Annotated in this window: 73 protein-coding genes, 1 tRNA gene and 1 pseudogene (1 of these 75 cut by a window edge); 25 read left to right on the top strand and 50 right to left on the bottom strand. The window is 61.7% G+C overall.

The features are described from left to right. The 13 genes and pseudogenes from CKW24_RS28375 to CKW24_RS09975 form a co-directional block, all read right to left on the bottom strand. Nucleotides 1-125, bottom strand: a pseudogene (locus tag CKW24_RS28375) (IS110 family transposase); the annotation flags it as partial. A gap of 159 nt (nt 126-284) precedes the next feature. Then, nucleotides 285-914, bottom strand: coding sequence for a bifunctional 2-polyprenyl-6-hydroxyphenol methylase/3-demethylubiquinol 3-O-methyltransferase UbiG (locus CKW24_RS10030; RefSeq protein ID WP_095167513.1), 630 nt, complete (start codon nt 912-914; stop codon nt 285-287). A 55-nt stretch (nt 915-969) separates the two neighbouring features. After that, nucleotides 970-1,614: a methionine ABC transporter permease gene (locus tag CKW24_RS10025; protein WP_095167511.1), complete on the bottom strand. Its 645-nt coding sequence runs from the start codon at nt 1,612-1,614 to the stop codon at nt 970-972. Continuing rightward, a complete protein-coding gene (locus CKW24_RS10020) occupies nt 1,604-2,725 on the bottom strand; it encodes a methionine ABC transporter ATP-binding protein (RefSeq protein WP_095167509.1) in 1,122 nt (373 codons plus the stop codon). Before CKW24_RS10020 ends, CKW24_RS10025 begins: the two co-directional genes overlap by 11 nt. 2 nt (nt 2,726-2,727) lie before the next feature. Then, complete coding sequence (locus tag CKW24_RS10015) at nt 2,728-3,537, bottom strand: MetQ/NlpA family ABC transporter substrate-binding protein (protein WP_095167508.1); 810 nt, start codon at nt 3,535-3,537, stop codon at nt 2,728-2,730. 82 nt (nt 3,538-3,619) lie between these two features. Further along, the gene (locus CKW24_RS10010) at nt 3,620-4,987 is read right to left on the bottom strand and encodes an LLM class flavin-dependent oxidoreductase (protein ID WP_095167506.1); all 1,368 of its coding nucleotides are present in this window, start codon (nt 4,985-4,987) and stop codon (nt 3,620-3,622) included. Further along, nucleotides 4,987-6,180, bottom strand: a complete 1,194-nt coding sequence (locus CKW24_RS10005; protein ID WP_095167505.1) for an SfnB family sulfur acquisition oxidoreductase — start codon at nt 6,178-6,180, stop codon at nt 4,987-4,989. The genes CKW24_RS10010 and CKW24_RS10005 overlap by 1 nt, the downstream gene beginning before the upstream one ends. Before the next feature lie 24 nt (nt 6,181-6,204). Continuing rightward, on the bottom strand, nt 6,205-7,446 hold the full coding sequence (locus tag CKW24_RS10000; RefSeq protein ID WP_095167503.1) for an SfnB family sulfur acquisition oxidoreductase: 1,242 nt from the start codon (nt 7,444-7,446) through the stop codon (nt 6,205-6,207). 175 nt (nt 7,447-7,621) lie between these two features. Beyond that, nucleotides 7,622-8,398, bottom strand: coding sequence for a hypothetical protein (locus CKW24_RS09995; RefSeq protein WP_256585441.1), 777 nt, complete (start codon nt 8,396-8,398; stop codon nt 7,622-7,624). A gap of 469 nt (nt 8,399-8,867) precedes the next feature. After that, on the bottom strand, nt 8,868-9,614 hold the full coding sequence (gene tcyN, locus CKW24_RS09990; RefSeq protein WP_095167502.1) for an L-cystine ABC transporter ATP-binding protein TcyN: 747 nt from the start codon (nt 9,612-9,614) through the stop codon (nt 8,868-8,870). 4 nt (nt 9,615-9,618) lie between these two features. Further along, nucleotides 9,619-10,284, bottom strand: a complete 666-nt coding sequence (gene tcyL, locus CKW24_RS09985; protein ID WP_095167500.1) for a cystine ABC transporter permease — start codon at nt 10,282-10,284, stop codon at nt 9,619-9,621. After that, on the bottom strand, nt 10,284-11,078 hold the full coding sequence (gene tcyJ, locus CKW24_RS09980; protein ID WP_095167499.1) for a cystine ABC transporter substrate-binding protein: 795 nt from the start codon (nt 11,076-11,078) through the stop codon (nt 10,284-10,286). The genes tcyL and tcyJ overlap by 1 nt, the downstream gene beginning before the upstream one ends. Before the next feature lie 254 nt (nt 11,079-11,332). After that, nucleotides 11,333-12,328: a D-cysteine desulfhydrase gene (locus tag CKW24_RS09975; protein ID WP_095167497.1), complete on the bottom strand. Its 996-nt coding sequence runs from the start codon at nt 12,326-12,328 to the stop codon at nt 11,333-11,335. Between the two features lie 192 nt (nt 12,329-12,520). Between CKW24_RS09975 and epsC the strand changes: the two genes are divergently transcribed. Both epsC and betT read left to right on the top strand, forming a co-directional pair. Beyond that, a complete protein-coding gene (gene epsC / locus CKW24_RS09970) occupies nt 12,521-13,447 on the top strand; it encodes a serine O-acetyltransferase EpsC (RefSeq protein ID WP_095167496.1) in 927 nt (308 codons plus the stop codon). Between the two features lie 466 nt (nt 13,448-13,913). Beyond that, a complete protein-coding gene (gene betT, locus CKW24_RS09965; protein WP_162530218.1) occupies nt 13,914-15,875 on the top strand; it encodes a choline transporter BetT in 1,962 nt (653 codons plus the stop codon). Nucleotides 15,876-15,890: 15 nt separating this feature from the next. On the opposite strand, the gene CKW24_RS09960 is transcribed toward betT, so the two are convergent. Then, on the bottom strand, nt 15,891-16,148 hold the full coding sequence (locus tag CKW24_RS09960; RefSeq protein WP_095167492.1) for a hypothetical protein: 258 nt from the start codon (nt 16,146-16,148) through the stop codon (nt 15,891-15,893). 299 nt (nt 16,149-16,447) lie between these two features. Between CKW24_RS09960 and CKW24_RS09955 the strand changes: the two genes are divergently transcribed. Beyond that, on the top strand, nt 16,448-16,849 hold the full coding sequence (locus CKW24_RS09955; RefSeq protein WP_095167490.1) for a type II toxin-antitoxin system HicB family antitoxin: 402 nt from the start codon (nt 16,448-16,450) through the stop codon (nt 16,847-16,849). 66 nt (nt 16,850-16,915) lie between these two features. Here CKW24_RS09955 and tauD read toward each other — a convergent pair whose 3' ends face one another. From tauD to CKW24_RS09920, 7 genes are all read right to left on the bottom strand, one after another. Further along, nucleotides 16,916-17,752: a taurine dioxygenase gene (gene tauD, locus CKW24_RS09950; RefSeq protein ID WP_095167488.1), complete on the bottom strand. Its 837-nt coding sequence runs from the start codon at nt 17,750-17,752 to the stop codon at nt 16,916-16,918. Between the two features lie 44 nt (nt 17,753-17,796). Next, nucleotides 17,797-18,636, bottom strand: coding sequence for a taurine ABC transporter permease TauC (gene tauC / locus CKW24_RS09945; protein WP_095167486.1), 840 nt, complete (start codon nt 18,634-18,636; stop codon nt 17,797-17,799). After that, the gene (tauB, locus tag CKW24_RS09940; protein WP_095167484.1) at nt 18,633-19,427 is read right to left on the bottom strand and encodes a taurine ABC transporter ATP-binding subunit; all 795 of its coding nucleotides are present in this window, start codon (nt 19,425-19,427) and stop codon (nt 18,633-18,635) included. The genes tauC and tauB overlap by 4 nt, the downstream gene beginning before the upstream one ends. 15 nt (nt 19,428-19,442) lie before the next feature. Continuing rightward, complete coding sequence (gene tauA / locus CKW24_RS09935) at nt 19,443-20,420, bottom strand: taurine ABC transporter substrate-binding protein (RefSeq protein WP_095167527.1); 978 nt, start codon at nt 20,418-20,420, stop codon at nt 19,443-19,445. 156 nt (nt 20,421-20,576) lie between these two features. Beyond that, on the bottom strand, nt 20,577-22,160 hold the full coding sequence (gshA, locus tag CKW24_RS09930) for a glutamate--cysteine ligase (RefSeq protein WP_095167482.1): 1,584 nt from the start codon (nt 22,158-22,160) through the stop codon (nt 20,577-20,579). A 272-nt stretch (nt 22,161-22,432) separates the two neighbouring features. Next, entirely contained in the window at nt 22,433-22,816 is a 384-nt protein-coding gene (locus CKW24_RS09925; RefSeq protein ID WP_095167480.1) for a PaaI family thioesterase, read from the bottom strand. Further along, nucleotides 22,816-25,140 (bottom strand): Tex family protein, encoded by a 2,325-nt coding sequence (locus CKW24_RS09920; protein ID WP_095167478.1) that lies wholly within the window; start codon nt 25,138-25,140, stop codon nt 22,816-22,818. The genes CKW24_RS09925 and CKW24_RS09920 overlap by 1 nt, the downstream gene beginning before the upstream one ends. Nucleotides 25,141-25,501: 361 nt before the next feature. Here CKW24_RS09920 and ompR point away from each other — a divergent pair, with 361 nt between their 5' ends. Both ompR and CKW24_RS09910 read left to right on the top strand, forming a co-directional pair. Further along, the gene (ompR, locus tag CKW24_RS09915) at nt 25,502-26,242 is read left to right on the top strand and encodes a two-component system response regulator OmpR (RefSeq protein WP_095167476.1); all 741 of its coding nucleotides are present in this window, start codon (nt 25,502-25,504) and stop codon (nt 26,240-26,242) included. A gap of 108 nt (nt 26,243-26,350) precedes the next feature. Beyond that, nucleotides 26,351-27,664, top strand: coding sequence for an ATP-binding protein (locus CKW24_RS09910; RefSeq protein WP_095167474.1), 1,314 nt, complete (start codon nt 26,351-26,353; stop codon nt 27,662-27,664). Between the two features lie 61 nt (nt 27,665-27,725). On the opposite strand, the gene rimK is transcribed toward CKW24_RS09910, so the two are convergent. Both rimK and CKW24_RS09900 read right to left on the bottom strand, forming a co-directional pair. Further along, nucleotides 27,726-28,631, bottom strand: coding sequence for a 30S ribosomal protein S6--L-glutamate ligase (gene rimK / locus CKW24_RS09905; RefSeq protein WP_095167472.1), 906 nt, complete (start codon nt 28,629-28,631; stop codon nt 27,726-27,728). After that, nucleotides 28,628-29,050 carry an ATP-dependent zinc protease gene (locus tag CKW24_RS09900; RefSeq protein WP_237234996.1) on the bottom strand — a complete coding sequence of 141 codons (423 nt, stop codon included), beginning with the start codon at nt 29,048-29,050 and terminating at the stop codon, nt 28,628-28,630. Before CKW24_RS09900 ends, rimK begins: the two co-directional genes overlap by 4 nt. A gap of 280 nt (nt 29,051-29,330) precedes the next feature. Here CKW24_RS09900 and CKW24_RS09895 point away from each other — a divergent pair, with 280 nt between their 5' ends. Then, a complete protein-coding gene (locus CKW24_RS09895) occupies nt 29,331-29,735 on the top strand; it encodes an RNA-binding S4 domain-containing protein (protein ID WP_095167468.1) in 405 nt (134 codons plus the stop codon). 51 nt (nt 29,736-29,786) lie between these two features. Here CKW24_RS09895 and CKW24_RS09890 read toward each other — a convergent pair whose 3' ends face one another. Further along, nucleotides 29,787-30,596 (bottom strand): phosphatase PAP2 family protein, encoded by an 810-nt coding sequence (locus CKW24_RS09890; protein WP_095167466.1) that lies wholly within the window; start codon nt 30,594-30,596, stop codon nt 29,787-29,789. Nucleotides 30,597-30,696: 100 nt separating this feature from the next. Here CKW24_RS09890 and hslO point away from each other — a divergent pair, with 100 nt between their 5' ends. Together hslO and CKW24_RS09875 are read left to right on the top strand one after the other, a co-directional pair. After that, nucleotides 30,697-31,599 carry an Hsp33 family molecular chaperone HslO gene (gene hslO, locus CKW24_RS09885; RefSeq protein WP_095167464.1) on the top strand — a complete coding sequence of 301 codons (903 nt, stop codon included), beginning with the start codon at nt 30,697-30,699 and terminating at the stop codon, nt 31,597-31,599. 179 nt (nt 31,600-31,778) lie between these two features. Beyond that, nucleotides 31,779-33,320, top strand: coding sequence for a phosphoenolpyruvate carboxykinase (locus tag CKW24_RS09875; RefSeq protein WP_095167462.1), 1,542 nt, complete (start codon nt 31,779-31,781; stop codon nt 33,318-33,320). 72 nt (nt 33,321-33,392) lie between these two features. Here CKW24_RS09875 and CKW24_RS09870 read toward each other — a convergent pair whose 3' ends face one another. Together CKW24_RS09870 and CKW24_RS09865 are read right to left on the bottom strand one after the other, a co-directional pair. Then, nucleotides 33,393-34,523 (bottom strand): hypothetical protein, encoded by a 1,131-nt coding sequence (locus CKW24_RS09870; RefSeq protein ID WP_095167460.1) that lies wholly within the window; start codon nt 34,521-34,523, stop codon nt 33,393-33,395. 102 nt (nt 34,524-34,625) lie between these two features. Beyond that, nucleotides 34,626-34,913 carry a hypothetical protein gene (locus CKW24_RS09865; protein ID WP_095167457.1) on the bottom strand — a complete coding sequence of 96 codons (288 nt, stop codon included), beginning with the start codon at nt 34,911-34,913 and terminating at the stop codon, nt 34,626-34,628. A 422-nt stretch (nt 34,914-35,335) separates the two neighbouring features. On the opposite strand from CKW24_RS09865, the gene CKW24_RS09860 reads away from it, so the two are divergent. From CKW24_RS09860 to CKW24_RS09850, 3 genes are all read left to right on the top strand, one after another. Next, nucleotides 35,336-37,285 (top strand): ATP-dependent DNA helicase RecQ, encoded by a 1,950-nt coding sequence (locus tag CKW24_RS09860; RefSeq protein ID WP_095167455.1) that lies wholly within the window; start codon nt 35,336-35,338, stop codon nt 37,283-37,285. A gap of 90 nt (nt 37,286-37,375) precedes the next feature. Continuing rightward, complete coding sequence (locus tag CKW24_RS09855; protein WP_095167453.1) at nt 37,376-38,611, top strand: 3-hydroxyacyl-CoA dehydrogenase; 1,236 nt, start codon at nt 37,376-37,378, stop codon at nt 38,609-38,611. A 48-nt stretch (nt 38,612-38,659) separates the two neighbouring features. Next, entirely contained in the window at nt 38,660-39,091 is a 432-nt protein-coding gene (locus CKW24_RS09850; RefSeq protein ID WP_095167452.1) for a thioesterase family protein, read from the top strand. Nucleotides 39,092-39,154: 63 nt separating this feature from the next. On the opposite strand, the gene CKW24_RS09845 is transcribed toward CKW24_RS09850, so the two are convergent. The 4 genes from CKW24_RS09845 to CKW24_RS09830 form a co-directional block, all read right to left on the bottom strand. Beyond that, nucleotides 39,155-39,649, bottom strand: coding sequence for a glycine zipper domain-containing protein (locus CKW24_RS09845; RefSeq protein ID WP_095167450.1), 495 nt, complete (start codon nt 39,647-39,649; stop codon nt 39,155-39,157). Between the two features lie 234 nt (nt 39,650-39,883). Continuing rightward, nucleotides 39,884-42,232 (bottom strand): FdhF/YdeP family oxidoreductase, encoded by a 2,349-nt coding sequence (locus CKW24_RS09840; RefSeq protein ID WP_095167449.1) that lies wholly within the window; start codon nt 42,230-42,232, stop codon nt 39,884-39,886. Beyond that, on the bottom strand, nt 42,229-43,068 hold the full coding sequence (fdhD, locus tag CKW24_RS09835) for a formate dehydrogenase accessory sulfurtransferase FdhD (protein ID WP_095167447.1): 840 nt from the start codon (nt 43,066-43,068) through the stop codon (nt 42,229-42,231). Before fdhD ends, CKW24_RS09840 begins: the two co-directional genes overlap by 4 nt. A 94-nt stretch (nt 43,069-43,162) precedes the next feature. Next, nucleotides 43,163-44,050, bottom strand: coding sequence for a LysR family transcriptional regulator (locus CKW24_RS09830; protein WP_095167445.1), 888 nt, complete (start codon nt 44,048-44,050; stop codon nt 43,163-43,165). A 136-nt stretch (nt 44,051-44,186) separates the two neighbouring features. Between CKW24_RS09830 and lysM the strand changes: the two genes are divergently transcribed. Further along, nucleotides 44,187-44,627 carry a peptidoglycan-binding protein LysM gene (gene lysM / locus CKW24_RS09825; RefSeq protein WP_095167443.1) on the top strand — a complete coding sequence of 147 codons (441 nt, stop codon included), beginning with the start codon at nt 44,187-44,189 and terminating at the stop codon, nt 44,625-44,627. A gap of 74 nt (nt 44,628-44,701) precedes the next feature. Here lysM and yrfG read toward each other — a convergent pair whose 3' ends face one another. Beyond that, the gene (gene yrfG / locus CKW24_RS09820; RefSeq protein ID WP_095167441.1) at nt 44,702-45,364 is read right to left on the bottom strand and encodes a GMP/IMP nucleotidase; all 663 of its coding nucleotides are present in this window, start codon (nt 45,362-45,364) and stop codon (nt 44,702-44,704) included. 88 nt (nt 45,365-45,452) lie between these two features. On the opposite strand from yrfG, the gene nudE reads away from it, so the two are divergent. Both nudE and cysQ read left to right on the top strand, forming a co-directional pair. Continuing rightward, entirely contained in the window at nt 45,453-46,019 is a 567-nt protein-coding gene (gene nudE / locus CKW24_RS09815) for an ADP compounds hydrolase NudE (protein ID WP_095167439.1), read from the top strand. Beyond that, on the top strand, nt 46,016-46,852 hold the full coding sequence (gene cysQ / locus CKW24_RS09810) for a 3'(2'),5'-bisphosphate nucleotidase CysQ (RefSeq protein WP_095167437.1): 837 nt from the start codon (nt 46,016-46,018) through the stop codon (nt 46,850-46,852). The genes nudE and cysQ overlap by 4 nt, the downstream gene beginning before the upstream one ends. 23 nt (nt 46,853-46,875) lie before the next feature. On the opposite strand, the gene CKW24_RS09805 is transcribed toward cysQ, so the two are convergent. Genes CKW24_RS09805 through CKW24_RS09795 form a run of 3 tightly spaced genes read right to left on the bottom strand, consistent with a single transcriptional unit; the run spans nt 46,876 to nt 50,589 of the window. Beyond that, entirely contained in the window at nt 46,876-47,331 is a 456-nt protein-coding gene (locus tag CKW24_RS09805; RefSeq protein WP_095167435.1) for a YiiD C-terminal domain-containing protein, read from the bottom strand. Nucleotides 47,332-47,380: 49 nt separating this feature from the next. Continuing rightward, complete coding sequence (locus tag CKW24_RS09800) at nt 47,381-48,784, bottom strand: sigma-54 dependent transcriptional regulator (protein ID WP_095167433.1); 1,404 nt, start codon at nt 48,782-48,784, stop codon at nt 47,381-47,383. After that, nucleotides 48,781-50,589 carry an ATP-binding protein gene (locus CKW24_RS09795; protein ID WP_095167524.1) on the bottom strand — a complete coding sequence of 603 codons (1,809 nt, stop codon included), beginning with the start codon at nt 50,587-50,589 and terminating at the stop codon, nt 48,781-48,783. Before CKW24_RS09795 ends, CKW24_RS09800 begins: the two co-directional genes overlap by 4 nt. A gap of 172 nt (nt 50,590-50,761) precedes the next feature. On the opposite strand from CKW24_RS09795, the gene CKW24_RS09790 reads away from it, so the two are divergent. From CKW24_RS09790 to CKW24_RS09775, 4 genes are all read left to right on the top strand, one after another. Further along, the gene (locus tag CKW24_RS09790) at nt 50,762-53,674 is read left to right on the top strand and encodes an aminotransferase (protein ID WP_095167431.1); all 2,913 of its coding nucleotides are present in this window, start codon (nt 50,762-50,764) and stop codon (nt 53,672-53,674) included. Nucleotides 53,675-54,026: 352 nt separating this feature from the next. After that, complete coding sequence (gene aguB, locus CKW24_RS09785; RefSeq protein ID WP_095167429.1) at nt 54,027-54,905, top strand: N-carbamoylputrescine amidase; 879 nt, start codon at nt 54,027-54,029, stop codon at nt 54,903-54,905. 5 nt (nt 54,906-54,910) lie between these two features. Next, nucleotides 54,911-56,017, top strand: coding sequence for an agmatine deiminase (aguA, locus tag CKW24_RS09780; protein WP_095167427.1), 1,107 nt, complete (start codon nt 54,911-54,913; stop codon nt 56,015-56,017). Between the two features lie 245 nt (nt 56,018-56,262). Beyond that, nucleotides 56,263-56,463, top strand: a complete 201-nt coding sequence (locus CKW24_RS09775) for a hypothetical protein (RefSeq protein ID WP_095167425.1) — start codon at nt 56,263-56,265, stop codon at nt 56,461-56,463. Nucleotides 56,464-56,515: 52 nt separating this feature from the next. Here CKW24_RS09775 and CKW24_RS09770 read toward each other — a convergent pair whose 3' ends face one another. Further along, nucleotides 56,516-58,612, bottom strand: coding sequence for a TonB-dependent siderophore receptor (locus tag CKW24_RS09770; protein WP_095167423.1), 2,097 nt, complete (start codon nt 58,610-58,612; stop codon nt 56,516-56,518). Between the two features lie 227 nt (nt 58,613-58,839). Here CKW24_RS09770 and CKW24_RS09765 point away from each other — a divergent pair, with 227 nt between their 5' ends. Next, a complete protein-coding gene (locus tag CKW24_RS09765) occupies nt 58,840-59,535 on the top strand; it encodes a DsbA family protein (RefSeq protein WP_095167422.1) in 696 nt (231 codons plus the stop codon). A 291-nt stretch (nt 59,536-59,826) separates the two neighbouring features. Continuing rightward, nucleotides 59,827-61,113 carry an OprD family porin gene (locus tag CKW24_RS09760; protein WP_095167420.1) on the top strand — a complete coding sequence of 429 codons (1,287 nt, stop codon included), beginning with the start codon at nt 59,827-59,829 and terminating at the stop codon, nt 61,111-61,113. A 246-nt stretch (nt 61,114-61,359) separates the two neighbouring features. Here the strand turns inward: CKW24_RS09760 and CKW24_RS09755 are convergent, their stop codons facing one another. From CKW24_RS09755 to CKW24_RS09745, 3 genes are read right to left on the bottom strand one after another with little or no spacing between them, the layout of a single operon-like run. After that, nucleotides 61,360-62,193, bottom strand: a complete 834-nt coding sequence (locus CKW24_RS09755; protein ID WP_256585440.1) for a hypothetical protein — start codon at nt 62,191-62,193, stop codon at nt 61,360-61,362. After that, complete coding sequence (locus tag CKW24_RS28240; RefSeq protein ID WP_095167418.1) at nt 62,193-64,025, bottom strand: hypothetical protein; 1,833 nt, start codon at nt 64,023-64,025, stop codon at nt 62,193-62,195. The genes CKW24_RS09755 and CKW24_RS28240 overlap by 1 nt, the downstream gene beginning before the upstream one ends. 18 nt (nt 64,026-64,043) lie before the next feature. Beyond that, on the bottom strand, nt 64,044-65,588 hold the full coding sequence (locus CKW24_RS09745) for an OmpA family protein (RefSeq protein WP_095167416.1): 1,545 nt from the start codon (nt 65,586-65,588) through the stop codon (nt 64,044-64,046). Between the two features lie 555 nt (nt 65,589-66,143). Between CKW24_RS09745 and CKW24_RS09740 the strand changes: the two genes are divergently transcribed. The 4 genes from CKW24_RS09740 (at nt 66,144) to CKW24_RS09725 (ending at nt 70,747) form a co-directional block, all read left to right on the top strand. Continuing rightward, nucleotides 66,144-67,055, top strand: a complete 912-nt coding sequence (locus CKW24_RS09740) for a LysR substrate-binding domain-containing protein (RefSeq protein WP_095167414.1) — start codon at nt 66,144-66,146, stop codon at nt 67,053-67,055. A gap of 115 nt (nt 67,056-67,170) precedes the next feature. Continuing rightward, complete coding sequence (locus CKW24_RS09735; protein ID WP_095167412.1) at nt 67,171-68,364, top strand: CaiB/BaiF CoA-transferase family protein; 1,194 nt, start codon at nt 67,171-67,173, stop codon at nt 68,362-68,364. Continuing rightward, the gene (locus CKW24_RS09730; protein WP_095167410.1) at nt 68,361-69,299 is read left to right on the top strand and encodes a hydroxymethylglutaryl-CoA lyase; all 939 of its coding nucleotides are present in this window, start codon (nt 68,361-68,363) and stop codon (nt 69,297-69,299) included. Before CKW24_RS09735 ends, CKW24_RS09730 begins: the two co-directional genes overlap by 4 nt. 110 nt (nt 69,300-69,409) lie before the next feature. Then, entirely contained in the window at nt 69,410-70,747 is a 1,338-nt protein-coding gene (locus CKW24_RS09725; RefSeq protein ID WP_095167408.1) for an MFS transporter, read from the top strand. Between the two features lie 179 nt (nt 70,748-70,926). Here the strand turns inward: CKW24_RS09725 and CKW24_RS09720 are convergent. The 11 genes from CKW24_RS09720 to CKW24_RS09670 all read right to left on the bottom strand — a co-directional run bounded on the left by CKW24_RS09720 (nt 70,927) and on the right by CKW24_RS09670 (nt 80,081). Further along, nucleotides 70,927-71,002: transfer RNA gene (locus tag CKW24_RS09720), tRNA-Thr, on the bottom strand. 78 nt (nt 71,003-71,080) lie between these two features. Beyond that, nucleotides 71,081-71,902, bottom strand: coding sequence for an FkbM family methyltransferase (locus CKW24_RS09715; protein WP_095167405.1), 822 nt, complete (start codon nt 71,900-71,902; stop codon nt 71,081-71,083). 354 nt (nt 71,903-72,256) lie between these two features. Then, the gene (locus CKW24_RS09710; protein WP_095167404.1) at nt 72,257-73,486 is read right to left on the bottom strand and encodes a methyltransferase; all 1,230 of its coding nucleotides are present in this window, start codon (nt 73,484-73,486) and stop codon (nt 72,257-72,259) included. Continuing rightward, nucleotides 73,467-74,156 carry an ABC transporter permease gene (locus CKW24_RS09705; protein ID WP_095167402.1) on the bottom strand — a complete coding sequence of 230 codons (690 nt, stop codon included), beginning with the start codon at nt 74,154-74,156 and terminating at the stop codon, nt 73,467-73,469. Before CKW24_RS09705 ends, CKW24_RS09710 begins: the two co-directional genes overlap by 20 nt. Then, nucleotides 74,153-74,848, bottom strand: coding sequence for an ABC transporter permease (locus CKW24_RS09700; RefSeq protein WP_095167400.1), 696 nt, complete (start codon nt 74,846-74,848; stop codon nt 74,153-74,155). Before CKW24_RS09700 ends, CKW24_RS09705 begins: the two co-directional genes overlap by 4 nt. Before the next feature lie 77 nt (nt 74,849-74,925). Further along, entirely contained in the window at nt 74,926-75,681 is a 756-nt protein-coding gene (locus CKW24_RS09695; protein ID WP_095167398.1) for an ABC transporter substrate-binding protein, read from the bottom strand. A gap of 13 nt (nt 75,682-75,694) precedes the next feature. Then, entirely contained in the window at nt 75,695-76,468 is a 774-nt protein-coding gene (locus CKW24_RS09690; RefSeq protein WP_095167396.1) for an ABC transporter ATP-binding protein, read from the bottom strand. Between the two features lie 600 nt (nt 76,469-77,068). After that, nucleotides 77,069-77,521 (bottom strand): hypothetical protein, encoded by a 453-nt coding sequence (locus CKW24_RS09685; RefSeq protein WP_095167394.1) that lies wholly within the window; start codon nt 77,519-77,521, stop codon nt 77,069-77,071. A 5-nt stretch (nt 77,522-77,526) separates the two neighbouring features. Then, nucleotides 77,527-77,943, bottom strand: a complete 417-nt coding sequence (locus CKW24_RS09680) for a hypothetical protein (RefSeq protein WP_095167392.1) — start codon at nt 77,941-77,943, stop codon at nt 77,527-77,529. Between the two features lie 39 nt (nt 77,944-77,982). Further along, on the bottom strand, nt 77,983-78,957 hold the full coding sequence (locus CKW24_RS09675) for an alpha/beta fold hydrolase (protein WP_095167390.1): 975 nt from the start codon (nt 78,955-78,957) through the stop codon (nt 77,983-77,985). 71 nt (nt 78,958-79,028) lie between these two features. Further along, nucleotides 79,029-80,081, bottom strand: a complete 1,053-nt coding sequence (locus tag CKW24_RS09670; protein WP_095167389.1) for a YhcG family protein — start codon at nt 80,079-80,081, stop codon at nt 79,029-79,031. A 260-nt stretch (nt 80,082-80,341) separates the two neighbouring features. Between CKW24_RS09670 and CKW24_RS09665 the strand changes: the two genes are divergently transcribed. After that, complete coding sequence (locus tag CKW24_RS09665) at nt 80,342-80,791, top strand: hypothetical protein (RefSeq protein ID WP_095167388.1); 450 nt, start codon at nt 80,342-80,344, stop codon at nt 80,789-80,791. 49 nt (nt 80,792-80,840) lie between these two features. On the opposite strand, the gene CKW24_RS09660 is transcribed toward CKW24_RS09665, so the two are convergent. Then, a protein-coding gene (locus CKW24_RS09660; protein ID WP_095167386.1) for a hypothetical protein crosses the window boundary here: on the bottom strand, nt 80,841-81,144 show its 3' end. Its footprint extends 776 nt past the window's final position; only the last 304 of its 1,080 coding nucleotides appear in the window; the start codon falls outside the window, past its right edge — the gene reads right to left on this strand; its stop codon occupies nt 80,841-80,843.

Here is an 81,144-nt window from a genome sequence, read left to right as displayed (position 1 = left end):
AAATGTTGGACAAGTGCTACGCGAGTGAATTTTTTGCGGTAAAGCTCATGACCTCGTTCATCTTGGGCGTGAAGATGAAAGGAGTTTTTACCCAGGTCGATGGCGGCGATAGCTACTTTGTTCATGAGAATGGTCTCCGGTGAGCCCCCAGTGAAAGCTTAGTGGGCTATCACTGGGGGCGGCGGGGGTAACCATTTCATTAGTGGTTTTGGGGTTCGCAGATATTGCATACACCCAACAGGTCTATGTGGGAGCGGGCTTGCCCGCGATGGCGGTCTAACGGCCTACGCCGATTTACGCCAGACACTCGCCAGCCAAGGCTGCTGCTCGCGCGGCAGCCCGGCCGGGCGGTAGTAGTGTTCGAGCTCGACAAAACCCGCCTCGGTGAGCAATTGCTGCCACGTTTGAAGGTCGTGATACGCCCCGTATCGCGGGCCATTCCAGCCCTCTTGGTTGTCGCCACGGGGATTGGAACTGAACAGCACACCACCCGGTTTCAAGGTCCCGTGCAGTTGCCGTAGCACCCGCGGCAACTCCTGGCGTGGCACATGAAACAGCACGGCATTGGCGAAAATCCCGTCAAACCGTTCTGCCGGCAGGTCGAGCTTGAGAAAGTCCTGCTGCCAGACCTCACAGCCGCTGTCCTCGCGGGCCATCCGGGCAAACTGCTCAGAGCCGTCGAGGCCGACGGCCGTGTGTCCCAGGCGGGTGAACGTCTGCAAGTCCCGCCCCGGGCCGCAGCCGAAGTCGAGAATCTGCAGCGGCGCCTCACCCTGGATGTGCCGCAGCAGGGCCGCGATGTTCTGGCTGACGTCATGCTCGCGAGTGCCTTCGCGAAAGCCTTCGGCCACCGAATTGTAGTGATCCAGGGTGGTGGCGGTGATCTGTTGGAGGTCGTCGGGGGTGTGTTTCATGATCGGCTGCGCAGGCAAGGGGAGTGAGCCGAATATACCCTTTGCGGCCGAGGGTTCAACGCTTGTTCAAGCCGCGCGCCAACCGATCCCCGCCCAATTGAATCACCGCCACCAGAATCACCAGCAGCACGATCACCGTGAGCATGATCTGGCTGTCAAAGCGTTGGTAGCCGTAACGGTAGGCGATATCGCCCAGGCCACCGGCACCAATGGCCCCGGCCATGGCCGAGGAGTTGATCATGGTGACCAGGGTGATGGTGAACCCTCCTACAATCCCCGGTAGCGCTTCAGGCAGCAACACGTGCCAGATGATGTGCCAGCGGCGGCAGCCCATGGCCTGGGCCGCTTCGATCAGGCCGTGATCGACCTCGCGCAGGCTGACCTCGGCAATCCGCGCGAAAAATGGCGTGGCGGCAATGGTCAGTGGCACTACGGCGGCCCAGACGCCGTAGGTGGTGCCGACGATCAACCGGGTAAAGGGAATCAGCGCGACCATCAGGATCAGAAACGGGATCGACCTGAACAGGTTCACAAAGGCCCCCAGCGCACGGTTCAGCGCCGGGGCTTGGTAGATCCCGCCCTTGGCGCTGGTGACCAGGATCACCGCCAACGGAATACCCGCCAGCAAGGCAATCAGCGATGACACGCCCACCATCAGGAAGGTATCGATAAAGCCTTGCAGCAAACGCTCAAACCACATAACCCAGCACCTCTACCTGTTGCGCCCATGCAGCGGCGCGTTGCCGCAATTGTTCGGTGTCCAGGGACGACCCCGACACTGCCAGCAGCAATTGCCCCAAGGCATGCCCCTGGATTCGCTCGACTCCGCCTTGCAGCAAGCGCACCCGGCCACCCAAGGCGCTGAACAGTGCAGCCAGGTCCGGTTCGTCCTGACTGCTGCCGGTGAACTGCAAGCGCAATACCACGGCGGCCTGGGCTGAGGCGGGTTGGGTTTGCAGGCGGCCTTGCAGGTCCTCCGGCAGGCTGTGCTGCAGCGGCGCCAGCAGGGTTTTGCTGACCTCGTGCTGCGGGTTGCCGAACACTTGCCAGACCGGGCCTTGCTCGACGATCTTGCCGTGTTCGAGCACCACCACGCGGTCACAGATATCGCGGATCACTGCCATCTCGTGGGTGATCAGAATGATGGTCAGGCCCAGGCGCCGGTTGATTTCGCGCAGCAGGCCGAGGATCGATTGGGTGGTTTCCGGGTCCAGCGCCGAAGTGGCTTCGTCGCACAGCAGGATCGCCGGATCGTGCACCAGCGCGCGGGCAATGCCGACGCGCTGTTTCTGCCCGCCCGAGAGCTGTGCCGGGTAGGCCTTGTGCTTGTCCTGCAGGCCCACCAGTTCGAGCAGCTCGCGGACCTTTTGCTCGCGCGCCGGTTTCGCCACGCCGGCGACCTTGAGTGGTAATTCGACGTTCTGCCACACGGTCTTGGCCGACATCAGGTTGAAGTGCTGGAAGATCATGCCGATGCGCCGACGCAGGTGCACCAGGCGGTCTTCGTCGAACTCGCCGATGTCCACCTGATCGATCAGTACCCGGCCCGAGGTTGGTTGTTCGAGGCGATTGATGGTGCGGATCAGCGACGACTTGCCGGCACCGCTGCGGCCGATGATGCCGAACACCTCACCGCGCTGGATCGCCAGGTCGATGCCGTGCAGCGCGGCGACCGGGCCTTGCTGGCCGTTGTAGGTCTTGCCCAGGCCGATGAAACGGACGTGGGCGTGATTGAGATCGGGGTGCAGTTCAGTCTGGACCGCGTTGTGGGGCTCTGGAATTTCCAGTCGCAGTTGGCTCGCGGCGCTCATGCTCAGCTTTCCCAGCCGGCTTGGTAGAGCTTGCCGTGGGCTTTATCCAGGGCAGCGCGAACGGCGGGCGAATGCTGGTAGATGTCGACGAACTTGATCAAGCGAGGATCGGTTTTGCTGTTGGGCTGGATCACGAACTGGATCACGTATTCCTTGTGGTCGAGACCGTCGAACAGCAGCGCGGAGCCGGCGTCGAATGTCTTGGCCAGGCGAATGTAGGCTGGGTAACCCTGCACCAGGTCGGCGTCGTCATAGGCGCGCACCAGTTGCACGGCTTCGACCTGGAGAATTTTGATCTGCTTCGGGTTGGCGACGATGTCGTCTTCGGTGGCCTTGTAGCCCACCCCATCCTTGAGCGTGATCAAGCCGGCCTTGGCCAGCAGTTGCAGGCCGCGACCGCTGTTGATCGGGTCGTTGGCGATGGCCACGCTGGCGCCTTCGGGCAGCTCGGCGAAACTTTTGTATTTCTTCGAATACAGGCCGACGTTGTTGATGATCCCCGGGGCGAACGGCACCAGGTCGAAGCCGGCGGCGGCCTTGGCGTTTTCCAGGAAGGGGATGTGCTGGAAGTAGTTCACGTCGATGTCGCCCGAGGCCAGGCTGACGTTGGGTGCGATCCAGTCGCTGAACTCCACCAGCTCGACTTTCAGGCCTTGCTTGCCGGCCTCCTCGACCGCGGCCTCCAGGGGAATGGCGAAGGCGGCGGTGGTGCCGACCTTCAGCGGCGCGTCGGCGGCGAAGGTCACGGAGCTGAAAAGGCCGAGGGCCAGTGCCAGTGCTTTGACTGGGTGGGTGAACAAGGTGTTTTTCATGATGCGTTTCCAGTCATAGAGTTGGGTTGTTTGGGAGGCTCTTCGCGAGCAGGCTCGCTCCCACAATGGTTCGTGGGACCGGTCAGCGGCGAAACGTCGAACCGGTGTGCTGTTCGGGTAATTGCGCGGCCCCTTGAAACAGCTTCTCGCGCAAGGTGCCCTGGTCATACGCGGTCTTGTACGAACCACGGCGCTGCAACTCGGGAATCACCAAGTCGATGAAATCCACATAGCTTTCCGGGGTGACGATGCGGGTCAGGTTGAAGCCGTCCAGGCCGGTTTCGGCGATCCACGACTCCAGCTCGTCCGCCACCTGTTCGGGTGAACCGACGAGGGTGATGTAGCGACCGCCCAGGGCGTGCTGATCGAGCAGTTTGCGCCGGGTCCAGTCGTTGTTTTTCAGGTGCTGGGTGGCGGATTGGATGGCGTTGCTTTTCACGTACTGGATAGGCTCGTCCAATCCGTACTGGGAGAAATCGATGCCAGTGGAGGCGGAAAAATGCGCCACTCCGGCTTCGGCGCTGGCGTAGCTCAGGTACTCGGCGTGCTTGGCCCAGGCGGCCTCTTCGCTGGCTCCGACAATCACGTTCAAGCCCATGAATACCTTGATGTCGTCCGGGTTGCGCCCGGCGCTGACGGCGCTGGCGCGCACCTTGTCGACCTGGGCCTTGGTCGAGGTTTTGTCCTGGCCACTGATGAACACGCACTCGGCGTGTTGCCCGGCGAATTGCAGGCCGCGACTCGAACTGCCGGCCTGGAACAGCACCGGGGTGCGTTGCGGCGAGGGTTCGCACAGGTGATAACCCTCGACCTGATAGAACTCGCCGTGGTGTTCGACCTTGTGCACTTTGCCCGGCTGGGCGTAGATGCGCTGCTGGGGGTCGTTGAGTACCGCGTCCGCCTCCCAGCTGCCCTCCCAGAGCTTGTACAGCACCTGCAGGTACTCGTCGGCCTGGTCGTAACGCCGGTCATGTTCGACCTGCTCGCTCAGGCCCATGGCCTTGGCGGCGCTGTCGAGGTAGCCGGTGACAATGTTCCAGCCCACCCGCCCACGGCTCAGGTGGTCGAGGGTCGACATGCGCCGGGCGAACAGGTACGGCGGTTCATAGGTGAGGTTGGCGGTGAGGCCGAAGCCGAGGTTACGGGTCACTGCGGCCATGGCCGAAACCAGCAGCAGTGGGTCGTTGACCGGCAACTGGATCGACTCCTTGAGCGGTACGTCCACCGAACCCTGGTACACGTCATAGACACCGACGATGTCGGCGATGAACAAACCGTCGAATAGCCCGCGCTCCAGCAGCTGCGCCAGCTCAGTCCAGTACTCGACGCTCTTGTACTGGGTCGAGTTGTCTCGTGGATGGGTCCACAGGCCGTGATTGATGTGCCCGATGCAGTTCATGTTGAAGGCATTGAGGAGGATTTTTTTCTTCGCGTGCACGGGGCTGCTCATCAGATGGTCCCTCGCAGCGGCGGGTTTTCATCGTTGAGGTAGTAGTTGCCCACCGCGTGGTATTTCCAGCGCACCGGATCATGCAAGGTATGCACGCGCGCGTTGCGCCAGTGCCGGTCCAGGCCATGCTCGGCCAGCGTCGCCTGGCTACCAGCGAGCTCAAACAGGGTGCTGCCGGCGGCCAGGGAGATTTCGCTGCTGATGGCGCGGGCTTCGGCCACGGCAATCGAGGCGGCTGCCACGGTGTCTGCGTTGGTGTCGCGCTGAGCCTGGTCGAGGAATTCACCGGCACGTTCCAACAGCGCTTCGGTGGCGTGCAGGCGGATGCTCAGGTGACCGAAGCTTTTCAGTGTAAGCGGGTCTTGGGTGGCCTGGTCGTTGCCGGAGTCGATCCACGGGCGGGTCTTGGTCCGCACGAAGTGCAGCGCGTCTTCGTAGGCGGCGCGGGCGATACCGGTGTCGATGGCGGCGTGGAGAATCTGCGCCAGCGGGCCGACCGGGGTCGGACGCTCGAAGGCGCTTTGAAACGGCACCAGGTCGTCGGCAGACACATAGACGTCCTCGAACACCACCGAGCCGCTGCCTGTGGTGCGTTGGCCGAAGCCGCTCCAGTCGTCGATCACCGTCAGGCCTTGGCTATCGCGGGGCACGAAGGCCAGTTGCTGGACGCCATGGTCATCAACCACTGAGGTGGGAATGCGCTGGGCGTAGATGGCGCCGGTGGCGTAGAACTTGCGGCCGTTGATGCGGTAGCCCTGGCCATCCTGGGTCAGGCGGGTGACCCGGTCATGGGCGGTCTTGGTCCCCAGTTCCGCCAGGGCATTGCCGAAACGCTGGCCGGCGAGCACTTCGGCGTACAGGCGTTTTTTCTGCGCCTCGCTGCCGTTCACCCGCAGGACTTCGAGGGCATAAAAATGGTTCTGCGGAATCTGCCCCAGGGAACCATCAGCCTGGGCGATCAGGGCGATGACCTTGGCCAGGGTGACGTTGGACACCCCGGCGCCGCCATATTCGCGGGGGACGCTGATGCCCCACAGGCCCGAGCGCGAAAACACTTCCAGCTCCGGATAAGGCAGGCGACGTTCACGGTCGCGCAGGGCGCTGTCGCGGCGCAAGTCTTCGGCCAGGTCGCTGGCGACAATAAGGGCTTGTTCATCGCTGGTAATGACCGCGACGGAATGGGAAAACGTCATGTAAATCTCCAGATGTCTGGTCGGTCAGATCCAGGAATGCCGGTTCGGCAAGGTGCCGTTGAGGCGGTAGTCGCCCACGGCGTGGTACTTCCAGCGCACCGGGTCGTGCAGGGTGTGCACGCGCGCATTGCGCCAGTGACGATCGAGGTTGAATTCGGCGAGGGTGGCGCGGCTGCCGGCCAGCTCGAAGAGCTTTTCGCTGGCGAGCAACGAGATCTCGGTGGTCAGCACCTTGGCCTCGGCGACGGCAATCGAGGCGCGGGCGGCGGAGGCGGCGGTGACCGGTGCCGCGCTGACCTGATCCAGCACCTTGCCGGCCTTGCGCAGCAGCGCTTCGGCGGCGTGCAGTTCGATCTTCAGTTTGCCGATGTCGGCAATCACGTACAGGTCATCACTGGCGCGGTCGACCTTGGCATCGATCCACGGCCGGGCGCGGGTGCGTACAAATTCAATGGCGTCGTCGAGGGCGCCGCGAGCAATGCCGGCGTCGATGGCGGCCTGGATCAGTTGGGAGACGGCACCCTGGATATTCGGGCGCTCGTTGAGCCGCCAGTTTTCCACCACCAGGTCGGCGTCGACCCGCACGTTGTTGAGCAATACGGTGCCGCTGGCGGTGGTGCGCTGGCCAAACCCCGACCAGTCGTCCACCACCCGCAGTCCCGGGGTGCCACGACGGATAAACGCCATCACCTGCTTGCCGTCGTCGTTGAGCGCCTTGACCGCGATCCAGTGTGCGAAGAGGGCACCGGTGGAGTAGAACTTCTGGCCATTGAGCACCCAACCATCGCCTTGGGCGGTGATACGGGCCTTGAGTTCCAGGGTGTTCTTGTTGCCCCGTTCCGGGCCGGCATTGCCGATGCGCGAACCGTTGAGCACGCTCTGGAACAACTGCTGTTTCTGCGGCTCGCTGGCCACATGTTGCAGCAGGTTGAGGATGCCGAACTGGTTCTGCGGAATTTGCCCCAGTGCCGGGTCTGCCGCGGAAATGATCGCGAAGACTTCAGCCAGGGTGACGTAGGAAACCTGTGGGCCACCAAAGGCTTTGCCAATGGCGATACTGCCCAGGCCGCTGCGGGTGAACTGCTCGATTTCCGCCCAGGGCAATTTGCGTTGCTGATCGCGGCGCGCGGCTTGCTGGCGGGCGACAGCCGCGAGTTCGTGGGCGGCTTCGAGGGCTTGTGCGTCATTGCCGAGCACCTGTGCGGGCAGCAGCGGCGGGGCGATGTCCAGATCGCTCTGGATGTTTGCTTCGGCCAGACTGGACATCACTGCCACTCCTTGGCTGCACGCAATGCCCTGGCGATCTGCACTGGGGTGATTGTGTTCCGGACCATACCTACCTCACATCTCATGGATAAGCCGCGTCGTGCGGCGAAATCAGAATCAAGAATGTCCGGTGGTCCGGTGCATATACCCTAATCGCGTATAAAAAATTAATAAACTAACTTTTAGGAATATACATAGAAGGTCCGTGCGCTGTTGCCTCAGGGTCGGCTGGCAGCCTGGCGCCGGGTGGGCAGCCGCCGATTCGCAACAGGCGCGCAGGCGCCCAGCGTGAGTTGTTGCCCACCCGATCGAGAATGCAGTAGGTCACTTCCAGGCGACTGTCCTCCCCGGCCTCGAGAATCACTGCCGACGGCACCCACAGGTTGATCGGCTTGCCGACCTCGCCGGGCTTGACCTTGGGCAGGTCCAAGCGCACATCGCCCCAGCGCAGGGTGATTGCATCGGCGGTGGCCATGTTCAGGTAAGGCTCGATGGTCAGCGGCACGCCGCGTTTCATCTGGTTCGGGTTGACCCCATGCTTGCGGATCATCTCTGGAATGCCCAAGGGCGCCAGCCCCTGGTTTTCATCGGCGCACTGGCTGTGTGGTTGCCCGCCGGGGCAGTCGAGCTTGACCTGCACTCGCTTGGTCGCTGAGCGCGCCGGGTCCTGGCCGACTTGCATGACCCGATAGTGGATACCGGACCTGCCGTTGCGGATAAAGCTCTCGGGCACCCGTAGGTGGATGGGCTGGCCGATATCCGCGGCTTCCAGGACCTTGGAGGCGACGTAGCTGGTGTCCCAGAACAGCTCGATCAGGTCGCCTTCTTCCATGCTGGCGTAGGGGGCAATCTCGATCAGCAGATGAGCCGCTGAGACACCGTTAATGGCGGATCCCGACGATTGCGCCAGGCGCGGAGCCGTCAGTTCTACTTTGTTCGGCAGACAGGTCATGAGTGTTCTCCTTGAAATACCGCAGCGAAGTCCGTTTCGAAGTTGCGTTAGTTCACATTGATTCAGGGTGTCGAGTTCAAGTGATAGCCGATTGGTTAATGCCGGTGTGCAGTTAATTGGCGTCTAGATAAGAGCGCGTCTGATAGGGTGTCAATAGATGAAAGTTGGGAAGTTGGTGATCCTTGGTCAATCAGAAATGTCCTACCTTGGAGGCGTTTCCAGCGTACAGGTGATTGGGGTTTTTCTCGGATGATCAAAGCTATAGAACTATAAAGCAGGCTATTTTCGGGACGGCGAGACGCAGAGCCTGGGCCAAGGTACGCCGCCGGAGGAAAGGGGAGGACGTATCTATTTATTCCGTGTGCGCGTAGGGATAAATACCAGGGGGGAGTTATTGTTTTTAACAGGCGCCACTTCCTTCCGTGGAAAGTGACTGTTGCAAATGGGAAGTTGCGGGTTGCGCGAAACTTCAGGCGTTAAGAAACTTGCTGAGAAACTGTCGGGTACGCTCTTCCTTGGGGTTGGCAAACAAGGCCTTGGCTTCGCCTTGTTCGACGATCACGCCCTTGTCGAAAAACACCACGCGGTTGGCCACGTCGCGTGCAAAGCCCATTTCGTGGGTGACGATGACCATAGTGCGTTTTTCTTCCGCCAGGCCACGAATGGTCGCCAGCACTTCGCCCACCAGCTCCGGATCCAGCGCGGAGGTCGGTTCGTCGAAGAGGATCACTTCCGGCTCCATGGCCAGCGCCCTGGCGATCGCCACGCGCTGTTGCTGGCCGCCGGAGAGTCGGCGCGGGTAGGCATCTTCCTTGCCCGCCAGGCCGACCTTGGCCAGGAGTTTGCGGCCCAGTGCCAGGGCCTCCTCCCTGGGAATCTTCTTGACCACCAGTGGCCCTTCGGTGACGTTTTCCAGCGCCGTGCGGTGCGGGAACAGGTTGAAGTTCTGGAACACGAAGCCCACGTGCTGGCGCAATTGGCGCACCAGGCCCTGCTGCTGGTTCAGCGGGCGGCTACCATCGATCTCGATGTCGCCGACCTTGATCCGGCCACTGCTCGGCTCTTCGAGAAAGTTCAGGCAGCGCAGGAAGGTAGTCTTGCCCGAGCCGCTGGGGCCGATGATGGCGACCACCTCGCCTTCCTTGACCTCCAGGTCGATGCCATTGAGCACAACTTGACCCTTGAACTGCTTTGTCAGTTTTTCCACGACAATCATTGGGTCAGGACTCCTGGTCGTGCCGATTGACCCGCTCTTCCAACTTGTTCTGCAGGTGCGACAGCACCGTGGCCAGAACCCAGTAGATCAGCGCGGCGGCAAGATACATGGTGAAAATTTCGAAGGTGCGGGCGGTAATCAGCTGTGCTTGGCGGAACAGCTCCGGCACCTGGATGGTCGCGGCCAGCGCGGTGTCCTTGACCAGCGAGATGAAGCTGTTGCCCAGGGGCGGCAACGCGGTGCGCGCGGCTTGCGGCAGGATGGCCCGGCGCAGGGTCTGCGCACGGGTCATGCCGATACTGGCCGCGGCTTCCCATTGGCCCCGTTCGATCGAGCTGATGGCGGCGCGCAGGATTTCGCAGGCATAGGCGGCCATGTTCAGCGAGAAGCCGATCAAGGCCGCCGGCAGCGGATCAAGCTCGACGCCCAATTGCGGCAAACCGTAATAGATCACGAACAGCTGCACCAGCAACGGCGTGCCGCGAAAGAACGACACATAAATGCGCGCGATCCAGCTCACCAGCTTGAAGCGCGACAGGCGCATCAAGGCCAGGCCGAAGCCCAGCAGCAGGCCGAAAAACATCCCGCCAAGGCTGAGGATGACGGTGTAGTACGCGCCCTTGAGCAGAAAGGGCGCGGAGTCCAGCGCGAGTTGGAAAGCCTCGCCCATTACTGAGTGACGTCAGCGTTGAAGTATTTTTCCGAAAGCTTCTTCAGCGTACCGTCGGCACGCAGCTTGTCGATCGCCTTGTTCACTGCGGCCAGCAGCTCAGGCTCGCCTTTGCGCAGGGCGATACCGGCTTCCTGACGAGAGAACGCTTCACCGGCGGCGGTGGTGTCCTTGGCTTTCTTGGCGTATTCCAGCGCGGCGAGGCGGTCGATCAGAATGGCGTCGATGCGCCCGACACGCAGATCCTGGAACTTGGTTGGGTCATCTTCGTAGGTGCGGATGTCAGCGGTCGGCACATTGGCCTTCACCCACTGCTCGTAGTTGGTGCCCAGGCCCACCCCGACTTTCTTGCCAGCCAGGTCGGCGGCGGACTTGATGCTGTCCTTGTTCTTGGTCAGTACCAGGGCCTGAATCCCGGAGACGGTGTAGGGCTCGGAGAAGTCGTACTTCTTCTTGCGCTCTTCAGAGATGGTTACCTGGTTGACGACCGCATCCAGGCGCTTGGACTCCAGGGCGGCGAGGATGCCATCCCACTTGGTCGGTTGCAGTTTGACCTTGACCCCCAGCTCCTTGGCCAGGGCTTCGGAAAATTCGACTTCGAAACCTGCCAGCTTGCCGTCGGCATCGACAAAACTGAACGGTGGGTAGGTGCCTTCCAGGCCGACGTTGATCACGCCCGCGTCCTTGATCTTTTGCAGTTGCTCACCGGCTACCGCTTGCCCCAACAGACCGGCACCAAGTACCAGGCCCAGCGAGCCCACCAGCAGATTTCGACGAAATGCGGAAAAATTCATGACAAGCCCCTGTGTTTTTTATGAAGACGTTTTTTATGAAGCAGGCAAAATCGGGAATTCCACATCCTGCCCTAGAAGCAGCGTATGCGTCTCGCGGCAATTGCGCCTGCGGCGAGACTATAGGGCGGGATTTTTAGACTTGAAAATAATAAAAAGTGAGTTTGTTATTCCTTTTATGGTTATTTGGTGGATGTCGTGGAGTGCTTTAGGGCGCTATCGCGAGCAAGCTCGCTCCTACATGACGTGGATTGGCTTCAGGCGAACGATGCAGCGTAGGCAAACAGTGCCGGGGCGCCGCCAGTGTGCAGGAACAGGATAGGACCATTGTCGAAACGCTGCCGGCCAATGCCATCGAGCAGTCCGGCCATGGCCTTGCCGGTGTAGACCGGGTCGAGCAACAGGCCTTCCTGGCTCGCCAGCAGCTTGACCGCAGCCAGGGTACCGGCGCTCGGCTCGCCGTAGCGGGGGGCGAAGTACTCGTCCCACAGTTGTACCTTGAAACTCGCCGGCAGTTGGATCCCCAGCAGTTCGGCGGTGCGTTCGGCCAGGCCCTGGACCTTGGGGCGCTGGTCTTCATCGGTGCGCGAGACGGTGACCCCGATCACCGGTAGTTCCGGTAGCACTTCACTCAATGCCAGCGCCAGGCCGCTATGGGTGCCGGCACTGCCCGAGGCCAGGACCACGGCCGCAAATTGCAGGCCGGTGTCCTTGATCTGTTCGGCCAGTTCCAGCCCCGCCCGCACATACCCCAGCGCGCCCAAGGCATTGGAGCCGCCAATTGGCACCAGGTACGGCTGCTTGCCGCTGCTGCGCAGGCGCTCCGCCAGGGCTTGCAACTGTTGGTCGGCGTTGTCGAGGTTGTCCACTAGCTCGACCTTGGCATCGAACAGGTCCAGCAGCAGGCGGTTGCCGTTGCCCAGGTAGTTACTGTCATCCGTGCCGATCGGGTTTTCCAGCAGGGCGACGCAGCCCAGACCGAGCTTTGCGGCAATTGCCGCAGTCTGGCGCACATGGTTGGACTGGATGGCCCCAGCGGTGATCAGGGTGTCGGCGCCCTGGGCCAGTGCGTCGGCGGCCAGGTATTCGAGTTTGCGCAGCTTGTTGCCACCCATGGCCAGCGGCGTCAGGTCGTCACGCTTGACGTAGACCTCGCGCCCCAGCCAGGTCGACAGCCGCTCGAGCTTTTCCAAGGGGGTGGCGTTGACGAGAAGATCCAGTCGGTGAAAGCGAGCAAGCTGTTGTTTGATCATGGGGCCGCACGGGTAGTAGGAGGTGTCTGGACTATAGGCAGGCCGTTTTACCCGGGCAACCGCCAATCGCATATTCCTAAAAGTGCTAAGGCTCGCACAATTCGTTCTTAATTGCGGTTTGTGACCATACCGTAAAGTGACTGCCATTCAGGCGGCCTGGTATGGGGCCGCTGCGTGCGAGGAGTTTTGACCGTGAGTGAGCGTTCCAGCCATTGGCAATTACAGACCATCGTCAGCCAACTGCGCGTAGCCCGTGACCAGTGGCGTGCGCAAAATGGTCGCAGCAGCGGTGAGCAGGGTGGTCGCGAGCTGCCATCGCGCGCAGCGATGGCGGAGATTCTCGAAGCCCTCTGTGGCGCCTTGTTCCCGATGCGCCTGGGGCCGGTGGACTTGCGTGAGGAGAGCGAGGACTTCTACGTCGGGCACACTCTGGACGTGGCCTTGAATGCCCTGCTGGGCCAAGCGCGACTGGAGTTGCGCTATGTCGCCAGGCAAACCGCCCAGGTCGATACCGAGGTCGAGGCGCGGGCCATCAGCCTGATCCAGGATTTCGCCCTGGCCTTGCCCGAGTTGCGCGGCCTGTTGGACTCCGACGTGCTCGCCGCCTATCACGGCGATCCGGCAGCCCGCAGCGTCGATGAGGTATTGCTCTGCTACCCGGGGATCCTGGCGGTGATTCACCATCGCCTGGCGCACCACCTGTACCGAGCCGGCCTGCCGTTGCTGGCGCGGATCAGCTCGGAAATTGCCCACTCGGCCACCGGCATCGACATCCACCCGGGCGCGCAGATCGGCCGCAGCTTCTTCATCGACCATGGCACGGGCGTGGTGATCGGCGAGACCGCGATCATCGGCGAGCGCGTGCGCATCTATCAGGCTGTGACCCTGGGCGCCAAGCGCTTCCCGGCGGACGAGGACGGTCAGTTGCAGAAGGGGCATGCGCGTCACCCGATCGTCGAGGACGATGTGGTGATCTACGCCGGTGCGACCATCCTCGGACGGATCACCATCGGCAAGGGCTCGAGCATCGGCGGCAACGTCTGGCTGACCCGCAGCGTACCGCCAGGGAGCAACCTGACCCAGGCCAATCTGCAGCATGATGATGGGACGCAGAAGTAAGCCTGCGGAGTCTTTTGATCCTGGGTTTGGGGGGTGGATCCGTTGCTGCGGTGATGGCGGCTTAGGGTTCCGCCCCTACCCCTGACCCACCGCCATCGCGAGCATATTCAACATCGAAGGCGCCTGACCCACCGCCATCGCGGGCAAGCCCGCTCCCACAGGGCTTGTGAGACCTGGTAAATCGTGGCTGGCCATTTGCTAAATATCCGTTGAACGATTCCGTTCAACCTCACGTCATACCCTTCCTTGAGCTAGCGTACGAGAGTACCGCCGAGCCTTGGAATTAGTCCTTAGTGCCCTATCCATGTTTAACTTGAACGTTCATTCAAGTTAAACCGGTGGTTCGCTGCCCGCTCACAACAGGAGGCTTGCCTTTGCTGAGTCCGAAATTTACAGCCACGCTTTACCCACAGAAGGTGCACTGTCCATGAGTGCATCCGCTACCCCTCCCAGCGGTCAAATCCGCATGAATCCGCCGGTGTTTTATTTCGCGGCGAGTTTCATCCTGCTGTTCGGCCTGGTGGTCATCGCCTTCCCGCAGCAGTCCGGTGCCTGGCTCCTGGCGGCACAAAACTGGGCGGCCAACACAGTCGGCTGGTACTACATGCTGGCAATGACCCTGTATCTGGTCTTCGTGGTGGTCACCGCCTTGTCTGGCTACGGCAAGATCAAGCTCGGTGCCGACCACGACGAGCCCGAATTCAGTTATCTGTCCTGGGCCGGCATGCTGTTCGCCGCCGGCATCAGTATCACGCTGTTCTTCTTCTGCGTTTCCGAACCCCTGACGCATCTGTCGCTACCGCCCCAGGGCGAAGCCGGCACGGCCGATGCGGCGCGCCAGGCGATGCAGATTCTGTTCCTGCACTGGGGCCTGCACGGCTGGGGGGTGTTCGCCTTTGTCGGTATGGCCCTGGCGTACTTCGCCTACCGGCACAACCTGCCGCTGGCCCTGCGTTCGGCGCTGTACCCGCTGATCGGCAAGCGCATCAACGGCCCGATCGGCTACGCGGTGGATGGTTTTGGCATTATCGCCACGGTATTTGGCCTGGGCGCGGACATGGGCTTTGGCGTACTGCACCTCAACTCCGGCCTCGATTACCTGTTCGGCGTCGCGCACACCCAGTGGGTCCAGGTCGGGCTGATCACCTTGATGATGGGCGCGGCGATTATCGTCGCCGTCGCGGGTGTGGATAAGGGCGTGCGGGTGATGTCCGACATCAACATGCTGCTGGCCTGCGCGCTGTTGCTGTTCGTGCTGTTTGCCGGCCCCACCCAGCACCTGCTCAATACCTTGATCCAGAACCTTGGCGACTATCTGGGCGCCTTGCCGATGAAGAGTTTTGACCTCTACGCCTACGACAAGCCCAGCGACTGGCTGGGCGGCTGGACGGTGTTCTATTGGGCCTGGTGGATTGCATGGTCGCCCTTTGTCGGGCTGTTCATTGCGCGGATTTCCCGTGGCCGGACCATCCGTGAGTTTGTCTTCGGGGTGTTGCTGATTCCCCTGGGCTTCACCCTGGCGTGGATGTCGATCTTCGGCAACAGCGCCATCGACCAGGTACTCAACCACGGCATGAGCGCGCTCGGCATGTCGGCCATCGACAACCCGTCGATGACCCTGTACCTGCTGCTGGAAACCTACCCGTGGAGCAAGACGGTGATCGCCGTGACGGTGTTCATCAGCTTCGTGTTCTTTGTCACCTCGGCCGACTCCGGCACCGTGGTGCTCTCGACGCTGTCGGCCAAGGGCGGCAATGCCGATGAAGACGGGCCGAAATGGCTGCGGGTGTTCTGGGGGGCGATGACCGCGTTGGTGACCAGTGCGCTGTTGTTCGCCGGCAGCATCGACTCGTTGAAGTCGGCGGTGGTCCTGACCTCGCTGCCGTTCTCGATGATTTTGCTGTTGATGATGTGGGGGCTACACAAGGCCTTCTATCTCGAGTCGCAGAAGAAGATCGCGCAGATGCACTCCTTGGCCCCGGTCTCGACCTCGCGCCGTGGCAAGGGCGGCTGGCGCCAGCGCTTGAGCCAGGCCGTGCACTTCCCGTCCCGCGATGAAGTGTATCGCTTCCTCGAGACCACGGTGCGTCCGGCGATCGAGGAAGTGACGGCGGTGTTCGTCGAGAAGGGAGTGAACGTGGTTGCACAGCCGGACCCGGCCAACGACAGCGTCAGCCTGGAAATCGGTCACGGCGACCAGCACCCGTTCATCTACCAGGTGCAGATGCGCGGCTACTTCACGCCGTCGTTCGCCCGTGGCGGCATGGGCCCCAAGGAGCTGCGCAACCGCCGTTACTACCGCGCCGAAGTGCACTTGAGCGAGGGCAGTCAGGACTACGACCTGATGGGCTACACCAAGGAGCAGATCATCAACGACATCCTCGACCAGTACGAGCGCCACATGCAGTTCCTGCACCTGGTGCGTTGATCGGGGCCGGGCTGCTCAGGTGTTGCTCATGGTCATGAACAACACCAGGGCAGCCACCGGCACGGCAAACACCATGAACCCCACCATCAACTCATGGACCACTGACTGCCCGCCAACCATCACGCCGATGGCGCCGTTGATTGTCGACAGCGCCAGCCACAGCACGACAAAACTGTAGGTCAGGGTCTGTGGGCTGAAGCCTAGCTGCTGGCCGATGAACAACATCAGCGCCAGCAGGGCCAGGCCGAAGACGATAATGATGGTGCTGTGCATGGTCGTACACTCCTGTGCGTCCTATCGAGCATAGGCGTGCTTCGTCCAAATGCGGTTTAGACCTGCGTGTCGCCAGCCTGATCCAGTGCTCGCACAACCGACACATGGCGCCACGGGTTCGGGTATTTATCGATGGGTTGGCTGAGGTGTTTGCACAGGCGCGTTAGCCGGTGGTCTGGAAAACAATCGCTGGTTTGCGGCCGGCTGTTTTATATCTTAGTGTGTATCGTGTGTATTAATCCGTATGCCTATCTATCGATAAAAGTCCCGATGAGGGCGGATTGAAAGGGGCTATCTCCATGAAATTCCCAGTCGTGCTACACAAGGATCCCGACTCCGATTACGGCGTGATTATCCCGGATGTCGGCGGTTGTTTCTCCGCGGGTGAGACGGTTGCGCAGGCGTTGGATAACGTCAAAGAGGCACTGGCGCTGCATTACGAAGGGCTGGTCGCCGATGGCGATCCGTTACCTCAGGTGCATGAAATTGACCAACACTTCCAGAACCCGGATTACGCGGGTGGGATTTGGGCGGTGGTGGAATTTGACGTGACACCGTATTTCGGCAAATCAGTGCGGTTTAACGCAACGTTGCCGGAGCAGTTGCTTGAGCGCATCGACCAGACCGTGAGGCGCGATCAGCGCTACAGCTCGCGTTCCGGTTTTTTGGCCGCGGCGGCGTTACGTGAGTTATCGGTTTAAACGCTGGGCCGGCCTGAGCAAACAGCCGATCGTTGCCGGCCCATGTCGGCCCCGGCAACAATTCAGTTAAAACGGCACATCCCCCAGCACCGTGGCCCGGTGCATCACGCGCCGGGCGGGGCGGTAGTCGTCCACTGCAAAGTGCTGGGTCACGCGGTTGTCCCAGAAGGCCACGTCGTCGGTCTGCCAGCGCCAGCGGATGGTGAATTCCGGGCGGGTGGCGTGGGCGAACAGGAGCTTGAGGATGGCTTCGCTTTCGCTGTCCGAGAGCTCATTGATTCGGGTCGTGAAGCCTTCATTGACGAACAGCGACTTGCGCCCGCTGACCGGGTGCGTGCGGATCACCGGGTGCGACAGTGGTGGGTTTTTCTTGCGCGTGGCTTCCCATTGTTCGAGCGCTTGCGCGGTGTTGCCAAAGCGCTCCAGCGGGAACGATTTGACGAAATCGTGGGTGGCGCTCAGGCCCTGCAACAGGACCTTGAGAGGCTCGGACAGGGCTTCATAGGCCGCGATGCCGCTGGCCCACAGGGTATCGCCACCAAATTCTGGCAACAGCTTGGCACTGAGCACTGCACCCAGGGCCGGAGTCGGCAGGAAGGTCACGTCGGTGTGCCAGACGGCGTTGTCGCGCACATCGGTTTGGGCCGTGTCGAGGATCAGCACTTCAGGCTGTTCCGGTACGTTGGGGTAGATCGGGTGAATGTGCAGGTCACCGAAGTTGGCGGCAAAACGCGCCTGTTGCTGCGCGGTGACCGGTTGATTGCGAAAGAACAGCACCTGATGCTTGAGCAGGGCTTGCTCGATGGCGTCGCGCTGCTCGACGTTCAGGGGCTGGGCAATATCGACGCCACTGATCTGCGCGCCGAGGGCATGGCTCAAGGGGGTGATGGTCAGGCTGCTCATGGGGCTCTCTTCAATCCGGGTGCCGAAGTGTCGGCATAGTCAATTCAATGGGTCTGGCCGTGCCACGGCACCAGTTTGCGTTGCAGGGCACGCAGGCCCATCTCCATGGCAAAGGCAATCAGCGCGATCACCAGGATGCCCAGGACCACGATGTCGGTGACCAGGAACTGCGCGGCCGACTGCACCATGAAACCCAGGCCGCTGGTGGCGGCAATCAGTTCGGCGGCGACCAGGGTCGACCAGCCCACGCCCAGGCCGATGCGCACACCGGTGAGAATGTCCGGCAAGGCGCTGGGCAAAATCACGTGGCGAATCAGTTGTGCCCGGGTTGCACCCAGCGACTGCGCGGCGCGCAATTTGGCCGGGTCGACGGTACGTACGCCGGTGGCGGTGGCGATGGCAATCGGCGCAAAGATCGCCAGGTAGATCAGCAGGACCTTGGACAGCTCGCCGATGCCGCACCAGATCACGATCAGGGGCAGATAGGCCAATGGTGGAATCGGCCGGTAGAACTCAATCAGCGGGTCGAGCACGCCCCGGGCGATGCGGTTGTGACCGATGGCAATGCCCACCGGTACGGCACTCAGCACGGCAAACCCCAGACCCAGACCAATACGTCCAAGGCTGGCGCCCAGGTGTTGCCACAAGGTCGAGTCCATGTAGCCGCTGGTCGCCAGCAGCCAACCCTTTTGCAGCACCGCCGAGGGTGGCGGCAGGAACAGTGGTTCGATCAAACCGGTGGCGGTCACGGCCCACCACAGCGTGATCAGGCTGACCAGGGTCAGGACGCTGATCCAGCGGGTGCCGAGGCTGCGCCGCAGTGGCAGGGGACTGGTCGGGCTGGATGTCTTGGCCGATGCAGCCGGGATCTCATAAGTGCTCATGCGCGCTCCTGCCGCTGGGCGGCGCTGCGTTGCGAGAACACACGGGCGAGCACGTGTTCGCGGGTTTCAATGAAGCGCGGGTCGGATTTGATCGCCCGTGCCGATTCGCCGGCGGCATATCGCTGCCCGAAATCCAATGTCAGGCGTTCGACGATTTGCCCGGGGTTGGGCGCCAGCAGAATCAGGTCGGTGGCGAGGAACACCGCCTCTTCGATGTCATGGGTAATCAGGAATACCGGTTTGGCGGTGCGGCGCCAGACTTGCAGCAACAGCTCCTGCATCTGTTCGCGGGTGAAGGCGTCGAGGGCGCCGAAGGGTTCGTCCATCAGCAACACCCGTGGGTCGGCGGCAAGGGCGCGAGCCAGGCCGACGCGCTGTTTCTGACCGCCCGAGAGCTGCCAGATGCGCCGGCTGTCAAAGCCTGCGAGGTCGACCAGGGCGAGCATTTCCCGCGCCCGGATTTCACGCTGGGCGCGGGGTACACCGGCCAGTTCGAGGCCGAAACCAACGTTGGCCAGCACATCCTGCCAAGGCAGCAATGCATCGTCCTGGAACACCACGCCGCGTTCGGCACCTGGGCCTTTGACAGGGACGCCGTCGAGGGTGATGCGCCCGGCGTTGGGCTCGACAAACCCGGCGATCAGGTTCAACAGCGAGGTCTTGCCACTGCCGGACGGGCCGAGGGCGACCAGCAGTTGCTGGGGCCCCAGGGTCAAGGAAATATCCGCCAGTACCGGTTCCGGGCTGCCTGGGTACTGTGCGCTGATGCGCTCCAGCTGTAGCAAGGCCATCGCGATGTGCTCCGATCAGTTGGTGATGTATTTGGCGCTGACGTAGGGCGCGTAGTCCGGCAGCACGGCCTCGACCTTGCCTTGTTCCTTGAGGAACGTGGCGGTGTCGGTAATGGCCTTGGTGGTCGGTGCACCCAGGGTGAGCACCTGATCAGCCGCCAGCGGGTAGACGTTGCCTTGCAGCAGCAGCGGAATGTCGCTGGCCTTGGCACCAGACAGCTTCACCAGCTTGTCGACGTTGCCCTGGTTGGCGAGCCAGGCTTGCGGGTCTTTGCGATAGTCGGCGTAGGCATCGAGGGTGACTTTGGCGAAGGCGGTGACGATTTCCGGGTGCTTCTCGGCGAAGTCCTTGCGCACGATCCAGGCATCGAAAGTCGGAGCGCCGAACTTGGCCAGTTCACCGGAGGTGATCAGCACCTTGCCGTTTTCCTTGGCAACGCCCAGGGCCGGGTCCCAGACGTAGGTGGCGTCGATGTCACCGCGTTTCCACGCCGCGATGATCGCCGGCGGGGCGAGGTTGAGCACGGTGACTTTCGAGGGGTCGATGTTCCAGTGCTTGAGCGCGGCCAGCAGGCTGTAGTGACCGGTGGAGACAAAGGGCACGGCGATCTTCTTGCCGACCAGGTCTTGTGGGGTCTTGATCCCGGAACCGTCGCGGGCGACCAGGGCTTCGGCGGCGCCGATCTGGGTGGCGATAAGGAGCGTCTGGACTGGCACTTTGCGGGTAATTGCCGCGGTCAGCGGGCTGGAACCCAGGTAGCCGATCTGCACGTCGCCGGAGGCGATGGCGGCGATGATGTCGGCACCGTTGTCGAATTTGCGCCAGTCGATCTTGGCGTTGGTAGCTTTTTCGTAGGCGCCGTCGGCCTGAGCCACTTTGGCCGGGTCAACGGTGGTCTGGTAGGCGACAGTGACGTCGGCCGCCTGGGCGAAAAAGCTCGCGGCAGCCAGGGACGCGGCCGCCAGGAGGCGTAGGGGGAAGTGCAGTTTCATCATCGAGTCCTCATCAGGCGGCCGGGATTTCGGCGAGTGATGAGACTAAATGATCTAAGAATTCGAAAATAAATAACTTTTTCGAATTAGCTTATGTGGCAAAAGATCGCAGCCGGGAGGTGCTGCCGAAGGCTGCGATCTTTTGCCAGGATGCCGCTAGTTACTGATCGCCAGAATACTCGCCTGATACGAGCCGACAAACACATCAAAGTCACCGACCTCGTTCTGTTCCAGCTCGGTTTGTTGCTCCAGGGACGCGCGGGCCGCAGCTTCGAACCGGGCCTGTTCTGCGGCCGGCAGCGGTTGGCTACGGAAGAACTCGGCGTGGGCCTGGCTCTGGCGCAGGGAGAACTGGGCGAAGCTTTCCTTGTGCTCGTTCATCGCCGCCAGCACCTGGGCGGACGGGGTCAGGGACGGGTCCTTGATCTTCGCCAGCTGTGCATCGAGGGCTTTGCTGTGGGTGTCAGCGCCATGGCTCTGGTCCAGCAATGCAGCCACCGGGGCGATTTTTTCCAGCAGTTCGAAGGCCCATTCCTTCATGTCCACCGGCTGTCCATCGCGCTGCAGTTGCAGGCCCGGACGGCGCCCGTCCTTGACCACGCTGAGGAAGTTCGAGGTGGCGTTGCTACAGGTGTTGCTGGTCAGCAGCGGGCTGTCGTTCAGCGCGCAGTACAGCAGGAAGGCGTCCAGGAAACGTGCTTCGGGCAGGTCGATGCCGGTCGGCAGGAACGGGTTGATGTCCAAGAGGCGCACTTCAACGTACTGGATGCCCCGGGCCACCAGGGCCTGGATCGGCCGCTCGCCGGTGTAGGTCACACGTTTGGGGCGGATGTTGGAGTAGTACTCGTTCTCGATCTGCAGGATGTTGGTGTTGAGCTGGACCCATTCCCCATCCTTGTGGGTGCCGACTTCCACGTAGGGCGCATAGGGTGTGGCCACCGCTTTGCGCAGGCTGTCGGTGTAGCTGTCCAGATCGTTGTAGCACGGCGTCAGGCCGGCCTGGGCGTTGCTCTGGTAACCCAGGTCGCTCATGCGCAGGCTGGTGGCGTAAGGCAGGTACAGGGTGTCGGCGTCCAGTTGTTCCAACTGGTGCGAACGACCGCGCAGGAAACCGGCGTCGAGTGCCGGCGAGGCCCCGAACAGGTACATCAGCAACCAGCTGTAGCGCCGGAAGTTGCGGATCAGGGCGATGTAGGCCGAGGACTGATAGTCGCGATCGGTACCGACAAACCCTTCGGATTCCTTGAGCAGCGGCCAGAGCTTCTCCGGCAGCGAAAAGTTGTAGTGAATCCCGGCAATGCACTGCATGGTCTTGCCGTAGCGCAGGGCCAGGCCCTTGCGGTAGACGTATTTGAGCTGACCGATGTTGGAGGTGCCGTAGTAGGCGATCGGGATGTCTTCCTCGGCCGGCAACGGGCACGGCATCGATGGACTCCACAGGTACTCGTTGCCGAGTTTGCTGTAGGCAAAGCGATGAATGCTGTCCAGGCTCGCCAGGGTATCTGCCGGGTCCGGCAGGGCGGGCGTGATGAACTCCAGCAGCGACTCGGAATAGTCGGTGGTGATTTGTTCGTTGGTCAGCGCGGAACCCAATTCTTCCGGGTGCGGCGTTTGCGCCAGGCGACCTTCGCTGGTCACGCGCAGGCATTCACGTTCGATGCCGTGAAGGCACTGTTCGAGCAGAGAGAGGTTAGCGCGCTCACCGAGCAGAGCCAGGCGGCGGTTGAGAAGTTCGCTCAAGTTGGATTCCTTCACGCGTCAGTCGCCCCAATATGGGGGTGGGCAAGACGGTCTACAAGGGTGAAGTGGAAACTGGCGTTTTCGCCTGGTTTTTTCGCCGCACAGGCCTCATGCCGGTCGGTCGGCAACTGCACAATCCCTGTGGGAGCGAGCTTGCTCGCGATGAGGGCGTCTCAGTCAACATTAACGTCGTCTGACACACCGCCATCGCGAGCAAGCTCGCTCCCACAGGTTGCATTGCGCTGAAATTAACCCAAATCGATGAGCGGCATCTACAGGACAGCGAATGTGCCTTGTGCTTTTGCGACCAGTTTGTCGCCTTGCATCACGTCGGCCTCGACCACCAGCGTGCGCCGGCCCGGGTGCAGCACCCGGGCCGTGCACAGCACCTCGCCGTCCGAGACGGCGCGGATGTAGTTGATCTTGCACTCGATGGTCGCGCTCTGCTGGTCAAAGCCATGCACGCTGGAACAGGCCAGCCCCATGGCAATGTCCACCAGGCTGAACAGGGCCCCACCGTGCAGCTTGCCACCGCGATTGCGCAGCTCTGGCGCAAGGCCCAGGGCGACTTGCGCGACCCCGGTTTCCAGGCTGTGCAAACGGCAACCCAAGAGCTTGAAGAAGGCGCTTTCGGACAACCCGGCAGGGACCTCCATCAGCGTTTCTTCAATTGCTTGGCGTTGGCAAACAGCGACGCCATGGCGTTGTTGCTTGGCGCGGCCGCCGGGGTTTCCTTGCGCGGTGCGTTGTTCGAAGACTGGCGTGGAGCCGAGCCTGGACGTGCACCACGGGCACCGTCGATCTTCTCGCCGGGGGTGTCGCTCATGCGCATCGACAGGCCCACGCGTTTACGCGGAATGTCGACTTCCATGACTTTGACCTTGACCACGTCACCGGCTTTCACCGCTTCCCGTGGGTCCTTGATGAACTTCTCGGAAAGCGCGGAGATATGCACCAAACCGTCTTGATGCACGCCGATATCCACAAATGCGCCGAAGTTGGTCACGTTGGTCACCACGCCTTCGAGGATCATCCCCAGCTGCAGGTCCTTGAGGTCTTCGACGCCTTCCTGGAACTCGGCGGTCTTGAACTCGGGACGCGGGTCGCGGCCAGGTTTTTCCAGCTCTTGCAGGATGTCGGTGACGGTTGGCAGGCCGAAGGTTTCGTCGGTGTATTTCTTCGGGTCCAGGCGCTTGAGAAAGCTTGCGTCGCCAATCAGCGAGCGGATATCACGGTCGGTCTCAGCGGCAATGCGCTGTACCAGCGGATAGGCTTCCGGGTGCACCGCCGAGGAGTCCAGCGGGTTGTCGCCGTTCATTACACGCAGGAAACCGGCAGCCTGCTCGAAGGTTTTTTCTCCCAGGCGGGCGACTTTCTTCAGCGCGGCGCGGGTCTTGAACGCGCCGTGTTCGTCGCGGTGGCTGACGATGTTCTGCGCCAGGGTCGCGTTGAGGCCGGAGATGCGTGCCAGCAGCGCCACGGAGGCGGTGTTGACGTCGACCCCGACGGCGTTCACGCAGTCTTCGACCACCGCGTCCAGGCCGCGCGCAAGTTTCAACTGCGACACGTCGTGCTGGTACTGGCCGACGCCGATCGACTTCGGATCGATCTTCACCAGTTCCGCCAGCGGGTCCTGCAGGCGCCGGGCAATCGACACCGCGCCACGGATCGATACGTCCAGATCCGGGAATTCCTTGGAGGCCAGCTCCGAGGCCGAGTACACCGAAGCACCGGCTTCGGAGACCATGACCTTGGTCATTTTCATCGCTGGGTATTTTTTGATCAGGTCGGCGGCCAGCTTGTCGGTTTCCCGGCTGGCGGTGCCGTTGCCGATGGCGATCAGGTCAACCGAGTGCTTGGCGCACAAGGCCGCCAGCACCGCGATGGTCTGGTCCCACTTGTTATGCGGCACGTGCGGGTAGACCGTGGCGTGGTCGAGCATCTTGCCGGTGGAGTCGACCACCGCGACCTTGCAGCCGGTGCGCAGGCCCGGGTCCAGGCCCAGGGTGGCGCGCGGGCCGGCCGGGGCGGCTAGCAGCAGGTCGTGCAGGTTGTGGGCAAAGACGTTGATAGCTTCGGTCTCGGCGCCGTCACGCAGCTCGCCCAGCAGGTCGGTTTCCAGGTGGGTGTAGAGCTTGACCTTCCAGGTCCAGCGCACCACTTCGCCCAGCCATTTGTCGGCCGGGCGGTTCTGGTTGGCGATGCCGAATTGCTGGCCGATCATGCCTTCGCACGGGTGCATGGTGCCCGGCAGCTCGTCGCCGACTTTCAGCGCGGAGCTGAGGATGCCTTCGTTGCGGCCACGGAAAATTGCCAGCGCGCGGTGCGACGGCATGCTTTTGAGCGGTTCATCGTGTTCGAAGTAATCGCGGAACTTGGCGCCTTCCTCTTCCTTGCCGGCGATCACGCGGGCACTGAGAGTGGCTTCCTGCTTGAGGTAGCTGCGCAACTTGTCGAGCAGGTTGGCGTCTTCGGCGAAGCGCTCCATGAGGATGTACTTGGCGCCTTCGAGGGCCGCCTTGACGTCGGCCACGCCTTTCTCGGCATCGACGAAGCGCGCGGCTTCGGCGTCTGGCGCGAGGGTCGGGTCGTTGAACAGGCCGTCGGCCAGCTCGCCGAGGCCGGCTTCCAGGGCGATCTGGCCCTTGGTACGGCGCTTCTGCTTGTACGGCAGGTACAGGTCTTCGAGGCGGGTCTTGGTGTCGGCGAGCTTGATGTCACGCTCGAGTGCCGGGGTCAGCTTGCCTTGCTCCTGGATGCTGGCCAGGATGCTGATGCGCCGTTCGTCGAGTTCTCGCAGGTAGCGCAGGCGCTCTTCCAGGTGTCGCAACTGGATGTCATCGAGGCTGCCGGTCACTTCTTTCCGGTAGCGGGCGATGAAGGGCACTGTGGAGCCTTCATCGAGTAGCGCGACGGCCGCTTCGACCTGTTGTGGGCGGACACCGAGTTCCTCGGCGATGCGGCTGTTGATGCTGTCCATAAAACCACCTGACAAATTGTGAAAGCAGGCTCGCGGGCGCAGTGACTAGGCCCGGCGAGTCTGGTTGAGCGGCCTGGCCTGCGCCGCTACCTGGATCAAAAGGCATCCCATTGACCCGTGAAATCGAAAAATTACTGCCCGGCGCGGAAAAATAAAAAGCCGCCACAGACGGTAACGATCTGACGTTGCCTGACACAAAAGGCCGCGCATTATAACCAGCGTTCCGCGCTTCGGGGGCTAAAGCAACCTGTAGGCACAATGCCTGTATCGCTGGCGGTAGAGGAAAAATCTGCTAACAATGCACACGGTGCGTATAACGGCAGCTACGCCATAATGCGCGCCGAGATCAAAGGAGCATCCAATGAGCAGCACTGCACAAACTGCTGAAGGCGAAAAAATTCTAATCGTTGACGACGATCCGGGGCTCAGCAGCCTGCTGGAACGTTTTTTCGTCAGCAAGGGCTACCGTGCCCGCGCCGTACCGAACACCGAACAGATGGATCGTCTGCTGGCCCGTGAAGTGTTCAACCTGGTCGTCCTCGACCTGATGCTGCCCGGTGAAGACGGCCTGACCGCCTGCCGCCGCCTGCGTGGCGCGAACAACCAGATCCCGATCATCATGCTCACCGCCAAGGGCGACGAGTTGAGCCGCATCAAGGGACTGGAGCTGGGAGCCGATGATTACCTGGCCAAGCCGTTCAATCCGGACGAGTTGATGGCGCGCGTCAAGGCGGTCCTGCGCCGTCAGTCGACACCGGTGCCGGGCGCGCCGGGCAGCGAAGACGAAAGCGTGAGCTTCGGTGACTACGAGCTGTCATTGGCTACCCGCGAACTCAAGCGCGGCGATGAAGTACACATGCTCACCACGGGTGAGTTCGCGGTCCTCAAGGCGCTGGTGATGAACGCGCGCCAGCCGCTGACCCGCGACAAGCTGATGAATCTGGCCCGTGGCCGCGAATGGGATGCCCTGGAGCGTTCCATCGATGTACAGATCTCCCGCTTGCGCCGGATGATCGAACCCGACCCTTCCAAGCCACGTTACATCCAGACTGTCTGGGGTGTGGGCTACGTGTTCGTTCCGGACGGCACTGCGACCAAGTGATCAGTCATTTGTAGGAGCGAATCGACCGGATAGTGCGTTATCCGGTTGATTCGTGATCCGCAACTCTGCGAGTCTCTCTCGCTCCTGCAAAGTGTGTAGCTGTGTCCTATGAAAACCCCTGTGTGGTTCCCTCAGAGTTTCTTCTCCCGCACCCTCTGGCTGGTGCTGATCGTCGTGCTTTTTTCCAAGGCGCTGACCCTGGTTTATCTGCTGATGAACGAGGACGTGCTGGTGGATCGTCAGTACAGCCACGGTGTCGCCCTGACGCTGCGCGCGTACTGGGCCGCCGACGAAACCAACCGAGCTGAAATTGCCGACTCCGTCGGATTGATCCGTGTGGTCGGCGCTGGCGTGCCCGACGGTGAGCAGCATTGGCCCTACAGTGAAATCTACCAACGGCAGATGCAGGCCGAACTGGGTGGCGACACCGAAGTGCGCCTGCGTATGCACGCACCGCCAGCGCTCTGGGTGCGGGCGCCGAGCCTGGGCGATGGCTGGCTGAAAGTGCCGCTGTACCCGCATCCGCTGCGGGGCCAGAAAATCTGGAGCGTGCTGGGCTGGTTCCTCGCCATCGGACTGTTATCCACCGCCTCGGCGTGGATCTTCGTCAGCCAACTCAACCAGCCCCTCAAGCGCCTGGTGGATGCCGCGCGGCAACTGGGGCAGGGCCGCAGCGTGCGGCTGCCGATCAGCGACACGCCCAGCGAGATGGCCGAAGTGTATCGGGCCTTCAACCAGATGGCCGAGGATGTCGAGCAGGCAGGGCGTGAGCGTGAGTTGATGCTGGCGGGGGTGTCCCATGACCTGCGTACGCCCCTGACCCGCTTGCGCCTGTCGCTGGAGCTGATGGGCGGCCACAACGACCTGACGGACGACATGGTGCGCGACATCGAGGACATGGACGCGATTCTCGACCAGTTCCTGGCATTCATTCGTGATGGTCGCGACGAGTCGGTGGAGGAGGTCGACCTGAGCGACCTGGTGCGTGAAGTGGCGGCGCCCTACAACCAGAACGAAGAACGCGTGCGCCTGCGCCTGGAGCCGATCCAACCGTTTCCACTACGTCGGGTATCGATGAAGCGCCTGCTGAACAACCTGATCGGCAACGCCTTGCATCACGCTGGTAGCGATGTCGAGGTGGCGGCTTACGTCTCGGGGGATGTCAGCGCGCCGTACGTGGTGCTGAGTGTCATGGATCGCGGGGCCGGCATCGATCCGGCGGAGCTGGAGGCGATCTTCAACCCGTTCACCCGCGGCGACCGTGCCCGGGGCGGCAAGGGCACCGGGTTGGGGTTGGCCATCGTCAAGCGCATCGCGTCGATGCATGGCGGCAATGTCGAACTGCGCAACCGTTCCGGCGGTGGCCTGGAGGCGCGGGTGCGGTTGCCGTTGGGGTTGATGTTGCCTCGGGATGCGGTTTGACAGCTGAAAAGATTGCAGCCTGAAAAGATCGCAGCTCCTGCAGGGGCTGCGATCTTTTGGTTTAGCCCTTGCCTTTGGTCCGGGTCATGTTCGGTCCACCGTTCTTCTCCAGATGCTGGATGATCATCCCCGCCACGTCCTTGCTGGTGGTGGTTTCGATCCCTTCCAGGCCCGGTGAGGAGTTCACTTCCATCACCAGCGGTCCGTGGTTGGAGCGCAGGATGTCGACGCCGGCCACCGCCAGGCCCATGACCTTGGCCGCGCGCAGTGCCGTCATGCGTTCTTCCGGGGTGATCTTGATCAGGCTGGCGCTGCCGCCACGATGCAGGTTGGAGCGGAACTCGCCCGGCTTGGCCTGACGCTTCATCGCCGCAATCACCTTGTCGCCGACCACGAAGCAGCGGATGTCCGCGCCACCGGCTTCCTTGATGTATTCCTGGACCATGATGTTCTGCTTGAGGCCCATGAACGCCTCGATCACCGACTCGGCGGCGGTCGCTGTTTCGCATAGCACCACGCCGATGCCCTGCGTCCCTTCCAGCACTTTGATCACCAGGGGCGCGCCATTGACCATGTCGATCAAGTCAGGGATGTCGTCCGGCGAGTGGGCAAAACCGGTGACCGGCAGGCCGATGCCACGGCGTGACAGCAACTGCAACGAGCGCAGTTTGTCCCGCGAGCGGGCAATCGCCACCGACTCGTTGAGCGGGAACACGCCCATCATTTCGAACTGGCGCAACACCGCGCAACCATAAAAGGTCACCGACGCGCCGATCCGCGGGATCACGGCGTCGAACCCTTCCAGGGGTTTGCCGCGGTAGTGGATCTGCGGCTTATGGCTGGCAATGTTCATATAGGCGCGCAGGGTATCGATCACCACCATCTCATGGCCGCGTTCGGTCCCGGCTTCAACCAAACGACGAGTGGAATACAGACGCGGGTTCCGCGACAGCACAGCGATCTTCATGCAACACCTGTGGAGGAGAGAGTGGACACCGGGAACACCGGCTTGTCTTGAACGTACTTGATGCCGGGATTGACCACCAACTGGCCGTCGATCAGGGCCTTGGAACCGAGGAGCAAGCGATAACGCATGGACTTGCGGCAGGCGAGGGTGAACTCGACTCGCCAGACCCGATCACCGAGTGCCAGGGTGGTGCTGATCACGTAGCGCACCTGCGCGTGACCATTGGAGCTCTTGATGGTTTTTCGTGTCACCAGCGGCGCTTCACAGCGACGGTGGCGCAACTGCACCACCGTGCCCAGGTGTGCGGTAAACCGCACCCACTTCTCGCCATCGCGCTCGAACGGCTCGATCTCGGTGGCGTGCAGGCTGGAGGTGCTGGCACCGGTGTCGATTTTCGCACGCAGGCCCGCAACTCCCAGATCAGGGAGCGCCACCCACTCGCGCAGACCGACAACGGTCAAATGGTCAAATGTCTTCAAATGTGCTCAACCGGTGAGATACCCGCTCGCACCGCAACGCGGTCGAATGGGCGGTATTCACGCAGAATAGTGGTTAAAAGGCGACAGATATCTACAGCCCGGATTGCCGCTCCTCGGATGCGGCCTGAGGAGGTGGAGCATTGTATGCTGCGGCGGTGAAATTCATGGCATGACAGAAACGGTAGTACAGTTCAGAAATATTTCAGAATGAGGAAAACCCATGGCACAAAAAAGCGAAGAGGACGACAAAGTCCGTCTCGATAAGTGGTTGTGGGCGGCGCGCTTTTACAAAACCCGCGCGCTGGCCAAGGCCGCCATCGAGAGTGGCAAGGTGCATTGTCGAGGTGAGCGCTGCAAGCCAGGCAAGGAGCCGCGCGTCGGTGACGAGTTGCAGATCCGCGTCGGATTTGAAGAACGCACGGTGGTGGTCCAGGCGCTATCGATCGTTCGGCGCGGTGCCCCAGAAGCCCAGGCGCTGTACGCGGAGACCGACGCCAGTATCGTCAAGCGCGAGAATGCCGCGGCACTGCGCAAGGCCGGCGCCCTGAGTGTCACTACCGACGGCAAGCCGAGCAAGAAACAGCGCCGTGACCTGTTCAAGTTTCACGGCAGCAGCCACGAATAGCGGACCAGGGATCGCCACCTGCAGGTGGCGATCCTTGCGGCGATGATTCAATCAGTTGGCAGGTACATTTCGCACTACGCTCATCCGCGAAACCACCGGCAACTGGCCCAGCAACTTGAAAAGTGGCGCGGTCAGCCGCATAAAGAACTCCGACGCCCTGGCAGCGAACGGCGTGTAGTAACCCCAGCCCAATGCCCAGACCGCCAGCAGCATACCGCCGATGTAATCGTCCTGGCCCCAGTGGGCGCCAGCTACCAGGCGCGGCAGCATGAACAGCAGGGCCAGGCTCCAGACCGTCAGCCATTGCCCCAGGGTACGGCTGAACAGGCTCATGAACAGTGCCCAGATAATCAGCACCGAGGCATGGTCCCCGGGAAAGCTCTGGCTGGAACGGTCCTTGAGTTCCCAGGTCTTTTCCAGGCCCGGGAAGTAGTCGCTCATCTGCACCGCGCCGGCAATCACCATCGACGGGCTCTGGTGTTGCCAGCCCAGGTGCGCGGCGACTTTGGAGAACAGGGTACGGATCACCAGCATCAGCAACAGAATGGCGAAGAAGCCAAAAAAAGCGCGGCGCACATCGCCGGCCTTGAACACCCAGTTGCCGCGAATCAGCAGCGCCAGCAGGATCACCCCGACCACCGCGTCAAAGGGTCTCAGGCTGGCCACCGCCCAGATGTGCAGCCAGGTTGGATTGGTCGCCAGGGGGTCATTGAGTAAATGAAAAAGCCACTCGTCGAAAATCACACACAGCATCTGTCCCGCGGGCCATAACCAGAAACCCAGCAGGGCCAACGGGACTAAATTACACAGCGTCAATCGGCCGAGGTCCCACCTTGCTTGGAACAGACTCGGATTGTTCATAAAATGCCTCCCATGGCGATAAATCACGCACCAAAATAGTGCGAGAAGCTGATTTTCGGCCCTTGCACACATTTTGTCATCACTTCAGATACCCAGACCTATGACTGATCTACCGGATACCGACTACACCCAGCGCTTCATTTTTGATGACAGCGATACCCGTGGCGAACTGGTTGCGCTGGAGCGCAGCTATGCCGAAGTCCTCGCCAAGCACCCCTACCCGGAGCCGGTGGCGCAGATGCTTGGCGAGCTGATGGCGGCTGCGTCGCTGTTGGTCGGCACCTTGAAGTTCGATGGTTTGCTGATCCTTCAGGCGCGTTCCGAAGGCCCGGTGCCACTCTTGATGATCGAGTGCTCGAGCGAGCGGGAAATCCGTGGCCTGGCGCGTTACGAAGCCGACCAGATCGCCCCTGATGCGACCCTGGCGGACATGATGCCCAATGGCGTCCTGGCTCTGACTGTCGACCCGACCCAGGGCCAGCGGTATCAGGGCATCGTCGATCTTGATGGTGCGACCCTGTCGGAATGCTTCACTAATTACTTCGTCATGTCCCAACAGGTCGGTACCCGCTTCTGGCTGCATGCCGATGGCCGTCGGGCTCGTGGTCTGCTGCTGCAGCAACTGCCCGCCGACCGCCTGAAAGACGATGAAGAACGTGCCGCCAGTTGGCAGCACATCACGGCGCTGGGTGGCACCTTGACCGCCGATGAACTGCTCAGCCTGGACAACGAAACCGTGCTGCACCGTCTCTACCACGAAGAGCAGGTGCGCCTGTTTGATGTGCAGAAATTGCGCTTTCGTTGCAGCTGTTCTCGCGAGCGTTCCGGCAATGCGCTGGTCAGCCTCGGCCTGGAAGATGCCCAGGCGTTGGTCGTCGAACATGGCGGCAATATCGAGATCGATTGCCAGTTCTGCAACCAACGCTACCTGTTCGACTCGGCCGATATCGGCCAATTGTTCGCCGGTGCGGGTGTGGATACGCCGTCAGATACTCGTCACTAAAACGTTTCAGCGCAGGTAAATTCACTGCTTTGTTCCGGATTAACGCCGTACTGACGGGAGGACCCTACTCTTTTCAGGCTTTTCTGGCATAATCCGGCCCACTTTTTTCGCGGTAGTAGTGCGGGACTTTCTACTACAAAACGTTCGGAGCACTCGGCCACTGGCCGACGGGGAACCTCATGACGCAAGCCAATAACGCCGTATACACCGATCTGAGTGTTGACGATCTGGTCAAAGAAGCCCTGCAGCGCGGTGAAGGCGTGCTTGCCGATACTGGCGCGCTGGTCGTAGAAACCGGTCACCGCACCGGTCGTTCGCCGGTCGACCGTTTCATCGTTGAAGAGCCGTCCACCCAGGCAGCCATTGCCTGGGGCCCGATCAATCGCAAGTTCCCGGCCGACAAGTTCGATGCCCTGTGGGCTCGCGTCGAGGCTTTCAACAACGCGCAAGAGCATTTCGTTTCCCACGTTCACGTTGGTGCTGCCCAAGACCACTACCTGGCCGTGAAAATGACCACCCAGACTGCCTGGCAGAATCTGTTCGGTCGTTGCCTGTTCATCAACCCGGCGCAGTACAACCCGGCCGGCCGTGAAGAATGGCAAGTGCTCAACGTGGCCAACTTCGAGTGCGTGCCAGAGCGTGACGGCACCAACTCCGACGGTTGCGTGATCCTCAACTTCGCACAGAAGAAAGTACTGATCGCCGGCATGCGTTACGCCGGTGAAATGAAGAAAGCCATGTTCTCGGTACAGAACTTCCTGCTGCCGGCCGCTGACGTGCTGCCAATGCACTGCGCCGCCAACATCGGCGAAGAAGGCGACGTGACCCTGTTCTTCGGTCTGTCGGGCACCGGCAAAACCACCCTGTCGGCCGACGAAAGCCGTTACCTGATCGGTGACGACGAACACGGCTGGGGTGAAGGCGTGGTGTTCAACATCGAAGGCGGTTGCTATGCCAAGTGCATCGACCTGTCCGAGAAGAACGAGCCGGTTATCTGGAAAGCCATCAAGCACGGTGCAGTCCTGGAAAACGTCGTTATCGACGACGCCAAGCACGCCGACTACGCCGATGTCAGCCTGACCCAGAACAGCCGCGCCGCGTACCCGTTGGAGCACGTTGCCAAGCGTTCCGAGCAGAACCTGGGTGGCGAGCCAAACGCTGTGATCTTCCTGACCTGCGACCTGACCGGCGTTCTGCCGCCAGTGTCGATCCTCAACGAAGAACAAGCGGCCTACCACTTCCTGTCCGGCTACACCGCTCTGGTGGGCTCGACTGAAATGGGTTCGGGCAGCGGCATCAAGTCGACCTTCTCCACCTGCTTCGGCGCACCGTTCTTCCCGCGTCCGGCTGGCGAATACGCAGAGCTGCTGATCAAGCGCATCCGCGGCTTCGGCTCCAAGGTCTACCTGGTCAACACCGGCTGGACCGGCGGTGGCTACGGCGTCGGCAAGCGTTTCAACATCCCGACTACCCGTGCGGTGATCGCAGCGATCCAGAGCGGCGCTCTGGTCGGTACCGAGACCGAGCACCTGGACACCGTCAACCTCGACGTGCCAGTGGCCGTACCGGGCGTTGAGACTGGCCTGTTGAACCCACGCAACACCTGGGCTGACAAAGCCGCCTACGACGAAGCTGCCAAGGCCCTGGCCGGCCTGTTCATCGAGAACTTCAAGAAGTTCGACGTGAGCGACGCCATCAAGGCTGCAGGTCCTAAGCTGTAAGTGTTGGTCTGATGCAAACAAAGCCGCCCCTCGGGGCGGCTTTTTTGTGCCTGTGGTTGAAGCGCTGCACAATCAGCGAATATCCAGGTAGCTGGACTGCTCAAACACCAGGCTCGCACTCAACCCTGCCTTCGGCTGCAGGGTCGGACCCTGGACCGTAGAGAAGGCGGTGCCTTTGCTGCCATGGGAGACGTAACGCTCGCCCTGTTCCTGCTCGTTGAAGTAGGTATAGGACTCTTTGCGCATGCGTACGTAATCGGCCTCGGCTTGTTCGATGGCAGCGTGGTGCTTCTGCAGATCGGCAGTCGATAGCTGGAGCATCTTGTCGAGCTTAACGCCCCAGCGGGTCAGGCAGCGCTCGGCGAAGTGGCGAACGATCAGGCCGGGTTCCGGCAATTGTTTCGGACCACGGGTGCCCTTGAGGGAAGCGTTGCCGGCCAAGGTGCCGTGGCGGCCGGCCATGGGGTAGATATGGGTCCTGGTGCTGTTGTGAGTCAGCGGGATAACGCAGCAAAACCATTTGGAGCGTTCGTCGCGGGCAAAAAAGCCAACATACTCTTTGACGTTGGCGCCAAGTGTCACCCGCTCAGGCTGAAAATTCAGGGGGCCGGGAACAGGGTCGACGGCAAAGATATTCACCGGTACCTGCTTCAGTTCAGGATCATCGAGCATCATGTTGGCCAACATGTGACAACTTACCGCGCCACGACTCCAGCCAACAAGATTGACAGTGGTCGGGATAATACCGTCCTTGCGGAACATTTTGATTATTTGTTCCTGCAACTCCTGCTGGCTTACCGGACGTTTGCCGTAATTGTACTTGCGCCAGAACCATGAGCCGACTTTTTTGACCTCTTCAATGGGAATTCCGGCAGCTTTCAGGCGATTATATTCTTCTTCGCTTAGTTCGAGGCGTTGCCAGGAACTCTTGCCCTTGATGAGTTGCAGGGCGTGCTTGACGTTTTCTACCCAGCCACTGCCGAACAGGCTTCCGGCAATACCGTATTCTTCGGATTCGTAGAACATTTCGTCGGCTTGCAAGTTGCTGGTGCCGGGGCCGTCGATTACTGCCCATTCGGCAAACTCTCGACTAAGTTCGTGGCTGGCCAGGGTGGAAACAAGTTCGCCGTTCCAGTACGTATCATTCGTAGCGTCGAATTTAGTCGAGCCGGTTCCGCAGAAATATACAGTTAATGTGGTCATTGGGGGCTGCCTTAATATTTTTAATGAATAGGCAGGTTAGGTTTGAATAGCTAAGTATGGAAGGCACTTAGTGTTGCTGGGTTTTAGTGTGTGTGGATAACTTCAAGTTTGTTTTGGCATGCGCTGTTGCATGACTTCAAGCAAGTCACTGCCGTCTTGAATCAATAGATATAACGCGTTGACGATATGCGAAATATCCTTGACGTCCGCCTGGTTGAAACACAGGCAGTAAAAGGTTTCCAGCAAGTTGCTGGCGGCGCGGATGCGTTGTTGAGCCGCGTCGAGCAGAGCCTGGGGAGTGGCGTGGGTGTCGATGACCAGTACCGGGGTATCGCCGGCGGCAGAGCTCAGCCGACGATAGCGCTCGAAAAACGGAGTTAAGGTGCTCATGGGCAAGGTTCCGGTAGGCATATACGAAATCGCTCGGTAAGGGGCGGTTGCGCCTTGCTGCAAACTATAGGGAGTGCTGGCAAGGCGCAGCAAGATGGCCTGCATGGACGGCTGTTGTAGGGGAATTACACGACGATCGGAAGCTGGCCTACAGGCGTTTCGCGGTTTTTTTGGGCGGATGGCCAAGACGCGGATTTCCCACGTGTTGGGTAGGTTTGACGCTTGGCGTGACGGCGTCAGCTCGACAAAACTGAGTAGGATGTTTCGCATTGAAATGCACGGTTCGCGAGCGTTGCAGAGTCGCGGGTCATGGGACGTTCTCCCTGTATCATTCCGTATCTTTTTATCCCCGACCTTTTCTCGACGTGCTGCACTCGCCCGCTAGGCTTTTGGCATTGCCGCCGTCAATGGAGTGACCGCTCATGCACAACACCCTCGAACAGGTCTTCGGTTATCCACAGTTTCGTCCCGGCCAGGCGGCGGCGATCAGTGCAGTGCTGGCGGGGCGCTCGGCAGCGGCGATTTTCCCCACCGGCTCCGGCAAGTCCTTGTGTTACCAGTTGCCGGCCTTGCTGTTGCCCCACCTGACGCTGGTGGTCTCGCCGCTGCTGGCGCTGATGCAGGATCAACTGGCATTCCTGCAACGGCACGGTATCGCCGCAGCCAGTATCGATTCGGCCCAGAGCCGTGATGACGCCAACGAGGTGATGGCGCGGGCGCGCAGCGGCGAGTTGAAGATCCTGATGATTTCCGTGGAGCGCCTGAAGAACGAGCGTTTTCGCAATTTTCTACAGCAGGTGCCGATCTCGCTGCTGGTGGTGGACGAGGCACACTGCATTTCCGAGTGGGGTCATAACTTTCGCCCGGACTACCTGAAGCTGCCGGACTACCAGCGCCAGTTCAACATCCCCCAGGCCTTGTTGCTGACCGCCACCGCGACGCCCAAGGTCATCGCCGACATGCAGGCCAGGTTTGCCATTGCTCCGGATGATGTGGTCACCACCGGCTTCTATCGGCCCAACCTCAATTTGCTGGTGGAGCCGGTGCGTGGCCAGGACAAGCGTCGGCGCCTGGTGCAATGGCTGGGTCAACGGGCCGGACAGCCCAGCATCGTCTACGTGACCCTGCAGAAAACCGCCGAACAGATCGCCCAGCACCTGAGCCAGCAAGGGCTTGCGGCCGAGGCCTATCACGCCGGTCTACCCCATGATCAGCGCGAAGCGATTCAACGCCGGTTCATGGGCGGCCAGTCCAATTGCATTGTCGCCACCATCGCCTTTGGCATGGGGATCGACAAGAGCGACATCCGCAATGTGGTGCATTTCGACCTGCCCAAATCCATCGAAAACTACAGCCAGGAAATCGGTCGCGCCGGACGAGACGGTGAACCCTCCGACTGCCTGGTACTGGCCAATCGTGACAGACTCAACGTGCTGGAAAACTTCGTCTATGGCGACACCCCGGAACTCGATGGTATCCGCCGTGTGCTCGATGAGCTGCAAGCGTGCGCGCCGGAGGGGCAATGGGAGTTTTTGCTGGGGCCGCTGGCCGATCACAGCAACATTCGTCAGTTGCCGCTCAAGACCCTCCTGGTTCAACTGGAACTCAAGCGCCTGATCGCCCCGCGGTACGCCTATTTCGCCGAGTACCGGTTCAAGTTTGTACTGGAACCTGAAGCGCTGTTGGCACGTTTTACCGGCGAGCGCCGGGACTTTGTCGAAGCCATCATCCAGACCTCAAGCCGCGCGCGAACTTGGGTCACGGTCGATTTCGACGCGCTGTACCTGCGGTACCAGGCTGAGCGCAACCGGGTGGTCAAGGCCCTGGATTACTTTCAGGAGCAAGGCTGGATCGAGCTGGAAAGCAAACAGACGACCGAGGTCTACAGCTTGCTCCAGAGCGACTTCGATGGGCAGGCGTTGAGCCTGGACCTGCATGCGTATTTCACCCGGCACGAACGCACGGAAGTCGCGCGGATCCACGCCATGCTCGATCTGTTCGCCACCGAACACTGCCTGGGGTATCGCCTGGCGCAGTATTTCGGTGATAACAACGCGCCTCGGCAATGTGGGCATTGCTCGGTCTGCCATGGTCAGGTTGCCCGTCTGCCGGCGCCCCCCGAATTGCCGGCACTGGCGGATAAAAACTTCGAGGCCCTGTGCGGCGACTTTATCCGCAGGCACCAGGGCTTCAACGCTCAGGTGCCGAGCGCGGATCGGCTGACGCGGTTTTTGTGTGGCATCAGCATGCCGCTGTTTACCAAGCTCAAGGCCCGATCAATTCCCGGCTTTGCGGCGTTGGAGGCTTACCCTTACGCCGAGGTGCGCAGTTGGGCCGAGCACCATCTATCTGTAGGAACATCCATCTGCTGAATGTCGCCCATCAGCGTAATTGACTTCAAAAAGGCTGGCCGGCTGACTATGGTGATCGCTGTCTAAGGATCGCCAACAAGAGAGCAAACAATGAGCCAGACGCCATTCCAGATTCAGCGTGCCGCCGTGATCGGCGCAGGCACCATGGGCCGTGGCATCGTCATGTGCCTGGCCAATGCCGGGGTGCCGGTGCAGTGGGTCGACAACAATCCGCAGATGCTCGACCAGGCGCTGACGGCCATCGCCCAGACCTGGGCGCACAACGTGCGTCAGGGCCGTATCGACCAGGCCGAGGCGGATGCGCGCATCGCCAGGGTCACGGCCGCTGCGGACTACGCGGCGATCAGCGAGGTGGACCTGGTGATCGAGGCGGTCTACGAAAATCTCGAGCTCAAGCAGCAGATCTTTCGTCAGCTCGACGGGCTGCTCAAGCCCCAGGCAATCCTGGCCAGTAATACCTCGGCCCTGGACATCGACGCCATTGCCGCGGTCACCCAGCGTCCACAACAGGTGCTGGGCCTGCACTTCTTCAGCCCGGCGCACATCATGAAACTGCTGGAAATCGTCCGTGGTGCGCAAACCGCCCCGGCGGTACTGCAGGCAGCCAAGGTCCTGGGCGAACGCATGGGCAAGGTCAGTGTGGTGGCGGGTAACTGCTTCGGCTTTATCGGCAACCGGATGCTCAATACCTATGTGCTCGAGGCGCGCAAAATGTTGCTCGAGGGTGCATTCCCCTACCAGGTCGATGCCGCGCTGCAGGGCTTCGGTTTTGCCATGGGGCCGTTTCGTATGTACGACGTGGTCGGTATCGATCTCGGCTGGCGCGCCCGCGAGTTGGCCGGTGTCGGCCAGGATGAGGATGAAATCCAGGTGGATAACCGCCTGTGCGAGCAAGGACGTTTCGGCCAGAAGAGCGGCAACGGCTACTACCACTACGAGCCGGGCAGCCGCCAGGCCGAGCACGATCCTGAGGTCGATGCGCAGGTCTTGCGGGTCAGTGAGCAGCTCGGTTATCAACGCCGCGAGATCGGCACTGAAGAGATCCTCGAGCGCTGCCTGCTGGCATTGGTCAACGAGGGGGCCAAGATTCTCCAGGAAGGCATTGCCGAATCCGCGCGGGACATCGACCTGGTTTACCTGAACGGCTACGGGTTCCCGGCGGACAAGGGCGGGCCGATGGCATGGGCGGACCAGCAAGGGTTGGCCGCGATCGAGGCGCGATTGTTGCGCCTGGAGGCGGAGCAGGGCGCCTTGTGGAAGCCTGCCGGGATCATCCGCGAACTGGCCGCCAGTGGTGGACAGCTGGCGCGGTACCAGGCTGACTGAGCCCCGCTGCAGCCACTACACTGCCAGCCCCTTTGCACGAGAAACCTCATGACTGACCGCATGCCCCAACGCGCCGACTACCGGCACTTCCAGCCGATCATTACTCGCTGGCACGACAACGATGTGTATGGCCATGTGAACAATGTGACCTACTACAGCTTCTTCGACACGGCGGTGAACACCTACCTGATCGAGGTCGGTGGCCTGGATATCCATGACGGCGAAGTGGTCGGGTTTGTGGTGAGTTCGGCGTGCGATTATTTCGCCTCGATTGCGTTCCCCGAGCGCATCGACATCGGCCTGCGGGTCGGCAAGCTGGGCAACAGTTCGGTGCAGTACGAACTGGCTGTGTTCAAGGCCGGAGAGGAGGATGCCTGTGCGGCCGGGCGCTTTGTCCACGTGTTTGTCGATCGGGCTTCGAACCAACCGGTGACCATCCCTGCCGGGCTGCGTGAGGCGTTGGAGCGATTGCTGGCCTGAAACGAAAAATCGCAGCCCGAGGGCTGCGATTCTTTTACGCGGGATTTGCGTGATGCGACGGGGTCAGTCGCGATAATGCTTGTGCTTGCGGTGGCCATAGGCATGGCCACGGCCAGGGTGACCATTACGGTAATAGCGACGGTCATCGCGACCACCGCGGTAGCGACGATCATCACGATCGTCACGGTCGTCGTCATAGCTTTTATTACCCATGTAGTTACCCAGCGCACCACCGGCACCGCCGCCGGCTGCTGCGCCGATCAGGCTGCCCGAGGTGCCGCCGACGCTGCGACCGACCACGTTGCCGCCGGCTGCGCCCAGCGCACCGCCGATCGCGGCTTCGCCACGGCTGCGTTTGTCGGCGCCCACCGCACTACCACCAGCACCGCCCAGTGCTGCACCAATGGTTGAGCCAGTGCTGCCGCCCAGTGACTGACCGACGACTGAGCCAAGAACCCCGCCCAATGCGCCGCCCACACCGGCTTCGGTGGTGCCTCCAGCTGACGCAACGCCACTGATCAGGCCAAGGGACAACAAGAGAATCGAGGAGAACTTCATAGAGGAGCCTCAGAGGGATGACGCCGCGATCCTGAGGCTGTGACAGGTTGGTTACAATCGAAATCCGACGAGTAACACGACCTTCGCACATTTTGCTAAGTTGTTGTTTTTACTGCGGAACTTAATTGAATTTTGCAGGTCTTTAGTTACTTGAGACAGGCCGCTTTGCTAACAAAGCGGCCTTTTTTGTGGGCGTTGGTTAAGCGCAGGCAGCCGACAATTCGACGCCAGGCTTCAGGCCGACCTGGCCTTGATCAAACCACTGGCACTCGCCGCTTCCAGGCGGATCGCGACAAACTTGGACGTTGGGGTGTGACTGCCATCCCCGGTGCTTTCCAGCGGCACCAAGGGGTTCACTTCCGGGTAATACGCCGCCGCTTGTCCGGCGGGTATATCGAACGCCAACAAGGTGAAGCCCTTCACCCGACGCTCGCGGCCATCATCCCAGATCGACACGATGTCAGCCTTCTGCCCTGGCTTGAAGCCCAGGCGGATGATGTCGGCTTCGTTGACGAACAGCACATCGCGCTGGCCCTTGACCCCACGATAACGGTCATCAAGACCGTAGATGGTGGTGTTGTACTGATCGTGGGAGCGCATGGACTGCATGATCAAGTCTGGCAACTGCCCAGTGGCCCGGGTGCGTTCGTGCACCAGGTCGAGCGGCAAGGCATTGGCGCGGAAGTTGGCGCGGCCTGACGGGGTGTTCCAACGCCGTTCGCCGGCGCTGTTGCCCAGGTAGAAACCGCCTGGGTGCTCGATCTTCTGGTTGAAGTCCTTGAAGCCCGGAATGGTGTCGGCGATCAACTCGCGAATGCGTCGGTAGTCGGCCACCAGCCAGTTCCAGTCCACGGGAGCGCTGCCCAGGGTGGCTGCGGCGATGCCGGCGACGATCGACGGCTCGGAGCGCATCAGCCTGGACAGCGGATTCAACTGGCCATTGGAGGCGTGGACCATGCTGAACGAGTCTTCCACGGTCACCGCTTGCGCCCCTTCGGTCTGCAGGTCGATGTCGGTACGGCCCAGGCACGGCAGGATCAAGGCGGCTTTACCGTGGGCCAGGTGGCTGCGGTTGAGCTTGGTGCTGATCTGCACGGTGAGGTCGCAGTTGCTCAGGGCCTGGAAGGTCCGTGGGCTGTCCGGCGTGGCTTGGGCAAAGTTGCCGCCCAGGCCGATAAAGACTTTCGAGCGACCTTCGAGCATCGCGTGGATGGCTTCGACCACGTTGTGGCCATTGTCGCGTGGCACCTTGAACTGGAAGCGCCGCTCCAGCGCATCGAGGAACGCCACCGGTGGCCGTTCGTTGATGCCCATGGTCCGGTCGCCTTGCACGTTACTGTGGCCACGCACCGGGCACAGGCCCGCGCCCGGGCGTCCGATGTTGCCGCGCAGCAGCATCAGGTTGGCGATTTCCTGGATGGTCGGCACCGAGTGGCGGTGCTGGGTGATGCCCATGGCCCAGCACATGATCACGTTCTTGCCGGCCGCGTACATGCGCGCGGCTTGCTCGACTTCTTCCAGGCTCAACCCGGACTGTTCGACGATCTGCTCCCACGGGGTGTCGTCGATCTGGCTCAGATAGTCGAGGATGTTGACCGTGTGCTCGTTGAGGAAGTCATGGTCGAACACCGAAGGCGCGCCGCTGCCCTGCGCTTCGCGTTCCCACTGCAGAAGGAACTTGGCCATGCCGCGCAACAACGCCATGTCGCCACCCAGCGCCGGGCGCAGATAGGCGGTGTTGGTCGGCTTGTCGCCGTTGGTGAGCATTTCGATCGGGTGCTGCGGGTGCTGGAAGCGCTCCAGGCCACGCTCCTTGAGCGGGTTGATGCAGACCACCTGGGCACCGCGCTTGACCGCTTCACGCAGCGGCTCGAGCATCCGTGGATGGTTGGTCCCGGGGTTCTGGCCCCAGACGAAAATCGCGTCGGCATGTTCGAAATCATCGAAGGTCACCGTGCCTTTGCCCACCCCGACACTCTGCGCCAGCGCTACGCCACTGGCTTCGTGGCACATGTTCGAGCAATCCGGGAAGTTGTTGGTGCCGAATGCGCGGACAAACAGTTGGTACAGATAGGCTGCTTCATTGCTGGCACGGCCCGAGGTGTAGAACTCGGCCTGGTCAGGGCTCGCCAGGTTTTGCAGGTGCTGGCCGATCAGCGCGAACGCGGCCTCCCAACTGATGGGCTGGTAGCGGTCGGTCTCGGCGTTGTAGCTCATCGGCTCGGTCAGGCGGCCCTGGTATTCGAGCCAGTAATCGCTTTGCTCCAGCAATGCGCTGACGCTGTGCTTGGCGAAAAACGCCGCGTCGACCCGGCGCTTGGTGGCCTCCCAGTTGACCGCCTTGGCGCCGTTTTCGCAGAACTTGACCATGCCGCTTTCCGGCGAATCGCCCCAGGCACAGCCCGGGCAGTCGAACCCGCCGTTCTGGTTGGTCTTGAGCATCATGCGGATGTTTTTCAGCGCGTTGTCGCTGGTCAACCACGCCTGGGCGACACTGATCAGCGCGCCCCAGCCACCGGCTGGGCCCTTGTAGGGCTTGTAGCGTGGAGTGGGTGTCTGGTCGGCTTGATGATGAGTGCTCACGCTTGATTCTCCATCGCAGGGCTATACACCCGCGGCGCACTTTTGTGCGGCAAGTGGATGAGATTGAGGTTGTGCCGGCGCGCCCACTGCAGGGCAAGGCCGGTGGGCGACGACAGGCTGACCAGGGTCTGGATCCCGGCGCGCAGGGCTTTCTGGATCAGTTCCAGGCTGCAGCGACTGGTGACAATCGCCACCCCGCCCGCCGTCGGGATGTCCTGCCGGACCAGGGCGCCGATCAGCTTGTCGAGGGCGTTGTGCCGGCCGATGTCTTCGCGGCCCAGCAGCAACTCGCCCTGGTTATTCATGAACACCGCCGCGTGTACCGCCCCGCAGTGCTGCCCCAGGGGTTGGAAGGCATTGATGCGCTGGCGCAAGCCCTCCAGCCATTCGGCCGGCGGCAGGGGCGCACCAGGCAAGACGGCGAGTTGCGGCAGGGCCTGCTCCACGGCCTCGACGCCACACAGCCCGCAGCCGCTGGTACCGGCCAGTTGCCGACGCTGCTGCTTGAGGTTCCAGAACGCACGGCTGGCAATATTGACCTGGGCGTACTGCGCAGAGCCCGAGCCGCTGAGTTGCATGTCGTAGATATCGCTCAGGTCACTGACGATCCCGCTGCCCAGGCTGAAGCCGACGATAAAGTCTTCGAGATCGGTCGGGGTCACCAGCATCACTGCCTGACTGATGCCGTTGTAGGCAATCGCCAGCGCGACCTCTTCAGCCAGTGCGGTGCTGGCGCTGGCACTGAGGTCGAGGTTGCAATACTGGTAGCTCTGACTGGCGGCGGGCGCGGGCGTGTCGAGGGCGGGCGCCGCGCAGGTCGGGCGCTTGGCGTTCATGGGGCTGTACCGGCGGGTTATCCAGCTTTAAGCCTAGGCGCGGCAAAGTGTCGCGTCTAATCGCTAATACTGATCTACCGATAGATGGCGTCGATCAAGAGCCGGCTTGTGATCTCTGATAAATCGCAAAACAGGCTTCCGCCAGGGCTGAGCGCGGTGCGCTGCGGCGCATGATCAGCCCCAGGCGGCCAAGGGTTTGCGCGTTTGCAATCGGCTGCAGGCGCAGGTGTTCAGTCAAGGCTTCCAGGCCACCCTCCAGGGGCATGATGGCGCAACACAGGCCACCGTGGACGGCCTGCAACAATTGATGAACGGCATCGGTCTGCAGCAATGGTTGTGGGTTGAGGCCCCGGCTGTGGAAATTGTGGTCGATGGACTGGCGAAAGTGCATGCCGCTGGTGAGCATGCCCAGTGGCAACTCGATCAGCGCTTCCCAGCTCAAGGGCGTCTCGCCGAAAGTGAAGAAACGCTGGTCATATAGCAGGCCCATGCGGGTTTCGCTGAAGGCCAGCGAGTCGAAGCGCTCGCCATCCAGGCGCTCCAGATAGGACACACCCAGGTCCAGGCGGTTGTTCGCCAGTTGTTCGAGGATTTGCTCGGAGCTCAGGGCCGACAGCTCGAAGCGCAGGTTCGGGTGTTCGCCGTGCAACTGGTGCAAGAGCGGCAGCGGATCGAAACTCGACAGCGGCACCACCCCCAGGCGCAGTGTGCCGACCAGGTTACCGCGACAGGCCGCAGCTTCCGCGTACAGGCCGTCATAAGCGGCCAGCACGGTGCGCGCCCAGGCCAGCACCCGCTCACCGGGGGCGGTAAAACCTTCGAAACGCTGGCCGCGATTGACCAGCGGCAGGTCCAGCTCTTCTTCCAGGCTGCGCAAGCGCATCGACAGGGTGGGCTGGGTGATGTGGCAGCGCGCGGCGGCCTGGCCGAAATGGCGGGTTTCGTCGAGGGCGATGAGGAATTTCAGCTGTTTGATGTCCATCTTCATTCCTGGGCGCGGTGAGGGACGGATTCTAGCGGTTGGGTTGCCGTGCGTCATTGGTCGGTTGGGAACCGCGTTGCGCAGAGTTGGTCTAGTCTTTCGCGACCGGACCTATTAAACCCAAGGAGAGTGCACCATGAGTCTTTTGAGCTTTGTGAAAGAAGCAGGCGAAAAACTGCTGGATCTGCTGACACCGGGTAACGCCAATGCGAGCGAGCAGTTGAAGGATCACATCACGAAGGTCGGCCTGGGCAACCCGAATGTGCAGGCCACGGTGGATGGCGACAAGGTGACTGTGACGGGCGAAGTCAGCAGTCAGGAAGAGAAAGAGAAGATCCTCCTGGCGGTGGGCAACATTGCCGGCGTCGGCAGTGTCGATGACCAGATCACGGTGAGCGGGCCAGTGGTGGCCGCTGCACGCTTTGTAGTAGTGAAGAAGGGTGACACCCTCAGCGCGATTTCCCTGGCGGTGTATGGTTCGGCCAACCAGTACAACAAAATCTTCGAGGCCAACAAGCCGCTGTTGTCGCACCCGGACAAAATCTACCCGGGCCAGACGTTGCGTATTCCTGAGTAACCCTCAAGCCCGCTCCCACAGGGTTGATGCGCGCCCTGTGGGAGCGAGCCTGCTCGCGATGCAGGCGACCAGGTCTAAAGCCCCGCAATAAGCTCTTGATAATCCCCCACCGCGGCAAACTCGGCAGTGTCCTTGGGCCCTTTGCGGCTATCCGGCACGCTGACGGCCAGTAGATGCGCCACACCAAAATCCCGCGCACTGCGCAGGATCGGCAAGGTGTCATCGATGAACAGGCTGCGGCTTGGGTCGAAGCCGATGTCGGCCTGCAACGCATCCCAGAACTGTCGGCTCTCCTTGGGGAAGCCATAGTCGTGGGAGCTGATCAAGCGCTCGAAGTAGGGCGCCAGCTCGATCCTTTCCAGTTTCAGCGACAGCGAATCGCGGTGGGCGTTGGTAATCAGGATGACCCGCTTGCCGGCCTGCTTGATCGCCGCCAGAAAGGTATCGGCATCCGGGCGCAGGGCGATCAGGTGAGCGGTTTCCAGCTTCAACTCGCGCACGGGCAAGCGCAGTTCACTGCTCCAGAAATCCAGGCAATACCATTGCAACTGACCGGCGTTGCGCTCGAACAACGGCTGCATTTCCAGCTCGGCCATGGCCCGGCTGATGCCGTGCAATTCGGCGTAGCGCTGGGGCAGGTGTTCCATCCAGAAATGGTTGTCGTAGTGCAGGTCCAGCAGCGTGCCGTCCATATCCAGCAGAACGGTATCGATGTCGCGCCAGGGCAGTGTGGGCATTGCAGGCTTCTCCAGCGGGAAACAGATATCCGGCATAAACAATCAGGAAAGGCCGGGTATAGTAACCCGTTCACGCCAAGGAGCCGCTATGCGCCAAAAACCCGAAGTCCTAGCCCGCGAGATCGTCGCCACCAGCCGCCTGTTTTGCGTGGAAGAGGTGCAACTGCGTTTCTCCAATGGCGTGGAGCGCACCTATGAGCGATTGGTCGGCAAGGGCGCCGGGTATGGCGCAGTGATGATTGTGGCGATGCTCGATGCCGACCATGCAGTACTGGTCGAAGAGTATTGCGGTGGTACCGATGCCTATGAGATGTCCTTGCCCAAGGGCCTGATCGAGCCGGGCGAGGATGTGCTGGCCGCTGCCGAGCGCGAGCTCAAGGAGGAGGCCGGTTTTGGCGCGCGGCAACTGGAGCACCTGACCGAGCTGTCGCTGTCGCCCGGTTACATGAGCCAGAAAATCCAGGTGGTGCTGGCCACCGAGCTCTACGAAGAGCGCCTGGAAGGAGACGAGCCGGAGCCGATGCGGGTTGACCGGGTCAATCTGCGCGAGCTGGCAGCGCTGGCGCAAAACCCGCAGTTCACCGAAGGCCGGGCCTTGGCGGCGCTGTACCTGGCCCGCGACCTGCTGACCCAGCGCGGAGCGTTCCAGCCATGAGAGATCTACCCCAGGCACACCCGTTGCTGGCGTCGGTGGTCGAGCTGGCGCTGCAGGCTGGCGAGGCGATCCTGCCGTTCTGGCGCACCGGTACCGAGGTGATGACCAAGACCGACGATTCGCCGGTCACCGCCGCCGACCTGGCGGCGCACCATGTGATTCTCGCGGGCCTGACGGCGCTCGCCCCGAGCATCCCGGTGCTCTCGGAAGAAGACGCCAATATCCCGCAAGCCGTGCGTGCTGGCTGGCAGCGCTGGTGGCTGGTGGACCCGCTGGACGGCACCAAGGAGTTCATCGCCGGCAGTGAAGAATTCACCGTCAACATCGCGCTGATCGAGCAGGGGCGCGTGGTGTTTGGGGTGGTGTCGATGCCGACCAATGGCCGCTGCTATTTCGGCGGTGCCGGACTCGGCGCCTGGCGCGCCGACAAAGACAGCGCCGCGCTACCGATCCAGGTCCGCCAGGCGCCGGGGGCAGGCGAAGCCTTTACCGTGGTTGCCAGCCGCCGCCATTCCAGCCCGGAACAAGAGCGTTTGCTGGCGGGCTTGAGTGCCAGCCTGGGTGAGTTGCAGTTGGTGAATATCGGCAGCTCGCTGAAGTTCTGCCTGCTGGCTGAAGGCGCGGCGGATTGTTACCCGCGATTGGCGCCAACGTCCCAGTGGGATACCGCGGCAGCGCAAGGCGTGCTCGAAGGCGCGGGCGGTGAAGTGCTGGAACTGAGCGGTGTGCCCTTCACCTACCCAGCCCGGGAATCCTTACTCAACAGCTTCTTCCTGGCCTTGCCGGCCAAGGCCTCGTGGCGGCAAAAACTGCTGGAACTGGCTCGGGCCTGAACCAGCACCACTGCTCATGTTCTTCAGCGGTGCAACACATACTGCCCGCTGAAGGTCACCGCATCGTCATTGCTGTCGGCGTTGACGATGCGCGTTTGCAGGGTCAGGCGAGCCCGGCCATAACGCTGGTACATGGCCAGGAACTTGTTCCACACCGCCGCACTCGGTGCCGCGCAAATGGCAATCCCGTCGGTGGTCACCGGCAGCGGATAGCTGATGTGCCCTTCCTGGATCACGATGTGCCCGTCCTCGATGCCGGCTTCGCGCAGGCGCAGGTGCAACCAGCCCCAGCCGGCCAGCACGGCGGCGCAGTACAGGCTGCCACCGAACATGGTGCTCTTGTGGTTGACGTTGGCTGCCAGCGGTAGCTGCAGGCGCAACTGCCCGGACTGCCAGTCGAGCACCTTGAGGCCCATGTCCCGCGTCAGGGGGATGTCGTGGTGCAGGATCGATTCCAGGTAACGACTGTCGTGGTTCATGCGTGGGCCTCATGGTGGGTTGCCGGGATGACCGCTGGCGGGCTGTGGCTCAATCGAGTTCCTCGCCGCTGTTGTGGGCGCCGGCGGCGTCGGCGAAGTTCAGGCCGTGTTTGCGCAGTTTGTCATGCAGGGTCTTGCGCGGCACCCCCAGGGCTTCGGCGACGCTGCGCAGGGAGCTGTGGGAGCGTGCCAGTTCGGCGGCGATCAGGTTCTTCTCGAAACTTTCCACCTGCTCGCTGAGGTTGCCGCTGGGTTCGGCAGTCAGCGACACGGGACTGCCATCGTCGGCAGTGGAGTCGAGCGCCAGTTCCAGGCCGAGGGCAAAACGTTCGGCGGCATTCTGCAGCTCGCGCACATTGCCCGGCCAGCGATGGCGCAGCAGCAACGCACGTTGCCCCGGGAGCAATTCGTGGGGCGCCAGGCCATGGCGTTCGCTGGCTTCATCGGCAAAGTGCTGGAACATCATCAGTGCATCTTCGCCGCGTTCACGCAGGGGTGGAATGCGCAGGGGTGCAACGTTCAGGCGGTAGTACAGGTCGGCGCGAAAGCGCCCCTGGTCGGCCGATTGGCGCAGGTCTTCCTTGGTCGCGGCAATGATGCGGATGTCCAGCGGGATCAACTGATTGCCCCCCAGCCGCTCTACTACCCGCTCTTGCAGCAGACGCAGGAGCTTGACCTGTACGTCCAGGCTCATGCTCTCGATTTCATCGAGGAACAGCGTGCCGCCATTGGCGAATTCGAACTTGCCGATGCGTCGTTTCTGCGCCCCGGTGAACGCCCCCGGTTCGTGGCCAAACAGTTCGCTTTCGACCACCGACTCGGCCAATGCACCGGCGTTGATCGCGACGAAGGGGCCGTTGCGGCGGTTCGACAAGTCGTGCAGGGCGCGGGCCACCACTTCCTTGCCCGCGCCGGTCTCGCCGAGGATCAGCACATCGGCCTTGGTCGGGGCCAGCGCGCCGATCTGCTCGCGCAGGCGCAGCATCGACGGCGAGTGACCGATCAACCGCGTGCTCAGTTCATTCCGATCGCTCAGGGCCAGGCGCAGGCTGCGGTTTTCCAGGACCAGGCGGCGCAGGGCCAGGGCCCGGCGCACGCTGTCGAGCAGGGCATCGCTGGCGAAGGGTTTTTCGAGGAAGTCATAGGCACCGGCGCGCATCGCCTGTACCGCCAAAGGCACGTCGCCGTGACCGGTAATCAGCAAGACCGGCAGCTCCGGGTCCTGGGCGTGCAGTTCGGCCAACAGCTCCAGGCCGTCCATGCCGGGCATGCGAATGTCGCTGACCACCACGCCGGGCCAGTCGCGCTCCAGGCGCGCGGCCAGGCCCTGGGCTTGCGCCAGCGGCAGAATCTTCAGCCCGGCCAGGTCCAGCGTTTGGCTCAGGGCCTGGCGCAGGTGCGGATCGTCGTCGATCAGTACCACTTCAATCCGATTGTCGATCAGGTTGCTCATTCACTGCGGTCCTCGGACGGTTGCAGGCTTACACCGGGTGCGCCAGCGCGCAGCCGCAGGGTGATCAGGGCGCCGCCTTCCTTGTGGTTGGCGAACGACAGTTCACCGCCGAAGGCGCGCATCAGGGTTTCGCAGATGGCCAGCCCCAGGCCAAGCCCCTGGGTGCGGGTCTTGGTGGTGTAGAACGGCTCGCTGGCGCGGCCCAGGGCTTCCATGCAGAACCCCGGGCCATTATCGCGAATGTACAGATTGACGCCCTCGGCGGTGGTTTCGGCACTCAACCAGAGTTTGCGCGGTGGACCTTTTTCGGTGAGGGCATCGAGCGCGTTGGCCAGCAGGTTGCCCAGCACCTGGCGCAGGCGGGTTTCGCCGGCCTCGACCCACAACGCGGCGGCCGGCAGGTCGCGGATCAGCTCCACTTCCATGCTGCGGCGACGCTTGGCCAGCAACGCCAGGGCATCGTCCAGCGCCGGTTGCAGGGCGACGCTTTCCGGGGCATGGCGGTCGCGTCGGGCAAAGGCGCGCAGGTGGGCGATGATCGAGGCCATGCGCCCGGTCAGTTCGCTGATCAGCTTGAGGTTGCCGCGGGCATCGTCGGTGCGTTGATGATCGAGCAGCACCTCGGCGTTCTCGGCGTAGCTGCGGATCGCCGCCAGCGGTTGATTGAGTTCGTGGCTGATGCTCGCCGACATGGTGCCCAGCGCCGAGAGTTTGCCGGCTTGCACCAGGTCGTCCTGGGCGCGGACCAATTCCTGTTGCGCCTGCTCACGCTCCAGCACTTCTTCCCGGAGCCGGCGGTTGAGGCCTTCCAGGTCACTGGTGCGCTCGGCCACCCGGACTTCCAGTTCACGCCGGGTCTTGGCTTCGAAGTCGATGCGCTGCAGATAGTGGCGCCGGCGCTGCATCATCAGCCCCAGCAGCAACATCAGCACCAGCAGCGTCGCGCCGCCGATGGCCAGCACCGTGCGCACGGGGCGGTCGATCAGGGTCCTGGGCGCAAGAATGCTGACACGCCAGCCGGTTTCATCGATCTGCTGGGTCTGGGTCAACCAGGCGTTCTGGTCGATCTGCAACGGTCGTGGATCGAGGGTCGGGTAGGGCTGCACGGCAGCGATGGCGGTGCGCTCGTCATCCGTCAGCGGCCGGCTTGCACGGAAGCGCCAATCCGCCCGCGAGGTGAGGATGACCACGCCATTGTGATCGGTTACCAGCAGTTGCTCCGGAGTCTTGCCCCACAGGCTTTCGGTGTGGTCGAGGTCGACCTTGATCACCAGCACGCCGAGTATTTCCTCGCCGTCGCGCACGGCGGCAGCGAAGTAATAACCACGTTTGGTGGAGGTGGTGCCCAAGCCGAAAAAGCGTCCGAGGCGACCCTGCATAGCTTCGCTGAAGTAGGGGCGGAAGGCGAAGTTGCGGCCGATGAAGCTGTCCTGTTTGTCCCAGTTCGACGCGGCCAGCGTGTTGCCGCGCACGTCCATCAGGTACATGACCTCGGCCCCGGTCTGGGCGCTGATGTTTTTCAGGAAACGGTTGGCGTTGCCCTGGGTCACGCCATCGTCCGGCGCCCCGAGGACGGCGCGCAAGGCGGGCAGATCGCCGAGGATCTGCGGCAACACCTCATAGCGGTGCAGGGTGCCCAGCAGGTTGGCGACGTACAGGTCCAGGGTCTGGCGGTTCTGTCCGGCCAGTTCGCTGCGGTAATAACGCTCGGCCAGGTGCTCCAGCGGCCACAGCAAGGGAGCCAGGCACAGGGCAAGCAAAGCCAGGCTGCGCCAACGGGGTCTGCGGGGGAGGGCTGGAGTCATGGGCATCGGGCATCGCCTGGGGGTACCGCTGCATTATGCCTAGGCTTGCGCGGCGAGACACTCGCGCAACGCGTTCCATCACGCTGACCGATCACTGACCGCTGCCGGGGGTTGCGTATCGCCCTGAGCAGTGGCGATATAGACGCCTTACAAAAATTCCAGGGGTCGTTGTATGTTGCTCGCCACGTTGATTCACCGCGCCAGTCTGGCCAGTCCGCAAGTCAGCGCAGAACAAGCACTGGAGTTGCTGCGTGAGCACTACGGGTTGAGCGGGACGCTGCAGTCACTGGGCAGCCAGCAGGACCTCAACTATCGGCTCGACAGCGATCAGGGACGCTTCGTCCTGAAAATCTGCCGGGGCGACTATGCCGCGCTGGAGCTTGAGGCTCAGCACGCTGCGCTCAAACACCTGGCGACACGCCCGGGGTTGCATGTGCCGCGGGTCATCGCAGCGAAGAGCGGCGCCGACCTGCTGACCCTGGAGCTGGCCGGCCAGTCCCTGCACGTGCGCTTGCTCGACTACATCGACGGGCAATCCCTGACTCACCTCGATCACCTGGGCCATGAGGTGGTGGCCGGGTTCGGGCGGCTCTGCGGCGAAATGGACCTGGCCCTGGCCGGGTTCACCCATCCGGGACTGGAGCGCACATTGCAGTGGGATGCCCGCCACGCCAGTGCACTGACCGAACACCTGCTGCCGGTAATCGGCGACCCACAGCAGCGCGAGCTGATCAGCGCCGCCGCCTTGCACGCCGAGCAGCGCTTGCGGCCCCTGCAGGCAAAGCTGCCGGTGCAGGCGATCCACATGGACATCACCGACGACAACGTGGTCTGGACGCGAGATGCGCAACGGCATTGGCAGTTGCAGGGGGTGATCGACTTCGGCGATCTGATCCGCACCTGGCGCATCACCGATCTGTCGGTGACCTGCGCGGCGCTGCTGCACCATGCCGATGGTGATCCCATGGTGATCCTGCCGGCGGTGCGCGCCTACCACGCGGTCAATCCGCTGCAGCGTGAAGAGTTGCAGGCACTCTGGCCGCTGATTGTGGCGCGGGCGGCGGTGCTGGTGCTCAGCGGTGAACAGCAGGTGAGCATCGATCCGCAGAACCAGTACAGCCGCGACAACCTGAGCCACGAGTGGGAGATCTTCCGCGTCGCCACGTCGGTGCCTTTCGAGCTGATGGAAGCAGCGATCCTGGTGACTGCCGGCGAGTCGCTGCCGGTGATCGCCAGCCAGGGCTTTGCGCCCTTGCTGCCGAGCCTGGTGGGGCGCGAGTTCGCCTTGCTCGACCTGGGTGTGCTGAGTGCACACTTCGAAGCCGGTAACTGGGAACAGGAGGGCATCGATCAGCGTCTACTGGCGCAAGCGGCGCAGGCCCACGGCCTGGCGGCCAGTCGCTACGGGCAGTACCGCCTGTCCCGGACCCGTCCGGACAGTGCGGTGGAACCGGACACTTACCCGCTGCACGTCGATTTGCAGGTGCCGATGGGCACTGCGATCGAGGCGCCGTTTGCGGGTGTCATCCACTTGAGCGCCGATGGCCGCCTGCAGCTCGACAGTGCCCAACTGAGCGTGCGCCTGTGGGGTGTCACCCCGTCGCTGCACAGTGGTGCCGCAGTGCTCAAGGGCCAGGTGCTGGGGGAGGCCGGCGGCGCGTTGCGGGTGCAATTGTGTCGTGGCGCCGAACTCGATCCGCCGCTGTTCTGCACGCCGTCCCGGGCTCCGGCCTGGCAAGCATTGTGCCCGTCTCCGGCGGCGTTGCTGGGGTTGGCCTGCGATGCCGAGCTCGAGCTCGATCCGCACACGTTGCTGGCCCGTCGGGATGCCAGCTTCGCCCGTTCGCAAAAGCACTATTACGTCGATCCGCCGCGCATCGAGCGGGGCTGGCGCAACCACCTGATCGACATGCAGGGCCGCTCCTACCTGGACATGCTCAACAACGTCGCGGTGCTGGGCCACGGTCACCCGCGCATGGCCGCCGAGGCCAGCCGGCAGTGGTCGCTGCTCAACACCAACTCGCGCTTTCACTATGCCGCCATCGCCGAGTTCTCCGAACGCTTGCTGGCGCTGGCGCCGGACTCGATGGACCGGGTGTTCCTGGTCAACAGCGGCAGCGAGGCCAACGACCTGGCGATTCGCCTGGCGTGGGCCTACAGCGGCGCTCGCGACATGCTCAGTGTGCTGGAGGCGTATCACGGCTGGACGGTGGGGGCGGACGCGGTGTCGACCTCAATCGCCGACAACCCGCAAGCGCTGAGCAGTCGCCCGGACTGGGTGCACCCGGTCACCGCGCCAAACACCTACCGGGGGGAGTTCCGCGGGCCCGACAGTGCGCCGGATTACGTGCGCAGCGTCGAGCACCACCTGGCTCGACTGGACGAGCAGAAGCGCCCGTTGGCGGGTTTCATCTGCGAGCCGGTGTATGGCAATGCCGGTGGCATCTCGTTGCCCGCGGGATACCTGCAGCAAGTCTATGGGCTGGTCCGCGCGCGGGGCGGGGTGTGCATCGCCGACGAGGTGCAGGTCGGTTATGGGCGCATGGGCAAGTTTTTCTGGGGCTTTGAAGAGCAGGGCGTGGTCCCGGACATCATCACCATGGCCAAGGGCATGGGCAATGGCCAGCCCTTGGGGGCGGTGATTACCCGTCGGGAAATTGCCCAAGCACTGGAAGCCGAAGGCTACTTCTTCTCTTCGGCCGGTGGCAGCCCGGTGAGTTGCCGCATCGGCATGGCGGTGCTGGATGTGATGGAAGAAGAAAAGCTGTGGGAAAACGCCCAGGTCGTCGGCGGCTATTTCAAGGAACGCCTGGAGGCCTTGGTCGAGCGTTATCCGTTGGTCGGTGCGGTGCATGGCTCCGGTTTTTACCTGGGGGTGGAACTGGTCCGCAACCGCGAGACGCTGGAGCCGGCCACCGCAGAAACCGCCCTGCTGTGCGACCGCCTGCGCGAGCTGGGGATCTTCATGCAGCCGACCGGAGACTTCCTCAACGTCCTCAAGATCAAGCCGCCGATGGTCACGTCGCGCCAGAGTGTCGATTTTTTTGTCGACATGCTGGTGAAGGTGCTGGGCGAAGGGTTGTAAGCCTGCGCAGGCGAGGGTGGCCGTTAGGTCGCCATCGCTGGCAAGCCAGCTCCCACAGGTTGGGTGGGTGTCTGCAAAATCTGTGAGCTCCCATAACCATAGATGTGGGAGCGGGCCGGGCGGCGCTCCGCTTGCCCGCGATGAGGCCAGTAAATCCTCCATAAATATCGATTATTATCGGTATTAATAGCTGATAAAATATAAATATGCATATCAGGCACTTCAAAAGCCGATTTTTATCGGTTATAAAGTCGCCTGACGCCGCGCTGTGGATTTCTGCGCCCGGCCGATCCCCTTACTGTCATCGGTCGATGCCACGCTCGACCCCCTGCACCCGCCCGGGAGATGATTCATGAGTCGTATCGTTACTGTCGCCGCTACCCAGATGGCCTGTTCCTGGGACCTTGAAGCCAACATCGAGACCGCCGAGAAGCTGGTCCGTGAGGCCGCGGGCAAGGGCGCGCAGATCATCCTGATCCAGGAGCTGTTCGAGGCCCCGTACTTCTGCCAGAAGCCGAACCCGGACTACCTGCAACTGGCGACCCGCGTTGAAGACAACGTGGCCATCAAGCACTTCCAGAAAGTCGCCAAGGAGTTGCAGGTGGTCCTGCCGATCAGCTTCTACGAGCTGGCTGGCCGGGCGCGCTTCAACAGCATCGCGATCATCGATGCCGATGGCAGCAACCTGGGGATTTATCGCAAGAGCCACATCCCCGATGGCCCTGGCTACCATGAAAAGTATTACTTCAATCCGGGCGACACCGGCTTCAAGGTGTGGAACACCCGCTACGCGAAAATTGGTGTGGGCATCTGCTGGGACCAGTGGTTCCCGGAGTGCGCCCGCAGCATGGCGCTGCTCGGCGCAGAGATCCTGTTCTACCCGACGGCCATCGGCAGCGAACCGCACGACAAGAGCATCTCCTCGCGCGACCACTGGCAGCGGGTACAGCAGGGCCATGCCGGCGCCAACCTGATGCCGCTGATCGCCAGCAACCGCATCGGCAACGAAGAACAGGACGGCTACGACATCACCTTCTACGGTTCTTCGTTCATCGCCAACCAGTTCGGCGAGAAGGTCGAGGAGCTCAACCAGACCGAAGAAGGCATACTGGTGCACAGTTTTGATCTGGATGAGCTGGAGCACATCCGCAGCGCCTGGGGTTCGTTCCGCGATCGGCGTCCGAACCTGTATGGCCCGCTGAAAACCCTAGACGGTTCCCTGGAGTCCTGATTGTTATGACCACTTTGCACAGCACCCCCCGCGCCGACGGTTTCTACATGCCGGCTGAATGGGCCCCCCAGACCCAGGCCTGGATGGTCTGGCCAGAGCGCCCGGACAACTGGCGCCTGGGTGGCAAGCCTGCACAAGCCGCCCACGTGGCAGTGGCCAAGGCCATTGCTCGCTTTGAACCGGTGACCGTTGCCGTGTCCGCCGGCCAATACGAAAACGCCCGCGCCCGCCTCGATGTACCGAATATTCGCCTGGTCGAGATGTCCAGTGATGACGCCTGGGTGCGTGATACCGGCCCGACGTTCGTCATCAACAACAGCGGTGAAGTGCGCGGCGTGCACTGGGACTTCAACGCCTGGGGCGGTTTCGACGGCGGCCTGTACTCGCCGTGGAACCGTGACGCGCAAGTCGCCGGCAAGATCCTCGAGATCGAGCGCAGTTCGCGTTACCGCACCGAGGGCTTCGTGCTCGAAGGCGGTTCGATCCACGTCGACGGTGAAGGCACGCTGATCACCACCGAAGAATGCCTGCTCAACCGCAATCGCAACGCGCACCTGAGCCGCAGCGAAATCGAAGCGGTACTCAGCGCGCAACTGGCTGTGGATAAGATCATCTGGTTGCCGGACGGTCTGTACAACGACGAAACCGACGGCCATGTGGATAATTTCTGCTGCTACGTGCGTCCCGGCGAAGTGCTGCTGGCCTGGACGGATGACCCGCAGGACCCGAACTACCCACGTTGCCAAGCGGCCATGAACGTCCTGCAAAACAGCACCGACGCCAAGGGCCGCCCGTTTGTCGTGCACAAGATGCCGATCCCGGGGCCGCTGTATGCAACCGAGGAAGAATGCGCGGGAGTCGATCCGGTAGACGGCAGCCAGGAGCGTAATCCTTCGGTGCGCCTGGCCGGTTCCTACGTGAACTTCCTGATCGTCAACGGCGGCATCATTGCCCCCAGCTTTGACGATCCGCTGGATGGCCCGGCCAAGGAAATCCTGCAGAACCTGTTCCCGCAGCATGAAGTGGTGATGGTGCCGGGGCGTGAACTGTTACTGGGTGGCGGCAACATTCATTGCCTGACCCAACAGCAACCTGCGCCGCACAAAGGTTGAGTGAAGTTGTAACAGCCTGTGGCTAGCGATGACCGGGCGTTTTAGCCCGCGCCATCGAGGCATCCACAGCCAGCCCGCAGCCCGGAAGGACTGCGGGCTTTTTTATAGCCGCACGTCGGGCTGCCAGGCGCCTTGGCATAGCTCTTGTATCGGTCCGAGGGTAATTCACGGGAATGCAGAACGGCGATGTTCTGTCATAAACCTTGGATAAGTTGGCCGCTCAGGAACCGGGAGAGAGCGCTGCAATGAACAGGGTCAGCGAGCGGACAGCACATCCCTTGGCACTCAATGGCGAGTCGCTGCAAGTGCTGGCGCAATGGTTGAAGTCCAACGGAACGCGACAGGTCAGGGAACCCGACCCGCGCAGGATGATGATCGAGCGCTACCCCGCTGATTTTTTCAGCGAGGCAGAACTGGAAGCGCTGTGGGATGTGATGCAAGGATAGACAACAATGGATTGCTCAAGCGCTGCCCGGATGGCAGCGCTTTTTTTTGCCTTTAGAAACTGTAGGTCCCGGTGACGACCAGGCTGCGGGGTGCCCCAGGCTGGATCTGGTAGGCGCTGGTCGACGACTCGTAGTAAGTCTTGTCGCTGATGTTGTTCAGCGCTGCGCGCAGGTCCCAGTCTTTCTGGCGGAAACCGGCCAGGGCGTCCCAGCGGCCATAACCGGGCAGGACGGTGGTGTTGAGGTTGTCGGCATAACGATCGCCCACCAGGGTCAGGCCCGTCTCGGCGTACCAGCCCATCTCCGGTTTCCAGGTGATGAACAGGCTGCCGTTGCGCTTGGCGACGTTGCTGATGCGCTTGCCTTCAAAGCCGTTGTTGTCTTTCTCGACGGTGGCGTCCTGAAAGCCCATGCCGCCGCGCACATACCAATTGCCGGTGATTTTCCCGGCGCCAGTCAGTTCGATACCACGCGAACGTTGCACGCCGGTGAGCAGGGTCACGGTCGGATCGTTGGGATCGCTGGTGCGACGGTTGTAGAGTTCAAGTTCGTAGATCGCCAGGGTGGTGCTCAGGCGGTCGTCGAGCCAGTCGCTCTTCACGCCGATCTCTTTCTGCTTGGTCAGCTCGGGGCTCAGGTCGTTGACGTTGGTGGTCAGGCCCGGCGTGATGCCGATCAGGCCGCCACCGACGGGCGAGAAGGTCTTGCTCCAAGAGGCGTAGAACGAGTGGTTCTGCAGCGGGGTCCAGACCACACCGAGCCGTGGGCTGGTGCTGTGGCTGTCGCGGTCTTCGGAGATGTTCTTGAGCTGGTTGGTCGAGTCGATATCGAAGGTGTCATAACGCACGCCGGCCAGCAGTTGCCATTGATCGTTGAGGCGCAGTTGGTCCTGCAGGTAAATGGCGCGGCTTTCGACTTCGGTGTGGGAGTCGCTGAAGACCTGCATGCGCCCGGTGTGCACGATGTTCCGGTCGGGGTGGTACAGGTCCAGGTTCGGCACGGGGCTGTTGCCCGGTGGCGTGGTGGCCGCGTTGTACAGTTTCGGATCGCGGCGTTGGCTGCCCAGTTCCAGCCCGCTGAGCAGGCGATGCTCGAGGCCGAAGGTGCTGAAACCGCCTTCCAGTTCCAGGTTGTTGAACACATTGCGGGTGGTCAGGTCCTGTTGCCAATGCTGGCGAACCACCTGGTTGGTCGTGGTGTTCACATTGGTGACGTAGGTGTTGTCGAAATCACTGTTGAGCTTGAACACCCCCAGGGTGTGGCGCAGTTGCCAGTTGTCGGCAAGCTCGTAACTGAGTTTCGAGCGCAGGGATTGCGACTTGTCGTCGATGAAATCGTTATCGGTGCCGTAGGTGGTATCGCGGCCGACGTCGGCGGGCCGTCCGTTGATGGCCGGGATGCCGCGATCGGGCGTGCGGTTGTAGCGGCTGTATTCGTACTGCACCAACCAGTTCAGGTCCGGTGTCAGTTGCCAGCTCATCGACGGTGCGAACAGTTGGCGGCTGCCACTGACGCCGTCGCGGAAGCTGTTTTCATCCAGGTTGCCCATGTTCAGGCGCAGGCTGAGGTTTTCGCTCGGGTCGGTGCTCAGGTCGGCATACAGGCTGCGCATGTCCTCGCTGCCGCCCTGGGCTTCGATGGTCGAGCGGCGGCCGAACTCTGGCAACTTGCTCACCCGGTTGACGATCCCGCCCTGGCTGCCACGGCCGTACAGCACTGCGGCCGGGCCTTTGAGCACTTCAATGCGCTCGATGTTGTGCAAGTCGCGCACGTACTGGCTGTCGTCGCGGATGCCGTCGAGGTAGAAGTCGTTACTGGCGTCGAAACCGCGAATGCGCAAGCTGTCGAAGCGCGTGTCGGCGCCGCTGCTGACGTTGGGGATGCCGCCCAGGGCCGTGCCCAGGTCGTTGGTGCCGTAGTCGGAGAGGTTGGCGGTTTTTACCGAGTCGATGGCCTGCGGGACGTAGCGCACCGGGGTGGCGGTGCGGGTCGCGGTGCTGACTATCTTGACCCGTGAATCGTCGATTTCGCCTACTTCGGCGCTGATCGAGGTGGCGGGCAATTCAGTGATCGCAGCGCAGGTAACACCGCCGGTCAACGAGGCGCATAAGCCCAGGGTGACGGACGTAAGACGGAAGGGGGCAGGCATTTGAAACGCATCCGGAGGGGTAGGTCATTCGAGGGTGCGAATGGTAATGCTTGCTATTTACTTCCGTTAATTATTCCTGATGCCTTACCTGAATTGATTGTTACTAATTATTTCGTTGCGATTCGACCGCTCTGTGCAACAAACCAAGTCGCGTGGCGAGGTTTTTCCAGGACCGCGTCCGGCATAACCTGCTTGCCACTAATTCTGACCCTTTGCTGGAGCCCCGGATGTCTGGCCCGACCCTTCATTACATTTACGATCCCTTGTGTGGCTGGTGCTATGGCGCCAAACCCCTGGTGCAGGCAGCGCAGGCGGTTTTGCCGGTTTTGCTGCACGGCGGCGGCATGATGACCGGAGCCAACCGGCAGCCGGTGAGTGCGCAATTGCGTGACTATGTGATGCCCCACGACCGGCGAATTGCCGAGTACACCGGGCAACCGTTTGGCCAGGCTTATTTCGACGGCCTGCTGCGCGATCATTCGGCAGTCTTCGATTCGGCGCCACCGACCGCTGCGGTGCTGGCGGCGGAACGGCTTGGTGGTCGTGGCCTGGAACTGCTCGGGTGGTTGCAGAGTGCACACTATGTGCAAGGTCGGCGCATTGCCGAAGAGGCGGTGCTGCGGGAACTGGCCACCGCCATCGGCCTGGACGCCGAGGCCTTTGATGCTGAGTTCAAACAGGTCCTGGCCAACGAGTTGCAGGTCCACTTCAAGTACAGCCGGGGGCTGCTGGCAGAGGTTGGCGGGCAAGGGTTTCCGACGCTGGTGCTGGAGCAGGGCGGGCAGTTTTCCCTGATCGATATCAGCCCTTGGCTGGGCAAGCCTGAAGCCTTTGCCCAATGGCTGGGCCAGTCGCTGAAACAGCCTGCGCTTGATAGCGCGGCAGTGGCTCCGACCTGTGGGCTGGACGGTTGTGCCCATTGATCGTGCGGGCTCAGCGGCTTATCCACGAGTCTATGAGTACCGCCGGCAACTGATTTCTTAGACAATTTTCGTCTTATTACAGACGATTCACGAAATTGACACACAGTTACATGCGCGGATAGGATTCGCCCCAACGCCTGTGGCACGTAGCCACGACTCAAAACAATAAAAAAGGGCCCGCCACGCTTTTGTGTGGGCGGGCCCTTTTGTTTAGGGATGAAAAAAGAGCGCAAAAGCAGCCATTTCAGCCAGCGGTCACAGCGCGTATCAACCCGTAATAAGGAAAATAACATGTTGAATAAGCGTATTAGTCTGATCGCACTGGGGATGTTGAGCGCGACTCAAGCAATGGCCAATGACCAAGCTGAGTCCAAGGGTTTTGTTGAAGACAGCAGCCTGAAAGTGCTGCTGCGCAACGCCTACATCAATCGCGATTACAAGGATGGTAACGACGATAAGGCCGAATGGGGCCAGGCTGCCATTGGCACCTTCTCCTCGGGCTTCACTCAGGGCACCGTCGGTGTTGGTGTGGACGCTTTCGGTCTGTACGCTCTGCGCCTGGACGGCGGCAAGGGTCGTAGCGGTGCCGGTGGCATCGACTTCTTCAAGCAAGGCGACAGCGGCGCTGCAGCCAACGACCTGTCCAAGGCTGGCGCGGCGGTGAAATTCCGTCTGTCGAGCACCGTGCTGACCTACGGTGACCAGATGCCGGCCCTGCCGGTGCTGAACTACGACAACTCCCGCCTGCTGCCGGAAAGCTACACCGGTACCCTGATCACTTCCAAAGAGATCGAAGGCCTGGAACTGAACGCCGGTCGTTTCACTGCCGAGTCGCGTAAAAGCGCCGAAGGCCGTGACAGCGGTGGCCTGAAGTCGATCAACGTGTTGGGCGGTAGCTACCAGTTCACCGAGCAGTTCAAGGGCGCGCTGTACGCTTCCGACGTCGAAGACGTGCTGAAGAAGCAGTACATCAACCTGAACTACGTGTTCCCGCTGGCCAGCGATCAGTCCCTGACCCTGGACCTGAACGGCTACCGCACCAAGCTGGAAGACTCCTACGTTCGTGAAAGCGGCGCCACTGGCGACGACAACAAGATCTGGAGCCTGGCAGGCACCTTCGCCACTGGTCCGCACTCTTTCACCCTGGCGCACCAGCGCAGCACCGGTGACAGCAACCTGGGCTACGCCTACGGCGGCTACCAGAAAGACCAGGGTCGTGTCGGTGACGGTGGCAACACTATCTACCTGGCCAACTCCTACTGGTCCGACTTCAACGCTGAAGACGAGCGCAGCTGGCAGTTGGGCTACGGCCTCGACTTCGGCGCTTTCGGCGTGCCAGGCCTGACCTACAACGTGGCTTACGTGCGTGGCGACAACATCACCACCTCCACCAGCACCGGTGGCACCGAGCGCGAAATCTTCAACCAGTTCAAGTACGTGGTCCAGAGCGGCCCGGCCAAAGACCTGAGCGTGAAGCTGCGTAGCTCGATCCTGCGCGTGTCGCAGAAATCCAGCGAGTACAACGTCAGCGGCAACGAGCTGCGGGTGTACGTGGATTACCCGATCAACGTGTTCTGATAAAGCATGCGTGATCGCGGCCTGATACCAGGCTGAAAAAAAAGCCCCGACTCGCGAGAGTTGGGGCTTTTTTATGCTGAAAACATCCCGCCCCCTGTAGGAGTGAGCCTGCTCGCGATGGACGTCAGGACAACGCAATCCGCCTGATTGCGCTGCGTCATCGTTGACGTTCTTCGCTGGCAAGCCAGCTCCTACAAAGTTCGGCGCACGCCACATACGAGTGTGAGGCAGTCACAATTGGTGCAATCACTCCACCGCGCTAGTTAGCTCAGGGTTACCAAAGCCTTTGAGCGTGGCATTGGACTTGGCGAAGTACTGGCTCCAGAAACCTTCAAGGTTCTGGATCATCTTGCCGCTGCGGTAGCCGTTCTTGATCTGGGTCGGCACGAATGCCGCCCCATGCACATAGACCCGGGCCCCGCCAAAGTCAGCCAGCAGGTTCTGCTTTTCGACCTTCGCCAGTTCCACCTGCGGGTTGATCTCGCGGATCCCGTTGTTGCTGTAGAAACTGCCAAAGTCGCTGTATTCGAGCATGTCGGACATCAGCAGGATGACGTTCTCATTGACCCCTTCGGCGCTCTTGAGGTCGTCGCCGATGGACTTCAGGCTGAACAGGATTTCACTGCGCGGGATGTCCGAGCTGGACTTGCCCATGGCGCTGGCGAAGGCCTTGCCGAAGCGCTGATAGAAGACGGTCGATTGGCCCTTCATGCAGCTGTCGAACTTGCGGCTGGCCATCATCGGCACATCGCCGAGTACGGCCGGGTCGATCGGCTTTTCCAGTTCGCCGGCAAACTGCAGGCGCGTGTAATGGCCGTCGAGGTAGGCGCTGAACGAGTACAGGCGCAGCTTGTCGCCGGGCTGCAGGAAGCGCTTGATGTGGCCCCAGGCGGTTTTCTGCAGGTCCTGGGTCAGCGGCGTGGTCTGGTCGACCACCACCGTCAACATGCGCCCGGAAGGCGCACTGCGAAACTGCTCGATCTTGGTCTGGGCGTAGCAGCTCGGCACATCATTGCGCTCCGCTGCCACCAGGGCAGCGGGCACGAATGCCAGAGCCAGCAGCAGGCTCTTGAACTTCATCAGACCTCCTGCTTATCGAGCATTTGCAGCTTGCGCGCGCGACGGATAATGGCGGCGTCCACGCCTTTTTTGTTGGCCACGTAGTCGATGTCATCTTCATCGAAGGCGGTCAGGTCGCCGAAGGCGTTGTGGTCGAAGGAGGTGGTCGACGGAGCGGCTGCGGCTGCGGCTGCGGCTGCTGGTGCTGGTGCTGGTGCGACGACGGGGGCAGGTGCGGCTTCCACGGTGACGGCCACGACCTGGGCGACTACCGGTGCAGGGGCTGGAGCTGCTGTGGGTGCAGGCGCTGGAGCAACGTAGAAGATTTTCAGGGAGTTGAAGCTCTGCTTCAAACCAACCAACTCTGGATCCTTGTCATCGATCTGCTCAAGACGTGGCATGGCCTGGGCGATCAATTGGTTTATCTTCGCATCGTCGCCCGCCTTAATGGCAGCATTCACATCGGCCATGATCTGATTGAGATAGTTCAGGATAAGTTGGCGAGCCTGAGTCCGGGTACCCGCTTCACCGTCTTTGATACCTTTGCGCGCGGCCTTGTCATCTTCCTCGTTGATGAAGGCCTTGAAGTTGCGGCTCGACAAGTCTTCGCGCAACTTTGTCTCGTCTTCACCACCAATGCGGAACACTTTCATTTGCAGGCCTTGCAGTGTGCCCAGTGAAGCTTGTGCATCGTTGGCGACGCTGCGGGCTTTTCTGGCGTGATAACGCATGTACTCATCGGCGCTGGAAAATTTGTGGACCAACTCCCAGGCCCTGCGTGAGTGAATACCGGCAAACCCGTAAATGTATGCCAGGTAAGTCGAGGTCGCCTGGATGAAGATAAACAGCCCGCTCAAGACGGCAAAGGTCACCAGAGATGCGCGGTGCAGGGCATCGATCTGGTCCTGCGCCGATTTACCTGCGGCGCTATCGGACATCGCCTGCATGTCGTCCGGAAGTGGCACGCCATCGTTGCTCGGGAAGTCGTCAGCGGACTGGCTGATGGCAGGAGGGTTGGCAATCAGGTCGGTTTCCTGAGCGTTGAGGGTTTCGGTACGAACCCAGAAAGCCGCTGCAGCCAGGCCGATAATAAATACGCCATAACCGATAAGAACACCGAAGCTCTTGATGGGCATGCCGTCTTTCTTATCCACTTTGACCCGGTTGAGCATCTGCTGATACTCGGGCAGCTCGCTATCACTTTTGGTGTTGTCGAGGGTGATGACACCCTTGCCGGTGAAGTCGCCTTCGCTACCACTGCGGCGCAGGCTTTGGTAGGACATGATGTGATCAATGACGCTGTTTTTGTACAGCACCCGACCCGCGAACTCGGAGAGGAACAAGCCAATAATCGAGATCACCAGGCCGATGGCGAACGCACCGGCCATCGCGGTGTTTGGCGTGGCCAGGGTCAGGGCGAAGGGCGCCAGGGCAAAACCGAAGGCCGTGGCCTCGATCAGCATCAGGATGATAATCAAGCTCCACAAACCAAGACCTTTCTCGTGGCGACCATCCTCATGAATTTTGCCCAGGTAGTCCTGGTTGCGATGGAAGGCCGCTTCCGACGGTTGGTGATCGCGATAGTAGGCTTCGTAAAAATGGCACAACTCGCTTTCCGACGATAGAAAACCCAGGGCCTTGGGATTCTCTTCGGATGGGGCTTCCTTTGTGCCCGGGTTCTTGACCCAGTGGCGAATCCGGCCAAAACCCGGCATGCGAATGCGCAGGTTCATCCACCAGTATTTGAAGGATGACCAGTAAACAATGACCGGAATCGCCATCAGGGTGGTGAACACGACCGGAATGATCACATACCAGTACGCGGTAAAAAACGCGCGGAAAATCTCGAGCATGGGTGGGTTCCTTTCTACTTATCGACGCTTGGGAGTGAACTGAGCGACGTAAGCGTCACCCTGTTTCGGGTAATAGATTTCACCGGCGACCGCATTGCCGGCGCGTTTGTCGAACACGATATCGATGCAGCTCACCGGCGACTTTTGCTGATCGATCGCGAACACGCGGTACAGAATCTGGTTTTCACCTTCGTAGGTGTTGGCCACCGAGGCGTAGCTCGGGCTCTGCTTTTTCTGTGCGCCAGCGAAGTCGGTGATCAATTGCATCTTCGGTGCCTGGGCCACTTTGGCGCCGTCACGCAGCACGGCAATCGGGCCTACGGCCACGGAGTGACCGTTCACCGCAGTGGCCCATGGCTTGCCGTTCAGGCCAGGGAAAAACTCGGTGGTGGCGAATTCCTTCAGCGGCTTGTCGTCCGCCAGGCTCTTGACCTGACCCTCGATACGCGGCATGTCGGCAACGCAGGAACTGAGCGGGGCCGCAGCGTTGGCGGTGCCGATGATGGCGAAGGGCGAGCTTTTCGGGGTGATGCCCATGGCCAGTTGCGAGCGGGTATCGGTCACTGGACGGCCACCGAAGTCGACACCCCCCTTGCCGCTGAGCGGCACATTCGGCGAGCTGTCGGCAACCACGGGCGCTTTGAGCTCAGGTGCTGGCGCGGGTGCCTGGGCAACCGGGGCTGGGGTCTTGCTCGTGGGCTTGCTGGCCACGACCGCAGGCTTGCTCGAAGGCTTGGTAGTCGCCGGCTTGGCGGTAGTTGCAGGCGCAGTGCCGTGGGCGAGGTACTTGGCGTTGCTGCGCTCATTGCGCACGCGCTCCACTAGCAACTGCTCGCTCTGCACTTCGACGAACTCGACACGCCGGTTCTCGGTGCGCCCTTGCTCGGTGGCGTTGTTGGCCAGCGGACGCGATGCACCGGCACCCTGGTAGTAAATGTTCTGACGGGGAATACCGACATCGGCAAGGATCTGGCCTACGGCGCGCGCGCGTTGCTCCGACAGCTTCTGATTGAAATCAGCCGATCCGGTGGCGTCGGTATGCCCGACCACCAGGATTTTCTTCGTGGCCGGCGCCTTGTCCGCTTGCTTGTCCGTCAGCGCCGTTGCCAGCGACGTCAGTTGGCGACGACCGGCCGGAGTCAACTCTGCCGAGCCCACGGCAAACATCTCCGAAGACTGGACCTGGGCTTCAACTCCAACGGCTTGCAGTTTCGGCGCGGCGTTCGGGGTGGCGGCGACATTGGCGTTCAACTCGTTGACCTGCATCACCAGGCCTTCCTGCTTGGCCACGGCCTGCAGTTTCTGCACCCGGTCGCGGTACAGCAGGGCCACACCACAACCGGCACCTGCGCCAGCGGTCCCGGCGACCACCATGTCCTTGCCGTCGCCTTTGGTCAGTACCACGACGGCCACACCCACCAAGGCACCCACAGCGGCGCCGGTCATACAGGCAGTGGTTCCCGACGACTCGCCCATGTAATTGTCGATCTGCGCACAACCACTCAGGCCGACCGCTACCGCCACCGCAAGGGCCGTAGGTTTCACTCTTCCATTTACACGCATGCCAATGTCCTTTTCCCCATTCCTTTACCCGCCCATCAGACGGGAATTCTTGTCAGCCCAGCAGCTGAATGAGTGACGCCCCGCCGGCGATTGAAAATCTCCGCGGTGCTTGTTGATCGATCGCAGTGCGCGTTTTCGAAACCCTGCGCCAACAAACGACAGGCACGCAGAAGCCCGAGCCGCGTGCATAACGCAGGACTCCAGGCAAATAACAGGTGATGCAGTGACCCAGGCAAAAGCCCATGGAGGGGAATATCCGTATAAGTGCCAGGCGTTAAAGGCCGGGACGTCCGTGTTCGTAGGTGCCGCGTAGAGGCGACAAATCTAGCACACCAGGGCCGTCAGCAATTGGATCAAGGGTTAGGGGCACATGATAGTGGGAAAACGAACAATAGTGGCATTGTGATATGTTGAAAAACGACAAATCTGACTTTTGACAGACTCTCCCGGATCGCAGGAGAGAAACGCGCCGACACAAGTGCCCGGCACCCTGGCGGATGTCGGTGCAGCCAACGCGTGTATTCTGGGCCGCGTTCCGTGACCGAGAGCCTGCTCATGCTGCACAGAAACCTCATTCGACGCCTCGACCTGATCACCTTGAAGCTGTTTGTCGCCGTGTGCGAAGAAGGCACATTGACGCGTGCCGCCTCGCGGGAGTCGATTGCCGTTTCCGCGGCAAGCAAACGCCTGATGGAGCTGGAGGAGGCGCTGGGCATCGGCTTGTTCGTGCGCAACGCCAAGGGCATGGTGCTGACCGCCGCCGGTGAAACCTTGCTGCACCACGCCCGGCGCATGCTGTTTGGCCTGGAGAAAATGGGTCTTGAGCTGGAAGAGCATATCCAGGGGATGCGCGGTTACGTGCGGATGCTGGCGAATCTCTCGGCCATCATCGAGTTCCTGCCCGAGGACCTGCACGACTTCGTTGCCCATCACCAGCAGGTCAAGATCGACCTTGAGGAGCGGCCCAGCGCCGGGGTGGTGCAAGGGCTGATCGACGGCGTGGCCGATATCGGCATCTGCTCCGAGGACACCGACCTGCAGGCGCTGTTCAGCGTGCCTTACCGCTGCGACCAGTTGGTGGTGCTGATGCGCCCCGACCATCAATTGGCGAGCCGACAATGTGTAGCGTTCAGCGACACCCTGGGCTGCGACCATATTGGCCTGCATGCCGCCAGCTCCATCAACATGCGCACCCATGTCGCGGCCAGGAGTTCGGGAGAACCGCTGCGCGTGCGAATTCATGTGCCCGGCTTCGACGCCATGTGCCGCATGGTGCAGGCTGACCTGGGGATCGGCGTGTTGCCGCGCAAGGCATTTGATCTGTTCGGCCGCGCCCTTGGGCTGGTGGCGGTAGCCTTGAGCGATGACTGGGCGCAACGCACCTTGATCCTGGTGGCCCGGGACAAGGCCGCACTGTCACCCGTCAGCCTGCTGTTGTTCGAGCATCTGCAGCGTAAGGATGGCTGACGCCGGATAGCGTTCGTTTTTCGCGAACGCCTATTGCGATCTTACGGTTGGATCTGTGCTTTGTTGCTCCTCTAGTCTTGGTCGCAAATTCCAAGAACAAAAAGAGGTAGCTGCCATGGCCGGGCCATTGCAAGGCATCCGCATCATTGAAATCGGCAGCTTGATTGCCGCCCCGTTCGCCGCCCGCCTGATGGCTGAGTTCGGTGCCGAAGTGATCAAGATCGAGTCGATCGGGCAGGGCGACCCGCTTCGTAAATGGCGAAAGCTGCACGAGGGCACCTCCCTGTGGTGGTACTTGCAGTCGCGCAACAAGAAGTCGCTGTCGCTCAACCTGAAAGCGGCAGAGGGCATCGCCATCGTCAAGCGCCTGGCAGAGAGTGCCGACGTGCTCATTGAAAACCTGCGCCCCGGCGCCCTGGAAAAACTCGGCCTGGGCTGGGATGTGCTGCATGCCTTGAACCCCAAGCTGACCCTGGTGCGCATCTCCGGTTATGGCCAGTCTGGCCCTTATCGCGATCGCCCCGGCTTCGGCGCCATCGGTGAAGCGATGGGCGGCATCCGCTACACCACCGGCGCTGTCGATTCGCCTCCGGCGCGCACCGGAGTAAGCCTGGGGGATTCCCTGGCGTCGATGCATGCGGTAATGGGCGCGCTGATGTCATTGCTGCGGGTCAAGACTGGACAGGGCGATGGCCAGGTTGTGGATGTGTCACTGGTCGAAAGCGTGTTCAACCTCATGGAAAGCCTGGTGCCCGAGTACGACATGCTCGGCCATGTCCGCGAACGCAGTGGTGGGGCGTTGCCAGGCATCGCGCCGTCCAACACCTACCCTACGGCGGACGCTGGTTATGTGGTGATTGCCGGTAACAGCGACCCGATTTTCAAGCGCCTGATGCAGGCAATCGGTCGCAGCGACCTGGGCGGCGATCCGGCACTCGCCCACAACGACGGTCGAGCCGCACAAAGCGCACTGCTGGACGCGGCGATCAGCGCCTGGTCCTCAAGCCTGCCGATCGATCAAGTGTTGCTCCACCTCGAACAGGCGCAAGTGCCGGCCGGGCGCATCTACAACGTGGCGGACATCGTCGCCGACCCCCATTACCAGGCGCGCGAGATGATTCTCGATGCCCAGTTACCCGGCGGTACGAGCGTGAAGATGCCCGGCATCGTGCCCAAGCTGTCGGCAACACCGGGGGCGGTCAACTGGCCGGGCCCGGCGCTGGGCCAGCATACCGACAGCGTGCTGCAGAGCCTGGGGCTGACGACGAGCGACATTGAGCAACTCAAGCATGCAGGGGTGGTGCAATGATCCGCGACTTTTCCGAGCGCCTGATCGTCCAGGAAGTCTCGCCGCGCGATGGCCTGCAGATCGAACCGGTGTGGGTGGAAACCACGGACAAGATCGAGTTGATCGACCAGTTGTCCCTGGCCGGCTTCAGTCGTATCGAGGTCGGCTCATTTGTCTCGCCCAAGGCGATTCCGGCTTTGCGCGATGGCTACGCGGTGTTTCGCGGAATCCAGCGCCACCCGGGCGTCATCTATGTCGCGTTGATTCCCAACTTGCAGGGGGCGCAGCGGGCGATGGACGCGGGGGTCGATGAACTGAACCTGGTGCTGTCGGCCAGCCAGACCCACAACCTGGCCAACATGCGCATGCGCTGCGAGCAATCGTTGGCGGCGTTCAGCGATGTGGTGTCGCTGGCCAGTGGCACCTCGATGACCCTCAACGGTTCGGTTGCCACGGCGTTTGGATGTCCATTCGAAGGCCGGATCGCCGAAGACCGGGTGATGCACCTGCTGGATGCCTACCTGGAGCTGGGCATGCAGGGGATCACCCTGGCCGATACCACCGGCATGGCCAACCCACGCCAGGTTCACCGGCTGGTCGATCGAGTACTGGCGCGCGTCCCGGCTACGGACCTGACCCTGCACTTTCACAATACTCGCGGGCTGGGGCTGAGCAACGTCCTGGCGGCTTACGAGGCTGGCGCCCGGCGCTTCGACGCCGCGCTCGGCGGACTCGGCGGCTGCCCGTTCGCCCCAGGAGCCTCGGGCAATATCTGTAGCGAAGACCTGGTCAACCTGTGTGAAGAAATGGGCATCGATACCGGTATCGATCTGCCCCATCTGTTGACCCTGTCGCGCCGCTTGCCCGCACTGCTTGGCCACGAATTGCCCGGGCAAGTGGCCAAGGCCGGACGCAACTGCGACCTGCACCCGCCACCGGCCAATCTACCGGGCTGATCGTCCGTACATCGTTGTCCTTGCATAGGTGCGAGCACGCGGTCCTGCGCGCTCGTCCAGATAACAACAACAATCGGGCTCCCACCGGGAAGTCCAACTGGAGTATCCCCATGTCTATTTCTGTTCTAACCCCAGACAGCAGCCTCACCGAGGTTGTCAGCGCGGAAAAGGCGCTGATCCGCAAAGTCGCCTGGCGCTTGATGCCGCTGATCATGGTCTGCTACCTGTTCGCCTTCTTCGACCGGATCAACATCAGCTTTGCCAAGTTCCAGTTGCAGGCAGACCTGAGCCTGAGCAATACCGCCTACGGCCTGGGTGCAGGCCTGTTCGTGGTCGGTTATGTGCTGTTCGAAGTACCTAGCAACATCATGCTGTACAAGGTCGGCGCCCGCCGCTGGATCGCCCGGATCATGATGTCCTGGGGCGTGGCGACGGCACTGATGGTGTTTGTCACCGCCGAGTGGCAGTTCTATGTGCTGCGTTTCCTGATCGGTGCCATGGAAGCCGGTTTTGCCCCGGGCGTGCTGTATTACCTGACCTTGTGGTTCCCGCAGACCTACCGCGGACGCATTACCTCGACCCTGTTCCTGGCCTCGGCCTTTGCCGGACTACTTGGCGCACCGATCTCCGGGCTGGTGCTGGAGCACATGGACGGCTTGCTGCAGATGCGCGGCTGGCACTGGCTGTTCCTGCTCGGCGGAGTGCCCTGCGTAGGCCTCGGCCTAGTGGTACTGCTGGTGCTCAAGGACCGCATAGCCGATGCGCATTGGCTGAGCGAGCCAGAGAAAATCTACCTCTCGGCGCGCATTGCGCAACACGAGAGCAACAAGCACGGCGGCTCGTTACTGGCTGCGATCAAAATGCCCGGCTTCCTGATGCTCGGCCTGATCTACTTCCTGATTCAGGTCGCCTCCTACGGCCTGAACTTCTGGGCCCCACAATTGATCCGCAGTACCGGCGTCGAAAGCCCGGTCACCATCGGCCTGCTGACCGCCGTGCCCTACGTATGCGGCGCCATCAGCATGGTAGTCATCGGTCGCCTGTCGGACGCCAGCGGCGAACGCCGAAAATTTGTCTGCGCACTGGTGGCCCTGGGCGCCATCGGCTTCTTCAGCGCCGGCATCTTCGCCGCCCATACCAGTCTGCTGATCCTCTCCCTGGCCCTGCTCGGCACCGGCATCATCGCCTCCATCCCAACCTTCTGGACCCTGCCTTCCAAACTCCTGGCCGGCGCCGGTGCAGGCGCAGCGGGCGGCATCGCCCTGATCAACACCCTCGGCCAGTTCGGCGGCATCGTCAGCCCGGTCATGGTCGGCAGCATCAAGGACCTGACAGGCAGTACCACACCGGCGCTCTACGTCATCGGCGTTACCAGCCTGATCGCCGCAGCGTTGTTGCTGTGGGGATTGCCGCAGAGGTTGCGTACCCTGGATAAGAGCGAAGACTAGGGGAGAAGGGTTTCATGGCCTTCGGTACGCCTTGCATCGAGGCTCCACTCATTCTGGGTGTGGAGGCTACTGAAGGGCGTGGATTGGAGATTGGCGAACCCCAAAAACGAAAAAACCCGCCAGAAGGCGGGTTTTTCGGGGGTTTCAGAGATTTTGAAAGCCTTCTCTGGAACCTTGTATGGTGCCGGCACCAGGAGTCGAACCCGGGACCTACTGATTACAAGTCAGTTGCTCTACCAACTGAGCTATACCGGCGTGTTGGGCGACGATTATAGCGATTGCTTTGCGTCTGTAAACCCCTGAATTCTGACTATTTTTGCGTAGCGCTCAGGGTCAGGCTCTGCGCAGCACTTTCTTGAGCTTTTCTACGGCTCGCCAGGAGCGGCTGTTGCGCAGGGCGTGGAGTTCGGCTTCGGCACGGTCGGCGCGTTGGCGTTCGTTGTGCAGGGCGGTTTCCAGGTCGGTCAGGGGGTAGCTGAAGCTGTGGCCGTAGCAGAACTGGAATTCGTCGAGGTTGCACGGGGCCAGTTCGAATGCGCCCTTGAAGTGCAGGTGTTCTTCGGCCAGGTAGAAGGTGTTGAGGCCGTCGAACAGTACCGAGTGGTAACCGGCGTCGAGCAGCAGTTGTTCCCAGGTCTGGTCGCGGGTCCAGGGGGTTTCGATGAGGATGATCCAGGGGCGCCATTGGCTGAAGTCCATGCCGCGCAGCACGGTTTCCTCGTGGCCTTCGACGTCGATCTTGAGGAAGTGGATCGGGCCTTTGACGTGTTCTTCGCAGATCGAGGTCAGGGTGCGGGAGTCGACGGTGTGGCTGCGCACGTCCATGCCGGCGTCGCGGTGCTGCTTGGCGACGCTGGCTTCCACGGTCGACAGGCCGGTGTCGGCGATGGCGTAGAAGGTCAGGGCCTCGGCGTTGTCGCCGGCCACGCATTGCAGGTTGATGTCTTTGGGCCGCTCCTGGCACAGGGCGTCGTGGTAGACCTGCACCGGCTCGATGTTGATGCCGGTCCAGCCGCGTTCATAAAACGCCTTGGTGACCGAGTCCACGGTGGGCTGATTGGCGCCGACGTCGATGTAGAAGCCGTTTTCGAAGTGCTTCAGGGCGCGCCACAGGCGAATGTCTTCGAAGTTCTGTGCATAGGAAATGAACGTCACTGGCGCTTCCTGTCAGTCGGCTACGGCGATTCATGGCACCCGCTGGGCGCCCGATGACTGTGTATAGCAACTGCATCTGATGCGCGCAATTGTTGGCATGTTAGAGGCCAGGATTCGGCAGTTATGTCCTTTGGTTTTAAAGCTTATGCACAACTGGCAGTTGTCTGGCGCTCTGGATGACCGATTTTTTGCAGGAATTCTCAACAAATCGCAACTGGCTGTTTTTTCGTTCGTTTTTTAATGTGAACAAAAAATGACCAAGGGCCTTTTAGCCCTAAAAGCCTTGGATCCAAAGGCCCAGATGGATTTTCATCAACAGAGTTATCCACAGGCTGCGCTGCGACAAAATGCCCCTTAATGGCACTCGGCTAGCAGCAGCAGATTGCGCGGCGTCAGCGCGCTTTCGCAGAAGGTGCCGAGGCGAACCTGGTAGCCTTGGGATTCGAGAAATAACGCGCGGTCGAGGACCAGCCACAGTTCCAGTGGGCGGCGGAACAAGCCGCGTACCAGTTCCAGGTTGCGCACTTCGGCCAGGCGTTGCCAGCCGGCGGCTTCCAGTGCCGGCCAGTCCTGGGTGCCGACTGTGGATAAGTCTTTGAGTGCGGCGAGGTCGCGGCAGTAGTCGGCGAAGGGTTTGTCCAGCCAGGCGCTGGGCAGTGACGGCGTCGGCAGGTACTGGTCCAGCCCGCGCAGTTGTCGTTGCAGCAGGTCGAAGCCCAGGCGGCGGGCCATGGAGCTGTCGCGCTGGCGTCGGACCCGGGTGCCGGCGGTCACGGTTTCGTTGAGCGGCAGGGCCAGGTCGTCCAGGGAAAGCTGCAGGCTGGAGGCTTTGCCGGCGCTGGACAGGGCTTGGTATTGGCTGGCCTGGGTGCGGTTGTAGCAGCACGGGGCGACGGCTAGTTGTGGGCAGCCGGCGGCGCTCGCCAGTTGCAACAGGCGCACGTGCAGGTCGCCACAGGCGTGCAGGGCCACAGGCGTCAGGTCGGCGCTGACCTGGGCCGCTGCATCGGCTGCCAGCACGTCTTGCTGCCGATGCCGGGCAGTCAGCCGATGGTGCTGACTCAGGGCCTGGCCGCTGGCGATCAGCGCCGGGTCATGTTCGAGGCAGGTCAGTTGCTGGCCGGCTTGCAGCAGGCGGCGGCCCAGATGGCCCTTGCCCGCACACCAGTCCAGCCAGTGCCGGGGTTGATCGGCGAACTGCAGGCAGGCGGCAAAGGCTTCGATCTGCTGCCATTTGCGCCCCGGAACGTCGACGTTCAGGCGCGGCGCGGCGGGTTGGATGGCATTGGCAGGGAATTGCGCGAGCACGCTGAGGGCCGCCGACTGCGCCGCCAGCGCCGGGAAAGGTGCCGGGGCGAGTAGCTGCTCAGGGTGGTTGTGGTGGTCTTCGGCGTGTTGCAGCGAGCGCTGGCGCAACCACTGGGCCAATTGCGGGTGGGTGGTTTCCCACGGCAACTGGCGCTGGGTAAACGGGCGCGGGCGCCAGAGTGCCTGGTGCTCGCTCAGGAAGGCATCGAGGGCGTTGAAACGGGCGAGCAACTGCTCGCCCGTCAGCACCGACGGCTCAGCGTCCCTGGCAGGCATCGACGCGCAACCAGCGCTCCAGCAGCTTGAAACCCCGGACCAGGACGTAGGCCATCAGCAGGTAGAACATGCCGGCGGCGAAGAAGATCTCCACTGGCAGGTAGGTACGGGCAATGATGGTGCGAGCCATGCCGGTCAGTTCGAGCAAGGTCACGGTACTGGCCAGGGCGCTGGCCTTGAGCATCAGGATCACTTCGTTGCTGTAGGCCGGCAGGCCGATGCGCGCGGCACGCGGCAGGATGATGTAGAACAGCGCCTTGGGCCGCGACATGCCCAGCGCCCGGGCGGCTTCGATTTCACCCGGGGGGATGGCCTGGATCGCGCCGCGCAGGATCTCGGCGATGTAGGCGGCCGTGTGCAGGGTCATGGTGGCGGTGGCGCACCAGAACGGATCACGCAGGTATGGCCACATCGCGCTGCTGCGCACCGCGTCGAACTGCGCCAGGCCGTAGTAGACCAGGAACAGCTGCACCAGCAGGGGCGTGCCGCGGAAGAAGAAGATGTAGGCGTAGGGCAGGGCGCGCACGTACCAGAGCTTGGACGAGCGGGCGATGCCCAGCGGAATGGCCAGCAGCAGGCCGAGGATGACCGCGATGGCGACCAGTTCCAGGGTCAGGGTAGCGCCCTGGGCCAGCTTCGGCAGCCACTTGATGATCACTTCCCAGTTCATTGGTTGCTCCGGGCTAAGCCGCGAGCGGCGCGTTTTTCCAGCAGGTGCATGCCGGTCATGGCGATGACGGTCAGCCCCAGGTACATGAAGGCGGCGACCATATAGAAAGTGAACGGCTGTTTGGTCATGGTCACGCCGTTCTGCGCGTGACGCATGATTTCTTCCAGACCGATGACCGAGACCAGGGCCGTGTCCTTCATCAGGATCATGAACAGGTTGCCCAGCCCCGGCAGGGCGATACGCCACATCTGCGGCATGATCAGCCGGGTGAAGATCCGCCATTTCGACAGGCCCAGGGCCACACCCGCTTCGCGGTGGCCCTTGGGAATGGCCAGGATCGCCCCACGGAACACTTCCGTGGCATAGGCGCCAAAGCACAGGCCGAGGGCGATCACGCCGGCGGCAAAGGCATTGAGCGCCAGGTCAGGTTTGCCGAAAAACTCGCCGAGGGCGCGCATCAGGTTGACGGTGCCGAAGTAGATCAGCAGCACCCACAGCAGTTCCGGGATGCCACGTACCAGGGTCGAGTAGGTGCCGCCAAGCCACTGCAGTGACTTGTACGGGGAAGTCTTGGCCAAGGCGCCGAGCAGGCCGAGCACCAGCCCCAGGCTTAAGGCCGTGAGAGCCAGTTTGACGGTCATCAGCGCGCCAGCGGCGAGCGCCGGGCCGAATCCTTGGAGTTCGATAATCATGGAGGTCTATTCAAGTTGCAGCAGGCTTTGCTAAAGACCGGCGCGCCGGGTGGGCGCACCGGTCAGGCACGTCAGGATCAGTAGATGCTGAACGGGAAGTACTTGTCGTTGATCTTCTTGTAAGTGCCGTCAGCGACGATTTCCTTGATGGCGGCGTTCAGCTTGTTGCGCAATTCGTTGTCACCCTTGCGCACCGCGATGCCGATTTCGTCGCTTTCTACCACTGGGTCGCCTTTGAACTCGTAGTTCTTGCCGGCATCGCTTTTCAGCCAGTCGTAGTTGGCGTACTTGTCGGCCAGGATGCCGTCGACGCGACCGGAGGTCAGGTCCAGGTAGGCGTTTTCCTGGGTGTCGTAGAGGCTGACCTTGATGTCGTCACCGTAGGTGTCTTCCAGCCAGGTACCGGCCAGGGTAGCGCGCTGGGTGCCGATGGTCTTGCCCTTGAGGTAGGACTTGTCGGTCTTGAAGTCGACGTTTTTCGGCGCGATGAATTGCAGCTTGTTGGAGTAGTAGCGGTCAGTGAAGTCCACGGCCTGCTTGCGCTCGTCGGTGATCGACAGCGAAGACACCAGGAAGTCGAACTTCTTGGCGTTGAGGGCCGGGATGATGCCGTCCCAGTCAGAGGTGACAACTTCGCACTCGACTTTCATCTTGGCGCACAGGGCGTCGCCGATGTCTTTGTCGAAACCGACTACCTGGCCGCTGGCATCCTTGTTGTTGAACGGCGGGTAGGCCGCCTCGATGCCCATCTTGAGTTTTTCGGCAGCCATTGCGTTGGCCGAGAACACCAGGGTGGCGGCAGCGGCCAGGATGAATTTCTTGTAGTTCTGCATGCGGGTAGCTCCGTTAGCGGTTGCTGGACATGAATTGTTTGCAGCGCGCCGAAAGCGGGTTTTCAAACACCTGCTGTGGCGATCCTTGCTCTTCTACCAAGCCCTGGTGAAGGAACACAACTTCACTGGAGACCTGACGGGCGAAGCCCATTTCATGGGTGACCAGCAGCATGGTGCGGCCTTCTTCGGCCAGGGCGCGGATCACGTTTAGTACTTCCTGAACCATTTCCGGGTCAAGTGCCGAAGTGGGTTCATCGAACAGAATCACTTTGGGCTGCATTGCCAGGGTGCGGGCAATGGCCGCGCGTTGTTGCTGGCCGCCGGACAGTTGCGCCGGGTACGCGTGACGTTTATCGGCGATGCCGACCTTGGCCAGCAGGGCTTCGGCGACTTCGATGGCCTCGGCCTTGCTCTGCCCCAGCACGCGGCGCGGTGCTTCGATGATGTTATCGAGCACGCTCATGTGCGGCCACAGGTTGAAGTTTTGAAACACAAAACCGATTTCGCTGCGCAGGCGGTTGATCTGCCGGCCGTCGGCGGCCACCAGCTCGCCGTTTTTTGCCGGCTTGAGCTTGAGTTCTTCGCCAGCCACCAGGATCTGCCCCTGGTTGGGGTTCTCCAGGAGGTTGATGCAGCGCAGGAACGTGGACTTGCCGGAGCCGGAGGAACCCAGGATCGAGATCACGTCGCCGTCGCGTGCGGTCAGCGAGACGCCCTTGAGCACCTCCAGCTGGCCGTAGCGTTTGTGCAAGTTGCGGATTTCAAGCGCGGGCGTGGCCTCAGCCATGTACGGTCCTCATTGTGTTCGGTTGTGCCTGTGCTGTTGGGCAGCCTTCCTGGCGAGGCGCCAAGCTAGCATAGCGTTGGAATGGCGGCCAACAGCCCCACGGGGTGCACACGGGAAGTGGTGCGCGGTTGTCGCATCGACGCAGCAGTCTGTCGCGCTATCAACAACCGAACATCTGTTTGAAGCCATGTTTGCGTGGGGGGAGCGTAAAAAAAGGCGCGATGGTGCCAGCTTTGGCCGGGTGTTGGAAGCGCTAAGCGGACATTCGTTCCTGATCGGCACGTTTATTGTGCGCCAGTGGTTTTTTCTGTGTGTTTTTGCGGCGCCGACTCGTCCGGTGGCTGGATGGCACGTTTATGTTCTGGCTAAGTGCCATTAATCTCAATGACTTAGCGTTGGAACTCGGTCTTTGTGCAGGCCGCGGAATGTGAGGTCATGACACATTTTGGCGCAATTATTTCGCGCGCAATAAGAAAGCGACAGGTTGGTTTGTTTTTGCGAGAAGCGCCGCCCTGCAATGGAATTGAGTTATCCGGGGAGGCGAAAAACGGCCGCTGTCAGGGATGACGAGCGGCCGTTCTGGTTAGCGGACTGCAGGGTTTACTCGGCCTTTTCGTCCGGTTCGCCCAGGGATTCGCGATAGGTGTCCAAGGCATTGCCGAAGTCGCTGATGAACTGCGGCTCGGTGAGCCAGGCCTGGGCGGTTTCGCGGTCCATGCCGTCGGCCCACATGCGGTAGTCGATCAGCATGTCGGCGGCCAGGTGGGTGGCGGCCATGGCTTCGTTTTCGGCGTTTTCCATGTCGAGCAGGTCTGGGTGCTCGATGATGATCTCGCTGAGGTTCGACAGCAGGGTCAACAGCATGTCATTGCGGCTGGTGGCCTCTGCGGCGTGCATCTTGCTGAACATCGCCAGGGTGTACTCAGGGATCGGCGCGTCCAGGTGGCCTGTCTCGTCATCCAGTGCCAGCGGCTTTCTGCCGACCATGCGGATCTGCTTGGCCTTGGCCTTGGCGCGTTTGGCGCGTTTTTGCTGTTTGTTCGGGGATGCCATGTAATTCAGTTCGCTTTCTGTTGAGTGTTGGCCGCGATGGCGTCGGACGCCGCCACGTAGTCAGCCTGGAAGGCTGGCGATTCGATCCACGCCAGGGCGCCGGCTTCGTCGGTCTCGGTGGACCATTGGCGATATTCGATGAGGGCCGCCAGGATGAAGTCCATGGCACCTTCTTCGCCTTCCTGCTCGTACACCAGTTCCAGCAGCGGGTCTTCGAGGAAGGCGCTGCACATGGCTTGCTGGCTGGTCTTTTCGGCGTCGATCATTTTCTTGAACAGCTCGGTCAGGTCGACTGACTCGAAGTCGATGCGATCGTCGTTCGGGTCCAGGTCCACCGGCGCGGCTGCGCGTTGGGTGCGGTTCTGCTTGGCCTTGGCTTTGGCGCGGGTGGCGCGTTTTTGCTGCTTGTTCGCGGATGCCATGGGCGTCGTTCCGTGTTTCGTCGAGAGGGTGCAGGCCGGTCAGCTACGGGGGACTCGCCGCCCGGGATGATCGGGGGCCAGTTCGCCATGTTGCAGCCAGGACAATGCAATGGGCCATAGTGTGGCTTGGTATGGGCTGCGAAAAAAGCCGAAATGTCCGACTTGTTGCTCGCCGATGTCTTGCGGGGCGATTCGCAGGTGAGTGTTGGCACTGCGGGTGAAGTAGCCCAGCAGGCGCTCGATGGCGGCAACGGTGCCGTAGGGATCGTCGCTGAGGCTGATTGCCAGGGTTTTCGCGGTAACGGCGACGAAAGGTAGCTGGCCGACTTTTGCGGCAAGCACGCGGCCGCTGGGGCACTGCTCGAAGCGCGGCGCGGATCGGCTCCAGTCGCGCACCACGCCGGCCGGAGTGTCTTCCAGCCAGCCCAGGCGTTTGCCGGGGAAGTAACCGCAGAGCCAGGTCACCAGCGGCATCACCACATGCCACTTGCCGAACATCCGCCAGCGCAGGTCCGGGGTGTAGTCGCGCCAGTAGGCAAATTGTGCACCGACGGTCACCAGGCGCCGGATCACCGGCCCCGAGTTCGCCAATCCCGCGGCACAGCCGCCAAAGCTATGGCCGACGACATCGATGGGCTGGCCAGGAAACTCGCGCTGTGCACGCTTGAGCATGGCCTCGAAGTCCAGGTGGCCCCAATCCGACCAACTGGCGTCGAGGTTTTTCAGCGAGGCTGGGCGCGACTCGCCAATACCCCGGTAGTCATAGGTGATGACGTCGAAGCCATGGGCGCACAGGTATTCGGCAAAGCGCGAGTAGTGGCGGCAGCGCACCGAAGTGGCGGCGTTGATGATCACCACTGCCCGGGACTGGTCGGTGCCGGCATGCCGCCAAGTGAAGCCACCCAGGGCAAAACCGTCGGCGGCGGGCTCCCGGAAGGAAGTCATAAGCGGCTTGGCCGGCAGTTCCAGCTCGATTTGAGTCGGTGTCAGTGAAGGGCTTTCCTGCAAATTCATTGGCGCGCAACCTTTGCGGGTAGCTGCCAACCATAGTCTGCCTTTGGCGGGTCGACAATCCGTCCGGTTGGTCAATGGTGTCGGTTGATCAGCCGTTGCTCGAGCATGACCCGCTCACGATCCAGTTCCGCACGCAGTTCCTCCTCGCTGGGCAGCACCAGTTTGTACTTGCTGGCGAACAGCTGTTCGTGACCTTGCAGCATGGAGTAGCGGACCACCGACTCATCCTTTTGTGCGCAGAGGATGATGCCCACGGTGGGGCTGTCTTCCGGACCGCGTTTGAGGTCGTCGTACATGCGCACGTACATGTCCATCTGGCCCACATCCTGATGGCTCAGTTCGCCACGCTTGATGTCGAAGATAACGAAGCACTTGAGCAAGTAGTTGTAGAACACCAGGTCGATGTAGAAGTCTTTGCTGTCGGTGCTGATGCGTTGCTGGCGGGCGATAAAGGCGAAACCCTTGCCCAGTTCCAGCAGGAAGCCTTGCAACTGATTGATCAAGGCTTGTTCCAGATCGGTTTCCAGCACCGAGCCGGCATTGGGCAGGCCAAGAAACTCCAGCACCACCGGGTCGCGGATGAAATCCCGGGGGGTGGCCGGCAGTTGCTGGATATGGGTCGCGGCTTCCTGCTTCACGGTCGAACGATCGCGGCTGGCCAGCAGGCGCTCGTAGTAGAGCGTGCCGATCTGGCGCTCCAGGGCCCGGGTCGACCAGTTCTGGGTGGCGGATTCGATCATGTACCAGTGGCGGGCGTGGTCGTTTTCGACGCGTAGTAAGGCGCGGTAATGGGTCCAGCTCAATTCGTGACGCAGCGCGTCACAAATTGGGAATGCCTGGTAGAACAGGCGCATGTAGCGAAGGTTTGAGCTGTCAAAGCCTTTACCAAACTCCGCCGTCAGCACACTCGCCAGCGTCGCCAGCAGTTGCTTGCCATAACCCGCTCGCCTGGCGCCTTGCTGCTCGAACTCGACGATATGCCGCCCGATCTGCCAGCAGGTCTGCACCTGGGTGGTATCGACTGCGCGCAATACTTTGCGCCGCGCCTCGCGGATCAGGTCGCCGAGATTACCCAGCAGTGAGGCAAGTTGTGGCTCTTGGGGCTGGGGTTCGATGGCGCTCATGAGGGGCTCCGCGTTGGGAAGAACAGGCGGGAGAGCTTCTCAGTCGTGGGGTGGGACTGGATGCAGGGCGGGGCCTGGAAGTCTGCAGGAAAGACCTGTAGTTGCGCTGGAATCCAGCCAGAGGGGGCGAAGTTCGACAGGTGAGTCCTGTAGTCCTTTTCGTGGTGGGCTCAAGTTCAAATCAGTCTGAAACTTGGCCGTGCTGGCGGAAATCGAAAAGGGATAACGATTGGGTTCTACAGAACCCGGGAGTTGTCATCATGAAACGTGTTCGTTTGTTCCTGTTACCACTCGCGGCGGTCGGTTTGTTGCTGTTCCCCGTGCTGGCGCAAGCCGCCAGTTATGAGCCGATCGACAGCGCCGGGGTGCAAGCCCAGCCACAGCAGCAAAACGGGATTACCTACCTGTCAGGCGGCATCGGCCTCGACGAGTCCCGAACCATTGAGCAAGCCCAGGGCTACAACCTGCACATGACCTTTGCCGTGGGCCCGCAGAACCAATACACGGCCGACGTCGATGTAGTGGTGCAAAAGGCGCCAGGGCAAGCCGTGCTGACGCTGGATAACGCCGGTCCCCTGGTCTACGTGAAGCTGCCCGCCGGCAAGTATTCGGTGATCGCCACGCGCAATGGCGAGGAGCGGCGTGATACCGCGGATGTTGGCAGTGGCGGGGCAAGTAATCTGGTCTTTCACTGGAATGATGCCCAGTAGCTGCCTGCAGCCGTCCCGGCCCTGTCACTGAGGACAGGGTCGTGGTGGTTCAGGGTTTGCCAGGCGCGTCTGGTGCCGCCAGCCTGATGGAGAGGATGACCGCACTGGGTACTTTGACCTTGATCTCCTGATCTGCAAATGACCACTTGATCACGCTAAGGCCACCCATCGACCAGACCACGTGAACGTGGTTCAGGGCGCAATCGTCCTTGACTCCATAGCTCTCGATCGCCTGGTATTTCTCGCAGAGCTCTTTGCTCAGCAGTACCTGCTCTGCCTGATAATTGCCGAGCCCCAGGGCGCTGATGATTTTCCCGGGCAGGACGCTCCAGGTATTGGCCCCAAACATCAGC

Source organism: Pseudomonas sp. Irchel 3H3 (assembly GCF_900187635.1).
Taxonomy (GTDB): Bacteria; Pseudomonadota; Gammaproteobacteria; order Pseudomonadales; family Pseudomonadaceae; genus Aquipseudomonas.
Note: the sequence above shows the minus strand (reverse complement) of the source record. Positions and strands in the feature narration are given on the sequence as shown.

Coding starts and splice junctions, on each gene's coding strand:
- CKW24_RS10005 (WP_095167505.1), bottom strand. CDS start 6,180: ATGACGTTTTCCCATTCCGTCGCGGTCATTACCAGCGATGAACAAGCC.
- aguA (WP_095167427.1), top strand. CDS start 54,911: ATGACCACTTTGCACAGCACCCCCCGCGCCGACGGTTTCTACATGCCG.
- CKW24_RS09745 (WP_095167416.1), bottom strand. CDS start 65,588: ATGCGTGTAAATGGAAGAGTGAAACCTACGGCCCTTGCGGTGGCGGTA.
- CKW24_RS09765 (WP_095167422.1), top strand. CDS start 58,840: ATGTCTGGCCCGACCCTTCATTACATTTACGATCCCTTGTGTGGCTGG.
- tauD (WP_095167488.1), bottom strand. CDS start 17,752: ATGAGCAGCCTGACCATCACCCCCTTGAGCCATGCCCTCGGCGCGCAG.
- ompR (WP_095167476.1), top strand. CDS start 25,502: ATGAGCAGCACTGCACAAACTGCTGAAGGCGAAAAAATTCTAATCGTT.
- CKW24_RS09895 (WP_095167468.1), top strand. CDS start 29,331: ATGGCACAAAAAAGCGAAGAGGACGACAAAGTCCGTCTCGATAAGTGG.
- CKW24_RS09865 (WP_095167457.1), bottom strand. CDS start 34,913: ATGAGCACCTTAACTCCGTTTTTCGAGCGCTATCGTCGGCTGAGCTCT.
- CKW24_RS09705 (WP_095167402.1), bottom strand. CDS start 74,156: ATGAACTGGGAAGTGATCATCAAGTGGCTGCCGAAGCTGGCCCAGGGC.
- CKW24_RS28240 (WP_095167418.1), bottom strand. CDS start 64,025: ATGCTCGAGATTTTCCGCGCGTTTTTTACCGCGTACTGGTATGTGATC.
- nudE (WP_095167439.1), top strand. CDS start 45,453: ATGCGCCAAAAACCCGAAGTCCTAGCCCGCGAGATCGTCGCCACCAGC.
- CKW24_RS09760 (WP_095167420.1), top strand. CDS start 59,827: ATGTTGAATAAGCGTATTAGTCTGATCGCACTGGGGATGTTGAGCGCG.
- CKW24_RS09830 (WP_095167445.1), bottom strand. CDS start 44,050: ATGGACATCAAACAGCTGAAATTCCTCATCGCCCTCGACGAAACCCGC.
- CKW24_RS09710 (WP_095167404.1), bottom strand. CDS start 73,486: ATGCCTGCCAGGGACGCTGAGCCGTCGGTGCTGACGGGCGAGCAGTTG.
- CKW24_RS09955 (WP_095167490.1), top strand. CDS start 16,448: ATGAAATTCCCAGTCGTGCTACACAAGGATCCCGACTCCGATTACGGC.
- CKW24_RS10000 (WP_095167503.1), bottom strand. CDS start 7,446: ATGTCCAGTCTGGCCGAAGCAAACATCCAGAGCGATCTGGACATCGCC.
- aguB (WP_095167429.1), top strand. CDS start 54,027: ATGAGTCGTATCGTTACTGTCGCCGCTACCCAGATGGCCTGTTCCTGG.
- cysQ (WP_095167437.1), top strand. CDS start 46,016: ATGAGAGATCTACCCCAGGCACACCCGTTGCTGGCGTCGGTGGTCGAG.
- betT (WP_162530218.1), top strand. CDS start 13,914: ATGAATCCGCCGGTGTTTTATTTCGCGGCGAGTTTCATCCTGCTGTTC.
- CKW24_RS09740 (WP_095167414.1), top strand. CDS start 66,144: ATGCTGCACAGAAACCTCATTCGACGCCTCGACCTGATCACCTTGAAG.
- CKW24_RS09995 (WP_256585441.1), bottom strand. CDS start 8,398: ATGACCTGTCTGCCGAACAAAGTAGAACTGACGGCTCCGCGCCTGGCG.
- CKW24_RS09755 (WP_256585440.1), bottom strand. CDS start 62,193: ATGAAGTTCAAGAGCCTGCTGCTGGCTCTGGCATTCGTGCCCGCTGCC.
- CKW24_RS09770 (WP_095167423.1), bottom strand. CDS start 58,612: ATGCCTGCCCCCTTCCGTCTTACGTCCGTCACCCTGGGCTTATGCGCC.
- tauB (WP_095167484.1), bottom strand. CDS start 19,427: ATGGCCTTGCTACAGCTGGAGCGCATCAGCGCACAGTACCCAGGCAGC.
- CKW24_RS09725 (WP_095167408.1), top strand. CDS start 69,410: ATGTCTATTTCTGTTCTAACCCCAGACAGCAGCCTCACCGAGGTTGTC.
- tcyN (WP_095167502.1), bottom strand. CDS start 9,614: ATGATTGTCGTGGAAAAACTGACAAAGCAGTTCAAGGGTCAAGTTGTG.
- CKW24_RS10015 (WP_095167508.1), bottom strand. CDS start 3,537: ATGAAAAACACCTTGTTCACCCACCCAGTCAAAGCACTGGCACTGGCC.
- CKW24_RS09975 (WP_095167497.1), bottom strand. CDS start 12,328: ATGATCAAACAACAGCTTGCTCGCTTTCACCGACTGGATCTTCTCGTC.
- CKW24_RS09700 (WP_095167400.1), bottom strand. CDS start 74,848: ATGATTATCGAACTCCAAGGATTCGGCCCGGCGCTCGCCGCTGGCGCG.
- CKW24_RS10030 (WP_095167513.1), bottom strand. CDS start 914: ATGAAACACACCCCCGACGACCTCCAACAGATCACCGCCACCACCCTG.
- CKW24_RS10020 (WP_095167509.1), bottom strand. CDS start 2,725: ATGAGCGCCGCGAGCCAACTGCGACTGGAAATTCCAGAGCCCCACAAC.
- rimK (WP_095167472.1), bottom strand. CDS start 28,631: ATGAAGATCGCTGTGCTGTCGCGGAACCCGCGTCTGTATTCCACTCGT.
- CKW24_RS09670 (WP_095167389.1), bottom strand. CDS start 80,081: ATGAGCGCCATCGAACCCCAGCCCCAAGAGCCACAACTTGCCTCACTG.
- CKW24_RS09680 (WP_095167392.1), bottom strand. CDS start 77,943: ATGGCATCCGCGAACAAGCAGCAAAAACGCGCCACCCGCGCCAAAGCC.
- CKW24_RS09730 (WP_095167410.1), top strand. CDS start 68,361: ATGATCCGCGACTTTTCCGAGCGCCTGATCGTCCAGGAAGTCTCGCCG.
- tcyL (WP_095167500.1), bottom strand. CDS start 10,284: ATGGGCGAGGCTTTCCAACTCGCGCTGGACTCCGCGCCCTTTCTGCTC.
- yrfG (WP_095167441.1), bottom strand. CDS start 45,364: ATGCCCACACTGCCCTGGCGCGACATCGATACCGTTCTGCTGGATATG.
- CKW24_RS09860 (WP_095167455.1), top strand. CDS start 35,336: ATGCACAACACCCTCGAACAGGTCTTCGGTTATCCACAGTTTCGTCCC.
- CKW24_RS09855 (WP_095167453.1), top strand. CDS start 37,376: ATGAGCCAGACGCCATTCCAGATTCAGCGTGCCGCCGTGATCGGCGCA.
- CKW24_RS09665 (WP_095167388.1), top strand. CDS start 80,342: ATGAAACGTGTTCGTTTGTTCCTGTTACCACTCGCGGCGGTCGGTTTG.
- hslO (WP_095167464.1), top strand. CDS start 30,697: ATGACTGATCTACCGGATACCGACTACACCCAGCGCTTCATTTTTGAT.
- CKW24_RS09690 (WP_095167396.1), bottom strand. CDS start 76,468: ATGGCTGAGGCCACGCCCGCGCTTGAAATCCGCAACTTGCACAAACGC.
- fdhD (WP_095167447.1), bottom strand. CDS start 43,068: ATGAACGCCAAGCGCCCGACCTGCGCGGCGCCCGCCCTCGACACGCCC.
- CKW24_RS09910 (WP_095167474.1), top strand. CDS start 26,351: ATGAAAACCCCTGTGTGGTTCCCTCAGAGTTTCTTCTCCCGCACCCTC.
- lysM (WP_095167443.1), top strand. CDS start 44,187: ATGAGTCTTTTGAGCTTTGTGAAAGAAGCAGGCGAAAAACTGCTGGAT.
- CKW24_RS09685 (WP_095167394.1), bottom strand. CDS start 77,521: ATGGCATCCCCGAACAAACAGCAAAAACGCGCCAAACGCGCCAAGGCC.
- CKW24_RS09735 (WP_095167412.1), top strand. CDS start 67,171: ATGGCCGGGCCATTGCAAGGCATCCGCATCATTGAAATCGGCAGCTTG.
- CKW24_RS09920 (WP_095167478.1), bottom strand. CDS start 25,140: ATGGACAGCATCAACAGCCGCATCGCCGAGGAACTCGGTGTCCGCCCA.
- CKW24_RS09675 (WP_095167390.1), bottom strand. CDS start 78,957: ATGAATTTGCAGGAAAGCCCTTCACTGACACCGACTCAAATCGAGCTG.
- tauC (WP_095167486.1), bottom strand. CDS start 18,636: ATGAGCACTTATGAGATCCCGGCTGCATCGGCCAAGACATCCAGCCCG.
- CKW24_RS09875 (WP_095167462.1), top strand. CDS start 31,779: ATGACGCAAGCCAATAACGCCGTATACACCGATCTGAGTGTTGACGAT.
- CKW24_RS09925 (WP_095167480.1), bottom strand. CDS start 22,816: ATGGAGGTCCCTGCCGGGTTGTCCGAAAGCGCCTTCTTCAAGCTCTTG.
- CKW24_RS10025 (WP_095167511.1), bottom strand. CDS start 1,614: ATGTGGTTTGAGCGTTTGCTGCAAGGCTTTATCGATACCTTCCTGATG.
- CKW24_RS10010 (WP_095167506.1), bottom strand. CDS start 4,987: ATGAGCAGCCCCGTGCACGCGAAGAAAAAAATCCTCCTCAATGCCTTC.
- CKW24_RS09800 (WP_095167433.1), bottom strand. CDS start 48,784: ATGAGCAACCTGATCGACAATCGGATTGAAGTGGTACTGATCGACGAC.
- CKW24_RS09960 (WP_095167492.1), bottom strand. CDS start 16,148: ATGCACAGCACCATCATTATCGTCTTCGGCCTGGCCCTGCTGGCGCTG.
- tcyJ (WP_095167499.1), bottom strand. CDS start 11,078: ATGAATTTTTCCGCATTTCGTCGAAATCTGCTGGTGGGCTCGCTGGGC.
- CKW24_RS09845 (WP_095167450.1), bottom strand. CDS start 39,649: ATGAAGTTCTCCTCGATTCTCTTGTTGTCCCTTGGCCTGATCAGTGGC.
- tauA (WP_095167527.1), bottom strand. CDS start 20,420: ATGAAACTGCACTTCCCCCTACGCCTCCTGGCGGCCGCGTCCCTGGCT.
- CKW24_RS09695 (WP_095167398.1), bottom strand. CDS start 75,681: ATGCAGAACTACAAGAAATTCATCCTGGCCGCTGCCGCCACCCTGGTG.
- CKW24_RS09805 (WP_095167435.1), bottom strand. CDS start 47,331: ATGAACCACGACAGTCGTTACCTGGAATCGATCCTGCACCACGACATC.
- CKW24_RS09850 (WP_095167452.1), top strand. CDS start 38,660: ATGACTGACCGCATGCCCCAACGCGCCGACTACCGGCACTTCCAGCCG.
- CKW24_RS09890 (WP_095167466.1), bottom strand. CDS start 30,596: ATGAACAATCCGAGTCTGTTCCAAGCAAGGTGGGACCTCGGCCGATTG.
- CKW24_RS09870 (WP_095167460.1), bottom strand. CDS start 34,523: ATGACCACATTAACTGTATATTTCTGCGGAACCGGCTCGACTAAATTC.
- CKW24_RS09775 (WP_095167425.1), top strand. CDS start 56,263: ATGAACAGGGTCAGCGAGCGGACAGCACATCCCTTGGCACTCAATGGC.
- CKW24_RS09795 (WP_095167524.1), bottom strand. CDS start 50,589: ATGACTCCAGCCCTCCCCCGCAGACCCCGTTGGCGCAGCCTGGCTTTG.
- CKW24_RS09790 (WP_095167431.1), top strand. CDS start 50,762: ATGTTGCTCGCCACGTTGATTCACCGCGCCAGTCTGGCCAGTCCGCAA.